Annotated in this window: 107 protein-coding genes and 2 tRNA genes (2 of these 109 only partly in view); 40 read left to right on the top strand and 69 right to left on the bottom strand. The window is 68.4% G+C overall.

Translation table 11 applies throughout. From position 1 onward, the window contains the following. A protein-coding gene (locus tag H512_RS0102800) for a methyl-accepting chemotaxis protein (RefSeq protein WP_169507119.1) crosses the window boundary here: on the bottom strand, positions 1 to 1,569 show its 5' portion. Its footprint begins 69 nt before the window's first position; 1,569 of the gene's 1,638 nt are visible here — the first part of the coding sequence; its start codon is at positions 1,567 to 1,569; its stop codon lies beyond the left edge, outside the window. 459 nt (positions 1,570 to 2,028) lie between these two features. On the opposite strand from H512_RS0102800, the gene H512_RS0102795 reads away from it, so the two are divergent. Next, entirely contained in the window at positions 2,029 to 2,502 is a 474-nt protein-coding gene (locus tag H512_RS0102795) for a hypothetical protein (protein ID WP_026782230.1), read from the top strand. Here H512_RS0102795 and H512_RS0102790 read toward each other — a convergent pair. Together H512_RS0102790 and rocF are read right to left on the bottom strand one after the other, a co-directional pair. Then, the gene (locus H512_RS0102790; RefSeq protein WP_026782229.1) at positions 2,495 to 3,550 is read right to left on the bottom strand and encodes an ornithine cyclodeaminase; all 1,056 of its coding nucleotides are present in this window, start codon (positions 3,548 to 3,550) and stop codon (positions 2,495 to 2,497) included. The genes H512_RS0102795 and H512_RS0102790 overlap by 8 nt on opposite strands. Beyond that, positions 3,547 to 4,473 carry an arginase gene (gene rocF, locus H512_RS0102785; protein ID WP_026782228.1) on the bottom strand — a complete coding sequence of 309 codons (927 nt, stop codon included), beginning with the start codon at positions 4,471 to 4,473 and terminating at the stop codon, positions 3,547 to 3,549. Before rocF ends, H512_RS0102790 begins: the two co-directional genes overlap by 4 nt. A 144-nt stretch (positions 4,474 to 4,617) precedes the next feature. On the opposite strand from rocF, the gene H512_RS0102780 reads away from it, so the two are divergent. Beyond that, positions 4,618 to 5,064, top strand: a complete 447-nt coding sequence (locus H512_RS0102780) for an Lrp/AsnC family transcriptional regulator (protein ID WP_026782227.1) — start codon at positions 4,618 to 4,620, stop codon at positions 5,062 to 5,064. Here H512_RS0102780 and H512_RS0102775 read toward each other — a convergent pair. The 3 genes from H512_RS0102775 to H512_RS0102765 all read right to left on the bottom strand — a co-directional run bounded on the left by H512_RS0102775 (position 4,994) and on the right by H512_RS0102765 (position 7,227). Then, positions 4,994 to 5,476 carry a PilZ domain-containing protein gene (locus tag H512_RS0102775; protein ID WP_084798271.1) on the bottom strand — a complete coding sequence of 161 codons (483 nt, stop codon included), beginning with the start codon at positions 5,474 to 5,476 and terminating at the stop codon, positions 4,994 to 4,996. The genes H512_RS0102780 and H512_RS0102775 overlap by 71 nt on opposite strands. 151 nt (positions 5,477 to 5,627) lie before the next feature. Then, a complete protein-coding gene (locus tag H512_RS22330) occupies positions 5,628 to 6,917 on the bottom strand; it encodes a DNA polymerase IV (RefSeq protein ID WP_036789737.1) in 1,290 nt (429 codons plus the stop codon). A gap of 22 nt (positions 6,918 to 6,939) precedes the next feature. Further along, entirely contained in the window at positions 6,940 to 7,227 is a 288-nt protein-coding gene (locus H512_RS0102765; protein ID WP_026782225.1) for a DUF3572 domain-containing protein, read from the bottom strand. Between the two features lie 176 nt (positions 7,228 to 7,403). Between H512_RS0102765 and H512_RS0102760 the strand changes: the two genes are divergently transcribed. The 13 genes from H512_RS0102760 (at position 7,404) to H512_RS0102700 (ending at position 23,164) form a co-directional block, all read left to right on the top strand. Beyond that, positions 7,404 to 7,775, top strand: a complete 372-nt coding sequence (locus tag H512_RS0102760) for a response regulator (RefSeq protein WP_026782224.1) — start codon at positions 7,404 to 7,406, stop codon at positions 7,773 to 7,775. Between the two features lie 25 nt (positions 7,776 to 7,800). Continuing rightward, positions 7,801 to 9,171, top strand: coding sequence for a PleD family two-component system response regulator (locus tag H512_RS0102755; protein WP_026782223.1), 1,371 nt, complete (start codon positions 7,801 to 7,803; stop codon positions 9,169 to 9,171). 411 nt (positions 9,172 to 9,582) lie between these two features. Beyond that, positions 9,583 to 10,704 (top strand): DmpA family aminopeptidase, encoded by a 1,122-nt coding sequence (locus tag H512_RS0102750; protein WP_026782222.1) that lies wholly within the window; start codon positions 9,583 to 9,585, stop codon positions 10,702 to 10,704. Between the two features lie 184 nt (positions 10,705 to 10,888). Beyond that, on the top strand, positions 10,889 to 11,932 hold the full coding sequence (locus H512_RS0102745) for an ABC transporter substrate-binding protein (protein WP_026782221.1): 1,044 nt from the start codon (positions 10,889 to 10,891) through the stop codon (positions 11,930 to 11,932). Between the two features lie 71 nt (positions 11,933 to 12,003). Further along, entirely contained in the window at positions 12,004 to 12,792 is a 789-nt protein-coding gene (locus H512_RS0102740) for an ABC transporter ATP-binding protein (protein ID WP_026782220.1), read from the top strand. Further along, entirely contained in the window at positions 12,789 to 13,607 is an 819-nt protein-coding gene (locus H512_RS0102735) for an ABC transporter permease (protein WP_026782219.1), read from the top strand. The genes H512_RS0102740 and H512_RS0102735 overlap by 4 nt, the downstream gene beginning before the upstream one ends. 85 nt (positions 13,608 to 13,692) lie before the next feature. Further along, complete coding sequence (locus H512_RS0102730; protein ID WP_026782218.1) at positions 13,693 to 15,249, top strand: D-aminopeptidase; 1,557 nt, start codon at positions 13,693 to 13,695, stop codon at positions 15,247 to 15,249. A 288-nt stretch (positions 15,250 to 15,537) separates the two neighbouring features. Continuing rightward, entirely contained in the window at positions 15,538 to 16,806 is a 1,269-nt protein-coding gene (locus tag H512_RS0102725; protein WP_026782217.1) for an ROK family transcriptional regulator, read from the top strand. Next, positions 16,790 to 18,337, top strand: coding sequence for a sugar ABC transporter ATP-binding protein (locus H512_RS0102720; protein ID WP_026782216.1), 1,548 nt, complete (start codon positions 16,790 to 16,792; stop codon positions 18,335 to 18,337). The genes H512_RS0102725 and H512_RS0102720 overlap by 17 nt, the downstream gene beginning before the upstream one ends. Before the next feature lie 30 nt (positions 18,338 to 18,367). Next, a complete protein-coding gene (locus tag H512_RS0102715) occupies positions 18,368 to 19,375 on the top strand; it encodes an ABC transporter permease subunit (RefSeq protein ID WP_026782215.1) in 1,008 nt (335 codons plus the stop codon). 190 nt (positions 19,376 to 19,565) lie between these two features. After that, positions 19,566 to 20,501, top strand: coding sequence for an ABC transporter substrate-binding protein (locus H512_RS0102710; RefSeq protein WP_036789734.1), 936 nt, complete (start codon positions 19,566 to 19,568; stop codon positions 20,499 to 20,501). A gap of 339 nt (positions 20,502 to 20,840) precedes the next feature. Next, positions 20,841 to 21,845: a phosphotransferase enzyme family protein gene (locus H512_RS0102705; protein ID WP_026782213.1), complete on the top strand. Its 1,005-nt coding sequence runs from the start codon at positions 20,841 to 20,843 to the stop codon at positions 21,843 to 21,845. After that, positions 21,842 to 23,164 (top strand): aspartate aminotransferase family protein, encoded by a 1,323-nt coding sequence (locus H512_RS0102700; RefSeq protein WP_026782212.1) that lies wholly within the window; start codon positions 21,842 to 21,844, stop codon positions 23,162 to 23,164. Before H512_RS0102705 ends, H512_RS0102700 begins: the two co-directional genes overlap by 4 nt. A 21-nt stretch (positions 23,165 to 23,185) precedes the next feature. Here H512_RS0102700 and fabG read toward each other — a convergent pair whose 3' ends face one another. Beyond that, positions 23,186 to 23,956, bottom strand: a complete 771-nt coding sequence (gene fabG, locus H512_RS0102695) for a 3-oxoacyl-ACP reductase FabG (protein ID WP_026782211.1) — start codon at positions 23,954 to 23,956, stop codon at positions 23,186 to 23,188. 301 nt (positions 23,957 to 24,257) lie between these two features. Between fabG and H512_RS0102690 the strand changes: the two genes are divergently transcribed. From H512_RS0102690 to H512_RS0102670, 5 genes are all read left to right on the top strand, one after another. After that, a complete protein-coding gene (locus H512_RS0102690) occupies positions 24,258 to 25,397 on the top strand; it encodes an ABC transporter substrate-binding protein (RefSeq protein ID WP_026782210.1) in 1,140 nt (379 codons plus the stop codon). Positions 25,398 to 25,468: 71 nt separating this feature from the next. Further along, complete coding sequence (locus H512_RS0102685; RefSeq protein WP_026782209.1) at positions 25,469 to 26,572, top strand: ABC transporter ATP-binding protein; 1,104 nt, start codon at positions 25,469 to 25,471, stop codon at positions 26,570 to 26,572. A 1-nt stretch (position 26,573) separates the two neighbouring features. Beyond that, positions 26,574 to 27,452 carry an ABC transporter permease gene (locus H512_RS0102680; protein WP_026782208.1) on the top strand — a complete coding sequence of 293 codons (879 nt, stop codon included), beginning with the start codon at positions 26,574 to 26,576 and terminating at the stop codon, positions 27,450 to 27,452. A gap of 3 nt (positions 27,453 to 27,455) precedes the next feature. Then, positions 27,456 to 28,256, top strand: a complete 801-nt coding sequence (locus H512_RS0102675; protein ID WP_026782207.1) for an ABC transporter permease — start codon at positions 27,456 to 27,458, stop codon at positions 28,254 to 28,256. A 101-nt stretch (positions 28,257 to 28,357) separates the two neighbouring features. Continuing rightward, positions 28,358 to 29,119 carry a DeoR/GlpR family DNA-binding transcription regulator gene (locus tag H512_RS0102670; protein ID WP_026782206.1) on the top strand — a complete coding sequence of 254 codons (762 nt, stop codon included), beginning with the start codon at positions 28,358 to 28,360 and terminating at the stop codon, positions 29,117 to 29,119. On the opposite strand, the gene H512_RS22325 is transcribed toward H512_RS0102670, so the two are convergent. From H512_RS22325 to hpaR, 7 genes are all read right to left on the bottom strand, one after another. Next, complete coding sequence (locus tag H512_RS22325; RefSeq protein WP_036789728.1) at positions 29,120 to 29,494, bottom strand: VanZ family protein; 375 nt, start codon at positions 29,492 to 29,494, stop codon at positions 29,120 to 29,122. It lies immediately after the preceding gene. Between the two features lie 265 nt (positions 29,495 to 29,759). Next, positions 29,760 to 29,836 (bottom strand) — tRNA-Arg (locus H512_RS0102660). 37 nt (positions 29,837 to 29,873) lie between these two features. Next, a complete protein-coding gene (locus H512_RS0102655) occupies positions 29,874 to 30,179 on the bottom strand; it encodes an ETC complex I subunit (protein WP_026782205.1) in 306 nt (101 codons plus the stop codon). Between the two features lie 60 nt (positions 30,180 to 30,239). Beyond that, positions 30,240 to 30,316, bottom strand: a tRNA-Pro gene (locus H512_RS0102650). 62 nt (positions 30,317 to 30,378) lie between these two features. Beyond that, entirely contained in the window at positions 30,379 to 31,152 is a 774-nt protein-coding gene (locus tag H512_RS0102645) for an ABC transporter ATP-binding protein (protein WP_026782204.1), read from the bottom strand. A gap of 18 nt (positions 31,153 to 31,170) precedes the next feature. Further along, positions 31,171 to 31,758 carry a DUF1349 domain-containing protein gene (locus H512_RS0102640; RefSeq protein WP_026782203.1) on the bottom strand — a complete coding sequence of 196 codons (588 nt, stop codon included), beginning with the start codon at positions 31,756 to 31,758 and terminating at the stop codon, positions 31,171 to 31,173. 40 nt (positions 31,759 to 31,798) lie between these two features. Continuing rightward, on the bottom strand, positions 31,799 to 32,323 hold the full coding sequence (gene hpaR, locus H512_RS22320) for a homoprotocatechuate degradation operon regulator HpaR (RefSeq protein ID WP_053239512.1): 525 nt from the start codon (positions 32,321 to 32,323) through the stop codon (positions 31,799 to 31,801). 248 nt (positions 32,324 to 32,571) lie between these two features. On the opposite strand from hpaR, the gene hydG reads away from it, so the two are divergent. From hydG to hydF, 3 genes are read left to right on the top strand one after another with little or no spacing between them, the layout of a single operon-like run. Then, the gene (gene hydG, locus H512_RS0102630; RefSeq protein ID WP_026782202.1) at positions 32,572 to 33,972 is read left to right on the top strand and encodes a [FeFe] hydrogenase H-cluster radical SAM maturase HydG; all 1,401 of its coding nucleotides are present in this window, start codon (positions 32,572 to 32,574) and stop codon (positions 33,970 to 33,972) included. Positions 33,973 to 33,997: 25 nt separating this feature from the next. Further along, positions 33,998 to 35,386 carry an aspartate ammonia-lyase gene (locus H512_RS0102625; RefSeq protein ID WP_026782201.1) on the top strand — a complete coding sequence of 463 codons (1,389 nt, stop codon included), beginning with the start codon at positions 33,998 to 34,000 and terminating at the stop codon, positions 35,384 to 35,386. 11 nt (positions 35,387 to 35,397) lie between these two features. Beyond that, the gene (hydF, locus tag H512_RS0102620; RefSeq protein WP_026782200.1) at positions 35,398 to 36,627 is read left to right on the top strand and encodes a [FeFe] hydrogenase H-cluster maturation GTPase HydF; all 1,230 of its coding nucleotides are present in this window, start codon (positions 35,398 to 35,400) and stop codon (positions 36,625 to 36,627) included. 43 nt (positions 36,628 to 36,670) lie between these two features. Here the strand turns inward: hydF and H512_RS0102615 are convergent, their stop codons facing one another. Next, positions 36,671 to 37,063: a DUF1236 domain-containing protein gene (locus tag H512_RS0102615; protein WP_026782199.1), complete on the bottom strand. Its 393-nt coding sequence runs from the start codon at positions 37,061 to 37,063 to the stop codon at positions 36,671 to 36,673. A 160-nt stretch (positions 37,064 to 37,223) separates the two neighbouring features. Then, positions 37,224 to 38,273, bottom strand: a complete 1,050-nt coding sequence (gene hydE, locus H512_RS22315) for a [FeFe] hydrogenase H-cluster radical SAM maturase HydE (protein WP_053239511.1) — start codon at positions 38,271 to 38,273, stop codon at positions 37,224 to 37,226. 218 nt (positions 38,274 to 38,491) lie between these two features. On the opposite strand from hydE, the gene H512_RS27740 reads away from it, so the two are divergent. Next, a complete protein-coding gene (locus H512_RS27740; protein ID WP_281170314.1) occupies positions 38,492 to 38,626 on the top strand; it encodes a hypothetical protein in 135 nt (44 codons plus the stop codon). Positions 38,627 to 38,694: 68 nt separating this feature from the next. On the opposite strand, the gene hcp is transcribed toward H512_RS27740, so the two are convergent. The 4 genes from hcp to H512_RS0102585 all read right to left on the bottom strand — a co-directional run bounded on the left by hcp (position 38,695) and on the right by H512_RS0102585 (position 43,983). Continuing rightward, complete coding sequence (gene hcp, locus H512_RS0102600) at positions 38,695 to 40,281, bottom strand: hydroxylamine reductase (protein WP_026782198.1); 1,587 nt, start codon at positions 40,279 to 40,281, stop codon at positions 38,695 to 38,697. A 127-nt stretch (positions 40,282 to 40,408) separates the two neighbouring features. After that, the gene (locus H512_RS0102595) at positions 40,409 to 41,725 is read right to left on the bottom strand and encodes an ABC transporter substrate-binding protein (RefSeq protein WP_026782197.1); all 1,317 of its coding nucleotides are present in this window, start codon (positions 41,723 to 41,725) and stop codon (positions 40,409 to 40,411) included. Positions 41,726 to 41,848: 123 nt separating this feature from the next. After that, entirely contained in the window at positions 41,849 to 42,595 is a 747-nt protein-coding gene (gene eutC / locus H512_RS0102590) for an ethanolamine ammonia-lyase subunit EutC (RefSeq protein WP_026782196.1), read from the bottom strand. After that, the gene (locus tag H512_RS0102585; RefSeq protein ID WP_026782195.1) at positions 42,592 to 43,983 is read right to left on the bottom strand and encodes an ethanolamine ammonia-lyase subunit EutB; all 1,392 of its coding nucleotides are present in this window, start codon (positions 43,981 to 43,983) and stop codon (positions 42,592 to 42,594) included. Before H512_RS0102585 ends, eutC begins: the two co-directional genes overlap by 4 nt. 252 nt (positions 43,984 to 44,235) lie before the next feature. Here H512_RS0102585 and H512_RS0102580 point away from each other — a divergent pair, with 252 nt between their 5' ends. From H512_RS0102580 to H512_RS0102565, 4 genes are read left to right on the top strand one after another with little or no spacing between them, the layout of a single operon-like run. After that, entirely contained in the window at positions 44,236 to 44,976 is a 741-nt protein-coding gene (locus tag H512_RS0102580; protein ID WP_026782194.1) for an ABC transporter ATP-binding protein, read from the top strand. 24 nt (positions 44,977 to 45,000) lie between these two features. Further along, positions 45,001 to 45,747, top strand: coding sequence for an ABC transporter permease subunit (locus H512_RS0102575; protein ID WP_026782193.1), 747 nt, complete (start codon positions 45,001 to 45,003; stop codon positions 45,745 to 45,747). A gap of 9 nt (positions 45,748 to 45,756) precedes the next feature. Next, complete coding sequence (locus tag H512_RS0102570; protein ID WP_026782192.1) at positions 45,757 to 47,631, top strand: GldG family protein; 1,875 nt, start codon at positions 45,757 to 45,759, stop codon at positions 47,629 to 47,631. A 22-nt stretch (positions 47,632 to 47,653) separates the two neighbouring features. Then, positions 47,654 to 48,664 carry a DUF4340 domain-containing protein gene (locus tag H512_RS0102565; RefSeq protein ID WP_026782191.1) on the top strand — a complete coding sequence of 337 codons (1,011 nt, stop codon included), beginning with the start codon at positions 47,654 to 47,656 and terminating at the stop codon, positions 48,662 to 48,664. Positions 48,665 to 48,732: 68 nt separating this feature from the next. Here the strand turns inward: H512_RS0102565 and H512_RS0102560 are convergent, their stop codons facing one another. Together H512_RS0102560 and H512_RS0102555 are read right to left on the bottom strand one after the other, a co-directional pair. Beyond that, on the bottom strand, positions 48,733 to 50,046 hold the full coding sequence (locus H512_RS0102560) for an ATP-binding protein (protein WP_053239510.1): 1,314 nt from the start codon (positions 50,044 to 50,046) through the stop codon (positions 48,733 to 48,735). Further along, a complete protein-coding gene (locus tag H512_RS0102555; protein ID WP_026782189.1) occupies positions 50,043 to 50,756 on the bottom strand; it encodes a response regulator in 714 nt (237 codons plus the stop codon). Before H512_RS0102555 ends, H512_RS0102560 begins: the two co-directional genes overlap by 4 nt. 200 nt (positions 50,757 to 50,956) lie before the next feature. Here H512_RS0102555 and H512_RS0102550 point away from each other — a divergent pair, with 200 nt between their 5' ends. Both H512_RS0102550 and H512_RS0102545 read left to right on the top strand, forming a co-directional pair. Beyond that, positions 50,957 to 51,493, top strand: coding sequence for a hypothetical protein (locus tag H512_RS0102550; RefSeq protein ID WP_026782188.1), 537 nt, complete (start codon positions 50,957 to 50,959; stop codon positions 51,491 to 51,493). 218 nt (positions 51,494 to 51,711) lie between these two features. Then, positions 51,712 to 52,410, top strand: a complete 699-nt coding sequence (locus tag H512_RS0102545) for a beta/alpha barrel domain-containing protein (RefSeq protein WP_026782187.1) — start codon at positions 51,712 to 51,714, stop codon at positions 52,408 to 52,410. Positions 52,411 to 52,514: 104 nt separating this feature from the next. Here H512_RS0102545 and H512_RS0102540 read toward each other — a convergent pair whose 3' ends face one another. From H512_RS0102540 to H512_RS0102505, 8 genes are all read right to left on the bottom strand, one after another. Beyond that, the gene (locus H512_RS0102540; RefSeq protein WP_026782186.1) at positions 52,515 to 52,913 is read right to left on the bottom strand and encodes a dihydrofolate reductase family protein; all 399 of its coding nucleotides are present in this window, start codon (positions 52,911 to 52,913) and stop codon (positions 52,515 to 52,517) included. Positions 52,914 to 52,982: 69 nt separating this feature from the next. Further along, on the bottom strand, positions 52,983 to 53,387 hold the full coding sequence (locus H512_RS22310; protein WP_053239509.1) for a YybH family protein: 405 nt from the start codon (positions 53,385 to 53,387) through the stop codon (positions 52,983 to 52,985). A gap of 65 nt (positions 53,388 to 53,452) precedes the next feature. Beyond that, positions 53,453 to 54,406, bottom strand: a complete 954-nt coding sequence (locus H512_RS0102530; RefSeq protein WP_084798269.1) for a sugar-binding transcriptional regulator — start codon at positions 54,404 to 54,406, stop codon at positions 53,453 to 53,455. Between the two features lie 173 nt (positions 54,407 to 54,579). Beyond that, entirely contained in the window at positions 54,580 to 55,539 is a 960-nt protein-coding gene (tal, locus tag H512_RS0102525) for a transaldolase (RefSeq protein WP_026782184.1), read from the bottom strand. A 194-nt stretch (positions 55,540 to 55,733) separates the two neighbouring features. After that, a complete protein-coding gene (locus tag H512_RS27735; RefSeq protein ID WP_053239508.1) occupies positions 55,734 to 58,121 on the bottom strand; it encodes a methyl-accepting chemotaxis protein in 2,388 nt (795 codons plus the stop codon). Positions 58,122 to 58,412: 291 nt separating this feature from the next. Further along, complete coding sequence (locus H512_RS0102515; RefSeq protein WP_026782183.1) at positions 58,413 to 61,118, bottom strand: bifunctional acetate--CoA ligase family protein/GNAT family N-acetyltransferase; 2,706 nt, start codon at positions 61,116 to 61,118, stop codon at positions 58,413 to 58,415. A gap of 55 nt (positions 61,119 to 61,173) precedes the next feature. After that, a complete protein-coding gene (locus H512_RS0102510; RefSeq protein WP_026782182.1) occupies positions 61,174 to 62,004 on the bottom strand; it encodes a universal stress protein in 831 nt (276 codons plus the stop codon). A 122-nt stretch (positions 62,005 to 62,126) separates the two neighbouring features. After that, positions 62,127 to 64,295 carry a malate synthase G gene (locus H512_RS0102505; protein WP_026782181.1) on the bottom strand — a complete coding sequence of 723 codons (2,169 nt, stop codon included), beginning with the start codon at positions 64,293 to 64,295 and terminating at the stop codon, positions 62,127 to 62,129. A gap of 225 nt (positions 64,296 to 64,520) precedes the next feature. Between H512_RS0102505 and H512_RS26830 the strand changes: the two genes are divergently transcribed. Next, the gene (locus H512_RS26830; protein WP_026782180.1) at positions 64,521 to 66,149 is read left to right on the top strand and encodes a histidine kinase N-terminal 7TM domain-containing diguanylate cyclase; all 1,629 of its coding nucleotides are present in this window, start codon (positions 64,521 to 64,523) and stop codon (positions 66,147 to 66,149) included. A 10-nt stretch (positions 66,150 to 66,159) separates the two neighbouring features. Here H512_RS26830 and xseA read toward each other — a convergent pair whose 3' ends face one another. The 6 genes from xseA to H512_RS0102470 all read right to left on the bottom strand — a co-directional run bounded on the left by xseA (position 66,160) and on the right by H512_RS0102470 (position 71,132). After that, positions 66,160 to 67,602 (bottom strand): exodeoxyribonuclease VII large subunit, encoded by a 1,443-nt coding sequence (gene xseA / locus H512_RS0102495; protein ID WP_026782179.1) that lies wholly within the window; start codon positions 67,600 to 67,602, stop codon positions 66,160 to 66,162. 12 nt (positions 67,603 to 67,614) lie between these two features. After that, positions 67,615 to 69,003 carry a glutamate--cysteine ligase gene (locus H512_RS0102490; RefSeq protein ID WP_026782178.1) on the bottom strand — a complete coding sequence of 463 codons (1,389 nt, stop codon included), beginning with the start codon at positions 69,001 to 69,003 and terminating at the stop codon, positions 67,615 to 67,617. Between the two features lie 121 nt (positions 69,004 to 69,124). Next, entirely contained in the window at positions 69,125 to 69,868 is a 744-nt protein-coding gene (locus H512_RS0102485; RefSeq protein ID WP_026782177.1) for a 16S rRNA (uracil(1498)-N(3))-methyltransferase, read from the bottom strand. Positions 69,869 to 70,041: 173 nt separating this feature from the next. Continuing rightward, the gene (locus H512_RS22300; RefSeq protein ID WP_156899320.1) at positions 70,042 to 70,278 is read right to left on the bottom strand and encodes a glutathione S-transferase; all 237 of its coding nucleotides are present in this window, start codon (positions 70,276 to 70,278) and stop codon (positions 70,042 to 70,044) included. Then, on the bottom strand, positions 70,275 to 70,616 hold the full coding sequence (locus H512_RS22295) for a DUF1127 domain-containing protein (RefSeq protein WP_169507116.1): 342 nt from the start codon (positions 70,614 to 70,616) through the stop codon (positions 70,275 to 70,277). Before H512_RS22295 ends, H512_RS22300 begins: the two co-directional genes overlap by 4 nt. Positions 70,617 to 70,790: 174 nt before the next feature. Continuing rightward, a complete protein-coding gene (locus H512_RS0102470; protein ID WP_026782176.1) occupies positions 70,791 to 71,132 on the bottom strand; it encodes a YjiS-like domain-containing protein in 342 nt (113 codons plus the stop codon). 274 nt (positions 71,133 to 71,406) lie between these two features. On the opposite strand from H512_RS0102470, the gene H512_RS0102465 reads away from it, so the two are divergent. Continuing rightward, positions 71,407 to 72,297, top strand: coding sequence for a LysR substrate-binding domain-containing protein (locus tag H512_RS0102465; RefSeq protein ID WP_026782175.1), 891 nt, complete (start codon positions 71,407 to 71,409; stop codon positions 72,295 to 72,297). A gap of 15 nt (positions 72,298 to 72,312) precedes the next feature. Here H512_RS0102465 and H512_RS0102460 read toward each other — a convergent pair whose 3' ends face one another. Genes H512_RS0102460 through H512_RS0102445 form a run of 4 tightly spaced genes read right to left on the bottom strand, consistent with a single transcriptional unit; the run spans position 72,313 to position 75,786 of the window. Next, a complete protein-coding gene (locus tag H512_RS0102460; protein WP_026782174.1) occupies positions 72,313 to 72,927 on the bottom strand; it encodes a LysE family translocator in 615 nt (204 codons plus the stop codon). A 2-nt stretch (positions 72,928 to 72,929) separates the two neighbouring features. Beyond that, the gene (locus tag H512_RS0102455) at positions 72,930 to 73,601 is read right to left on the bottom strand and encodes a LutC/YkgG family protein (RefSeq protein WP_026782173.1); all 672 of its coding nucleotides are present in this window, start codon (positions 73,599 to 73,601) and stop codon (positions 72,930 to 72,932) included. Then, entirely contained in the window at positions 73,601 to 75,025 is a 1,425-nt protein-coding gene (locus H512_RS0102450) for a LutB/LldF family L-lactate oxidation iron-sulfur protein (RefSeq protein WP_026782172.1), read from the bottom strand. The genes H512_RS0102455 and H512_RS0102450 overlap by 1 nt, the downstream gene beginning before the upstream one ends. Beyond that, positions 75,022 to 75,786 carry a (Fe-S)-binding protein gene (locus tag H512_RS0102445; protein ID WP_026782171.1) on the bottom strand — a complete coding sequence of 255 codons (765 nt, stop codon included), beginning with the start codon at positions 75,784 to 75,786 and terminating at the stop codon, positions 75,022 to 75,024. The genes H512_RS0102450 and H512_RS0102445 overlap by 4 nt, the downstream gene beginning before the upstream one ends. Before the next feature lie 287 nt (positions 75,787 to 76,073). Here H512_RS0102445 and H512_RS0102440 point away from each other — a divergent pair, with 287 nt between their 5' ends. Then, positions 76,074 to 76,406 (top strand): lysozyme inhibitor LprI family protein, encoded by a 333-nt coding sequence (locus tag H512_RS0102440; protein WP_026782170.1) that lies wholly within the window; start codon positions 76,074 to 76,076, stop codon positions 76,404 to 76,406. A 99-nt stretch (positions 76,407 to 76,505) separates the two neighbouring features. On the opposite strand, the gene H512_RS25555 is transcribed toward H512_RS0102440, so the two are convergent. Both H512_RS25555 and H512_RS0102430 read right to left on the bottom strand, forming a co-directional pair. Beyond that, a complete protein-coding gene (locus H512_RS25555) occupies positions 76,506 to 77,180 on the bottom strand; it encodes a L,D-transpeptidase (RefSeq protein ID WP_245585338.1) in 675 nt (224 codons plus the stop codon). A gap of 142 nt (positions 77,181 to 77,322) precedes the next feature. Beyond that, complete coding sequence (locus H512_RS0102430) at positions 77,323 to 78,030, bottom strand: L,D-transpeptidase (protein WP_026782169.1); 708 nt, start codon at positions 78,028 to 78,030, stop codon at positions 77,323 to 77,325. A gap of 312 nt (positions 78,031 to 78,342) precedes the next feature. Here H512_RS0102430 and H512_RS0102425 point away from each other — a divergent pair, with 312 nt between their 5' ends. Together H512_RS0102425 and H512_RS0102420 are read left to right on the top strand one after the other, a co-directional pair. Further along, on the top strand, positions 78,343 to 79,047 hold the full coding sequence (locus tag H512_RS0102425; protein WP_026782168.1) for a protein phosphatase CheZ: 705 nt from the start codon (positions 78,343 to 78,345) through the stop codon (positions 79,045 to 79,047). A 126-nt stretch (positions 79,048 to 79,173) separates the two neighbouring features. After that, positions 79,174 to 79,806, top strand: a complete 633-nt coding sequence (locus tag H512_RS0102420) for a DNA-3-methyladenine glycosylase I (protein ID WP_156899316.1) — start codon at positions 79,174 to 79,176, stop codon at positions 79,804 to 79,806. 1 nt (position 79,807) lies between these two features. Here H512_RS0102420 and H512_RS0102415 read toward each other — a convergent pair whose 3' ends face one another. Both H512_RS0102415 and H512_RS0102410 read right to left on the bottom strand, forming a co-directional pair. After that, positions 79,808 to 80,995, bottom strand: coding sequence for a TCR/Tet family MFS transporter (locus H512_RS0102415; RefSeq protein WP_026782166.1), 1,188 nt, complete (start codon positions 80,993 to 80,995; stop codon positions 79,808 to 79,810). Then, entirely contained in the window at positions 80,992 to 81,915 is a 924-nt protein-coding gene (locus H512_RS0102410) for an NADP-dependent oxidoreductase (protein ID WP_026782165.1), read from the bottom strand. The genes H512_RS0102415 and H512_RS0102410 overlap by 4 nt, the downstream gene beginning before the upstream one ends. 153 nt (positions 81,916 to 82,068) lie before the next feature. Here H512_RS0102410 and H512_RS0102405 point away from each other — a divergent pair, with 153 nt between their 5' ends. Further along, complete coding sequence (locus tag H512_RS0102405; RefSeq protein WP_026782164.1) at positions 82,069 to 82,707, top strand: TetR/AcrR family transcriptional regulator; 639 nt, start codon at positions 82,069 to 82,071, stop codon at positions 82,705 to 82,707. 138 nt (positions 82,708 to 82,845) lie between these two features. On the opposite strand, the gene hisG is transcribed toward H512_RS0102405, so the two are convergent. The 14 genes from hisG to H512_RS0102335 all read right to left on the bottom strand — a co-directional run bounded on the left by hisG (position 82,846) and on the right by H512_RS0102335 (position 95,823). Beyond that, positions 82,846 to 83,841, bottom strand: coding sequence for an ATP phosphoribosyltransferase (gene hisG / locus H512_RS0102400; protein WP_026782163.1), 996 nt, complete (start codon positions 83,839 to 83,841; stop codon positions 82,846 to 82,848). After that, positions 83,838 to 84,974 carry an ATP phosphoribosyltransferase regulatory subunit gene (locus H512_RS0102395; protein WP_026782162.1) on the bottom strand — a complete coding sequence of 379 codons (1,137 nt, stop codon included), beginning with the start codon at positions 84,972 to 84,974 and terminating at the stop codon, positions 83,838 to 83,840. The genes hisG and H512_RS0102395 overlap by 4 nt, the downstream gene beginning before the upstream one ends. After that, the gene (hisS, locus tag H512_RS0102390) at positions 84,971 to 86,464 is read right to left on the bottom strand and encodes a histidine--tRNA ligase (protein ID WP_036789722.1); all 1,494 of its coding nucleotides are present in this window, start codon (positions 86,462 to 86,464) and stop codon (positions 84,971 to 84,973) included. Before hisS ends, H512_RS0102395 begins: the two co-directional genes overlap by 4 nt. A gap of 143 nt (positions 86,465 to 86,607) precedes the next feature. Continuing rightward, the gene (locus tag H512_RS0102385) at positions 86,608 to 87,024 is read right to left on the bottom strand and encodes a DoxX family protein (RefSeq protein ID WP_026782160.1); all 417 of its coding nucleotides are present in this window, start codon (positions 87,022 to 87,024) and stop codon (positions 86,608 to 86,610) included. A gap of 162 nt (positions 87,025 to 87,186) precedes the next feature. After that, entirely contained in the window at positions 87,187 to 88,992 is a 1,806-nt protein-coding gene (locus H512_RS0102380) for an ABC transporter ATP-binding protein/permease (RefSeq protein WP_026782159.1), read from the bottom strand. 171 nt (positions 88,993 to 89,163) lie between these two features. Beyond that, positions 89,164 to 89,379: a type II toxin-antitoxin system BrnA family antitoxin gene (gene brnA / locus H512_RS0102375; protein ID WP_026782158.1), complete on the bottom strand. Its 216-nt coding sequence runs from the start codon at positions 89,377 to 89,379 to the stop codon at positions 89,164 to 89,166. Next, positions 89,366 to 89,629, bottom strand: coding sequence for a BrnT family toxin (locus H512_RS0102370; protein ID WP_026782157.1), 264 nt, complete (start codon positions 89,627 to 89,629; stop codon positions 89,366 to 89,368). Before H512_RS0102370 ends, brnA begins: the two co-directional genes overlap by 14 nt. A 106-nt stretch (positions 89,630 to 89,735) precedes the next feature. Continuing rightward, positions 89,736 to 91,367, bottom strand: coding sequence for a chaperonin GroEL (gene groL, locus H512_RS0102365; RefSeq protein ID WP_026782156.1), 1,632 nt, complete (start codon positions 91,365 to 91,367; stop codon positions 89,736 to 89,738). Between the two features lie 55 nt (positions 91,368 to 91,422). Further along, positions 91,423 to 91,710 (bottom strand): co-chaperone GroES, encoded by a 288-nt coding sequence (groES, locus tag H512_RS0102360; RefSeq protein ID WP_026782155.1) that lies wholly within the window; start codon positions 91,708 to 91,710, stop codon positions 91,423 to 91,425. A gap of 156 nt (positions 91,711 to 91,866) precedes the next feature. Beyond that, a complete protein-coding gene (locus H512_RS22285) occupies positions 91,867 to 92,757 on the bottom strand; it encodes a DMT family transporter (RefSeq protein WP_053239506.1) in 891 nt (296 codons plus the stop codon). A gap of 119 nt (positions 92,758 to 92,876) precedes the next feature. Next, complete coding sequence (locus H512_RS0102350) at positions 92,877 to 93,371, bottom strand: GNAT family N-acetyltransferase (RefSeq protein WP_026782154.1); 495 nt, start codon at positions 93,369 to 93,371, stop codon at positions 92,877 to 92,879. A 16-nt stretch (positions 93,372 to 93,387) separates the two neighbouring features. After that, positions 93,388 to 93,975 (bottom strand): hypothetical protein, encoded by a 588-nt coding sequence (locus H512_RS25550; RefSeq protein ID WP_053239505.1) that lies wholly within the window; start codon positions 93,973 to 93,975, stop codon positions 93,388 to 93,390. Between the two features lie 189 nt (positions 93,976 to 94,164). Further along, the gene (locus H512_RS22275; RefSeq protein ID WP_053239504.1) at positions 94,165 to 95,493 is read right to left on the bottom strand and encodes a sigma-54-dependent transcriptional regulator; all 1,329 of its coding nucleotides are present in this window, start codon (positions 95,491 to 95,493) and stop codon (positions 94,165 to 94,167) included. A gap of 135 nt (positions 95,494 to 95,628) precedes the next feature. Beyond that, entirely contained in the window at positions 95,629 to 95,823 is a 195-nt protein-coding gene (locus H512_RS0102335) for a heavy-metal-associated domain-containing protein (RefSeq protein WP_026782153.1), read from the bottom strand. Positions 95,824 to 96,071: 248 nt separating this feature from the next. Here H512_RS0102335 and H512_RS25545 point away from each other — a divergent pair, with 248 nt between their 5' ends. Beyond that, positions 96,072 to 97,517, top strand: a complete 1,446-nt coding sequence (locus H512_RS25545; RefSeq protein WP_053239503.1) for an EAL domain-containing protein — start codon at positions 96,072 to 96,074, stop codon at positions 97,515 to 97,517. A 97-nt stretch (positions 97,518 to 97,614) separates the two neighbouring features. Here H512_RS25545 and H512_RS0102325 read toward each other — a convergent pair whose 3' ends face one another. From H512_RS0102325 to H512_RS0102310, 4 genes are all read right to left on the bottom strand, one after another. Beyond that, positions 97,615 to 98,280: a hypothetical protein gene (locus tag H512_RS0102325; protein WP_156899314.1), complete on the bottom strand. Its 666-nt coding sequence runs from the start codon at positions 98,278 to 98,280 to the stop codon at positions 97,615 to 97,617. Between the two features lie 84 nt (positions 98,281 to 98,364). Beyond that, entirely contained in the window at positions 98,365 to 98,868 is a 504-nt protein-coding gene (gene lspA, locus H512_RS0102320; RefSeq protein WP_026782151.1) for a signal peptidase II, read from the bottom strand. Beyond that, positions 98,865 to 101,816, bottom strand: coding sequence for an isoleucine--tRNA ligase (gene ileS / locus H512_RS0102315; protein WP_026782150.1), 2,952 nt, complete (start codon positions 101,814 to 101,816; stop codon positions 98,865 to 98,867). Before ileS ends, lspA begins: the two co-directional genes overlap by 4 nt. Positions 101,817 to 102,113: 297 nt before the next feature. Further along, complete coding sequence (locus H512_RS0102310) at positions 102,114 to 103,088, bottom strand: bifunctional riboflavin kinase/FAD synthetase (protein WP_026782149.1); 975 nt, start codon at positions 103,086 to 103,088, stop codon at positions 102,114 to 102,116. Between the two features lie 458 nt (positions 103,089 to 103,546). On the opposite strand from H512_RS0102310, the gene H512_RS0102305 reads away from it, so the two are divergent. Then, positions 103,547 to 103,930 (top strand): response regulator, encoded by a 384-nt coding sequence (locus H512_RS0102305; protein ID WP_026782148.1) that lies wholly within the window; start codon positions 103,547 to 103,549, stop codon positions 103,928 to 103,930. 161 nt (positions 103,931 to 104,091) lie between these two features. Next, on the top strand, positions 104,092 to 104,727 hold the full coding sequence (locus H512_RS22265) for a protein phosphatase CheZ (protein WP_210162653.1): 636 nt from the start codon (positions 104,092 to 104,094) through the stop codon (positions 104,725 to 104,727). Positions 104,728 to 104,803: 76 nt separating this feature from the next. On the opposite strand, the gene H512_RS0102295 is transcribed toward H512_RS22265, so the two are convergent. Continuing rightward, a complete protein-coding gene (locus H512_RS0102295) occupies positions 104,804 to 105,670 on the bottom strand; it encodes a TIGR01459 family HAD-type hydrolase (protein WP_084798266.1) in 867 nt (288 codons plus the stop codon). Between the two features lie 31 nt (positions 105,671 to 105,701). Then, positions 105,702 to 106,436, bottom strand: a complete 735-nt coding sequence (locus H512_RS0102290; RefSeq protein ID WP_036789719.1) for an NAD-dependent deacylase — start codon at positions 106,434 to 106,436, stop codon at positions 105,702 to 105,704. A gap of 98 nt (positions 106,437 to 106,534) precedes the next feature. On the opposite strand from H512_RS0102290, the gene mutL reads away from it, so the two are divergent. After that, positions 106,535 to 108,394, top strand: a complete 1,860-nt coding sequence (mutL, locus tag H512_RS0102285; protein ID WP_026782145.1) for a DNA mismatch repair endonuclease MutL — start codon at positions 106,535 to 106,537, stop codon at positions 108,392 to 108,394. A 2-nt stretch (positions 108,395 to 108,396) separates the two neighbouring features. Here the strand turns inward: mutL and H512_RS0102280 are convergent, their stop codons facing one another. The 5 genes from H512_RS0102280 to H512_RS0102260 all read right to left on the bottom strand — a co-directional run. Then, complete coding sequence (locus H512_RS0102280) at positions 108,397 to 108,906, bottom strand: GNAT family N-acetyltransferase (RefSeq protein ID WP_026782144.1); 510 nt, start codon at positions 108,904 to 108,906, stop codon at positions 108,397 to 108,399. A gap of 5 nt (positions 108,907 to 108,911) precedes the next feature. Next, on the bottom strand, positions 108,912 to 109,205 hold the full coding sequence (locus H512_RS0102275) for an HPr family phosphocarrier protein (protein WP_026782143.1): 294 nt from the start codon (positions 109,203 to 109,205) through the stop codon (positions 108,912 to 108,914). Beyond that, the gene (locus H512_RS0102270) at positions 109,202 to 109,603 is read right to left on the bottom strand and encodes a PTS sugar transporter subunit IIA (RefSeq protein WP_026782142.1); all 402 of its coding nucleotides are present in this window, start codon (positions 109,601 to 109,603) and stop codon (positions 109,202 to 109,204) included. The genes H512_RS0102275 and H512_RS0102270 overlap by 4 nt, the downstream gene beginning before the upstream one ends. 262 nt (positions 109,604 to 109,865) lie before the next feature. Further along, positions 109,866 to 110,318, bottom strand: a complete 453-nt coding sequence (locus tag H512_RS0102265) for an HPr kinase/phosphorylase (protein ID WP_026782141.1) — start codon at positions 110,316 to 110,318, stop codon at positions 109,866 to 109,868. Next, positions 110,315 to 110,673: the 3' end of a sensor histidine kinase gene (locus H512_RS0102260; protein ID WP_026782140.1), read on the bottom strand. The gene runs 1,414 nt beyond the window's last position; only the last 359 of its 1,773 coding nucleotides appear in the window; its start codon lies off the right edge, out of view; it ends in the stop codon at positions 110,315 to 110,317. The genes H512_RS0102265 and H512_RS0102260 overlap by 4 nt, the downstream gene beginning before the upstream one ends.

Below are 110,673 nucleotides of genomic sequence, written 5' to 3'. Positions count from 1 at the left end.
CTCGCGCGAGTCGCGGTCGAGCTTCTGCGCCGCCGTCTCGGTATCGCGGGCCGTCGCCAGCACGGCGCCGACGCTGGTCGCCACCTGCTGCGAACCAGCCGAGGCGGCGTTGACCGAGCGGCTGATGTCGCCGGTCGCAGCGCCCTGTTCCTCGACGGCGGCGGCGATGGCGGCGGTGTAGCGGTCGACCTCCTGCATGATGGCGCTGATCGCCTGGATCGCCTCAACGGCGTCGGCGGTGGCGTTCTGGATGCCGTCCACCTGGGTGGCGATCTCCTCGGTGGCCTTGGCGGTCTGGCCGGCCAGGTTTTTCACCTCGCTCGCCACCACGGCGAAGCCGCGTCCCGCCTCACCGGCGCGGGCGGCCTCGATGGTGGCGTTGAGGGCGAGGAGATTGGTCTGCTCGGCGATCGCCTTGATCAGGGTCACCACCTCGCCGATCTTGGCGGCACCGGCGGCGAGACGGTTGATCTTGGCATCGGCGTCGCGCGTGCCGCGCGCCGCATCGGCGACGATGGCGCCGGTACGTTGGATCTGGGCGGAAATCTCGCCGATCGAGGCGGCAAGTTCCTCGGCGGCCGAGGCGACGGCCTGCGCGTTGGTGGTGGCCTCGCCCGAGGCGACCGAAGCGGCGCTGGCATCCTGAACGGTACGCACGGCGCCGACGCCCAGCGAACCGGCGGTGGCCAGCAGATCCTCGACGGTGCGGTTTACCGCGCCGAGCGCCGTCAGCGTGGTGGCGCGGAAGTCGTCGATCAGCGTCTCGACGCGCGCCTGCCGCGCCGCGCGCCTGGTGGTTTCCTCGTTCTTGTCCCGCTCGAGCGTCAGGCGGGTGACGGCGCTCTCCTTGAGCACGACGACGGCGCGGGCGATGGTGCCGATCTCGTTGCCATAGGCGGCGTAGGGCACATCTTCGGAGAGTTCGTCGCGCGAGATGCGCTCCATCAGGCCGGACAGCCGCGCCACCGGCCGGATCAGCCTCGCCACCAGCCCCGAGGCGGCGGCCGAGGCGGCGACGGCGAGCAGCAGGCCGAGCAGGGAAATCTTCAGCACCAGCCCGTTCTTGGTGGCATGGACGGCCGCCTCGGGAATGCCGGCGAACAGGATGCCGATCACCTTGCCGTCGGCCGCCTTGATCGGCGCGTAGACGGTGAGATAGGGCGCGCCGAGGATGACCGCCTCGCCGGTGAAGGTACGGCCGGCCTTGATCGCCGCATAGGCCGGCGACGCCTTGCCGAGGTCGGTGCCGACGGCGCGGCTGCCGTCCGCCTTGCGGATCGACGTGGTGACGCGCGTGAAATCGTCCTTGGCCGCGTCATAGGCGAAGATGGTGGCGGCGGCGCCGGTGGTGCGCGTCAGGCTGTCGATCAGGTCGTGGCTCTCGAACGGCGGCAGGGCGGCAAGCTCGATGTGGTCGACGACGTCGCCCGACCAGGCAACCGAGGTGCCGGGAATCTCCTTCTCCATGAGAAGGGCGCCGGTCCGGACGGCGGTCATCTGCTTTTCCAGCGCCTGGCGTGCCGCGTCGGTCGACAGCGTCGTGTAGACGACGAAAAGCAGAAGCGTCACGGTCAGCGTGATGAATATCGCAACGGCTGCGCCGATCACTTTCCACAACTTAATTCTGTTAAGGAGCATTTCGCTTCTTCTTGCGGTAGAGGCCAAACTTGTTTCCAGAAATACGGGGAAGTGGTGAACGCGATCTTAAGGCGATGGCCATCGCTACCTTTCATGGATGACTATTGTCCCGAAAAATGAAGATCTTGCAGGAATATACTCCTGAGGCGAGTGTCTCCCGGAAGCTCTCGCCCATGGATTGCCGTCGGGCATGGCGACACATCGAGCGATAAAGTTAACCGGACGTTCAGGATGGAATCGTTTTCCGGCCGGAAAAATCAGTCAGGCAAGGGAAATGCACACTTGTGAGCGCATATTTGAAAGGAGTGCCGGAAAGAGGCCGGATTTCCACCCGTTGCGTCGGGTGGCCTGGCGGAGAAAGGGAGCGCCGCGCATTTCGGAGGACGGGTCATGCAGTCACGCGGAGTCGCCTCGCATCAGACGTCGATCGGCAGCGTCACCCGGAAGAAGGGGGCCGCTTCGGCGGCGCGACGTCGGCGTCGTGGCGGCGGCCATCAGGACGCCCGCTCCTTCCTGATTGCCGGCTTCCTGGTGCTGGTGGTCGCCGTCGTGGTGGCGGCGATCTGGTTCAACACCCGGCCGTTCCCGATCGCCGCGGCGACCGGCCCGCGGCCGCCGCCGAGTGCCGCCGACCTCGAAGCCAAGAAGACCCATTCCTACTGGAAGGTCGGCAGCAACACCTATCGGCACTACATCACCAACGCCAGCACCGGCGAGATCGTCGATGCCGGCACCATGACGGTGAGGGAGATGCTCGACCAGGGCATCGAGGTGCCGGGCTATTCGCTGCCCGCCAAGGGCGGCGTGACCGGCAGCGACGAGCTGGCCATCCGCTTCCGGGCGCTCCAGGATCACCTCAAATGACGGCCGCCCCGGCCCGCAGCAGCATGCCGTAGAGGTCGCGCGGCTCGTCCGGATCGGCCAGGAGATCAAGTTCCTCGTAGAAGGACGTGCCGGCGAGCCGGTCGCGGACGTAGCGCAGGGCGGAAAAGTCCTCGATGGCGAAGCCGACCGAATCGAACAGCGTCACCTCCGACGCCGATCGGCGGCCCGGTGCCTCACCCGACAGTACTTGCCAGAATTCGGTGACCGGATAATCGGCCGCCAGTTGCTGGATCTCGCCCTCGATGCGCGTCTGCGGCGCATATTCCACGAAGATCGACGAGCGTTTCAGGATGTCGCGGTGCAGCTCGGTCTTGCCGGGGCAGTCGCCGCCGACGGCGTTGATGTGCACGCCGGCGCCGACCATGTTGTCGCTGAGGATGGTGGCATACTGCTTGTCGGCGGTCACCGTGGTGATGACGTCGGCGCCCTCGACCGCTTCCTGACCGGATCGGCAGGCGGTGATCGAGAAGCCGAGGCCGGAGAGGTTGCGGCGGCACTTCTCGGTCGCCGCCGGGTCGATGTCGTAGAGGCGGAGGTGGCGGATGCCGAGAAGCGCCCGGAAGGCCAGCGCCTGAAACTCCGACTGGGCGCCGTTGCCGATGATCGCCATGGTCGAGGCGCCCTTCGGCGCCAGGCGCCGCGCCGCCATGGCCGAGGTGGCGCCGGTGCGGAGCGCGGTGAGCAGCGTCATCTCGGAAAGCAGCATCGGATAGCCGGAGCCGACGTCGGCCAGCACGCCGAAGGCGGTCACCGTCTGCTTGCCCTCGCGCATGTTCTTGGGGTGGCCGTTGACATACTTGAAGCCGTAGAGCGTGCCGTCGGAGGTCGGCATCAGCTCGATGACGCCGTCCACCGAATGCGACGCGACGCGCGGCGTCTTGTCGAAGTCCGGCCAGCGGCGGAAATCCTCCTCGATGTAGCCGGCAAGCTCGGTGAGGAAGGTTTCGACGCCGATCGACAGCACCAGCCGCATCATGTTGTCGACCGAGACGAAGGGGACGATGGCGAGCGGGGAAAGGGTGGTCATGCTGCAAAGCTCCGGGTCGGCCGGTCCATGACGGTGCGGCCCATCAGGCTGGCGAGAAGGTCGACCATCAGCGTGGCGGTGCGGCCGCGCTCGTCGAGGAAGGGGTTCAGCTCCACGAGGTCGATCGACGAGACGAGGCCGCTGTCGTGCAGCATCTCCATGATCAGGTGCGCCTCGCGGAAGGTGGCGCCGCCCGGCACCGTGGTGCCGACGCCGGGGGCGATCGCCGGTTCGAGGAAATCGACATCGAGACTGACGTGCAAGAGGCCGTTCACTGAGGCCACACGCTCGACGAAGCGGCCGACCAGCGTGCCGACGCCGTACTCGTCGAGGGCGCGCATGTCGTGAACGGTGACGCCGGAGCCGGAAAGCGCCCGCCGCTCGTCGGGATCGACCGAGCGGATGCCGACCATGGCGACGTTGCCCGGCGGCACCGGATGGGCGAGCGGCGGATAGCAGCCGTGGAAACCGGTCCGGCCGGTGAAATAGGCGACCGGCGTGCCGTGGAGATTGCCGCTTCTCGTGCTGTCGAGCGTGTGGAAGTCGGTGTGGGCGTCCAGCCACAGCACGAACAGCGGGCGGCCCTCCTCGGCGGCGCGGCGGGCGATGCCCGGCACCGTGCCGGCCGACAGCGAATGGTCGCCGCCGAGGAACACCGGCAGGGCGCCGTCGCCGGCCCGGTAGGCGGCCTCGGTCACCGTGGCGATCCAGGCGGCGATCTCCGGCAGGCGCCGGAGGTGGGGGAAGGGCGGCGTCACCGCCGGCAGCGGGCCGCGGGCGACGTTGCCGAGGTCTTCCACCTGGTGGTCGAGTTCGGCGATCGCCTCGATGATGCCGGCCGTGCGATAGGCGCTCGGTCCCATCTCGCAGCCCATGCGGCCGGCACCGTCCTCGACCGGAATTCCGAGAAGCCTCACCTTCATGCCTATCCGTCCCCTGCCGCTCAAGTTTATCGTCCACGCTCGGCATCAAGCCATCGCCGGCCGGCGAAGTGAACAGGCGGGATTGGCAATTGAAGCGGATCGGCTTATCAAAATGGCGGTTTCATTGTCCAGAACGGTGGCATCATGGATCACCTCGACCAGCGGCTGGTGACGCTGCTCCGCCACGACGGCCGCCGCTCGGTGTCCGATCTCGCGGTTGAACTCGGCGTGTCGCGCGCCACCGTGCGCGCCCGCATGGAGCGGCTGGAGCGCTCCGGCGACATCCTCGGCTACACGGTGATCCTGCGCAACGACGCCATCGAGGTGCCGGTCCGGGCGGTGATGATGATCGAGATCGAGGGGCACGTGCTCGACAAGGTGATCCGGCAGCTCGGCGGCTTTCCCGAGGTGGCGGCCATCCACACCACCAACGGCCGCTGGGATCTCGTCGTCGAACTGGGCGCGGCGACGCTGACCGACTTCGACACGGTGCTGCGCCGCATCCGCCTGCTGCCCGGCATCACCGGTTCCGATACCAGCCTGCTCTTGACGACGCCGCGCACGACGCGCGCCCGCCTGAGCCCGGACTGACGCCGCGGCAGGCCGCCCGGCCGGCCGGCGCGGCGGCGTCGAGGTCGTCCAGCATCCAATCGGCGTGACGGGCGCCGGACGGCTGGACCGCCGCGACGGCGACGCCCATTTCGTCGCCTTTCCTCCAGACGACGCGGGCGGCCAGCTTCATCCGGCAGCAGGGGACGAACAGGCTGGTCTCATCATCCGGCGCGAGAGCGGTGCGCGCCGTCAGGCGCAGCCGGCAACCGGTGCGGCTGACGTCCTCGATGACGCAGCCGATCGGCGTCGGCAGGGTGGCGCCGGACAGCGAGGCGACATGATGGCAGGCGTGGCGCGGTTCGCGGCGGCCTTCCAAGGCACGCACTCTCGGTTGGCGCATCCGGCGCAGGAACTCGTAGAAGACCGGATCGACAGGCGGTAACCTGAACATGGCGGCAGGACTTCTCGATGCTTTTGACAACCAGTCTCACCTTTTCCGGTTGTGTTCAACCGTCATGACAAGTCGATTCAAATTGGCCTTAAGGGGTGGTAAGCGATAGATGACCGTTGGTGAACGCTGGGCTTCCGGCAGGGTCGGTCGTTCATTTTCCGCGGCGGCGATGATCGTCGAACACCAGGCCGGTCTCCAGCGCGCGGCGGCCGAACTTCTCGCGCACCTTGTCCATGGCCCGCTCGGCGGCCGCCTTGCGGGTGGCCTGCGGGTCGACGAGGTCGGCCGGATCGGCGAGGCGGCTGTCGCAGAGATCGGCGACGGACACGCCGATCAGCCGGTATGTCTGGCCGTGCGCCTCCTCGGCCAGCAGGGCGTCGGCGGCGGCGAAGATGCGGTCGGCGAGCTGGGTGGGGTCATTGAGCCGCCGCGCCCGCGTCCGGAGCTTGAAGTCGGCGGTCTTCAGCTTCAGCGTCACCGTCGAGCCGGCGATGTCCTCGTGCTTGAGGCCGAAGGAGACGCGCTCGGCCTGCTCGCGCAGGATCGGCCGGAGGTCCTTGAGGTCGGCGAGGTCGGTGAAGAAGGTCACCTCCGAGCCGACGCTCTTGCGCCGGGAGTTGGGCACCACCGACCGGCCGTCCTCGCCGTGCGCGAGGCGGGCGATCCTGAAGCCGAGCGCCCCGTAGCGGCCGGCCAGCCGGGCCGGGTCGGCCTGTTGCAGGTCGCCGACCGTGCGGTAGCCGTCGGCGGCGAGGCGTTCGGAAAAGGCGCGGCCGACGCCCCAGATGGTTGTCACCGGCCGCGGCGCCAGGAAGGCCGCCGCCTCCGACCGGCCGATCACCGAGAAGCCCCTGGGCTTGTCGAGGTCGGAGGCGATCTTGGCGAGGAACTTGTTGGCGGCAAGCCCGACGGAGACGGTGATGCCCACCTCGCGCTCCACCGCCCGCGCGAAGCGGGCGAGCGTCAGCGCCGGGCTGGCGCGGTGGAGCTTCTCGGTGCCGGAGAGGTCGAGGAACGCCTCGTCGATGGAGAGAGGCTCGACCAGCGGCGTCAGCTCCAGCATCCTCCGGCGGATCTCGCGGCCGACGGCGGCGTATTTCTCCATGTTCGGCTTGATCACCACCGCGTCCGGACAGAGTTCCAGCGCCTTGAACATCGGCATGGCCGAGCGCACGCCGCTGATGCGGGCGATGTAGCAGGCCGTCGACACCACGCCGCGCTTGCCGCCGCCGACGATCACCGGCCGCGTGGCGAGCGAGGGGTCGTCGCGCTTCTCGATCGAGGCGTAGAAGGCGTCGCAGTCGACATGGGCGATGACGAGGGCATGGAGGTCCGGGTGACGGACAAGGCGCGGGCCGCCGCAGGCCGGGCAGCGGCGGCCGGCCGGCGGCGCCGGGGAGAGGCAGTCGCGGCAGAAGCCGCTTCCCGCGTCGTCGGACATGGCTTCCCCGCCCTCCGTCCGCCTATGCTTCGCCGCCGCCCGACAGCAGGTGATGGGCCGCCGCCACCATGGTCGGCCGGAATTGCGCCTCCTCGACGAAGGCGAGCAGCAGCGATTCGTCGGCGAGGAAGAACTCCAGCACGCCGGCGAGGAAGCCGGGCTCGCGCGCCGCCGCCCGGAGATCGGCCGGGCCGATGCCGGAGAGCGACAGGAAGCGCCCGAGCGCGTCCGGGTTGCCGGCGAGGTGGGAGAGGGCGGAGATGGCGAGCTGTTCCGCCGCCTCGACGCTGAGCCGTTTTGCAACTGCCATGATCGGACCACCGTTTGGGATTGCTAAAGGAATCCGTACTATATTTGTTATACTGGAATCAGTGCGGCAACCGATCCCTACCGGAACGCGTTTCTGCGTATATACCCAATGCGCGGCAACCGAGACCCGCCGAGCACCCGGAAAGCCGCCGGCGCGCGAGGCGGAAAGAGAGTCGAATGGCCAAGACAGTTCTCATCGTCGAGGACAACGAGCTTAACATGAAGCTCTTCCACGATCTCCTGGAAGCGCATGGTTACCGCACGATTCAGACACGCAACGGCATCGAGGCCCTGGAACTGGTGCGCGCTCACCGGCCGGACCTGATCCTGATGGACATCCAGTTGCCGGAAGTGTCTGGGCTCGAGGTCACCAAGTGGCTGAAGGAGGACGACGATCTCCGGTCGATCCCGGTGGTGGCCGTCACCGCCTTTGCCATGAAGGGCGATGAGGAGCGGATCCGTCAGGGCGGCTGCGAGGCCTATATCTCCAAGCCGATCTCGGTTTCCAAGTTCATCGAGACGGTGCGGACCTATATCGGCGACCAGTGAGCGTCGTCCTGAACGGAAGAGTGTGATGACAGCGCGTATTCTTGTTGTCGACGACATCCTGGTCAACGTGCGCCTCATGGAGGCCCGCCTCACTGCCGAGTATTTCGACGTCCACACCGCCACCTCCGGCGCCGAAGCGCTGGCCATGCTCGGCAATGCCACCTACGACATCGTGCTGCTCGACGTGATGATGCCCGGCATGGACGGCTTCGAGGTCTGTCGCCGCATTCGCGCCAATCCCAAGACGACGCAGCTGCCGGTGATCATGGTCACCGCGCTCGACCAGCCGGCCGATCGCGTCCACGGGCTTGAGGCCGGCGCCGACGACTTCCTGACCAAGCCGGTGTCCGACACCCAGCTGATCACCCGCGTCAAGAGCCTCGTTCGCCTGAAGCAGCTCACCGACGAGCTGGACCTGCGCGCCAACCAGGGCTCGGTCGCCTTCGACCGGGCGATGACCTATGCCGACCTCACCGCCCGCGCCCCCGGCCGCGTGCTGCTGGTCGAGGACCGCCGCTCCTCCTATGTGCGGGTCGCCCAGGCGCTGTCCGGCGAGATGGTCGTCGACATCGAGACCAACCCGCAGGAAGCGCTGTTCCGCGCCGCCGAGGGCGACTACGACCTGGCGCTTGTTTCCCTCGGCATCGACGGCTACGACGCGCTGCGCCTCTGCTCGCAGCTCCGTTCGCTGGAGCGCACCCGCCTGTTGCCGATCCTGCTGATCGCCGAGCCCGAAGAGGGCGGCCGCCTCGACCGCGGCCTGGAGCTGGGCATCAACGACTATCTGCTCCGGCCCATCGACGCCCAGGAACTGATGGCCCGCTGCCGCACCCAGATCCGCCGCAAGCGCTATACCGACCGCCTGCGCGCCAGCGTGCTCCAGACCATGGAGCTGGCCATCACCGACGCGCTGACCGGCCTCTACAATCGCCGCTATCTCGATTCCCATCTCGCCGCCCTCGTCGAGCGGGCCAACGAGAAGAAGGGCGACCTGTCGCTGTTGATCGTCGACATCGACTATTTCAAGCGCGTCAACGACACCCACGGCCACGACGCCGGCGACGAGATCCTGAGGGAATTCGCCATCCGCATCCGCCGCAACCTGCGTGCCCTCGATCTGCCTTGCCGCTTTGGCGGCGAGGAATTCGTCATCGTCATGCCGGAAACCGACTACGGCATCGCCTCGATCGTCGCCGAGCGGCTGCGCACCAAGATCGCCCGCGATCCCTTCGCCATTCACGGCGGCGCCGAGTTCGTCGACGTGACCATCTCGGTCGGCGCTGCCTATATCCTGCATGACGGCGACACGCCGGAAGCGCTGCTGAAGCGCGCCGACAACGCCCTCTACCGCGCCAAGGCGGAAGGCCGGAACCGCGTCGTGCTCGCCGCCGCCTGAGCGCATTCCGGCCGGAACGGCTCCCGATTCAAGCCCTTGCGCATGTCCAGCCCGGCAGTCTCGCCGGATTGTCCAGTTATAAGTTAAGGTTAAATTTTTATGATGAACTCACGGAGGCATCGGCTTTCGTGTGGTTGACGTTGTAAACACTTCGTTAAAACGGTAAAACAACCATATTGATAGTCTAGAGATTTTGGAAACAACGACGCTTGCTTTCCAAACTACAACCCGGTGAAACCAGGTCCGCCGCATCTCCTGGTCTTGTCGGGTCGGTCGATCGATGCCGGCGAGAGTGGCCTCCTCGTTGACCCGGCATCGATCGACCACTCTTGCGTTTCCGGTGCCGCCGGCGCCTATCCTTGGTCTCCGCCGCCTGTCGCCCGACCGGCGCCCGTCCCGGAGACGCCAATCATGACCGATCCCCATCACGCGACGCCGTCGGGCCGTCCGCGCGCCCGTGCCTTCGCCATTCCCTTCGACGGCGAGCCGGGCCCCTCTAACGCCATCACCGACGTTGCCGGCGTCAGCGTCGGCTACACGACGCTGATCTCCGGCGATGGCCCGCTCAAGGTCGGCCGAGGCCCGGTGCGGACGGGCGTCACCGCCATCCTGCCGCGACCGCTCGCCGAAATCGACGGCCCCTGCTACGCCGGCTTCTTCTCCGGCAACGGCAACGGCGAGCTGACCGGCATCCACCTCATCGAGGAGGTTGGCGCCTTCAGCCTGCCGATCACCATCACCAATACCCATTCGCTGGGCGTCGCCCGCGACGCGACGCTGAAATGGGTGGCGGCAAGAAAGCCGGAGGCGCTTGCTTCCGCCTGGGGCCTGCCGGTGGTCGGCGAGACCTACGACGGCTTCCTGAACGACATCAACGGCCATCACCTCGCCGACGCCCACGTGTTCGCCGCACTGGACGGCGCCGTGGCCGGGCCGATCGACGAGGGTTCGGTGGGCGGCGGCACCGGCATGAGCACCTTCGACTTCAAGGCCGGCTCCGGCACCGCCTCGCGCCGCGTCGGCTGGGCCGGCGACACCTTCACGCTCGGCGTCTTCGTGCAGGCCAACTTCGGCGATCGGCGCAACCTGATGATCCGCGGCCGCCGCGCCGGCGACGAGCTTATCGAGCCGCGCCTTGTCGACAGGACGCCGCGGGCCGAGAAAAGCTCGATCATCGCCATCGTCGCCACCGACGCGCCGCTCATGCCGCACCAGTTGAAGCGCCTCGCCCGGCGCGTGCCGCTCGGCATCGCCTGGACCGGCGGCCTCGGCTACAACTCGTCCGGCGACATCTTCCTCGCCTTCTCGACCGCCAACGCCACGGCGGCGGCCGGTCCCTCAGGGCGACTCGCCACGCTGGCCGCCATCCCCGACGTCGACATCGATCCCTTCTTCGACGCCACCGTGCAGGCGGTGGAGGAGGCCATCCTCAACGCCCTCGTCGCCAATGCCGACATGACCGGCCGCGACGGCAACTTCGTGCCGGCGCTGCCGCACGACTGGCTGGCTGCCACCTTCGGCCGGAAGGAGTGATCGTCTGATGGGCGGCAACCGCGACCATCCACAACCGGCTGCCGCCCCGGAAAGCAGATATCCCAACGTCACAGTCTAAAAATTAGGCAGAATGAAAATTGCTTAGACATTAGGCATTTTGACTTGCAATCGCCGCCGCTTCCCCGGCAAGATGGAGCCATTCCAAGCCAATAAGGGGAACGTCATGCTGAAATCCGCCCGCCGCCTCGCCGCGAGGGTCGCTTTCGCCGGTCTTGCCGGAATCGCCTCGCTCGCCGGCGGCGCCACCGCCGCCTTGGCCGACACGCCGGTCAAATTCACCCTCGACTGGAAGTTCGAGGGGCCGGCCGCCGGCTTCCTGCTGGCGCTCGACAAGGGCTACTTCAAGGCGGAAGGGCTCGACGTCACCATCGACAGCGGCAACGGCTCGGTGGAAGCCATCTCCCGCGTCGCCACCGGCACCTACGACATGGGCTTCGGCGACATCAACTCGCTAATCAAGCTCCTCGACGAAGACCCGTCGCAGAAGATCACCGGCGTCTTCATGGTCTACGACCGTCCGACCTTCGCCGTGGTCGGCCGCAAGTCGCTCGGCATCACCGACGATCCCAAGTCGCTGGAAGGCAAGAAGCTCGGCGCGCCGCCGCCGGACGGCGCTTTCGCCCAGTGGAAGGCCTTCAAGGCGGTGGCCGGCATCGACGACAGCAAGATCACGCTCGAATCGGTTGGCTTCCCGGTGCGCGAGCCGATGCTGGCCAAGGGCGACGTCGATGCCGTCTTCGGCTTTTCCTTCTCGGTGATCCTGAACCTCAAGGCGCAGGGCGTGCCGGCCGACGACATCGCGCCGATCCTGATGGCCGAGCACGGCCTCAACCTCTACGGCAACACCGTCACCGTCAACACCGACTTCGCCGCCAGGAACCCCGATGCCGTGAAGGGCGTGCTCAAGGCGCTGGCCAAGGGCTTCGCCGATGCCGTCGCCAATCCGGGGGAGGGCGTCGAGGCGGTGCTGAAACGCAACGAGACGCTGAATGCCGACATCGAGCTTGAGCGCCTCACCATGGCCAACGCCCAGAACATCAAGACGCCCTATGTCGCCGAGCACGGCATGGGCGGCGTCGATCCGGCGCGGCTCGCCGCCTCCATCGAGACGCTGAAGACCTCGATGGGCCTCAAGGGCCAGGTGACCGCCGACAAGGTGTTCGACCCGGGCTTCCTGCCGCCGCAAGCCGAACGCCAGCTGCCCTGATCGAGCCTCGGACCGGTCGGTACGGTCGATCCGGCCGGCCGGTCCCGCCATTTCCCGGAAACGCGCCACACATGACCCACCTCGTCTCCATCGAGAACGTTGACATGCGCTATGGCGGGGCGAGCGGCACGCTGGCCGTCGCCGGCCTCACCTTCAAGGTCGACAAGGGCGAGTTCGCCGCCGTGGTCGGCCCGTCGGGCTGCGGCAAGTCGACGCTGATGCGCCTCGTCACCGGCTTGCATATTCCGCAGGCCGGTCACGTCATCGTCGCCGGCCAGCACGTCACCGAGCCGGTGAGCATCGTCGGCATGGCCTTCCAGAACCCCAGCATGCTGCCCTGGCGCACCACGCTCGACAACATCCTGCTGCCGCTGGAGATCGTCGAGCGGCACAGGAAGCGCCTGCGCGCCCACAAGGCCGAATACGTGGAGAAGGCCGAGCATCTGCTCGATGTGGTCGGCCTCAAGGGCTTCGGCTCGAAATACCCCTGGCAGCTGTCCGGCGGCATGCAGCAGCGCGCCAACCTCTGCCGGGCGCTGATCCACGAGCCGCAGCTGCTGATGCTGGATGAACCGTTCGGCGCCCTCGACGCCTTCACCCGCGAGGAGCTGTGGTGCGTCATCCGCGACCTGCACGCGGCGCAAGACGTCACCATCGTCCTGGTCACCCATGATTTGCGCGAGGCGGTGTTCCTCGCCGACAAGGTCCTGGTGATGAGCGCCCGGCCCGGCCGGGTGCTGCGCGAGCATCGCGTGCCGTTCGCCCGGCCGCGCGACCTCGAGATCACCTATGACAAGGCCTTCAACGACGTGGTCCACCAACTGCACGGCGAGATCGCCAGCGCCAGGAGGGCGGCATGAGCGCGGTCATCGAGGATATCCAGAAGTCCGAGCCGGCACGGCCGCTGATCGCCCGTATCGACTGGGTGAGGGCGTCGCCCTGGCTCTATACCATCGCCCTGTTCGCGATCTGGGAGGCGTCGGTCCGCTTCTTCGATCTACCCTACACCGTGCTGCCGGCGCCCTCGCGCATCTTCGCGGCGTTCTACCAGTATTGGTCGCCGATCTGGAAGAACTCGCTGCAGACGCTCTACACGACGACGCTCGGCTTTCTGATGGCGGTGGTCGGCGGCCTCGCCCTCGGCCTGTTCATCGGCTGGTCGAAGGTGATCTATGCCGGCCTCTACCCGCTGATGATCGGCTTCAACGCCGTTCCCAAGGTGGCGGTGGTGCCGATCCTGGTGATCTGGTTCGGCATCGGCGCGATACCGGCCATGCTGACCGCCTTCCTGATCTCGTTCTTCCCGATCGTCGTCAACGTCGCCACCGGCCTCGCCACCATCGAGCCGGAGACTGAGGACGTGCTGCGGGCGCTCGGCGCCAGAAAGCTGGACATCATGCTGAAGGTCGGCATCCCCCGCTCGATGCCCTATTTCTTCGGCTCGCTGAAGGTGGCGATCACCCTGGCCTTCGTCGGCTCGGTGGTGTCGGAAACGGTCGCCTCCAACTACGGCCTCGGCAACCTGATGAGTTCGGCCCAGAGCCAGTTCAACGTGCCGCTGGTGTTCGCCGGCCTCCTGGCGCTGGCCGTCGAGGGGATCGTCATGTACTCGATCATGGCCTGGGTCGAACGGCGGATGACCGGCTGGGCGCACCGCTCCACCATGTCGCACTGAGCGAACGAACCCTGCTGGAAAAGACCTTGCGCGGCGAGGGCTTGGCGCTTTAGCTGCGCGCGGCCCATCCGAAGGAAACCTCAATATGTCGTTTGACCCCATCGCCCTCGCCGCCGCCATCGAGTCGCTGCCGGAGCGCTTCAGAGGGCCGGGCGGCGCCGTCGGCGTCGTCAGGGACGGCGAGGTGGTGGTGCGCGAGGCCTGGGGCTATGCCGACCTCGACACCGGCCTGCCGATGACCCCCTCGCGCCTGCTGCCGATCTGCTCGGTCTCCAAGCAGATGACCTGCGCCGTCTTGCTGGCGGCCGTCGGCGATCCCTCGGCGCTCGACGACCGCCTCGCCGATATCCTGCCGAATCTCGAAGGGCGGCGGCCGACCGTCCGCGAGCTGTGCGACAACCGCTCGGGCCTGCGCGACTCATGGGCGCTCACCGTGCTCCACGGCGCCCATCACCAGGGCGTCTTCCGCCGTGAGGATGCGCGGCCGCTGCTGTCGCGCATGAGATCCACTCATTTCGAGCCGGGCAGCCAGTATTCCTACTCCAACGGCAATTTCCGCATTCTCGCCGAACTCATCGAGGAGCGGACCGGCCGTCCGCTCGCCGATCTCTACGCGGCCCACGTCTTCGGCCCGGCCGGCATGACCGACGCCCGCCTCGCCGCCGATACCTCGACGCCGCTCAACGGCACCGTCGGCCATGAGGGAAATTCCGCGGTCGGCTGGTTTCCGGCGACAAACCGCATCGTCTGGCAGGGCGACGCCGGCATCGCCGCGACGCTCGACGACATGCTGGCCTGGGAGCGGTTCATCGACCGCACTCGAAACGATGCCGGCGGCATCTACAATCGCCTGTCGGCGTCGGCGACCTTCTCCGATGGCCGGCCGTCCAGCTACGGCATGGGCCTCGCGCACGACCGAATCGACGACCTCGCGGTCACCGGTCACGGCGGCGCATTGCGCGGCTTCCGCCTCCGCCGCCTGCACGCGGCGCGCGAGCGGTTGTCAGTGGTGGTGATGTTCAATCACGAGGCCGACGCCCACGCCGCCGCCCTGTTCCTGATGCGCGCCGCCCTCGGCCGGCCGGCGGCGCCGGCCAGGGGCATGCCCGCCGATCCGGCGTGGAACGGCGCCTATCTCGAGCCGTCGTCCGGCCTGTTGCTCGACGTCTCCACCCACGGCAATGCCGTCCTCGCCCGCTTCGCCGGCGGCACGGAAGTGCTGTCGGTCGGCGAGGATGGCGTCGCCCGCTCGCGCGGCATGACGCTGGTCCGCGACGGACAGGACCTGGCGATCGACCGGCCGGGCGACAACCTGCGGGGGATGGCATCGCGTCTTGCCGGCACCGCGCGTCCGGACATCGCCGGCCGCTACTGGTCGGAGGAGACCGGGTCGATGCTGGAAATCGAGGCGTCCGGCCGCGCCTTGGCCGGTCGCTTCGACGGTTTTCTCGGCCTCGGACCTATGCACGCCATGAGCCCGGTGGCCGCCGACGTCTGGAAGCTCGCCACGCCGCGCGGCCTGGACGCGCCGCCGCCCGGCGACTGGACCGTCCGCATCAGCCGCGATGCGGCCGGCGCCGCCAGTGGCCTGACCATCGGCTGCTGGCTGGCCCGAAACGTTGTCTTTCGCCGCGTCGGCTGACCGGCTTACCTATTGAAACAATTCAAGGATTGCCTCGCGCCCGCTTTGTGCGCGTTGCGTCCTGCCCGAGCAAAAGTCAACGGCTCCCCGTTCATTCTTTTGGCTCGATTGACGGTGAGAAACGTCGGACCTAGGTTCTTCATCGTGAATTAATTAATCGAGGGAAGCACGGGAGATCTTGCCTCGGCGGGACGACGCGGTTGGGAGGCCGTCGTCGTCCCCTTTGTCAGCCGTCCACCAGTCAGCCAGTCAGCCAATCAGTATTGTCTCGATCCGGGGGGAGAGAGCATGTCGGCCCGCAAGTCGCGGACCGGGCAGGGGTCCAACTCCGCCCAGGTCCGTCTCTACAACGAGCGGATCGTGTTGCAGGCGCTGCGCCGTTTCGGCGAGGCGTCCAAGACCGACCTTGCCCGCGCTGCCGGCCTCACCAACAATGCCGTCGGCGTCATCACCGCCTATCTCGAGGCCGCCGGCCTGGTGGTCGAACGCGGCAAGAAGCGCGAGGGCCAGCGCGGCCAGCCGGCCACCATGCTGTCGCTGGCGCCCGACGGCGCCTACTCGATCGGCGTCCGCATCGACCGCGTCGGCTGCGAGACGGTCTGCGTCGACTTCGGCGGCCGCATCCTGGCCAGCCGCTCGCACGACACGCTGCTGCCGCCGCCCGGCGACATGCTGGCCGCCGTCGCCCGCGACATCGGGTCGATCGAGGCGGAGATCGGGCCGGAGCGCTGGGAGCGGCTCGCCGGCATTGGCCTCGCCCAGCCCTACCACCTCGGAAGCTGGCTCAGGGAACTGGAGCTGCCGGCCAGTTCCTTCCGCCTCTGGGACGACTTCAACTTCGGCGGCGCCCTCGAAGCGAAAACCGGCATCCCGGTGTTCGTGGAGAACGACGGCAACGCCGCCGCCATCGCCGAGCTGTTCTACGGCCACGGCCGGGCGCTGTCCGATTTCGTCTACCTGTTCATCGGCGGCGCCGTCGGCGGCGGCGTCGTGCTCGACGGCGACTGTCTGCGCGGCAGCCGCGGCAACGCCGGCGACTTCGCCATGATGCCGGTGCCGGCCTCCAGCCTGCCGTCGGCGCCCCGGCCGGAACGCTCCTTCGACGTGCTGCTCACCCGCACCTCGCTGGCCGGCCTCCGCCGGCATCTGCGCTGGCACGGCCTTGCCGCCAATACGCTGGCCGACATCGGCGACCTGTTCCGCCGCGCGCCGCGTCCGGCCGCCTTCGACGAGTGGATCGACGACGCCGTCGCCGCCTTCGTGCCGGCCATCCTCGCCACCACCGCGACGCTCGACGTCGACCACGTCGTGCTCGAAGGCGACCTCGACTGCGGCCTCATCGAAACCATCGTCGAGCGTCTCGCCGCGGCGCTCGCCGCCGCCACGCCCGAAAGCGTGCCCGTTCCGAACGTCCTCGACGGTTCCTTCCGGGCGCGCGCCGGCGCGCTCGGCGCCGCCACGCTGCCGCTGTTCTTCAACTTCTCGCCGCGGTCGTCGATCCTGACCGGCACGGCGACCATGTTCAGGGAGTTCCGAGATTATGCCGTCCGCGCCTGAGCAGACACCCATCCTCGAAATGCGGGGCATCACCAAGACCTTTCCCGGCGTGAAGGCGCTGGCCGGGGTCGAGCTGACCGTCTATCCCGGCGAGGTCCACGCCCTGATGGGAGAGAACGGCGCCGGCAAGTCGACGCTGATGAAGATCCTGTCCGGCGCCTACCGCGCCGACCCCGGCGGCGAGATCCGCATCAACGGCGAAGTCATCCACATCGATGGCCCGCTCAGCGCCAAGACCAAGGGCATCGCCGTCATCTACCAGGAACTCAGCCTGTCGCCCAACCTGACGGTGGCCGAGAACATCTATCTCGGCCGCGAGCTGTCGGTCGGCGGCCAGGTCGACCGGGTCCGCATGCGCGCCGAGTGCAAGGGTGTGCTCGACCGGCTCGGCGCCAGCTTCGGACCGGCAACCATCGTGTCGACGCTGTCGATCGCCGAGCGGCAGATGGTGGAGATCGCCCGCGCCATCCACGCCAACGCCCGCATCCTGGTCATGGACGAGCCGACCACGGCGCTGTCGTCGCGCGAGACCGACAAGCTGTTCGACCTGATCCGCACCCTGCGCGCCGACGGCCTGGCCATCATCTACATCTCTCACCGCATGGCCGAGGTCTACGAGCTGGCCGACCGCTGCTCGGTGCTGCGCGACGGCGCCTACGTGGGCACGCTTCTGCGCGACGAGTTGAAGGCCGAGACGCTGGTCAAGATGATGGTCGGCCGCGACCTCTCCAAGTTCTACAAGAAGGATCACGACGCCCAGGGCAGCCGCGGCGAGGTGATCCTCTCCGTCCGCGACATGAGCGACGGTCATCGCGTGCGCGGCTGCTCCTTCGACCTGCACCGCGGCGAGGTGCTCTGCCTTGCCGGCCTGGTCGGCTCCGGCCGCACCGAACTCGCCCGCCTGATCTATGGCGCCGACGGCCGCAAGAGCGGCACGGTGTTGCTGGACGGCAAGCCGATCGACGTTCACCGGCCGATCCAGGCGGTGGATTCCGGCATCGTCTACCTGACCGAGGACCGCAAGGGGCAGGGCCTGTTCCTCGACATGACGGTGCAGGAAAACATCAACCTGCAGGTGATCGGCCGCGACGCGCGTCGCGGTGGCGTCCTCGATCTCAGGAAGGCACGGAGCCGCGCCCTCGACGCCATCAAGGCGCTGTCGATCCGCGTCGCCGGGCCGGTGGTCGAAGTGGGCTCGCTGTCGGGCGGCAACCAGCAGAAGGTGCTGCTGTCGCGCCTCCTGGAGACGCGGCCGCGCGTCCTCATCCTCGACGAGCCGACGCGCGGCGTCGACATCGGCGCCAAGTCGGAGATCTACCGCATCATCGACGATCTGGTGAAGGCCGGCGTCGGCGTGCTGGTCATCTCCTCGGAAATGCCCGAAGTGGTCGGCATCGCCGACCGCGTGCTGGTGATGCGCGAGGGTTACATCGTCGGCGAGGTCGGCGGCACCACCGGCATCGCCATCACCCAGGAAAACATCATCGCCCTGGCCGCCGGCCTCGCTCACCCGAGCGCCCCGGCCGCCTGACGCCACCATTGAGACAACAAGGGAACCGCCATGTCCCAGGAAACGTCATCGGCCGCCGCACTCTCCAGCGAAAAGGCCGCTGCCAACCGCCAGATCCTCATCCAGCAGATCATCCGCACCGTCGGCATGCTGCCGATCCTGATCCTGCTCGGCATCGCCTTCCAGCTGATGTCGGGCCGCTTCTTCTCACCGCAGAACCTCTCCATCGTCACCCAGCAGGCGTCGATCAACACCGTGCTGGCCTGCGGCATGACGGCGGTGATCCTGACCGGCGGCATCGACCTCTCCGTCGGCTCCATTCTCGCCGCCTCGGCCATGGTGGCGGTGATCGGCTCGCTGATCCCCGACATGGGCATGATCGGCATCCCGCTCGCCCTGTTCGCCGGTCTGGTATTCGGCCTGATCAACGGCTCGCTTGTCGCCTTCATCGGCCTGCCGCCGTTCATCTCGACGCTCGGCTCGCTGACCGCCGTGCGCGGCGTCGCCCGCCTCCTGGGCGGCGACACCACCGTCTTCAACTCGCACCTGCCCTTCGCCTTCATCGGCAACGGCTACATCTTCGGCATTCCCTGGCTGGTGGTGATCGCCTTCCTGTCGGTGATCGTCACCTGGATCATCCTGCGCCGGACGGTGCTCGGCGTGCACATCTACGCCACCGGCGGCAACGAGAGCGCCGCGCGCCTCTCGGGCATCAAGGTGTGGGCGGTATTCCTGTTCGTCTACGGCTTCTCGGGGCTGATGGCCGGCCTCGGCGGCGTGATGAGCGCGGCGCGCCTGTTCGCCGCCAACGGCACCCAGCTCGGCCAGTCCTACGAACTCGACGCCATCGCCGCGGTCATTCTGGGCGGCACGTCGTTCACCGGCGGCGTCGGCTCGATCTGGGGCACGCTGATCGGCGCACTGATCATCGCCGTCCTGTCCAACGGCCTGGTGCTCGTCGGCGTCAGCGACATCTGGCAGTACATTATCAAGGGCCTCGTCATCATCATCGCCGTGGCGCTCGACCGCGTCCGCTCGCAGGGCGGCGCCCGCACCTGACATTACGCAATTCGGCGGCGGGCCGCGCCCGCCACCGCATCTGGGGTGCCGCATTCGCCGGTGGCAATCGGCGGCGGCGACACCCCGGCAATCCACCGGCGGGACCGCGTCGCGGCCGGCCGAACACAGCCGGCGCGCCGGGCGGGAGGAGACCCGTTGGTTCAGCCGGCCCCCAAGGAGGAGTTACGCTATGAAGTCTCGCAGCATTCTGCTCGCCGCCGCCGCCGCCGTTGCTCTCACCGGCGCCGCCGGGGCCAAGGATCTCAACAAGATCGGCATCTCGCTCGGCTCGATGGGCAACCCGTTCTTCGTGGCGCTTGCCACCGGCGCCACCGACAAGGCCAAGGAAGTCAATCCCAACGTCGAAGTCACCGCCCTCGGCTACGACTACGATCTGAACAAGCAGTTCACCCAGATCGACAACTTCATCGCCGCCGGCGTCGACCTGATCCTCCTGAATCCGGCCGACCCGAAGGCCGTAGCGCCCGCCATCGCCCGCGCCCAGGCCGCCGGCATCCCGGTGGTCGCCGTTGACACCGCCGCCGAAGGCGCCGACGCCACCGTGACCACCGACAACGTGCAGGCCGGCGAGATCGCCTGCCAGTACATCGTCGACAAGCTGGGCGGCAAGGGCGACGTCGTCATCGTCAACGGCCCGCAGGTGTCGGCGGTCATCGACCGCGTCGTCGGCTGCAAGAAGGTGTTCGCCGCCAACGCCGACATCAAGGTCCTCTCCGACGACCAGGACGCCAAGGGCTCGCGCGACGGCGGCCTCAACGTCATGCAGTCGATGCTGACCCGCTTCGAGAAGATCGACGCCGTGTTCGCCATCAACGATCCGACGGCGATCGGCGCCAGCCTTGCCGCCAAGCAGGCCAACCGCACGAACCTGTTCATCACCTCGGTCGACGGCGCGCCGGACATCGAGGCCGAGCTGAAGGACACCTCGTCGCTGGTGGTCGCCTCGTCGAGCCAGGATCCCTATGCCATGGCCCAGCTGGCCACCGAGATCGGCATCGGCCTGATCAACGACAAGAAGCCCGAGCAGCAGGTGACGCTGCTGCCGTCCAAGCTGGTGACGCGCGACAACATCGCCGACTACAAGGGCTGGACGGCCGCCCGCTGATCCGCGCCTGATCATTCCGTCGTCTGAACAGCATCCCCGGAGAGCGCCGCTTTCCGGGGATGCGCCTTTTGGGCGTCGCGCTGCGGGCCGGCCTCGCGTCCGGCGCACCATCCGGGTTAGGAAGGTGCCGGAGCCGTTCCGGCAAGAGCGGGAACCGGGTTTGCGTTCGGCGAGGAGATGGCGCGTGTCCCGTGAACCTGGTCTCGCCGGGCATGCCCGTCGCCTCTTCGCCCGGCGCGCTGCCGGCGGCGCAGGCAGGGCTGCCCGCTTTTTGATGTTGCAATTCCAACATTATTATTGTTGCATCTCCAAACATAGTCCCAGATGGATCCGGCCAGCATGCTCTATGACGATGCCTTCCTCGCCCGCCTCGAAACCGGCCTGCGCGCCGCGCTTCCAACCTGGAATATCGGAGAAACGGCGGAATTGTCGCTGTTGACTATCTCCGAGAACGCCACCTTCCTGGTCGATGACGCGGCCGGCGGCCGTCGCCTGGTGCTGCGCGCCCATCGCCCGGCCTACCACAGCGACGAGGAGATCACCTCCGAACTGACCTGGATCGAGGCGCTGCGCGCCGCCGGCATCGTCGCCACGCCGGCGCCGGTGCATGCCCGCGACGGCCGGTTGCTCGTTCCCTTCTTCGACGGCGAGACGCGGCGCAACGCCGTCGCCTTCGAGTTCATGAGCGGCAGGGCGCCCGACGAGGCCGGCGACCTCGCCCGCTGGTACGGCCACCTCGGCGAGATATCGGCGCGCCTGCACGCCCACAGCCGCGCCTGGTCGCCGCCACCGGGCTTTGCCCGCAAGACCTGGACCTTCGACACCATTGCCGGCCCCGACGCCTACTGGGGCGACTGGCGGCGCGCCCTTGGCCTCGACGCGGCCGGCCGGACGCTGCTCGAGCGGCTGGCGGCGCGCCTGCACCACGAGACGGCGGCCTTCGGCACGACGCCCGACCGCTTCGGCCTGATCCATGCCGACATGCGCGCCGCCAACCTCCTGGTCAACGGCGACCGGCTCGGCGTCATCGACTTCGACGACTGCGGCTTCTCCTGGTTCGCCTACGATTTTGCCGCCTCCATTTCCTTCATGGAGGCCGAGCCCTTCGTGCCCGGACTGATGGCCGCCTGGCTTGACGGTCATGCCCGCGTCGCGCCGCTCGATGCCGAGCAGGCGGCGGCCCTGCCCATGCTGGTGATGCTGCGGCGGCTGCAACTCACCGCCTGGATCGCCTCGCACGCCGAGACTCCGACCGCCCGCGCCATGGGCCCGGCCTACACCGCCGGCACCGTCGACCTCGCCGACCGCTATCTTTCCGCCGGCTTCCTCAAGGGTGTGGCATGAGCGCGACCAAAGAGATCCTCGCCCTCAACCGCTTCGAGGCCACCGACGCCGCCGCATTGCCGGCCGATCTCGCGGCGCGCGTCGCCCGGCGGCAGGCCACCTTCGGCGCCTCCTCGGTGCTGTTCTACAAGGAGCCGATCGAGATGGCGCGCGGCGAGGGCGTCTTCCTCTACGACGTCCACGGCCGGCGCTATCTCGACGTCTACAACAACGTGCCGTCGATCGGCCATTCGCATCCGGCGGTCGCCGAGGCAGTGGCGCGGCAGATCGCCGTCCTCAACATCCACACCCGCTATCTCACGGCGCCTGTCGAGGCCTATGCCGAGGCGCTGCTGTCGAAGTTCCCGGCGCCGCTCTCCAATCTGGTGATGACCTGCACCGGCTCGGAGAGCAACGACCTCGCGATGCGTGTCGCCGAAGCGGCGACCGGCAAGGCCGGCTTCATCGTCACCCGCGCCGCCTATCACGGCAACACCCGGCACGTCACCGCCATCTCGCCGTCATCGTCCCGGACCAAGCCGGTGCCGGACTTCGTTCGCGTCATCCCCGAGCCCGATCCGGCCCTGGCGCCCGACGTCGCCGCCGCCTTCGCCGCCAATCTCCAGGCGGCGATCGACGACCTCGAGGCGGCGGGCGTCGGCTTCGCGGCGGTGATCGTCGACACCATCTTCTCCTCCGACGGCATCTACGCCGATCCGCCCGGCTTCCTGAAGGCGGCGGTCGAGGTGGCGCACAAGGCCGGCGGCCTGTTCATCGCCGACGAGGTGCAGCCCGGTTTCGGCCGCACCGGCGGCGGCCTCTGGGGCTTCTCGCGCCATGCAATCGTCCCCGACATCGTCACCATGGGCAAGCCGATGGGCAACGGCTTCCCGATGGCTGGCGTCGTCACCCGGCCGGAGCTGCTGTCGCGCTTTTGCGAGGAGACCGGCTATTTCAATACCTTCGGCGGCAATCCGGTGGCCGCCAGCGCCGGTCTGGCGGTGCTTGGCGTCATCGAACGGGAAGGGCTGATCGACAACGCCCGCGAGGTCGGCGCCTATTTCAAGGCCGGTCTCGCGACGGTGATGGGCAACCGCCGCGACATCGGCGCCGTGCGCGGCGCCGGCCTGTTCATCGGCCTCGACTTCATCGACGATGGCGGCCGGCCCGACGCCGGCCTCGCCACCTTCGTCATCAACGCCCTGAAGGAACGCGGCATCCTGATCGGTGCCGCCGGCCTCTCCGGCAGCACGCTGAAGATCCGGCCGCCGCTCTGCTTCTCCAGGGATAACGCCGACTTCTTCATCGAGGCGCTGAAGGCGGTCCTGTCGGCGCGGTGACGGCGCGAAAGCGCCGCCCCCTCACATCGCCTCCAGCGCGCCGAGGCTTTCCGGCAGGATCTGGCCGCCGTCGACGGTGATCGTCTGGCCGGTGATGTAGCCGGCCTCCTCGGAGGCGAGGAACAGCGCGGCGTTGGCGATGTCGGCCACCGTGCCGAGCCGCCGCATCGGGATCGACGCCTCCATCTTCGCCATATAGTCCGCGCCAACGCCTTCCAGCCCCTCGGTGAGGATGTTGCCCGGCAGCACGGCGTTGACGGTGATGCCCTTCGGCGCCAGCTCGATCGCCGCCGTGCGCATGAAGCCGAGCTGGCCGGCCTTGCTGGCGCCGTAGTGCGCCCAGCCGGGATAGCCGGTGATGGCGCCGGTGATCGATGAGGTGAGGATGATGCGGCCGCCACCGGCCGCCGTCATCGCCGGCAGCACCGCCGATACGCTGAGGAAGGTCGAGCGGAGGTTGGTGGCGATCACGTGGTCGAAGTCGGCCGCCGTCATCTCCGACAGCCTGGCGGCCGGGAAGATGCCGGCGTTGGCGCAGAGCACGTCGATCGAGCCGTAGCGCTCGACGGCCGCCGCGGCCATGGCGGCGCAACCCTCCGGCGTCGACACGTCGGCGGCAAGGCCGCTGGCGTTGGGGCCGATCGCCCCGGCCACCGCCGCCGCATCCGCCTCGCTGCGCGACACCACCAGCACGTTGAGGCCGGCTTCGCCGAAGCGGAGGGCGATTCCCTTGCCGATGCCGCGGCTGCCGCCGGTGACGATTGCCGTCTTTCCATGTAGTGACTTCAACATTTTGTTCCCACTCTCTTTGTTGCTTGACCAAAATTCCGGCAGGGCGTCCAGCTTTGCGGCAGCCTTCGACCAACAAACGGGCTTTTTCCGAAATCCGCCATAATCTGCGGAAAATCGGGCGTTGCAGACGGTGCCTTCTGCGTCGCATGCCGAGCGAGCCCTTCGCTTGCCGCACATCTGCCCCTCTATGACGGCTAGCATGCCCAACGAAATTGATGTTGTAAACAACACATTTTTGCGACAGACTTCCAACATAAGAAAACGGGAACAGTGCAACCATCAGCAGGAAAGGGTTTTCACCATGGGTCCGCTATCCAGACGCAACATGCTGCAGATGATGGGCGCGGCGGCCTTCGCCGGTCCGCTCATCGGCGCCAGCCGCGCCTTCGCCGCCCGCGAGGGCGAACTCAACATTCTCTGCTGGGAGGGCTACAACTCGGCGCAGGTGCTCGACCCGTTCCGGGCCGAGAAAAGCGCCACGGTGAAGGCCGAAAGCCTCACCAACGACCCGACGATGATCAACCGCCTCCGGGCCGGCGAGACCGCCGTCTGGGACCTGATCAACGTCAACAATCCCTGGGCGCGCAAGGTGATGGCGCCGGCCGGCCTGATCAAGCCGCTGCCGCGCGATACCTTCGAGCCCTATTTCGACAGGATGCTGCCGGCCTTCAAGGCGCCCTACCGCTGGGCGATGAGCGACGACGGCAAGGATCTGCTCGGCATGGCCCAGCGCTTCGGGCCCTATTCCTTCGTCGTCAACACCGACAAGATCAGCCGCGCCACCGCCGAGGAGCAGGGCTGGAACCTGTTCAACGATCCCGCGCTGGCCGGCAAATACGGCATCCTCGAATCCGACGACTGGAATGTCTTCGACATCTTCCTCACCGCCGGCATCAACCCCTTCGTCGAGCACAGCGAGGCCGACTTCAAGGCCTTCGAGGAGACGGCGGTGCGCGTCTTCAAGGGCGCCAAGATGATCGGCGACATCGCCACCATGAATCAGGCGCTGATCTCCGGCGAGATCGACCTCTACTTCACCGGCGGCACCTATTCGGTATCGCCGGCCCGCGCCGACGGCTACCCCAACCTCCGCGCCATCACGCCGCTGAAAGGGCCGATCGACGGCAAGGGCGGCGTCTCCTGGATCGAGATCACCTCGACGGTCAACAACCCCGAGCTGTCGCCGCTGGCCACAGAGTTCCTCGAATATGTGCAGGGGCCGGAGGTGGCCCATACCGTGGCCTTCGCCGAGGGCACCTTCAACCCAGTGACGCAGATGGGCAATCCCGACTGCTTCAAGCTGTTCACCAAGGAGGAACTCGACGCCATCCAGTGGGACAGCCTCGAGGAGGAGATGGCCCGCTCGGCCGAATACGACATCGTGCCGGACTACGACAAGGCGCTGGAAATCGTGCTGGCCGCCAAGCGCCAGCGCGGCTGACCCGCGCCCGGACATCGCCGTCCGCCGCACGGCGGGCGGCTCCCTTGCCCTGCCTTCAGGATGCCTCGCCCATGTCGTCTGTTGCCTCTCCCACGCCCTTCTCGCCCGCCGCCCCGAAGACGCCGCGGCCGGTGCTGCAACTCGTCGATGTCTGCAAGCTGTTCGACGGCTTCGCGGCGGTCGACGGCATCAGCCTCGACATTGATGAGGGTGAGTTTGTCACCATCGTCGGCCCGTCCGGCTCCGGCAAGACGACGCTGCTCAGGATGCTGGCCGGCCTCGAAAGCCCCAGCGACGGCTACATCACGCTGCGCGGCGAACTGATCAACGACGTGCCGTCCAACCGCCGGCCGACCTGCCTCGTCTTCCAGTCGCTCGCCCTCTTTCCGCACATGACGGTGGGCGACAACATCGAGTTCCCGCTGCGCGTCCGCAAGGTGGCCCCCGACGAGCGGCGCAGGCGGGCGCTGGAACTGATGGCCAAGGTGCGCCTGCCCGAGGACTATTACGCCAAGAACGTCATGCTCTGCTCGGGTGGCGAGAAGCAGCGCGTGGCGCTGGCCCGCGCCTTCGCCTACGACCCCGACGTGCTGTTCTTCGACGAGCCGCTCAGCGCCCTCGACTACAAGCTGAAGAAGCTCCTGGAGAAGGAGCTGAAGGACCTCCACCGCGAGAGCGGCAAGACCTTCGTCTACATCACCCATTCGCTCGAAGAGGCGATGGTGATGTCCGACCGCATCGGCGTCATGCGCGCCGGCAAGCTGGTGCAGATCGGCACGCCCGAACAGATCTACACGGCGCCGGCCGACCGCTTCGTCGCCGAGTTCTTCGGCGAGGTGAACGTCATCCCCGTTCGTCGCTCGGCCGACGGCTGGCTGCGCCGCGACGGCCGGCCGGTGGCGGTGGCGCCCGGTCTCGCTATCGCCGGCGACGAGGCCAGCGTCGTCGTCCGCCCCGAATACATGCGCTTCGTGACGGCGGAAGCCGGCGCCGACAACACGATTTCCGGCACCATCTTCAACGAGTATTCGCTCGGCTCGCGTCTGCAATACCAGGTGAGAAGCCGCACCGGCCGCACCTTCCTCGTCGAGGTGCCGCGCGCCGCCGCCTGGAAGGGCGACGGCGAGGTGACCATCGGCTGGGATGCCGCAAGCGCCATCGTGGTGGGAGGCTGAGATGGCGGAAACCTTGCTCTCCGCTCCCGCGCCGAAGCTGACGCCCGGCCTGCGCGCCGCCCTGCCGGTGCTGGCGCTGCTCGCCGCCGGCTTCCTCGCCCCGCTTCTCACCGTCGCCGCCTACGCCTTCGCGACGCCCAAGAGCTTCGACGTCTTCCGCTCCTTCACGCTGGAGAACTTCGCGGCGATCTTCGACACCAACAACACCGTCTGGATGTCCTTCGCCTGGGCGCTGGCGCTCGCCTTTGCCTGCGTGGTGATCCTGCTGATCGTCTGCTACCCGATCGCCTATGGCCTCAACCGGGTGTTCGGCCGCTGGTCGGGCCTCGTGTCGGTGCTGTTCGTCTTCCCGCTGTTCGTCTCCGAGAACGTCCGCCTCTACGGCTGGGTGCTGTTCTTCATCAAGAACGGCGTGCTCGACGGCGCCCTGAAATGGTTCGGCTTTCCCGGTGGACCGGAGCTGCTCTACACCCCCGGCATCACCCTGTTCGGCATGGTCTACGTCTATCTGCCGTTCATGCTGTTCCCGATGACGCTCGGCATCGCCATGATCCCGCGCGACCTCGTCGACGCCGCCCGCGACCTCGGCGCCAACAGGCTGATGATCTGGCGGGCGGTGGAGCTGCCGCTCGCCATGCCCGGCATCCTGATCGGCGCGCTGCTCACCTTCGTGCTGTCGGCCGGCGCCGTGGCCGAATCCAAGATCCTCGGCGGACAGTCGGTGATCACCATCACGCAGGATATCGAGGCGGCCTTCACCTACGCCCAGAACTGGCCGCTCGGCTCGGCTCTCGCCCTCATCCTCGTGCTGATCGTTTCCGGACTGGCGCTCGCCGCCATGGCCCGGCTCGACCTCGACAAGATCCTCGGAAAGCGCTGAACCATGCACACCCTCGGCGAAACCCGCAGCCGTTTCCTCATCCGCGCCTGGACCGCCTTCGTGGTGCTGGCCATCTACCTGCCGATCGCCTGCGGCGCGCTGGCCGGCCTGTCGAAAGGGCGCTACTTCGCCTTTCCGGTCAGGGTGCTGTCCGGCGAGTGGTGGGGCAAGACCTGGGACAGCTTCGAGATCCACGTCCTCGTCCAGAACTCGCTGCTGATCGCCCTGCTCGTCACCGTGCTGAGTGTCCTCTTCGCCTTCTTCGGCGCGCTGGCCTTCGCCCGCTATCCCTGGAAGGGCCGCCGCGCCTTCCAGCGCCTGTTGCTGCTGCCGATCTTCTTTCCGCAACCGGTGCTCGGCCTGGCGCTGCTGCTGTGGTTCAACGCGCTCGGCATCAGCCCCACCTGGAAGACGGCGGTGGTCGCCCATCTCGTCTGGATCGTGCCGGTGGTGACGCTGGTGATCGCCATCCAGGTATTCAGCTTCGATCCCGTCCTGGAGGAGGCGGCGAGCGATCTCGGCGCATCGCGCCTCTTCACGCTGCGCACGGTGACGCTGCCGATCCTCTGGCCGGGCATCTGGTCGGGCGCGCTGTTTGCCTTCCTGCTCTCCTGGGGCAATTTCCCGCTATCGCTCTATACGGCCGGCGCCGATTCGACGGTGCCAAAATGGCTCTATTCCAAGATGGTGGCCGGCTACACGCCGATGGTGCCGGCGCTCGGCACCATGAGCACGCTGGCCGCCGCGGCGCTGCTCCTGGCCGGCGGGCTGATCCGGATATTGGTCCGGCGGCGCATGAGGTAGCGGACAAGCCGGAAGGCGCCTTGACCGCCGTCGGCCCGACCTGAAAACCTGTCAAACGAAGGGACGGGCCGAGTCGCCCGAACGGGAGCGGAACGCGCAGCATGAAGCGGACAAAGACGTCGCGGCAGACGCAGATCCTCGCCGAGCTCGATTCCAGCCCGTCCTTGCGCGTCGCCGAACTGGCGCGACGGCTCGACGTCTCCACCGAGACCATCCGCCGCGACCTCGACGAGCTGACGACGCAGGGTCTGCTCAACCGCACCTATGGCGGCGCCGTACGGCCGCTCAGCACCGAGCCGTCGGTCACCGAGCGCCACCGCCTCTACGTTGAGGAGCGCCAGCGCATCGCCCGCGCCGCGCTGAAGGTGATCGGCGACGCCCGCGTGCTGATGATCGGTTCCGGCGCCACCACCGTCCACGTTGCCCGCCGCATCGCCATCGAGATGAAGAATATCACCGTCATCACCCATTCCTTCGGCGTGGCAACGGTGCTGGCCTTCAATCCGACCATCAAGGTGCTGATGCTGCCCGGCGACTATCATGCCAGCGAGGGCGCCACCGTCGGCTCGCACGCCGTGTCCTTCCTCGGCAACTTCTACGCCGACTGCGCCATCACCGGCGCCTCGGGCCTCACCGTCGACGGCCCGTCGGAGGCGCTGCTGGAATGCGGCGCCGTCTACACGGCGATGGTGGCGCGGGCGGCGAAATGCGTGGTGGTGGCCGACCATTCCAAGTTCGACGCCGTCTTTCCCTCCCGCTACGCCTCCTGGCGCGACATCGCCGCACTGATCACCGACGCCTCGCCGCCGGACACGCTGGCGGCGGCACTGAAGCAGTCGGGCGTCGAGCTGACGGTGAGCTGATCAGCGCGAGGCGATGGCGAGCGCCGAGCGGGCGACGGTGACGAAGGCGCGGGCGAGAAGCAGCCCGGCGAGGGCACCGATCGTCGAGGCGGCCCAGTTGTCGAGGCCGGGGCCGCGACCGGGGATAAACATCTGTATTCCCTCGAAGAGAAGCGAGGCGGCCGATAGCAGGACGACGATCCGCCAGCCGCGCAACGCCGGCAGCGTCGAGGCGAAGAAGGCGGTGCCGGCATAGGCGAGGAAATGCTCGACGTTTCCCGAGCCGAAGATGTGCGGGCGCTCGGCGCCCGGCAGGACCGACAGCACCACGACGGCGACGAGACAGGCCACGCCCGCCGCCTGGAAAAGCCGCCGTCCGATGCGTTCCACGTCCATCGCGCCGCTCCTGCCGGGATTTCGCCCCGGATTTCGCCGACCTCCATCCTGCCGGAAAAAGGGGCGGCAGCAAGGCGGCAGACGCGCCGCACCGAAGCCGGTTGCGGCGCCCATGAAATCATGTCGATCACCGGCCAAAAGGTTCTTTCCAAGTCGGCCATCATCCGCCTTGAAGAGCATGCCCCAGACGAAATCTCCCAACCCTGATCAAAGGTTGCGAATTCTGCACCGTATCGCGTTGATTAGGCGCTTCTATTTTTGAAGTTGGCGACTCCAGCAGGGCTCGAACCTGCGACCTGCCGCTTAGAAGGCGGCTGCTCTATCCAGCTGAGCTATGGAGCCGTCGGGCCGGCGGACTACCGCCGCAAAACAGACCGGCTCAGTGCGTCCAGGTCTCGGCTTTGGAAAACTTGAAGTTGTCGGAGTAGGAGAGCTTCTTCGGCGTCCGCTCCTTGGGTTCCATCACCTGATAGGCGAGGCCCTCGCGCACCGCGTAGGCGATCGCCTCGTCCCGCGTGTCGAAGGAAAGGCGCACCTGCTGGCGCATGTCGCCCGACGAGGTGTAGCCCATCAAAGGTTCGATGCTCTTGGGCTTCTCGGGCTCGAATTCCAGGAGCCAGCGCTCCGTACGGCCCTGTCCGGACTGCATGGCGGTCTTGGCAGGCTTGTAGATTCGCGCCGGCATCGGGGTCCTCTCCTCTGTCGCGAACGATCTTCGAACGAAGACCGTGGGAAACCAGAGGTTTGGTCGGGGCAGCAAGATTTGAACTTGCGACCCCCTGCTCCCAAAGCAGGTGCGCTACCAGACTGCGCTATGCCCCGTGACAAACCTGACGGTTACCTAGCGTTTCGGGGCCGGCTGCGCAATAGGCTGCACCGCTTGCTCAACCGGCCTCCGGCAGCAGCGCCTCGGTCAGCCGGTCCTCGAGCGCGTGGAAGGCGGCCTCGCGCAGCAGCGCCGGCGCGCGCGGCCGGCCGAAGGGCACCGTCACCTCCTCGGCGATGCGGCCGGGGCGCGGGCTCATCACCGCCACGCGGTCGGCCAGGAACAGCGCCTCGTCGACGGCGTGGGTGACGAGCAGCGTCGTTGTCCGCGCCGCGCTCCAGATGCGCTGCAATTCGAGGTTCATCTGCCGCCGCGTCACCGCGTCGAGCGCTCCGAACGGCTCGTCGAGCAGCAGCAGCTCCGGCTCCAGCGCCAGCGCCCGGGCGATGGCGACGCGCTGGCGCATGCCGCCGGAGAGTTCGTCCGGCCGCGCCCGCTCGAAGCCGGCAAGGCCGACGAGGTCGATCAGCGCGGCGACGCGCTGGGCGTCCGTCGCAAGGCCGGCCAGGCGGAAGGACATGGCGATGTTGCCGCTGACGTCGAGCCAGGGCAGCAGCGCCGCGTCCTGGAAGGCGAAGCCCAGCTTGTGGGCCCGGCAGAGCGCCTCTGGATCGCCGCCGTGCACGCTGACCGTGCCTTCGCTCGGGCGGTCGAGCCCGGCGACCAGCCTGAGGATGGTGCTCTTGCCGCAGCCGGACGGGCCGATCAGCGCCACGAATTCGCCTGTGGCCACCGTGAGGTCGACGCCGGAGAGCGCCGTCACGCTGCCGCCGGCCTCGGTGGCGAACACCTTGCCGACGCCGGCAAGCGCGATGGCGGGAGCGGACAGCATGGCGTGACCTCCGGCGTTTCAGGCTTCGGCGTGCAGGGGGTCGGTCGAGGCCGGCCCGATCGAAAAATCGGAGAACACGGCGACGAAGCCGGCCCGGGTCGGCGAGCAGGCCATCGGCCCGACCAGATAGCGCGGCGCCTCGGGGACGGCGGCGAGGCGGAGCATTGGCCAGCGCTCGCCGTCCCTAGACGCCTGGATGCGCGCGGCGCCGGCCTGGACGGTCAGCCGCAGCCGGACGTCGTCGAGGCCCCCGAAGGGCTGGGCGATCGACCAGTCGGACCGGCCGTCGGTCGCCACCACCGACAGGAACGGCGCGCCGTCGGTCAGCTCGACGCCGCACTTCAGCCAGCGCCTTTCGTCGAGGCGCAACAGCAGGCCGGCCTGATCGTAGAGGGCGGCGTAGTCGGCGCGGATGCGCGCCTCGACGGTGAACCCGTCGTCGGCCGGCAGCAGGTAGGCATGGCCGTTGTCGTGGACGAAGCCGTAATGGGTCTCGCGCCAGAAATCGGTCTCGGCCTCGGTGGCGACGGTCAGCGTGCCGCCGTCGATCTCCCAGTGGGAAGGCTCGTTCAGCCAGGCGCCACCGTCAAATCCCGTCTTCAGCATGTCTCCTCCGCCGTTTCGCCAATCATTCCGCTCGCCGGCCTCAGGCGTCGGAGCCGGCGTCGCCGGTATCGGCGAGCGGCATCGTCAGATCCTGCTCGACGTCCCTGAGCAGCCGCATCAGCGTGTCGAAGCGTTCCTTGCCGATCCGTGTCGCCATGGCGGCATAGATGTTCTCGATCCATACGGCGGCCGCGTCGATGGTCTTGCGCCCCTCGGGCGTCAGCGAGATCAGCCAGGCCCTGAGGTCGGCCGGATCGGGGCGGCGGGCGATCAGGTGGCGCTTCTCGAGGTCGCGCAGGATGCGCGACAGCGACGGCGGCAGCAGGAAGGTGGACATGGCGAGGCCGGTGGCGTCGATCTCCGGCACCGAATCGAGCGCCCGCAGCACGCGCCACTGCTGCTCGGTGAGATCGACCGATCTCAGCGCCGGCCGGAACTGCCGCATCACCGCTTCCCGCGTCCTCAGAAGGGCGACCGGCAACGAACGGGAGACGCCCCTGAGGCGCACCCGCCCGCGCGCCTCCCGGCAGGCGGCGGACAAGGCTTCGTCGTTCCTGGCGTTCATTCGAACCTTCCTTGTTATGAGGTCTCGAACCTACCCGGTTTTTGTGCGGGAGGAAACGCCGCGATGGACCGGCGCCTCCCCGGCCGGGCAAGATGATCGCCTGTGGCGACGGCTCGTTTCTTGTTTTATTACCGGGTTGTTCCAGTTAACCGAGTTAGGATTGATCTTGCGCAAATCGTCCTGGCGCAAGATCGGGCAGTGTCGCCTCGAAAAAGCTCCGGCGGACGGGCCGGTGAAAGGCTGACACGATGACCAAGACCGAACGGATCACCTGGCTCGACGAATCCCGTATCGAGGCGGAAATCGCCGCCACCGCCGCCGGCGCCGACCGGCAGCGCGTGCGCGACATCCTCGACAAGGCGGCCCTGCTCGGCGGCCTCTCCGAGGACGACGTCGCCGTGCTCTGCGCCGTCACCGATCCCGACCTGATGGACGAGCTGTTCCACACCGCCGAGAAGGTGAAGACGGAGATCTACGGCCCACGCATCGTGCTGTTCGCGCCGCTCTATTTCTCCAACATCTGCCTCAACGAGTGCGTCTACTGCGCCTTCCGCCGCTCCAACAAGGAACTGGACCGCAAGATCCTGACCATGGAGGAGATCGAGGCGGAGACGGCCGCCCTGATCGACCAGGGCCACAAGCGCCTGCTGCTGATCGGCGGCGAGGCGTTTCCGAAGACCGGCTTCCAGTATCTGATCGACGCCATCGAGAAGATCTATTCGGTGAAGCGCGGCCGCGGCGAGATCCGCCGCATCAACGTCAACGTCGCGCCGCTCGAAACCGACGAGTTCGTCCGCCTGAAGGCGACCGGCATCGGCACCTATCAGCTGTTCCAGGAGACCTACAACCGCAAGGTCTACGAGGCGATGCATCCGTCGGGCGCCAAGGCCGACTTCGACTGGCGCGTGTCGGTGATGGACCGCGCCATGGCGGCCGGCATCGACGACGTCGGCATCGGTCCGCTGTTCGGCCTGCACGACTGGCGCTTCGAGGTGCTGGCCACCATGCAGCACATCGCCCATCTGGAAGACGCCTTCGGCGTCGGCCCGCACACCATCTCGGTGCCGCGCATGGAGCCGGCCTTCGGCTCGGACGTGTCGATGGCGCCGCCGCATGCCGTCTCCGACGACGACTTCCGCAAGATCATCGCCATCCTGCGCCTCGCCGTGCCCTACACCGGCATCATCCTGTCGACGCGCGAAAGCCCGGAAATGCGCCGCGAGGCCTTCCGGCTCGGCGTGTCGCAGATCTCCGGCGGCAGCCGCACCAACCCCGGCGGCTACGCGACGCCGGTCGAGGAGCATGCCGCCCAGTTCACCCGCGGCGACCACCGGCCGCTCGACGAGGTGGTGCGCGACATCGCCGCCAGCGGCTGCGTGCCGTCCTTCTGCACCGCCTGCTACCGCATGGGCCGCACCGGCGCCGATTTCATGGACCTTGCCAAGCCCGGCCTGATCCGCGAAATGTGCGGGCCGAACGCCCTGTCGTCCTTCATGGAATACATGCTCGACTACGGTTCCGACGACACCTGCGCGGCGGGTGAAAAGGCGGTGGCCGCCGAGGTCGCCACCATGGAGCCGAAGATCGCCCGCTATTCTGAGACGATGATGCGCAAGGTGCGCGAGGGCAAGCGCGACGTCTACCGCTGAGGCGGGCGTCGTCCGGAGGCAGGCGATGGCGCGGCGCGAGGCCGATCTCATCGGCGAGCGTGAGGTTCCCGAGGATGTCCTCTGGGGCATCCATACGGCGCGCGCCCGCGACAACTTTCCGCTCAGCGGCCGGCCGGCCCATCCCGAGCTGATCAGGGCCTATGCGGCGGTGAAGATCGCCGCGGCGAAGACCAACCACCGCCTCGGCTTCCTCGCCGACGACGTCGGGGAGGCGATCGTCCGCGCCGCCCGCGAGATCGAGGACGGCACGCTGTTGTCCGAGATCGTCGTCGACGCGCTGCAGGGCGGCGCCGGCACCTCGCTCAACATGAACGTCAACGAGGTGATCGCCAACCGCGCCGAGGAACTCTTGGGCGGCCGGCGGGGCGTCCACGCCCGCGTCCACCCCAACGACCACGTCAACCTCAACCAGTCGACCAACGACACCTTCCCGACGGCGCTGAAGATCGCCGCCATCCGCCTGCTGCACCGGCTGGAGAAGGCCGTCGCCGACCTTCAGGTCGCCTTCCAGGACAAGGAACGGGCGTGGTCGGGGGTGGTCAAGATCGCCCGCACTGAGTTGCAGGACGCCTGTCCGATCGCCTACGGCGCCGTGTTCTCGGCCTGGGCCGAGGCGCTGTCGCGCGACCGCTGGCGCGTCTTCAAGTGCGAGGAGCGGCTGCGCGTCGTCAACCTCGGCGGCACCGCCATCGGCACTGCCATCGCCGCGCCGCGCGACTACGTGTTCATGGTCACCGAGGTGCTGCGCGAGGTGACCGGCCTCGGCCTCGCCAGGGCGGAAAACCTCGTCGACGCCACGCAGAACGCCGACGCCTTCGTCGAGGTGTCCGGCATCCTGAAGGCCAATGCCGTCAACCTCTTCAAGATTTCCTCCGACCTCCGCCTGTTGTCGTCGGGGCCGCAGGCCGGATTGGGCGAGATCGTCCTGCCGGCCGTGCAGGCGGGCTCGTCGATCATGCCGGGCAAGGTCAACCCGGTGATCCCCGAGGCTGTCGGCCAGGCGGCGATGAAGGTGATGGGCAACGACCAGGTGGTGACTCTGGCCGCCCAGAACGGCCAGTTGGAACTCAACGCCTTCCTGCCGCTCTTGGCCGACGCGCTGCTCGACAGCCTCGACCTCCTGGAAGCCGCCGCCACCATCTTCCGCACCCGCTGCGTCGAGGGGCTGTCGGTCGACGAGGCGGCCTGCCGGCGGATTGTGGCCGGAAGCCGCGCCGTCGTCACGGCGCTGTTGCCGCGCCTCGGCTACGAGACGGCCACCGAGGTGGCGACCGCCGCCCGCGACAGTGGCCGCTCGGTGATCGAGATCGTCCTCGAACGCCGGCTGATCGAGCCGGCCGACCTCGAACGCCTGTTGTCCGCCAACGCCATGACGGCGCTGGGCACCAGATAAGGACCAAGACAATGCTCGCCACGCCCAAGGGTCTCCGCCTGCACATCGGCGTCTACGGCCGGCGCAACGTCGGCAAGTCGTCCTTGGTCAACCTTCTGATCGGCCAGCAGGTGTCGATCGTCTCCGACGTCGCCGGCACCACCACCGACCCGGTCGAGAAGGCGATGGAACTGCTGCCGATCGGTCCGGTGCTGTTCGTCGACACCGCCGGCATCGACGACGTCGGCGATCTCGGCGGCATGCGCGTCGAGAAGACGCTGAAGGCGCTCGACCACACCGACCTCGGCATCATCGTCACCGACGGCCCGATCGGCGACGACGAGGTCAGGCTGATGGACGCGCTCGCCACCCGCGAGACGCCCTATTGCGTCGTCTTCACCAAGGCCGACCTCGGCGCGCCGCCCGAGGCGGCGCTCGCGGCGGTCAAGGCGCGCGACGTGCCCTTCGCCGCCATTTCCACGGCCTCGAAAGCCGACGCCGCCCGCGTGCGCGAACTGATCCTGGAGGCGGCGCCGGAAAGCTCGTTCGAGGTGCCGCATCTCCTCGCCGACCTGGTGCCGGCCGGCGGCCACGTCGTGCTGGTGGTGCCGATCGACCTTTCGGCCCCCAAGGGCCGGCTGATCCTGCCGCAGGTGATGGCCATCCGCGACATCCTCGACGCCGACGCCAGCTGCACCGTTGTCAAGGAGCGCGAACTGGCGGCGACGCTGAAATCCTTCGCGAAGAAGCCCGATCTGGTGGTCTGCGACAGCCAGATCGTGCTGAAGGCGGCGGCCGATACGCCGGACGACGTGCCGCTGACCACCTTCTCGATCCTGATGGCCCGCTTCAAGGGCGACCTCGTCCGGCTCGCCGAGGGCGCCGCCCGGATCGACCGGCTGAAGCCCGGCGACAAGGTGCTGATCGCCGAGGCCTGCACCCACCATTCCATGGCCGACGACATCGGCCGGGTGAAGATCCCGCGCTGGTTCCGCCAGTATGCCGGCGGCGACATCGAGTTTGAGACCATGGCCGGCCGCGCCTTCCCCGACGACCTCAGCCCCTACGCGCTGGTCGTCCAGTGCGGCGCCTGCACCGTCAACCGCAAGCAGGCGCTGCTCCGCATTCGGCAGGCCGAGCGGCAGGGCGTGCCGATCACCAACTACGGCGTCGCCATCAGCCGGGTGCAGGGCGTGCTCAACCGTTCGCTGGGGCCATTCCCGGCGGCGCGCATCGCCTTCGAGCGGGCCAACGCCCAATGAAAAAGCGGGGCCGGAGCCCCGCTTTTCAAGCGACGATCGGCCGTTAGTTGACGACCTGCAACACCGTGCGGCTCTGCGGGTCGACGATGACGCGCTCGTTGTTGACGACCGTATAGTAGTAGTTGTCGTAGCCGGGCACCGGATAGAGCACCACGGTGGTCGGCAGCGGCTGTCCGACGACGATCGGCTGGTCGTAGACCACCGACGGCGTCGTCTGCTGGACCACCACGGTGCGGACCTCCGGCGGTGGCGGGGCGAGAATGGTACCGATGGCCGCGCCGGCGACGCCGCCGACCACCGCGCCCACCGGACCGCCAACGACGGCGCCGGTCGCGGCGCCGCCGACCGCGCCGGAGACGGTGCCCTCCTGGGCGAAGGCGTTGGACGCGAAGGCGGCGGCGCCGGCCAGAATCGAGGCTGCAAGAATCCTGTTCATCTCGAACTCTCCTTTCCGTTGATGCCCGGACAACGGCCGGCGGCCGGCGATTGTTCCAAAGTCGGAGAGGAGGGCAACGGACGACGGCCCGCGACCAACCGGGCCGCGGGGCGGGTTCAAGCCGAGCAGTCGAAACTGAGAATGCCAGAATTGGCGGAGATCACCGCGCCTTGATCGAGTGCCCCGGCCCCTGGCCGATCAGCCGGCCGATCGACCAGATGCGGGCGGCGGCACAGCCCGAGCACTGGTGGTCGTCTTCGTCGACGCAGGGCTTGTCCGGATAGAGCATGTAGTTCTTGCGGAAGCGGCCGGGCGTGGCGTTGGGCATGAACACGTTGGCGCCGCGTTGCAGCACCAGGTCGCGGCCGGCGTGCGGGAAGATGGCGTCGAAGGCCGTCGTCGCCGGGATGTGGGCGCGCGGGTTGACGATGCGGAGCGCCGCCACGGCGGCGAAGAACATGTCGGTGTCGCCGGCATAGGCGTTGGCAAGGCCGGCGAGCGGCGTGTCGGGATGGGCGATGAACGGCCCGATGCCGATCATGTCGAGGTCGAGATCGCGGCAGAGCAGGATGTTATCGGCGAGGATGTCGAGCGTCTCGCCGGGCACGCCGATCATGAAGCCGGAACCGACCTGCACGCCGAGGCTGCGCAGGTCCTTCAGGCAGCGGATGCGCTCGTCGAGGTCGCAGTCGGGATGGAGGTAGGCGAAGAGGGCGGGGTTGGAGGTCTCGAAGCGCAGGAGATAGCGGTCCATGCCGGCCGCCCGCCAGCGGGCGTAGGTGTCGTGCGGCCGGTTGCCGGCGCTCATCGTCACGGCGAGCCGCGTCTCGGTCTTGATCCGCCGGATGATCCGCTCGATGCGCGCGTCTTCCTTCTCCGCCGCCACCTCGCCCGATTGCAGCACGATGGTGGTCTGCTGCCAGCCCTCCATGCGGCGGGCCACTTCGAGGATTTCCTCCTCCTCGATGCGGTAGCGGCGCACGCCGTGGTTGGACTTGCGGATGCCGCAGTAGAGGCAGTCGTTGGCGCAGACGTTGGAGAACTCGACGATGCCGCGCAGGAACACCTCGTCGCCCATGTGGTCCTTGCGCACCGCGTTGGCGCGGGCGAACAACGCCTCGCGCGGCAGTTCGAACAGCGCCTTGACGGCGGCATGGTCGAAAACGTCTCCGGCCGGGGTGGTGTCCAGGAGGGCGGCGGCATTCGTCATGGGCTGTCCAAAAACTTATATGTGTTGGGAAAGATATAGCCTGAACAGCGCCCCGGCGACAGGCGGCGCCCATCCCGCCGAATACGTAGACGAAACGTTTTGAATGGCCCTTCGCCGGATTCGATTCTAGCTTCCTGCGACGTGCGGCCCGGAGGGGGGAGGAACTCGCCGGGCTCGACGTTCACTAGGTGACCTGCGAACGCAACAGGGAGGCGGCCGTGATTGTCACCATGGTCAAGGAAGTAGGGCGGGCCTGCATTGGTCCATCCGCCGGATTCTGCCTGCGGATCGCCGTCGCCGCGGCGTTCCTGACGGTGCTGTTCTGTCTTCAGAGGATCGCCATCGGAGCGTGACGCGCCAAGCGGCTCTTCGGAGAACCCGCCGGCCGGGCATCGCTGCCCGGCCGGTCTTTTTCGTTGGCTCAGGCGGCGTTGGCCATCGCCTTGAGGTCGCTTTCCACCTCGCCCACCGGCTTCAGGCCGAAGGTGTCGACCAGCACCTTCAGCACGGCCGGCGTCAGGAAGGCGGGCAGACGCGGCCCGATGCGGATGTTCTTGACGTTGAGGTGCAGCAGCGCCAGCAGCACGCACACCGCCTTCTGCTCGAACCAGCTGAGCACGATCGACAGCGGCAGGTCGTTGACCGTGCAGCCGAAGGCGTCGGCGAGCGCCAGCGCCACCTTGACGGCCGAGAAGCTGTCGTTGCACTGGCCCATGTCGAGGAGGCGCGGCAGGCCGGCGACGGTGCCGTAGTCGTGGCCGAGCAGCCGGTACTTGCCGCAGCCGAGCGTCAGGATCACCCAGTCGTTCGGAATGGTCGTGCCGAGGTCGGTGTAGTAGGAGCGCTCGCCCTCCGAACCGTCGCAGCCGCCGATGACGGCGAAGTGCTTGATCTCGCCGGCCTTGACCGCGCCGACGATCTTGTCGGCGGCGCCGAGGACGGCGTCGTGGCCGAAGCCGACCAGATGCTCGCCGGTCTTGACGCTGTCGGTGAAGCCGGGGGCGGCGAGAGCCGCCTCGATGACCGGCGTGAAGTCGCGGTCGTCGATGTGGGCGATGCCCGGCCAGGCCACGAGATTGCGGGTGAACAGGCGGCCCTCATAGTCGTCGGCGGGCTGCATCAGGCAGTTGGTGGTCATCAGGATGGCGCCGGGGAAGTTCGGGAACTCCCGCTGCTGCAGCATCCATGCGCCGCCGAAGTGGCCGGCCAGGTGCTTGAACTTCTTGAGTTCCGGATAGCCGTGGGCCGGCAGCATCTCGCCGTGGGTGTAGATGTTGATGCCCTTGCCCTCGGTCTGCTCCAAGAGCGCCTTGAGGTCGACCATGTCGTGGCCGGAAATGAGGATCGCCTTGCCGGGCACGTGGCCCATCAGCACCGGCGTCGGCGTCGGCTTGCCGAAGGTGTCGCCGTGGGCGGCATCGAGCAGCGCCAGCACGTTGACGGTGACTTCGCCGCACTTGAGGTTGAGGGCGAGCAGTTCGTCGACCGACGATACGCCGGCGTCGAGCTTGGCCAGCGCCTCGACCGTGAAGGCGTCGACCACCGGATCGGCGCGGTTCATCTGGCGGGCGTGGTGGGCATAGGCGGCCATGCCCTTGAGGCCGTAGAGCAGCAGTTCCTGCAGGCCGGTGACGTCGTCGCCGAGGGTGGCCTTGCGGGCGTCAATCATCGATGAGCGCGACCAGGCGAGCAGCGTGTCCTCGGGCGCCTCGACCGCCACGCCGGCGGCATTGGCGCCGGCCGCGGCGACCACTTCGCGGATCTGCTCCAGGATGGAGGCGGTGTCGAAGTTGACGTTGGTGACCGTGACGAACAGCGCGTCTTCGAGCATGGGCGCCAGGCTGGCCGGCCGCTCGGCGGCGGGGACGGCGGCATAGCGGCTGGCGAGGCGCTTGGCCGCATGGAGCAGCACGTCCTGCAGGTCGGAGGTCTCCGGCGACTTGCCGCAGACGCCGCGCGTCACGCAGCCGGTACCGCGGGCCGTCTGTTCACACTGGTAGCAAAACATCTGTCCGTCTCCATCCTCGGGGGCTTGAGAGCCCTTCTTGCCGGGGTGACCGGCGGGATGGGGGGAGACTAGGAAAAAGCCCCGTCGCGGACGTTGTGCGGCGACAAATTGCTGACCGGTCAGTACTCTACCGTATGTAGCCGGCCCGCTTCATCTCCCGGAGCGTCAGGTCGTTGGCGGCGGACAGCGCTTCCGTCGTGCCCATCTGCCCGACCACGGCGGCGGCGAAGATCTGGCCGACGGCATTGCCGATGCGCTGGAACTCCGGGATCGCCACGAACTGGCTGCCCGTGTAGGGCACCGGCTTGACGGTCGGCTGGTCGGGGTTGGCGGTGTTGATGGCGTTGAGCGTGTAGCCGGAGAACGGCGCCGCCGAGCGGTAGGAGGGATTGTTGTAGAGCGAGGTGCGCGTGCCGGGCGGCGCATAGGCCCAGCCCTCGTGGGCGGCCACCAGTTCGGCATAGTCACGGTCGGTCGCCCAGGCGATGAAGCGCTGCGCCGCGTCGGCCTTGGTGGTGCCGGCGGGGATGGCCAGATTCCAGGTCCACAGCCAGTTGCCGTGGTTGCCGAGGCCGCCGTGGGTGGGGAAGGGCGCGTAGCCGACACGGCCGACCACGCTGGAGGTCTTGGGATCGTTCAGCGTTGAGGCGGCGACAGTGGAATCGATCCATATGGCGCAGCCGCCCGTCCGGAACAGATCGAGATTGTCGGCATAGCCGCGGAAGGCGGCGCCCGGCGGCGAGGCCTCCTGCATCAGCTCGACGTAGAAGTCGAGCGTCTGCCGCCACTCGGGGGAGCGGAATTCCGGCCGCCAGTCGGGGTCGAACCAGCGGGCGCCGAAGGAATTGCCGGCGGCGGTGAGGAACGCCATGTTCTCGCCCCAGCCGGCCTTGCCGCGCAGGCAGATGCCGTAGCGGCCGGCGGCCTTGTCGGTGAGCTTCAGCGCCGCCTCGCGCACGAAGCTCCAGGTCGGCGATGGCGGCATTTCGAGGCCGGCGGCGCGGAACAGGTCGGTGCGGTACATCAGCATGGCACTCTCGCCGTAGAAGGGCGAGGCGTAGAGCTTGCCGTCGTAGGACACCGCCTTGCGGATGGCCGGCAGCAGGTCGTCCACGTCATACTTGGCGCCGAGGGCGGTGAGCGGCGTCAGCCAGCCCTGTCTCGCCCAGATCGGCACCTCGTAATTGCCGATGGTCATGATGTCGAACTGGCCGCCGCGCGTCTCGATGTCGGTCGCCACCTTCTGGCGCAGCACGCTCTCCTCCAGCATCACCCAATTGATGTGAATGCCGGGATTGACCGCCATGAAGTCGTCGGTCAGTTCGCGCATGCGGATCATGTCGGCATTGTCGACGGCGGCGATGGTCAGCATCTCCCCGGCCGTCGCCGCGCCGGCGCCGCCGATCCATAGCCCGATCGCCACCAGAACTCCGCTCAGGCGCATCCTCGTCACCTCCACCGATTCGGCTGCGCTGCCTCACGCGAGACGGCGATGCTAGGACAACGATGGTTAGGAGAGTATTGGCGAAGGGTCGTGCCGGCGGCGGATTGTTCAAATAAATCCGGTTCAAACGATGGGGAGTGCCGTTGCCCCGCCCGCGTCCTCCTTGAGATCGACACCGGTGAGGCCGAGGCGCAGCGCCGCGCGGATCAGCCAGACGATCCGGTCGGCGGCTGCTTCGTGAGGAAGGCCGTCGGCGTGGATGTTGGAGACGCAGTTGCGCTCGCTGTCGCGCCGGCCGACGCTGGGATCGAAGGTGACGTAGGCGCCGAGGCTGTCGGGCACGGACAGACCCGGCCGCTCGCCGATCAGCACCACCACGAGGCGGGCGCCGAGCGCTTCGCCGGCTTCGTCGCCAAAGGCGACGCGCGCCTGTTCGCCCAGCACGACGGGCGCCACGGCGAGATCGCCGAGCCGGCGCAGGCAGGCGGCGAGCACGCTCTCGCCATGCGCCTCGACGGCGGCGGCCGAGAGGCCGTCGGCGACGACGAAGGCGACGTCGTAGGCGCCCTTCGAGACGTCGGCCAGCATCATGGGATCGACGCGGCGGCCGAGGTCGGGCCGGGCGAGATAGGTCGGGCGGTCGGCGGCGCGCGATTTCAGGCGGATCACTGGCCGGTCGGCGCCGATGCGCTCCGCCATGGCGGCGAAATCGACATGGCCGTGCACGGCGTCGCGGGCGCGGGCGTGCGCCAGCTGGAAATCGAGCACGGCGCGGATCGGCAGCGAATCGCCTGTTCGCCCGAGGCCGATGCGGGCGCGGGTGACGGCGCGGAAGCGGGCGAACGGATCGAGGTCGACGGGGGTGCTCATGCCGAGGCCCGGTAGTCGATCAGCCGGCGGGCGACGGAGCTGCCCTGCGGGGCGAGGCGGCCGTCGCCGTCGAGAAGGTCCATGCGGCGCAGCCAGGCCTCGAACTCCGGCGCCGGCGGCCGGCCGAACGAATGCCGGAGGCTGACGATGTCGTGGTAGCTGAGCGACTGGTAGTTCAGCATGACGTCGTCGGCGCCGGGCACGGCGATCAGGAAGTTGACGCCGGCCGAGGCGAGCAGGAACATCAGGTTGTCCATGTCGTCCTGGTCGGCCTCGGCGTGGTTGGTGTAGCAGACGTCGACGCCCATCGGCACGCCCAGGAGCTTGCCGCAGAAATGGTCTTCGAGGCCGGCGCGGATGATCTGCTTGGCGTCGTAGAGATATTCCGGGCCGATGAAGCCGACCACGGTGTTGACGATCAGCGGCTTCAGGTGGCGGGCGACGGCATAGGCGCGCGCCTCGACGGTCTGCTCGTCGACGCCGTGGTGGGCGTCGGCCGACAGCGCTGAGCCCTGGCCGGTTTCGAGATACATGACGTTGTCGCCGACCGTGCCGCGATTGAGGCTCAGTCCCGCCGCGCGGCCTTCGTCCAGCAGGGCGAGGTCGACGCCGAAGCCGCGGTTGGCGGCTTCCGTGCCGGCCACCGACTGGAACACCAGGTCGAGCGGCGCGCCGGCCTCCACCGCCTTGATCGAGGTGGTGACGTGGGTCAGCACGCAGGACTGCATGGGGATGTCGAAGCGCTGCCGCAGCCGGTCGAACAGCTCCATCAGCCGCATGCAGGCGTCGAGGTTGTCGCCGGCCGGGTTGATGCCGATCACCGCGTCGCCGATGCCGTAGGTGAGGCCGTCGAGCGTCGAGCCGGCGACGCCCTCGGGGTCGTCGGTCGGGTGGTTGGGCTGGAGGCGGCTCGACAGGCGCCCCGGCAGGCCGATGGTCGTCCGGAAGGCGGTGACGACGGCCGTCTTGGCCGCCGCGACGATCAGGTCGTGGTTGCGCATGATCTTGGAGACGGCGGCGGCCATCTCCGGCGTCAGGCCGGGGGCGAGGGCGGAAAGCGCCTCGGTGGTGCAGTCGTAGGACAGCAGCCAGTCACGGAACTGGCCGACCGTCATGTGGGCGACCGGTGCGAAGGCGGCGGCGTCGTGGCCGTCGAGGATCAGGCGGGTGACCTCGTCTGTCTCGTAGGGGATCAGCGGCTCGTCGAGGAAGGCGCGGAGCGGGATGTCGGCCAGCACGTAGCGGGCGGCGACGCGCCGCTCGTTGGTGTCGGCGGCGATGCCGGCCAGCCGGTCGCCGGATTTCTCCGGCGAAGCGGCGGCCATCACGGCCTTGAGGTCGTCGAAAACGTGGCGCTGGCGGCCGAGCAGGATGGACCGGACGGACATGCCGCCACTCTACCATCGCCTAGGGAATGGCCAAGGCGTTTTGTTGGGCAGGCGGTGCCCGCCCGCCAGTCATATACGGGGCTTTGCGGATCGGTCGGGCGTCTATTCATGAACAATCTGTAAGGTCTGTTCTTGAACACGATTTTGCCAAGAATCCGATATCCCTGCTTGCCCGCCCGTGGTAGCTGCGACCGGCTGGTCCGGCGCTGCCGGAGGCCACGGGTGGACGATCCGATCGCTGGAGGAAAAGGCATGCAACTCGTAGAGGCCACCGGTTTGGTCAAGACGTTTTCGAGACTGCGCGCCGTCGACGGCGTCAGCCTCTCGGTGAGCCGTGGCGAGGTGGTGGGCTTTCTCGGGCCCAACGGCGCCGGCAAGTCGACGACGATGAAGATGCTGACCGGCTTCCTGGAGCCAGACGCCGGCACCGCCTCGATCGCCGGCCATGACGTGTTCGCCGACCCGATCGCCGCCCGCCGCCGCCTCGGCTACCTGCCCGAGGGCGCGCCGGCCTATGGCGACATGACGGTGGCCGACTTCCTCGCCTTCATCGGCCGCATGCGCGGCCTGTCCGGCACCCTGCTCAACGACCGCCTCGCCGAGATGGTCGAGCGCGTCAACCTGACCGGCGTCTGGAACCGGCAGATCGACGCTCTCTCCAAGGGCTTCAAGCGCCGCGTCGGCATCGCCCAGGCGCTGATCCACGACCCGGAGGTGCTGATCCTCGACGAGCCGACCGACGGCCTCGACCCCAACCAGAAGCACGACATGCGCGAATTGATCGCCTCGATCGCGCCGGGCAAGGCGATCGTCATCTCGACGCACATCCTCGAAGAGGTGGAGGCGATCTGCAGCCGCGTCGTCATCATCGCCGAGGGCAGGGTGGTGGCCGACGCGACGCCGGCGGCGCTGCTCGACGCCGCCATCGTCGATGGCATCCGGCCGAGCCTCGAAACCGTCTTCCGCTCCATCACCGGCAGCAAGGCCGCCTGAGCCGCCTCCTTCGGAGACAACGAGATGAAAACCTCCCTCCGCACCATCGCTCTGGTGTTCGGCCGCGAGTTCCGCGCCTATTTCGCGACGCCGCTCGCCGCCGTGTTCCTTCTGGTGTTCCTCGCCCTTTCGGCCGGCCTCGCCTTCTTCGCCGGCGGCTTCTTCGAGCGCGGACAGGCCGACCTCGGCCCGTTCTTCGCCTGGCACCCCTGGCTGTTCCTGATCCTGATGCCGGCCATCGGCATGCGCCTCTGGGCCGAGGAGCGCCGCTCCGGCGTCATCGAGCTGTTGATGACGCTGCCGGTGCGCGTCCACGAGGTGGTGATCGGCAAGTTCCTGGCTGCCTGGGCCTTCACGGCGGTGGCGCTGGTGCTCACCATGGGCTTCTGGCTGGTGACGCTCTACCTCGGCTCGCCCGACAACGGCATCGTCGCGGCGAGCTACCTCGGCTCCTTCCTGATGGCCGGCGCCTTCCTGGCCATTGCCGCCTGCATCTCGGCGATGACCAAGAACCAGGTGATCGCCTTCATCCTGTCGGCCATCGTTTCCTTCCTCTTGGTGATGTCGGGCACCGATCTGGTGCTGGCGGCCTTGCGCGGCTGGGCGCCGGCGGCGGTGGTCGACCTGGTGCAGTCGCTGTCCTTCATCACCAACTTCGACCGGCTGACGCGCGGCGTCCTCGAGGCGCCGGCCGTCATCCTGTTCCTGTCGACCATCGTGCTGGCGCTCTGGATCAACGTCCAGGTCGTCGATGCCAAGAAAGCCGCCTGAGGTTTCGTGATGTCGAAGTTCAACCGGATCCCGAAGTCCCGTCTCGTCGCCGTCGGCGCCGTCCTGGCGGTCATCCTTTACCTTGCCGTCAATTCGCTGTCGGGGACGCTGTTCCGATCGAGCCGGCTCGATCTCACCGAAGGCGGCCTCTATTCGCTGTCGAGCGGCACCGAGGCGCTGCTCGGCAAGCTCGACGAGCCGATCCACATGCGCCTCTTCATGTCGGGCAGCCTGCATCAGGCGGCACCGGCGCTCGCCGCCTATGCCGCCCGCGTCCGCGCCATGCTCGACACCTACGAGAGTCTCGCACACGGCGAGATCACCCTCGAAGTGATCGATCCCAAGCCCTATTCGGAGGAGGAGGACCGCGCCGTCGGCCTCGGCATCAACCGCATCAGCCTCGACGGCACCTCCGACCCGATCTACTTCGGCCTCGCCGCCACCAACTCGACCAACGGCTCGGCCAACATTCCGGTGTTCACGCCCGACCGCGAGGCCTTCCTGGAATACGACCTGACGCGCCTCGTCGCCGAACTCGGCCAGCCGAAGAAGCCGGTGGTGGCGCTGCTCGACGGCCTCGGCATGGCCGGCAACCCGATGACCGGCCAGCCGCCGGCCCAGATCCTCAACATGCTGAAGGAGACCTACAGCGTCGAGACCGTCGCCGGCGACGTCGACAAGCTGCCCGACGGCACCCGCGTCGTCGTGGTGGTGCAGCCGCAGAAGCTGTCCGACCGCACGCTCTACACGCTCGACCAGTGGGTGCTGGGCGGCGGCGCCACGCTGGTGTTCGCCGATCCCTTCGCCGAGACCGAAGCCGGGCCGCAGCCCGGCGTGCCGGCCGAGAACAACGCCACCGACTTCCAGAAGATGTTCGACGCCTGGGGCGTCGGCTTCGACGTCAAGAAGGCGGTGGGCGATCCCGACTGGGCGATCCGCACCGTCCGCAACATCGGTGGCCGGCAGGCGGAGGTGGCCAACTATCCCTGGTTCGCCATCCATGACGACGGCTTCGACCGGGGTGATGCCGTCACCTCCAAGCTCAACGCCGTGGTGATGACCACCGCCGGCGCCTTCACCGCCACCGGCAAGGACACCACGCTGAAGCCGCTGATGTACGCCTCCGCCGACGCCGGCCTGCTGCCGGCCGGCGAGGCCGCCAACCCCTACGGCGATCCGCGCGCCCTGCTCGCCAAGATCGAGAAGGCCGGCGGCCGGCCGGTGGTGGCCGCCCGGCTCGAAGGCAAGCTCAGGACCGCCTTCCCGAACGGCAAGCCGGACGGCGCGACGGCGGACGGCACGCCGCTCAAGGAGAGCGCCGGCGCCCCCAACGTCATCCTGGTCGGCGACGCCGACATGCTGTCCGACCGCAACTGGTTGCAGAAGCAGACCGTGCTTGGCCGCGAAGTGGCGCAGGCCTTCGCCAACAACGGCGACTTCCTGCTCAACGCCGTCGAGCAGATGTCGGGCGGCGTGGCGCTGGCCGATCTGCGCAGCCGCACCGTCTCCTGGCGGCCGTTCACCCGCATCGACGCGCTGGAGCGCGCCGCCGAGGAGCGTTTCCTCGCCAAGCAGCAGGAGCTGACGCAGCGCATCGCCGACACCGAGAAGAAGCTGAAGGACGCCTCCGCCACCGGCGAGGCCAAGGACGGCGAGCTGGTGTCGGCCGATGCGGCCAAGACGATCGAGAGCTTCAAGTCCGATCTTCTGTCCGCCCGCGCCGAACTGCGCGAGGTGCAGTACAACCTCCGCGCCGACGTCGCCACGCTGAAGAACCGCATCATGATCCTGATCATCGGCATCGTGCCGGCGGCGGTGGCGCTGATTGCCCTCGCCTTCGCCCTGCGCCGGCCCAAGCGGCCGCTGCCGGTCCGCAAAGCCTGAGTCCAGCGAGGAGGAAGAATCCATGACGCCGAAATCGCTCATCGGCCTTGCCGTCGTCACCGCCGCCGCCGTGGCGGCCGCCGTGCTGGTCGCCGGCGGCAGCGCCGCCGACAGCGCCGTCGCCGATCGCGGCCGGGTGCTGCTGCCCGACCTGGTCCAGAAGGCCGACTCGGTCGACAGCCTCGCCGTCACCGTCGGCAAGGACACCACCACGCTCACCCGCGACGGCGATCGCTTCGTCGACGCCTCGGGCTATCCGGCGCGCATCGACAGCGTGCGCAAGCTGGTGGCCTCGCTGACCACCCTGACCATCGACGAGGACAAGACCAACAAGCCCGACCGCTACGCCGACCTCGGCCTCGCCGATCCCGGCGCGGCGGCGGGGGCGGCCACCAGGGTGGCGCTCGTCGACAAGGCGGGCAAGCCGGTGGTCGCCGCCCTCTACGCCGGCACCAAGGACTACACGGTCGGCGGCAGTCGCGGCGGCCAGTATGTCCGCCTCGACGGCAACCCCCAGTCCTATCTGGTGCGCGGCTCGCTCGACCTGCCGACCGTCCGCGCCGACTGGTTCGACGCCCGCATCACCGACATCAAGCCGGCGACGCTCGCCAAGGTGACGCTGACCGACGCCAGCGGCGCCACGGTCGACTTCGTCCGCACCGGCGACAAGCTGCTGCCGGCGGCGCTGCCGGACGGCAAGGCGCCCGACGAGGGCAAGGCCAACCGCGTCACCGCCTTCCTGCAAGGCTTCGACTTCACCGACGTGCGCAAGGAGACGCCGGCCTCGATCGGCAACACGACGCGCCTGCGCTATGAGACCACCGACGGCCTGACGGTGACCGCCACGGCGGTGCCGGCGACGGACGACGCCGGCAAGGGCTGGATCCGCATCGTCGCCGAGGCGACCGACCCCAAGGCGGCCGACGCGGCCAAGGCGATCAACGACAAGGCGGCCGGCTACGAGTTCAAGGTCAACACCATCCACACCGAGATGTTCGGCTGGACGGTGGCGAGCCTCGGCAAGGACGGCTGAGCGAGATCGCTTCGGACGAAATGTGCGGCCGGCGGGGAAACTCGCCGGCCGTGTCCGTTTCAGGGAAATCAGCCCTCGATCTCCAGCGTCGCCTTGAGGCCGTGCGGCGCGTTGTCGGCGAGCGCGATGCGGCCGCCGTGCGCCTCGGCGACGTCGCGGGCGATGGTGAGGCCGAGCCCGAAGCCGGAGTTGGGCAGCGTGCCGCGGGCGCTGTCGCCGCGCACGAACGGTTCCAGGAGGTGCTCGCGCTCGACGGCCGCAATGCCGGGACCGTTGTCAGAGACGGTGATCGCCAGCTTGCGGTTCGGCAGCTCCGTCAGCGACACCACCACCTCGTCGCCGTAGCGCACGGCGTTCTCGACGAGATTGGTCACCGCCCGGAGGATGTCGCGATGGCGGACGCGGGCGGCCAGCCGGCTCGGCCCCGCGTAGGTCACGGAGTGGCCGAGGTCGGCGAACTGGTCGGCGATGGTCTGGAGGAGGCTCGGCAGGTCGGTCTGGTCGAATGGCTCGGGGCTGTCGGTGCCGGAGAGATGAACCAGCGCCACCTGGGCCAGCGCCGCCATGTGGTCGAGGTCGGCCAGCATCGGCTCGCGGATCGTCTCGTCCTCGATGAACTCGGCACGCAACCGCAGCCGGGTGATCGGCGTCCTGAGGTCGTGGCTGACAGCGGCCAGCATGGCGGTCTTCTCGGCCATCAGCTTGCCGATGCGGGCGCGCATGCGATTGAAGGCGGAGATGGCCGAGCGCAGCTCGCGCGGGCCGATCTCCGGCACCGATACCTCCGAGCGCATGTCCCGCAGGCGCTCGACGGCCGCCTCGAAGCGGCGGAGCGGACCGATGATCACCACCATCGCCCAGCTGACCAGCACCACGGTGGTGATCAGCAGGAAGCCGAGCATGGTGGTGCCGGGACCGAAGAAATGCGGCGCCCCCGCTTCCGGCAGATCGAGCCGGTAGCAGGCGTCGTCGGTGAGCACCAGGTAGAGCGGCCCGACCACCTCGTCGCCGGGGCTCGGCGGGCTGTCGAACTCCTTGTAGGCGGTGGCGGCGCCGCCGAGGCGGGCGGCAAGCGGCCCGTAGCGCACCTTGTCGGCGGCGGACGGCAGCGGCCCGGTGCAGGCGGCGAGTGACGGCAGCGTGCCTTGCAGCAGCGCCGCGAGCCGCGGCCGCTCCGTCGGGTCGGCGGCGGCGAGCAGATGGGCGGCGGCGGCGATCTCGCCGACGGTCTCGGCCGGCGAGGCGGAGAAGGCGGAGCGCGGGTTGGACAGGAGGAAATAGGCCGTCAGCACGCCGTGCATGGCGACGATCGACAGCACCAGCAGGACGATGACCTGGCCGGCGACGGAATCGAACACCAGGCGCAGGATCCTGCCGATCATGAGGCCGTCACCTCGGGCGTGAACAGGTAGCCTTCCGAACGGATGGTGCGGATGAACTCGGACTTCTCGTCGTCGGTGGAGAGCTTGCGCCGGAGGCGGCTGACCAGGATATCCACCGACCGCTCGAAGGGTGCGGCCAGCCGCCCCTGTGTCAGTTCGAGGAGCTGGTCGCGGCTGAGCGTGATGCCGGCCCGCTCGGCGAAGGCGACCAAGAGGTCGAACTCGGCGCCGGTCAGCGTCGCCCTGGCGCCGGAGGGCGTCGTCAGGCTGCGCTCGCGGGTGTCGATCATCCAGCCGGCGAAGGAGAGGCGGCGCGCCTCCGAGCGCGGTGCCTTGGCGGCCGGCAGGCTGCTGCGCCGGAGAATGGCGCGGATGCGGGCGAGCAGCTCGCGGGCGCTGAAGGGCTTGGCGACATAGTCGTCGGCGCCGATCTCCAGGCCGACCACCCGGTCGATCTCCTCGCCGCGCGCCGACAGGATGATGATCGGCATGGCGGAGGTGTTGCGCAGGCGCCGGCAGATGCTGAGCCCGTCCTCGCCGGGCAGCATGATGTCGAGCAGCACGATGTCGACGCGCGAGGTCGACAGGATGCGATCCATCTCGCGGCCGTCGCGGGCCACCGACACGCGGCAGTCGTTGGCCTTCAGGTAGCGCGACACCAGCGTATTGATGTCGTTATCGTCTTCGACGAGCAGGATGTGGTTCTGCATGAACAAAGGCCATTCGCATTCAACGGCCGAGCATTAGCATTCGGGCCGCTGTTCACGACAGTTATTTTGTATCCCGATGTTTCCTTCTCCGTGCCTCGAAACGCCCGGTTACCGCGACGGCCGGATGGTTACCACTCGTTAACGAACGGGGCGCTTGGCTCACGGAAGTAAACGCGTAAGACTCTAGCCCGAGGGGTAAAATGACCTCGATTTCTTCCACCACCGCCCACCAGTCGCCGCTCGCCCGGCTGCAGTCGACGCTTCAATCGGATATCAGCGCCGGCAGCATCCAGTCGTCCGACGAATCCGCGCTGACCACCGCGCTCAAGAGCATCGACCAGACGCTGTCGAGCGAGCGGTCGAGCGGCGCCTCCGCCGCCGGCGCGCCGCCGTCGCCCGAAGAGATGAAGGAGAAGATCAGCGATCTGATCCAGCAGCAGGTCGATGCCGGCACGCTGACGTCCGATCAGGCCGACGAACTCTCCCAGGTCTTCAAGGATACCTTCTCGAAGGGCGCGCGCGGACCGGGAGGCGCCGGCGGGCCGCCGCCGGGACCGCCGCCCGAGGGCGATGATCCGACGGATGCCGCCGACAGCTCGTCGTCCGGCAGCTCGGTCGCCGACATCCTGAAGCAGTTGCAGGACGCGGTCGCCGAAAGCAACCAGACCGCCTACGGCGCCAGCGGCTCGTCGGCCTCGTCGGCGAGCACCAGCTATCTGTTCGACATGGTCGCCTGACCGGAACACGTCGACGAAATGCATTCGGCGGGGCCATGCCCCGCCGTTTTGCGTTGCGGCGGCAACCGGCATAACGGACGCGCGAAAAAAGCACTCTTCTCTACGAAAGCACTAGTGCTATCCAGATTGCCGTGCGCAATCCTGATCATGGCGCGCCAGAAGCCGGCCAGGGCCGCCGGCCACTGACACGTCTGTTCTTGCTCCCGGAGAATTGCCTGATGAACCGCCCCGCCGCCGGATGGATCGACCGCCTCCCCAAGGATCACCTGATCACCGAGTTCTCGATGTGGTCGTCGGATCTCCTGCGCATCGCCGACGAGGTAGCCCGCATCGAGCCTCACGCCAATCTGATCCATATCGACGCCTCCGACGGCGTGTTCGCCGACACGCTCCTGATGTTTCCGGAGATCGTCGCCCGCATCCGCTCGATCACCGACAAGCCGATCCACGTCCACCTGATGGTGGGCGAGCCGGCGCTGATCAACCAGATCAACCAGTTCGCCGCCGCCGGCGCCGACGCCATCTCGATCCACGCCGAGAACACGCTCCTGACCGACAGCGGCATCGCCCGCATCAACGAGCTGGGTCTGGTCGCCGGTGTCGTGCTGAAGGTCGACACGCCCGTCACCAAGCTGATCCGCCATCTGCCGCGCGTCGGCTTCGTCACGCTGTTCGGCGCCGAGATCGGCGAGCGCGACGGCCTTGCCCGCAACGCCACGCAGCGCCTCGCCGAGGCGCAGAAATACATCGCCGGCATTCCCTGCGACCATCGCATCGTCATGGTGGCCGACGGCGCCATCCGCGAGGAGACCGTGCCGGTGCTGCGCAAGGCCGGCGCCGAGGCGATCGTCGCCGGCAAGCTGGTGTTCGACGCCCCCGATCTCGGCAAGCGCATGGAGTGGCTGAAGTCGCTCTGACGGAAACAAAAGTCGGCGGCGGCGGCGTTTCGGAAACGCTTTTCCGCCTCCGGAAACATCGGACGGGCGCCGGGGGCTTCTCCGGCGCCTTTTTGCTGCCGCCGTCAGCGGCCGGCCACCAGCCACTCCGGCTTGAACCAGCGGTCGGCCGGGCCGTCGTAGGGCAGGCGGTTGATGTCCCAGTGGCGGATGAAGCGGGCATAGGCCGCCCACACCGCCGGCCCGCCGGCGACATAGACGACGCGGTCGGGGAAGCGGGCCAGCACCGCCGCGGGATCGTCGCTGGAGCGGACAGCGCAGAGCGTGCGGTCGAACTGCATGAAGGCGGGCAGGGTGGAGATGGTGTGCGGCCCGGCCAGCATCACGTGGCCGCGCGTCACCTCGTAGAAGCGCTCGACGTCGGCGACGAACTCGCGCTCCGGGTTGCCCTCCCAGGGCAGTTCGCCGCCGAGCCCGATCTGGCCGCTCAGCCCGATCGCGCAGATAGCCCTGACATCCGCCATGATTCCATCCGTCCGCCGTTGCAATCGCGCCGAGCATAGCAGGCCCTACGCAGAAGGCCCAATAGGCCGTCAGGCGTCCGCCTGTCCGGCGGCGAGGCCGGCGCCGGTGAACGACCAGTGGGTATGGATGACCCGCCAGCCCTCCGGATCGCGCCGGTAGACCTCGGTGGCGTTCCAGGCGACGCGGGCGCCCTCGCTGCCGTTCCAGGACACGAAGCGGAAGCTGAGCACGGCGGCGTCGCCCACCACCTGCACCTTCGGCTCGATCATCTCGTGGCGCGGCGCCGAGATCTGGCCGCGCAGGCCGTCGTAGAGCGCGGCCAGCGCCGGCTTGCCGTCGAGGCGGCTTTCCCGGAACGGATCGAAATAGCTGACGTCCTCGGCCGACAGCGCCAGTGCGGCGTCGGGGTCGCCGGCGCACCAGCGGTCGAGCGCCGCCTTTTCGAGGGCGATGATGTCGTCGGCAATGGTCATGACAGCCTCCCGCAAGATACGGACGGAAGGCTAGGCCGGCGCCGCGACGGCGCCTGTCAGCAGCATCAGCCGGCGGGGAGGGCCATCAGCGCCTCGGCGGTCTCGACGTCGGTCGCCACGGCGTTGACGAGGCCGCCGGCCACGGCGGCGCGGATCGCCTCGGCCTTCTGCGGCGACAGCGCGGCGGCGACGGACAGCGGCACGCGGGTGAGGCGCTCGAGCGAGATCGACATGGTGCGGTCGTCGAACTCGGTGCCGACCGGCTTGCCGTCCTTGCCGAAGAAGCGGCCGCAGATGGTGCCGACGGCGCCGTGGGCGCGGATCTCCTCAAGCTTGCCGGGGGCGATGAAGCCCTCGCGGAACACCATGGCGGTGGCCGAGATGGCACCGACGCCGACCACGGCGATCGCCAGGCGATCCATCATCGAGAAGACGCCGCGCACCGTGCCGGTGGCGCGCAAGAGGCGCGCCGCATCGGCGTCGTCGACGATGGCCGGCACCGGCAGTTGCCAGGCCTGGGCGCCGAGCCCGGCGGCGAGACGGCGGCAGACTTCGGAGGAATGGGTATAGTGCTCGGGCGCGCCGACGCCGCCGACCAGCGCCACCACGTCGAGATCGCGGGCCGGCGGCCGGCGGGCGGCGGCGGCGATGGCGGCGGCGGTGGCGCCGTCGGAGACGCCGAGCACGTCGCCACTCTTCAGCATGTCCTCGATGACGCGGGCGGCCGCCTTGCCCAGCGTCTCGGCCGGCGCGTGGGCGCCGGCCCGGTTCTCGACCACCACGGCGAGGCGCAGGCCGAGATGCGCCTTGAGGCGCTGCTCGGCAGCTGCGTCGCGGAAGGCCTTGGGCGTCACCTGGAATTCGATGTAGCCGAGGTCGAGCGCCGATTTCAGCGCCCGGCTGACCGTGGCCTCGGAGATTTCCAGAAGGCGCGCGATCTCGGTCTGCGGCAGGCGCTGCTCGTAGCGCAGGCGGGCGATCTCGACGATCATGTCTTCGCTGCGGCGGGGCCGGGGCATGATGCGCGCCTTGGGAAGGGAGAAAGACCTCCGGCGTCCGGCACGTCGTCCGTCGTCGACGTGCCGGTCCGGGGAGAAGGCCGTCGGGCGCCGGCTTGAAAAGCGCCCTCCGGCCCCAGGGCATCCGCCGATTGAACGGTGGATGCCGAGGCAAGACCCTCGAATGTCGTCCGTCAGGCGGCGAAACGCCTGGCGACGATCTTGCGCAGCTCGCCGAGATCCTTGGCGAACAGCCGGATACCTTCGGCCAGCTTCTCGGTGGCCATCGGGTTCTGGTTCATGGCCCAGCGGAAGGCCTTCTCGTCGAGCTTGACCACCGGCGGCTTCGGGCCGCCCTTGTTCGGATCGAGGGCGCGCGGCAGCGTGCCCTGGTCGGCGGCCAGCGCGTCCAGGAGGGCGGGCGAGATGGTCAGGCGGTCGCAGCCGGACAGCGCCTCGACCTCGGCGGCCGAGCGGAAGGAGGCGCCCATCACCACGGTCGGGATGCCGTGCGCCTTGTAGTAGTCGTAGATGCCGCGCACCGAGATGACGCCCGGATCCTCGTCCGGCGTAAAGGTGCGGCCCTCGGCCTTGACGTACCAGTCGAGGATGCGGCCGACGAAGGGCGAGATCAGGAAGGCCTTCGCATCGGCGCAGGCGATGGCCTGGGCGATGTCGAAGATCAGCGTCATGTTGGTGTCGATGCCTTCCTTCTGGAGGATTTCCGAGGCACGGATGCCCTCCCAGGTGCCGGCCACCTTGATCAGGATGCGCTCGCGCTCGACGCCGTTGGCCTTGTAGGCGGCGATGATGGCGCGCGCCTTCTCGACGGTGGCGGCGGTGTCGAAGGAGAGGTCGGCGTCGACCTCGGTCGACACGCGGCCCTCGACCAGCTTGGTCAGCTCGGTGCCGACGGCGACGGCGAGGCGGTCGCCGATCGCCTTGATCACCGCTTCCTCGCTGCCGCCCTGCTTCTTGCCCCAGGCAACGGCGTCGGCGAGCACCGGCTCGTAGGCCGGCAGGCCGATGGCCTTCAGCACCAGCGTCGGGTTGGTCGTGCAATCGACCGGCTTGAACTTCTTGATGGCGTCGATGTCGCCGGTATCGGCGACCACCACGGTCATCTCGCGCAATTGGTCCAGCTTGGAAGCCATGTCCTCAACTCCATGTCCGGCCGGCACGTTCCTGAGTGCCGCGGCGGCCGCTTTCCGTCCGTCGAAACTATGGCTCGTCCCGGTTCAAAATGCAAGAAATCAATAAAAAGAAATTAATTGCATTTATGGCTGACATACGGAACGGGCGGGCCCTTGACGGACCCGCCCGCTTCTCCTCTCCCCCGAATATCAGGTCAGGCCGCCATCACCTGACTGATGAAGCGCTCGACCACCTCGCGCAACCGGCTGGCCTGGTCGTTCATGTCGTTGGAGACCGCCAGCACCTGGCTTGCCGACTGCGACGTTTCGCCGACCACGCGGGTCAGCGCCTGCGTCTCGTCGGCCACCTGTTTGGTGCCGCCGGCCGCCTTCTGGGCGTTGAGCGAGATCTCGGCGGTGGCGTGCCCCTGCTCGCCGACGGCGGTGGCGATGACGTTGGTCGTGCGGTCGACCTCGCCCATGATGTCGGAGATGGCGCGGATGGCCGCCACCGCGTCGCCGGTCGACGACTGGATCTGGGCGATCTGCGAGGCGATCTCCTCGGTGGCCTTGGCGGTCTGGCCGGCGAGGTTCTTCACCTCGCTGGCGACGACCGCGAAGCCCTTGCCCGCCTCGCCGGCGCGGGCCGCCTCGATGGTGGCGTTGAGCGCCAGGAGGTTGGTCTGCTCGGCGATCGCCTTGATCAGCGTGATGACGTTGCCGATTCGCGTTGCCGCGTCGGCAAGGCCGGAGATGGTGGCATCGGTCTTCTTGGCCTCGCCGGTGGCGCGCTGGGCGACGACGGTCGCCGTCTCGGTCTGGCGCGAGATTTCGCCGATCGACGCCGACAGTTCCTCGGCGGCGGCGGCAACCGTCTGCACGCCGTCGGAGGCCAGCTCGGAGGCCGAGGCGGCGGTGCCGGCGCGGTCGCGCGCTTCCTCGGCGATGGCGGCCAGCGCCCGGGCGGTCGCCTCCATCTGATCGGCATTGCCGGCGACGACGCCGACCAGCTGCTCGATCTCCAGACGGAAGTCGTTGATCAGCCCCTCGATGGTCTCCTGCCGGTGCATCCGGGCCTGCTGCTCGGCCTCGGTCTGGTCGGCGAGGCGGCGGCGCTCGATGGCGTTGTCGCGGAAAATCCGCACGGCGCCGAACATGCCGCCGATCTCGTCCTTGCGGCCGGCGAGGTCCAGCGCCATGTCGGTGTCGCCGGTGGCCAGCCGCCGCATGGCGGCGGTGAGGCTGGTGATCGGCCGGGTGATCAGGCGCGACAGCAGGAGGCCGATCATCAGCGCCAGCACCAGCACCACGCCGAGCGTGCCGGTCATGGTGAAGGTGCTCGACGAGCGATTGCGGCTGGCCGCGGCGGCGCGATCGTCGACCACCGTCTTGATCGCCGAGATGGCGGCGGCCGACTGGGCACGCGACTCCTGCCGCGCGCCGGTGAACGCCTTGGAGGCATCGGTCAGCTTGGTGAAGGCGTCCTTGAAGCGGTCGATGTCCTTGGACGGGTCGACGCCGCCGGCGGCGACGATCTTCTGGCCGATCTCCTTGGCGGCGTCGGCGGACTTCAGCAGCATCTTGGTGCTGACGGCATCGGGATCGTAGCGGTAGGTGGTCGTCTGGAGGGCGAGGGTGTCGATGGCGGCGCCGAAGGCGGTGGCGAATTCGGACAGCTGCCGCGCCTTGTCGGCGTCGGCCAGCGCCGCCTGCATGTTCTCCACGGCTTCGTCGCGCTGCAGGCCGGCGAGGCGGATGATCTCCTCGGTGCCCTTGGTCAGCGTGGCGAGACGGTCGAGGACGAAGATGCGCTTCTGCTCGACCGAGAAGGGATTGGCGTTGTCCTTCATGCCCTGCAGCAGTGCGCCGAGCCCCTGGGCGGTCGACTCGATGGCGTCGGCCTGCGCCTGGATGTCGTCGGACTTGCCGAGCGACCGGATCTGGTCGACCAGCATGCGCGCCGACGTCACCGACTGCGAGGCCGTGGCGACGTTCTCGCCCTTGTTGTCGGCGGCGAACTTGGCCAGCGCCTCGTTGGCTTTCAGCACGAAGGTTTCGATCTTGTAGGCGACGACGGCGAGGTCGGATGCCGTGTTGGCCGCCTTGGAGGCGTCGGCCGCCTTGGTCTGGAAATCCCTGGCTTTGGTGGCGGCGTCGGCCTCGATCTGGCTGGCGCGGCTCTGCATGTTGGACAGCAGCTCCATGGTCGCGGCGGCGCTGGCGCTCACCGCGTCCGCCGACGACGACAGGACGCCGATCGAGGCGCGGAACTCGCCCACCGCCGCATAGGCCGGCGCGAGGCCGGCGTCGGAGGTGCCGCCGAGTTCGTCGAGGCGGGCCGTCACCTCGTCCAGAAGCTGGCTCGCCTGCGAGGCGGCGCCGTTGTCGCGATCCTGGATGAAGGTGGTGACGGCGTTGCCGGCGTCGTTGACGGTGGCCAGCACCGAGGCCGATTTCGACGTCATGTCGACGGCGAGGCCGAGCTGGTTGAGTCCCAGGAAGCCGGCGCCGCCGACTACGGCGGCCAGCACGGCGAGGGAAATCAGACCACCGCCGATTTTCACCGAAATCGACCGGTTCGACAGGAAGCCCGTGAGCGACATCTTCTTTCCCCCTTAGCGCCCGCCGGCCGGCGACGCGCATATTGGACGTGCACCTTTGCGGGAACCTTGCGATGCACCGGTAAAGAAACAGTGGATGACACGCATCGGAAGTATCAAAATTTGTCGACTTTGCAATCGTTTGCGGGATTGGGCGGGTCTGGGGTAAACCGCCAAGTTGTGTGGTTTTCCCCATCTCGCGCGGAAAAGACTCGCAAAAATGGAACGCCCGGCATCGACGCCGATATTGCATTGCGGCAAATGCACGCCGAGCGTGTGGGGTGTATCCTTTGGTCAGCGGGCGGCCGTTGTCAGGTCGAGGCTGACCTTGATGATTTCCGGGCTGTCGGGATCGGGCGACAGCACGAAGCCGAGACGCTCGCAGAGCCTCAGCATCTGCCGGTTCTCGGCCAGCACCTCGCCGTGGATGCGCGCGTAGGTCTCGCGCCGGGCATAGCGGATGATCTGCATCATCAGCGCCCGGCCGAGGCCGATGCCCTTGAGGTCGGAGCGCACGGAGACGGCATACTCGCCCTCGCCGCCGCCGGGATCGCCGTGCAGCCGCACGCCGCCCAGCATGTCGCCGGTCTCGGGATCGAGGGCGACGAAGGCCATGGCGCGGGCGTAGTCGATCTGCGTCAGTCGGGCGACGAAGGCATGGCCGAGATCGTGGACGCGCTGGAAGAAGCGCAGGCGCATGTCCTCGGCCGTCATCTTCGAGAAGAAGTCGAGATAGCGGCCCTCGTCCTCGGGCCGCACCGGCCGCACGAACACCCGCCGGCCGCCGGGCAGCACGATCAGCTCCTCCCAGTCGGTGGGGTAGGGGCGGATGGCGAGGCGCGGATGGAGCGCCGCAGCGCCCGGACCGGACTGGTCGGCGGTAAGTGTCACCCGCGCGTCGACCACCACGAGACGATCCGCCTCGGCGATCAGCGGGTTGAGGTCGATGTCGCTGACCGCCGGATGCTCGGCGACCAGTTGGGCGAGCCGTTGCAGCAGGACGGCGAGGCGTCCCTCGTCGACCGGCCGCCGGTCGCGATAGCCCTGGAGCTGGCGGGAGACGCGGGTGCGGGCGATCAGGTCGCGGGCGAGGTTGGCGTCGAGCGGCGGCAGCGCCAGCGCCCGGTCGTTGATCACCTCGACGGCGGTGCCGCCGCGGCCGAACACCATCACCGGTCCGAACACCGCGTCGTCGGTGACGCCGGCGATCAGCTCCACCGCCTTGGGCGCCACGATCATCGGCGACAGCGTCACGCCGTCGATACGGGCGTCGGGGCGGGCGGCGCGGGCGCGGGCGATCACGGCGAGGGCCGCCTCGCCCACCGCTTCCGGGCTGGACAGTTCCAGCTCGACGCCGCCGACGTCGGACTTGTGGACGATGTCGGGCGAGGCGATCTTCACCACCAGCGAGCGATGCTCGGCGAAGAGACCGGCGGCGATCAGCCGCGCCTCGGCGGCGTCGAGGGCGGGCAGCGCCGGCACGATGGGAATCTCGTAGGCGGAGAGCAGTTCCACCACTTCGCTCGCCTTCAGCCACAGCCGGCCGTCGCGCAGCGCTTCGCCGATCACCTGCGCCGCCCGCTCGCGGTCGGGCGAGAAGCCGGCCAGCACGTCGGCCGGCGTCGCCGTCAGCGCCGCCTGCGCCTCGGCGTGGCGGACGAGCTGCATCAGCCCCTCGACGGCGCCGTGCGGCGACTCCAGCGCCGGAATGCGCGCCTTGGCGAAGGTGGCGTTCCAGCCGTCGTCCTCGCCGAGCCAGGCGGCGATCAGCGGCTTGCCGTCGTAGCGGCCGCGCCGGTAGCCGGCGACGGCTTCCACCACCGCCTCGGCGGCGAGCCGCGACGGGGCGAGCGGCGTCGGGCAGTTGATCACCACCACCGCGTCGACGCCGGGGTCGGAGAGCACCGCCCGCGTCGCCGCGCCGTAGCGGTCGGCGGCGGCATTGCCGATCAGGTCCACCGGGTTGCCGCGCGACCAGCCCGGCGGCAGCAGCGCGTCGAGCGTGGCGAGGGTGTCGTCGGAGAGCGTGGCGATGTCGCCGCCGAGGTCGACGACGCGGTCGGCGGCCAGCACGCCGGCACCGCCGCCGTTGGTGACGACGGCGATGCGCTTGCCCTGGATGCGCGGCACCAGACTGAGCGTCTCGGCGGCGGCGAACATCTCGTCGAGGTCGGCCACCCGCAGCACGCCGGCCCGGCGGAAGGCGCAGTCGTAGACGGCATCGACGCCGGCCAGCGCCCCGGTGTGCGAGCGGGCGGCGCGGGCGCCGGCGGCGTGGCGGCCGGCCTTGATCACCACCACCGGCTTGGAACGGGCGGCGGCGCGCGCCGCCGACAGGAAGGCGCGGGCGTCGCGGATGCTTTCGAGATAGATCAGGATCGCCCGCGTGCGGTGGTCGAGGGCGAAATGGTCCAGCATCTCGTCGAAATCGACGTCGACGGCGTCGCCCAGCACGGCGATGCCGGAGAAGCCGGCGCCGTGCCGGGCCGCCCAGTCGAGGGCGGCGTGGGTGAGGGTGCCCGACTGCGAGATGAAGGCGAGATCACCCGGCACCGCCGCCCGTTGCGCGAAGCTGGCGTTGAGGCCGATCGGCGGGATTTGCAGACCGGCGCTGTTGGGACCGAGCACGCGGATGCCATGGCGTCGCGCTGCCGCCGTCATTGCTTCGAGCCGGCTGCCCGGCCCGCGGCCGAGGCCGGTGGTGATCACCACCGCATGACGGATGCCGGCCCTGCCGATGTCCTCCATCACCTCGGCGATCGCCTCCGGCGGCACGGCGACCACCGCGAGGTCGGCCGGCGCCGGCAGGCTGGCGAGCGAGGGATGGACGGGCACGCCGTCGATCTCGGTGAAGAAGGGATTGACGAAGGCCACCCGATCGCGGCCGAAGGCAAGGAGGTTGCGGACGAGCACCGACCCGACCGAGTTCGGCCGCGCCGTCGCGCCGATCAACGCGACGCGCTTCGGCCGGAAGAAGGGGTCGAGGCTGGAAAGGCTCATGTCGGGAAGGCCGCCGCGAGGGGACGGGCACGGCCGCCGCCGCGCCCGGCTTCGATCAATGGGTCATCAGCGTCGGGATGGTCATCTTCTCCAGCATGTCGCGGGTGACGCCGCCCAGCACGAACTGACGGAAGCGGTTGTGGCCGTAGCCGCCCATCACCAGCATGGTGGCGCCGCTCTCGGCGGCATGGTTGGTGAGCACCGTCGACACCTCCGGCGCCGAGCGCGGCAGCGTCGTCACGCTGACGGTGTGGTCGTGGCGGGCGAGATAGGCGGCAACATCGGCGCCCGGCTCGCCGGACCAGCTCTTGGAGCCGGCCACCATGACGATCTCGATGGTGGTGGCGACGCGCAGCGCCGGCAGGGCGGCGTGCACGGCGCGGGCCGCCGTCGACGAGCCGTCCCAGGCGATCATCACCTTTTCCGAGGTCAGCGGCTTGTCCCAGCCCGACGGCACGATCAGCACCGGTACGCCCGATTCGAACAGCAGCGTCTCGATGATGGCGGCGCGCATCGGCTCGCCGTGCTCGGGATCGTCCTGGCCGACGACGATCAGGTCGGAAAGCTGCGCCTGCCGCACAATGGCCGGCGTGCCACCGGAATAGACGGTGGCGGTGCGCGCCTCGGCGTCGACGCCGAGCCTTTTCGCCTCCGCCTCGAAGGCGGCGGCCGCCTCCTTGGCCGAGGTCTCGGCATTGGCGATCGCCTCGACCAGGTATTCGGCCGGAACCGGCGAGGCGAGGAAGCCCGGCGCGATCGGTTCGAGCGCCAGCGCCAGACCGGTGACGTGCGCCTTGCGCCGCGAAGCCAGTTCGAGCGCCGCCGTGGAGGCGTTCATCTTTTCATTGTAGATATCGATGATCGTGAAGATGTCCCTGACGGTCATGGCGGCGCTCCTCAGCGGCTTCGCTTGGGTCCATGCGACCCGGTGCCGGCGGCAAGACCTTGTCCGAGGACGGAAAACCGGCGCCGGCTCTGATCCTTAGATAGGTGTCGCCGCCGATCAATTCACCTCTCGGCGATCTCGACCTTTCTCCTACGGCGAAACGCGGTGAGCACCGGCTCGGTGTATCCATTCGGCTGGCGATCGCCGGTCATGATCAGCTCGACGGCGGCCTGGAAGGCCAGCGAATTGTCGAAGTCGTTGCCGATCGGCCGGTAGGCGGGATCGCCGGCGTTCTGGCGGTCGACGACGGCGGCCATGCGCTTCAGCGTCTCCATCACCTGCTCGCGCGTGACGACGCCGTGCTTCAGCCAGTTGGCGATGTGCTGGCTGGAGATGCGAAGCGTCGCCCGGTCCTCCATCAGCCCGACGTCGTGGATGTCCGGCACCTTGGAGCAGCCGACGCCCTGGTCGATCCAGCGCACGACATAGCCGAGGAGCCCTTGGGCGTTGTTGTCCAGCTCTTCGACGATCTCGGCGGCGCTCCACGGGCGGTCCGGGGAGATCGGCGGGGTCAAGAGCGCGTCGAGCGAGGCGCGTTCGCGGGACTTGAGTTCGGCCTGCCGGGCGGCGACGTCCACGTCGAGATAATGGAGAGCGTGCAGCGTCGCCGCCGTCGGCGACGGCACCCAGGCGGTGGAGGCGCCGGCCAGCGGATGGCCGATCTTCTCGGCCAGCATCGCCGCCATGCGGTCGGGCGCCGCCCACATGCCCTTGCCGATCTGGGCCCGGCCGGAGAAACCGAGCGCCAGGCCGGCGTCGACGTTGCCGGCCTCGTAGGCGGCGAGGAAGGCCGACGACTTGATGTCGCCCTTCCTGACCATCGGGCCGGCCAGCATCGAGGTGTGGATCTCGTCGCCGGTGCGGTCGAGGAAGCCGGTGTTGATGAAGAACACGCGGGCCTTGGCCGCCTCGATCGACGCCCGGAGGTTGACCGAGGTGCGTCGCTCCTCGTCCATGATGCCCATCTTCAGCGTCAGCTGCGGCAGGCCGAGCACCTCTTCCACGGCGGCGAACAGCCGGTCGGCGAAGGCGACCTCCTCGGGGCCGTGCATCTTCGGCTTGACGATGTAGACGGCGCCGCTGCGGCTGTTGACGTGGCGGCCGTCCGGCCCGACGTCGTGCAGGGCGATCGCCGCGGTGACCAGCGCGTCGACAAGGCATTCCGCCACCTCGTTGCCGTCCGTGTCGAGCACGGCGTCGGTGTGGAGCAGCGAGCCGACGTTGCGCACCAGCATCAGGCTGAGGCCCTTCAGCGATCCGTCCGAACCGTCGGGGCGGATGAAGCTGCGGTCGGCGGCAAGCCGGCGCTTCGTCTCGGCGCCGCCCTTGACGAAGCTCGCTTCGAGATCGCCGCGCATCAGCCCCAGCCAGTTGCGGTAGACGGCCACCTTGTCCCCGGCGTCGACGGCGGCCACCGAGTCCTCGCAGTCCATGATGGTGGTCAGCGCGCTTTCGAGGAGGATGTCGGCGACGCCGGCCGGATCGGCGGCGCCGGTCGGATTCTCGCGGTCGATGGAAATGTCGATATGCAGGCCGTGGCGCTTCAGGATGATGCCGACCGGCTCCTCCCAGTCGCCGCGATAGCCGGCGAAGCCGGCGGGGTTGGCGAGGCCGGTCTCGGCGCCATCGGCAAAGCGCACGCCGAGACGCTCGTCGGCGATGAAATAGGCGACGACGTCGGCATGGCTACCCTCGGCGAGCGGCGCCGCCTGGTCGAGCAGCGCCTTGGCGCGCGCCACCACCGCTCTCGCCCGCTCGGTGTCGAAACCGCCGGCCGGCGGCGGCGTCCCGAGCGCGTCGGTGCCGTAGAAGGCGTCGTAGAGGCTGCCCCAGCGGGCGTTGGCGGCGTTGAGCGCGTAGCGGGCGTTCATCACCGGCACCACCAGCTGCGGCCCGGCGATCTCCGAAATCTCCGGGTCGACGCCGGCGGTTTCGATGGTGAACGGCGCCGGCTCGGGCAGCAGGTAGCCGATCTCCTCGAGGAAGGCCCGATAGGCGGCGGCATCGATGGCGCCGGGGCGGGCGAGGTGCCAGGCGTCGATCTGCCGCTGCAAGTCGTCGCGTTTATCGAGGAGGCGGCGGTTCTCCGGGCCGAAACGGCCGACGATGTCGGCGAGCGCCGTCCAGAAGCGGCTGGCGTCGATCCCGGTGCCGGGCAGGGCCTCCGTCTCGATGAAATCGGCGAACTTGGCGGCGACCCTGAGGCCATTCAGCGTGCGATAGGCGGTCATCTTGATGTCGTTCCGGTTGCGGCGGCGGGCCGGCGGCGGGGAAATGCCGGCGACGGCCCGCGCCAACGAAAGCCGTTGCCGCCGCCGCTGTCCAGTCCCCACGGGTGTCGACTCCCGGCATTTTTCGGCAAAACATGCAGGAACTTGAAACCAACTGGAAAGAAGTTGCAGGATAGCATTACGCAATCGCCCGTCACGACCGATTCTTCCGGAGCCCGAATTCTCGTGCAGCCCGCCGCCGTCATTCTGGCTCTCGTGATCATCGGGACGGCCGTGACCTCCTGGCGTACGCTGCGCATCGGCAGCTTTCCGGGGCGCACCGACTATATGATGCTGATGGCGTCGAGCGGTTGGTGGGCGGTTGCCGCCATCCTCGAGGTCAGCGCCGAGGCGGCGCCGCTCAAGGTGTTCTACTCGGAACTCGCCTGGTACGGCATCATCGCCACGCCGATCTCGTGGATGCTGTTCATGACGGCCTACACCCGCGGGTCCGACCTGCCGAACGCCGCGCTGTACACCGGTCTCACGATCGCCGCCGGTCTCGTCATGCTGACGATCGCCGTGACCAACGATCTGCACCACCTGATCTACACGACGGTGGTTGCCGATCCGGCGGCCGACGATCTCTGGCGGCTGCGCTACGAGCGCGGGCCGCTGTACTTCGCGGTGATGGTCGCCATCTACTTCTTCATGGCGCTGACGACGCTGCGGACGCTGTGGGCGGCCATCCAGGCGCCGCCGCGCCATCGCGGCCAGTTCGCCGGCCTGCTGATCGTCGCCGCGGCGCCCTGGGCGGCCAACGCCGCCTACAACCTCAGCAGCCTGCATGCCTTCGGCTTCGACCCGACGCCGCTCGCCCTCGGCATCATGCCGCTGGTCTACAACATGCTGATCAGCCGCAACCGCTTCCTGTCGCTGGCGCCCGTCGCCCTCAGGGCGGTGATCGCCGCCCATCCCGACGGCATCCTGGTGGTGTCGGAGAACGGGCTGATCGTCGAGGCCAACGCCGCGACGCAGACGATCCTCGACGACGGCCCGCTGATCGGCCGGCGGCTCTCGGACCTCGATGCCGGCTTTGGCCCCGTCGACCAGACCAGCCTGCTCGAGGGCCGCGAACTGGTGCGGCGCTGGAGCCGGGGGAATCGCACCTACGAGGTGCGCACCGTGGTCATCGAGACCGGCCGCCGCGCCCAGAGCTTCGCCTATGTGCTGCGCGACATCACCGACTATCTCTGCGTCCACGAGAGCCTGCGCCTGTCGGCGCGACTGATGGAGGAGCGCCTCGAGGCCAATCTGCGCCTGCAGGAGCAACTGCACGAGATGGCCCACCGCGACAGCCTGACCGGCCTCAACAACCGGCGCATTCTCGATGAGATCGCCTGCCGGCTGGTCAAGCACGCCGACGTCACCGGCCGGCCGCTGGTCGCCGTGTCGCTCGATCTCGACCATTTCAAGCGGCTCAACGACACCTATGGCCACAAGGCCGGCGACGATGCGCTGGTGGCGATGGCCGCCATCCTCGCCCGGTCGCTGCGTCCCGGCGAGGTGGCGGTGCGCACCGGCGGCGAGGAATTCCTGGTGCTGATGCCCGACTGCGACATCGACGAGGCGCGCGCCCGCGCCGAGGCTTGGCGGGCGCTGATCCGTGCCCATCCGGTCGGAACCGGCCAGGGGGCGGCGGAGATCACCTTCTCGGCCGGCATCTCGGCCTATCCGGACACCGCCTCGTCCTTCGCGCAGATGCTGCAGCAGGCCGACAAGGCGGTCTACGCCGCCAAGCGCGCCGGCCGCAACCGCGTCGTCGTCGCCCGTCAGCCGGTGGAATACGGCGACGGCCGGATGCGCTCGGCCTGAGGCAACAGTTTCAGAAGAGATTGCCCTGATCGTCCGGTTCGGGTTTGCCCCTGCCGCGGCGAGGCGTCGGCTTCGGCTCGGCCGGAGGCGGCGCGCCGTCGCCGACGCGGGCGCCGATCCGGCCATCGGCGAACTCGATGTCGATCGCCGCGCCGGCCGCAAGGCCATCGGCCCGGAATACCGGATGGCCGTCGCTGTCGCGCACCAGAGCATAGCCGCGCCGCAGTGTCGCCCGGTGGTTGACCGCGTCGAACACCGACGCCACCTGATCGAGCCGTGCCCGCCGGCGGGCGATCAACTCGGCCACCGCCCGGTTGCCGCGCGCCGCGAGAACCGACAGGCGCTCACCGAGCTGGCCTTGCGTCCTGAGGAGGCTCTGCGGCGTGAGACGGGCCGCCACTCGCTCGAAGCGGCGGGCGTGCAGGGTGGTGTTGGCGGAAAGCGCCTTGGGCAGGGCGTTGGCAGCGCTGTCGAAGCGCTGGCGCGGCAGGGCGAGGATGTCGGCGGCGCGCGGCAGGGCGCGGGCGGCGGCGACAAGCCGTGTCCGCCGGAGGTCGATCGCCCGGAGGCCGGCGCCGGTCAGCCGGCGGCCGAGGTCGTCGACGCGGTCGAGCAGTTCGCGGCGCACCGGCACCACCATCTCGGCGGCGCCGGTCGGCGTCGGCGCCCTGACGTCGGCGGCAAGATCGATCAGCGTCCAGTCGGTCTCGTGGCCGACCGCCGAGACCAGCGGAATGTCGCTCGCGGCGGCGGCGCGCACCACCGCCTCGTCGTTGAAACCCCAGAGGTCCTCGAGGCTGCCGCCGCCGCGTGCCACGATGATCACGTCCGGCCGGGGAATCGGCCCGTCCCCGGAAAGCGCGTTGAAGCCGGCGATGCCGGCCGCCACCTCGTCGCCGCAGCCCTCGCCCTGCACCTTAACCGGCCAGACCAGCACGTGTACGGGAAAGCGATCGGCGAGGCGGTGCAGGATGTCGCGGATGACGGCGCCGGTCGGCGAGGTGACGACGCCGACGACGCGCGGCAGGTAGGGGAGAAGCTGCTTGCGGCCGGCGTCGAACAGACCCTCGGCGGCGAGCTTGCGCTTGCGTTCCTCGAGGAGAGCCATCAGCGCGCCGGCGCCGGCCGGCTCCAGCGCGTCGATGACGATCTGGTACTTGGACGAATTGGGATAGGTGGTGAGCTTGCCGGTGGCGATCACCTCCATGCCTTCTTCCGGCTTGAAGCGCAGCCGGCCGAACACGCCGCGCCAGACGACCGCCTCGATGCGGGCGTTCTCGTCCTTCAGCGCGAAATAGGCGTGGCCCGAGGAATGGGGCCCGCGATAGCCGGAAATCTCGCCGCGCACCCGCACGAAGCCGAACTGGTCCTCGACCGTCCGCTTGAGGGCGAAGGAGATTTCCGAAACCGTGTATTCGGCGGCGTTGGAACGAGCTTCGGTCACGGCTGGCATCCCGATTGAGGGTCAGAGGCAGCCGAGGTCGCCCATCGGCTGCATGTCGAGGGCGCAGAAGATGCCGTCGAGGTTGTCGCCGAACTTTTCGAGCAGCACCTCGGCCTCGGTCTTGCCGCGCTCGAGGATGATGTCGAGCGGACGGAGATAGCCGGTCTCGTCCTGGCCGCAGCGGTTGAGACGGGCGCGGCGGGCAAGGCCGGCCCGCGACAGCGCCACCACCTGGCGGCCGATGTCGCGCACCGTGCGGCCGCCGATTTCCGCCTTCAGCGCCAGCGCCGGCACGTCGTCGCGCAGGCGCTGCCGCTCCTCGGTGGTCCAGTCCTTGACCAGGTCCCAGGCGGCGTCGAGCGCCGCCTCGTCGTAGAGCAGGCCGACCCAGAAGGCCGGCAGCGCCAGGATATGGGCGGTGGAGCCGGAATCGGCGCCGCGCATTTCCAGATAGCGCTTGAGCCGCACCTCCGGGAACAGCGTGCCGAGGTGATTGTCCCAGTCGCCGACGGTCGGCTCGACGCCGGGCAGACGGTCGCGCAAGGCGCCGGCCATGAACTGCCGGAAGGTGACGTCGGTGGCGCGGTGATAGATGTCACCGCGCTTGACGAAATACATGGGAACGTCGAGCGCCCACTCGACGTAGCGCTCGAAGCCGAAGCCGTCGTCGAACACGAAGGGAATCATGCCGGCGCGGGCGTTGTCGGTGTCGCGCCAGATCTCCGAGCGCTCGGAGAGACGGCCCGTAGCCTTGCCGTCGAGATAGGGCGAGTTGGCGAACAGCGCCGTGGCGATCGGCTGCAGGGCGATCGACACCCGCATCTTCCTGATCATGTCGGCTTCGGAGGCGAAGTCGAGGTTGACCTGCACCGTGGCAGTACGGAACATCATGTCGAGCCCGCGCGTGCCCACCGTCGGCATGTAGTCGGCCATGATGGCGTAGCGCGACTTCGGCATCACCGGCGTGTCGCTGAGCGGCCAGACCGGGCTGGCGCCGAGGGCGAGGAAGCCGATCCTGAGCGGCGTGGCGATCTCCAGCACTTGCATCATGTGCGCCTGCAACTCGGTGGCGGTCTGGTGCAGGTTGTCGAGCGGCGCGCCGGAAAGTTCGAACTGGCCGCCGGGCTCCAGGCTGATGGCGCCGCCGTGCGTCGGGTCGACAAGGCCGATCGGCCGGTCCTGATCGACGATCGGCTGCCAGCCGAGCAGTCCTTCCATGCCTTCGAGCAGTTGGCGGATGCCGCCGGCCCCTGCATAGGGCACGGGCGCGTGGCTGAACTTGCGGAAGCCGACCTTCTCGTGCTCGGTGCCGATCCGCCAGCGCGCCTTCGGTTTGCAGCCGCCGGCGATCCGCTCGGCAAGATCGGCGACGGAAGTGACGGGCGTGGTGTCGGACGTGTCTCGCGCCATGGATGGGCTCCCCGAGGATTGGGCGGCAAACTAGCCGTCCGGCAAGGATTGATCAATCGCCGGAGGGCGGCCGGCGGGAAACGTTTTTGCTGCTCGCCGGAACGTGATCGCGTCAGCAGGGCTACCAGTCGCCGAGCGTCGCCTGGATGACGGAGAGCGCCGCCACAGCCGCCGTGTCGGCGCGCAGGATGCGCGGCCCCAGGGGAATCGCCGTGACGAAGGGTTGGCAGCGCAGGGTGCGCCGCTCGTCGTCGGAGAAGCCGCCTTCCGGTCCGATCAGCACGGCGAGCGGTCCGCGCGGCAGCGCCGACAGGGCGGGAAGCGGATTGGTGCTGTCCTCGCCCTCGTCGCAGAAGATCAGCCGCCGGCCCGGCTCGTCCGCCGCAAAACGGGCGAGCGCCCGGTCGAGCTTCTCCTCGTCCTCGACGGCGGGCACGTGCAGCACGCCGCATTGCTCGGCCGCCTCGACGACGTTGGCGCGCATCCGGTCGAGGTTGACGCGGCTCGCCTGGGTGTGTTGCGTCAGCACCGGCCGCATCCGGCCGACGCCCATCTCGACGGCCTTCTGCACCATGTAGTCGAGCCGGGCGTGCTTCAGCGGCGCGAACAGGTAGAGAAGGTCGGGCGCCGGCGGCTGCGGCCGGCTGAGGCGGATGTCTGTGAGCCCCGCTGCCCGCTTGCCGGCGGCGGCGAGGCGGCCGCGCCATTCGCCGTTGCGGCCGTCGAACACCAGCACCTCGTCGCCGTCGCGGAGGCGCAGCACGTTGAGGAGATAGTTGCTCTGGTCGCGATCGAAGGCGACGGGCGCGCCGTCGAGCGGCGTCGCCACGAAGACGCGCGGCGTGCGGAAATCGGAATGGGCCATGCCGACGTCGATAGCACGGCCTTCAATGATAAAAAAAGAGGCGGCGCCTTGCGACGCCGCCAGGTGATCCGGCAGGGGGCCGGGATGGCTGGGGTCCGGACAGGGGAGACGGGCTCCGGACCCATGGAGCGGCGCGCCCGGAGGACGGCGCGTCCGCTGGAGGAAAGGCGGCCTCAGGCCGCTTCGAGTTCCTTCTCCCGCTTCCTGAGCGGCTTGGAATAGCGCACCTCCGGCGGCGGCTGGATGGCTGTCTCGAAGGCCAGCATGGCGGCGAGGAAGGTGTCACGCGCCTGCCGGTCGGCAAAGCCGACCACCTTGCCCTTGTAGAAGGTCAGGGCGTCGGGGCTGACGGGGCGGCGGGTGAGCGGGCAGAGATCGTTGACGCAGTCTTCCAGTCTTGGCGCGATCATTCTTCCCTCCCCCTGACCAATGGCGTGAACTCCGCGCTCTCTACGCGGCGATGCACGACGACGCTGCGCATGTTCACCGAATTGCCGCGGGCGATGGCGGCCAGGCGCAGCGACGGATCGGCATAGACCGGGCCGTCGAGAGCCTGTTTGAGGTCGGATCGGCTGAGGCCGATATCCGCCAGCTCGTAATCGGTGAAGTCGCAAAGTTGCCTGGCCATCCAGCGATTGACCAGAGCCTTCGCAACGAACGCAATTCGCTCGGCAGCGGCGCGCACCAGCGAGGCGGACGTCGTGACGGAGGCGGCGGCGTGGGTGTTGGACGCGAGGGTCGTGGACATGATCGGCTCCATTGAAGGGGCTGGAGGATGGTTTGGCGCTTGGTGCGTCTGGGTCAGGGGTTGAGGGGCTAGGGGTGAAGGCAACAACGGGGCTCCGCCTGGAAGCCCCGTTAGTATTTCATTTACCTGTCCATAAGTCCGACGAATGCTTTCGGCCGGACCGATGCCGGTCTCTTATGAAATACGTACGTGTTCGTCCCGAAGGGCGGCGGCGGCCTCCAGGGCTTTGGCATGCTCGGCGCGGCGGGCTTCGGCACGGCGGGCGGCCAGGGCATGGCTCGGCTTGCGGTTGATCGGAACCAGCAGCGCACCTTCCACGTCGGAGTGGGAAATGCCCATGTCCTTCAGCGCGTGCGCGTCGAACTCCAGGAGGTGCATGGTCTGCCGACGGTCGATTTCCGCGGCAATCAGCGCGCCAAGGCGCTTGAAAGCAGCGCCGGCGAGGCGCAGCGCCTCGTGGACGAGACCATGGGAGGAGGCGCGGCTTGAGGACGCATGATCGAGGATCAGTGTCATTCTCTTGGCTCCTGCGAACTTCCAGATGCCCTATGGGCAGAACATAGCAGCCTTGCGTTACTGAAATAGGAACGGTGCTGCACCATTTCGATAGTGGATTTATCTCATGGGGCTATCAATCAGTCCAACGCATGTTTTTGATGCTTTCCATGAAGAAACTTGATATCAATATCCTGACACCATATGATCAGGGCCGGCGATGGATCGCCACCCGAAAACCGGCGGCAATGCTCTTTCTGCGTCGTTGGCCGGCCATCCATCAGGATCGTTGAAGATGAACGTACTCGACCTCGATCAGCTCCGGACTTTCGTCGCCATCGCCGAGGTGGGGTCGTTCACGGCCGCCGCCGACGTCGTTCACAAGACGCAGTCGGCCGTCTCCATGCAGATGCGGCGCCTGGAGGATAGGGTGGGCAAGCCGATCTTCTCGCGCGACGGCCGCCAGAGCCGCCTCACCGAGGACGGTCGGCGGCTGCTCGAATACGCGCGGCGCCTCATCCGCCTCAATGACGAGACGCTGGCCGCCTTCGAGGACCCCGGCCTGACCGGCTCGGTGCGGCTCGGCATCCCCGACGACTACGCCGACCGGCTGCTGCCGCCGGTGCTGGCCGGCTTCTCGCGCATCAATCCGATGATCGAGATCACCGTCGAGTGCCAGCGCTCGGTCACCGTCTCCGACATGATCCGCGACGGCCGGCTCGACCTCGGCATCATCAACCACGGCTATTACGGCTCGCTGCGCGGCGAGGTGATCCGCCGCGAGCCGCTGTACTGGGTCGGCTCGCGCGATCACAGCGTCCACGAACTCGATCCGGTGCCGCTGGCTCTCGGTCCCGACGACTGCTGCTGGCGCGCCAACGTCGTCCGCGCCCTCGACCGCGAGGGCCGGCGCTTCCGCGTCGCCTATATCTCCAGCGCCGCGCTGGCGCTGTCGGGCGCCGTGCTGGCCGGGCTGGCGGTTTCGGTGCTGCCGGAAAGCGCGCTCAAGGCCAACATGCGCATCCTCGGCCTGCGCGAGGGCTTCCCGGATCTGGAGCCGGCCGAGATCGGCCTCCTCAGGGCCGAGCACGCCAAGAGCCCGATCCACGAGGCGCTCGCCAAGCACATCGTCACCTCGCTCGGCAACCTCGCCGCCGATCAGGCGCTGAGTCTCGCCGCCGAGTGATTTGGGGAAGTCTCCCTACCGCGCCACCACCGCCGCGGCGGCACCGGCCATCATGGTGCCGGCGGCGCGGTTGAGGCGGCGCATCGCCCTGGGGCTGCGGAAGAACTCGCGGGCGCCGGCCGCCGCCGCCGCATAGGCGACGCCGACCACGGAGAGCGTCACCACGGATATGCCGATCAGCTCGACATAGCCGAGAAGCGTGATCTTCTCGATCGGCATCAGCGACGGCAGCAGCGCCATGTAGAAGACGATGGTCTTGGGGTTGCCGAGCGTCAGCGTGAAGCCGCCGAGCACCGTCCTCAGCGCGCTTTCGCCCCGCGTCTTCGCCGCCACCTCGGCCGGATCGGCGCGCGACGTCCAGAGCTTCCACGCGAGATAGAGCAGGTAGGCGGCGCCGACGTAGCGCACCACCAGGAAGGCGAGGTTGAACTCCTGCGCCAGCGAGGCGAGGCCGAAGATGGCCAGCGTCAGGTAGAAGAGATCCCCGAACACGATGCCGACGATGAAGGTCATGCCGGCCCTGAAGCCGCCGCCGAGGGCGCGGGCCACCACCGCCGTCATGCCCGGACCGGGCGAGGCGGCGGCGAGCGCCAGCGCGCCGGTGTAGAAGACGAGCGTCAGGATCGGCATGTTTACCCCACCACCAGGATGTGCAGGCTGCGCGGGCCGTGGGCGCCGAGCAGCAGCGTCTCCTCGATGTCGGCCGATCGCGACGGGCCGGTGACGAGGTTGACGGTGCGCGGCATCGCCCCGGCGCCGAACCGCCGGCGCAGGTCGGCCCACACCGTCTCATAGTCGCCTGATACCGTCGAGGCGTCGACGACGACGATATGGTGGTCGGGCAGGAAATTGAGCGTGGTCGGATTGTCCGGGCCGGAGGTCAGCACCAGCGTGCCCGTCTCGGCGACGCCGGCGTCGGCGTGGCTGACGCCGACGAGGTCGGCGCCGGCGCTGGCGCCGGTCGAAACAGCGAGCTGCGCCTCCCGCTCCCAGGGCAGGGCGGCAAGGCGTGGATCGTCGCCGCGCCGGATCGCCTGCGGCAGGTTTCGGCTGCGGAGATAGTCGGCGACGGCCGACGGGATGCCGTCGGGCCGGTCGAGGCGGACGACCGAGGCGAACACCTCCTCCGCCTTGCGGCAGAACAGCGCCACCCGTTCGGCCGGCGGCAGTTGCCCGCGCGCCGGCACGACGTTCCGCGGCGTCGTATGGAGATGGTGGCGGACGGCGTCGTGGCGGGGGGCATCGCTGCCTGACGCGCCGAGCGACCGGCGGATGCGGCCGAGGATGGCTTCGCGGCTCGACATCAGTGCCTCCCCCGCTTGGCCCATTCGGTGCGGAAGGTGCCGCCCTCCGGCGCCGGCAGGTCGCGCCACTTGGTCCAGCCGCCGGCCAGCGGCAGCGAGGTGAGCGCGCCGCTCTTGCCGGCGAGGCGGGCAAGGCCCCAGGCGGCGAGCCGCGTCGTCAGGCCGTAGAGGCGCGGACGGTTCGCGAGAAGGCGCCAGGCGGCGAGGCCGAGGCGGGCCTTCCGCGGCGTCAGATGCCGCTCGAACTCCTTCTCGCGCCAGTGGCGCAGCATCTTCGGCAGCGGAATGCGCATCGGGCAGACGCTCTCGCAGCGGCCGCACAGCGTCGAGGCGTTGGCGAGATGTGCCGATGTCTCCAACCCGTAAAGCGACGGCGTCAGCACCGAGCCCATCGGCCCCGGATAGACCGAGCCATAGGCATGGCCGCCGATCGACCGGTAGACCGGGCAATGGTTGATGCAGGCGCCGCAGCGGATGCAGCGCAGCATGTCCTCGAACTCCGTGCCGAGCATGGCCGAGCGGCCGTTGTCGAGCAGCACCACGTGGAAGGCCTCGGGGCCGTCCGGATCGCCCGGCCGGCGCGGACCGGTGGAGAAGGTGGTGTAGACGCTCATCTCCTGGCCGGTGGCCGAGCGGGCGAGCAGCCGCATGATGGTGGCGACGTCCTCCAGCGTCGGCACCACCTTCTCGATCGAGGCGAGCACGATGTGGGTTTTCGGCAGGATCTGCGAAAGATCGCCGTTACCCTCGTTGGTGACGATCACCGTCGATCCGGTCTCGGCCACCAGGAAGTTGGCGCCGGTGATGCCGACGTCGGCGGCAAGGAAGCGCTCGCGCAGCACGCCGCGCGCCTCGGCCAGGAGCGACACCGGCTCGTCGAGGTTGCGGCGCGGATCGAGGTCGGTGTGGGCGCGGCGGAAGTCGGCCGCCACCTGCTCCTTGTTGACGTGTACGGCCGGCGCGATGATGTGGCTCGGCGTTTCGCCGCGCAGCTGGATGATGTACTCGCCGAGATCGGTCTCCACCGGCCTGACGCCGTTCCCCTCCAGGAAGGCGTTGAGGCCGACCTCCTCGGTGATCATCGACTTGCCCTTGGTCACCGTGCGGGCGCCGGCCGCCTTGCAGATGTCGAGGATGATCGAATTGGCCTCGGCCGCGTCGGCCGCCCAATGCACGTGGCCGCCGGCGTCCATCACCTTCCGCTCGAAGGCTTCGAGATAGAGGTCGAGGTGGGCGAGCGTATGCGCCTTCAGGTCGCGGCCGGCGTCGCGCAGCGCCTCGAACTCGGGCAGGGCGTCGATGGCGCGGCGGCGGCCGGACACCAGCGTCTCCTCGATATGGGCGATGGCCTTGAGGAGTGGCGGATTGGCGAGCGCCGCGCGGGCGTTCTTCGGAAAGGTGGCGGAAGCCGGCGCGCCGCTCATCGTTTCGCCCCCCCGATGGCCGGGCCGGCGGTCATGCCGGCCAGCACCTCGGCAACGTGGCGCACCTCGACCGTCGAGCCCTCGCGCTTCAGCTTGCCGGCGATGTTGAGCAGGCAGCCGAGGTCGCCGCCGAGCAGCAGGTCGGCGCCGGTCGATCTGACGTCGGCGGCCTTGCGGTCGACAATCGCATTGGAGATCTCGTCGTATTTGACGCAGAAGGTGCCGCCGAAGCCGCAGCAGCTTTCGGGATCGCGCATTTCCTTGACGGTGAGGCCGTCGACGGCGGCGAGCAGCTTGCGCGGCTGATCCTTGACGCCGAGTTCCCGGAGGCCGGAGCAGGAATCGTGATAAGTCGCCGTGCCCTCCCAGGCGGTCGGCAGCGGACCGACGCCCAGCACGTCGGTCAGGAAGGCGGTCAGTTCGTGAGTCTTGGCGGCGAGCCGCTCGGCCCTGAGCGTCCAGCCGGGCTCGCCGGCGAACAGCGAGGGGTAGTGGACCTTGATCATGCCGGCGCAGGAGCCGGAGGGGATCACCACGTGGTCGAAGCCCTCGAACAGGGCGATCACCTGTTCGGCCAGCGCCCGCGCGCCGGCCCGGTCGCCGGAGTTGTAGGCAGGCTGGCCGCAGCAGGTCTGACCGGCCGGCACGAACACCTCGCAGCCGGCGTCCTCGATCAGCTTGACGGCGGCGAAACCGACGGTCGGGCGGAAGAAGTCGACGAGGCAGGTCACGAACAGCCCGACCCGCGGTTTCGGCGTCATGATGGCGATTTCCGGTCCTGTTGTTGCGCGGCCAAGGTGATACGCGCAATGATCGATCTTCGCAATCGGGGAAGACCGCCGGTCCGGCCTCGGCGCCACGCCGGCGCGCGAAATTCACCAAACCGGCAAAAGCCGGCATTTGCTCCCAAAAACGTCATCTTCCTGGTGTTGATGGCGGCTGATGTCGACCGTACATGAACGACCATGGACGTATGCCGGGATCATACGTTAAACTTGATTATCCAGCTCGGCGAAAGAACGGTCGTTTGAGCGGACGGGAGCAGGCGATGAGCGGATTGGTGGCAGGTTCGGGCATCATTGCCATCGTCTTTCTGACGATGATGGCGCTGCCTGCCAACGCCGCCCAGCCGAGCTTCGACTGCGATGGCGCCAAGTCGGAAGTCGAGCGGCTGATCTGCGGCGACGACGCCCTGGCCGATCTCGACCTCAGGCTCGCCAAGGACTTTGCCCGCGCGCTGGCCCGCGCCAGCGCCGATCAGGTGGGCTCGCTCAAGACGTCGCAACGCGCCTGGCGGGCGCAGATGCTGAAATGCGCCCGCACCGATGATCCGCGCGGCTGCGTGCTGGACGCCTACACCAAGCGCATCGCCCAGTTCTAGCACCCCGCGCCCCGAATTCCGCCGGGCCGGCCGTCAGGCCGCAATCCCGGCTGATTTCGGCAGGCTTCGACGCAGGTCCCGGCAGGGGCGCCGGTCGCCTCAGCGCACCACCACCCGCGTGCCCACCTTGACGCGCTCGTAGAGATCCATCACGTCGGCATTGGCCATGCGGATGCAGCCCGAGGAGGCGTTGGTGCCGATGCTCTTCGGCTCGAAGGTGCCGTGGATGCGGAACAGCGTGTCCTTGGGGCCGTCATAGAGGTAGAGGGCGCGGGCGCCGAGCGGGTTGCCGATCTGCCCTTCCATCATGTCCGGAATGTTGTGGCCGCGCGCCGCCTCGCGGGCGATCATCTCCTTGGGCGGGAACCAGCGCGGCCACTTCTGCCGGCTGCCGATCTCCACCGTGCCCTTCCAGGAAAAGCCCTGGCGGCCGACGCCGACGCCGTAGCGCATCGCCTTGCCGTCGTCCTCGACGAGGTAGAGATGCTTGTCGCCGGTATCGATGATCACCGTGCCCGGCGGCTCGTCGGTCGGGAAATCGATCTCGGCCCGCCGGAACGGCTCGGGCGGCAGCTGGTCGCCGGAGAGGTTGAGGTCGCGCGGGTCGTCGGCGGTGTCGTCCGGCAGGTAGGACAGCGGCTTGACGGGCTTCTCGATGGCCGGCGGCGGCTTGGGCGGCTCCACCGGCTTCGACGAGACGCAGGCGGACAGGGCAAGCCCGGCTGTGAGCGCCAGCATCAGCGGACGCGCCGGACCAATGGACATTTTCATCATGGAGAAACCCGGAGACTTGCGGAAACGAATCATGGTCGATGTCGGGAAACTAGGAGGCGGCGGTCCCGCCTGTCGAGACCGCCGCCGCTCAAAGGGGTAGATGCCGCCCGGCCGGACGCGAAAAAGCGCCGGGGTGAGGCGGCTATATCACGATCACCCGCGTGCCGACCTTCACCCGCTCGTAGAGATCGGTGACATCCTCGTTGCGCATGCGGATGCAGCCCGACGACACGGCGTGGCCGATCGTCCACGGCTCGGCCGTGCCGTGGATGCGGTAGAGCGTCGAGCCGAGATACATGGCGCGGGCGCCGAGCGGGTTCTTGGGGCCGCCGGGCATCATCACCGGCAAGCCGGGCTGGCGCTGCCGCATCTCGGCCGGCGGATGCCAGGAGGGCCACTCGGCCTTGCGGGTGATGCGGTGCTCGCCGGCCCAGGTGAAGCCCGGCCGGCCGACGCCGACGCCATAGCGGCGCGCCGTGCCGTCGGCCTCGACGAGGTAGAGGAAGCGGTTCCTGGTATCGATGACGATGGAGCCGGGCACGCCGGGACCGTCGTAGGCCACCTCCTGCGGCAAGAGTTCCGGCGCCAGCGGCTGGCTGCGCGGATCGACCTTGCGCGCCACCTTGGCCTCGGCGGCCGGCGGCGCCGACCAGGTGCGCGGGCTCCGCGCCTCCGGCGCCGCGTAGATCGGCCGGTTGCCGGGCTGGAGCTGCATCACCCAGGGATCGGTGAGGTTGGGCGACAGCACGATCGGCGGCGGCGCCAGATAGCGACCCGCCTGGGCGGCGGCCGGACCCGATGCGGCCACGACGGCGGCAATGCCCGCAAGGAACAGGGCGGCAGCTTTCATCGGTTGAACCCTCGATGGTGGAGACTTCGAACAGCGCCGCGGACTGGCCGTCGACGCCCGGAAAAGGCTAGGCGGGGGCGCTCTAGGAATGGTGAACGGCAGGCGACCGGCTTCGCTACAATTGGAGCGATCTTTCGCCATGGTTAAGGAAGCGTATCGCGTATCGTTTCAACTATCTGAAACTGTGCAGGAAATTTTAGCGGATCTGTTTCCGGCATACGCGTTGTTAACCGCCTCGCTCTAAATTTGCTCCGTCGGCAGCGTCGCCGGAATTTGACGATACTTCCCGATTTCGGACGCGAGGAGTGTAATATGGCGTTGGCTCGCAAGGCTTATCGTATCGAAGCTATGCTTGGCGTCGGTGCCGCGTCCGGGCCGGCAGGCGGTTTCGGCGCCGATGCGATTCTTCAGGAGCTGAGCGAGATCAAGAAGCTGGTCAAGCCGCATCAGGAGATCAGCAAGGATATCATCGCCGACTACCAGAAGCAGTTCACCGAAGCCTACAAGCTGAAGACCGAGATGGACACCATTCAGGAAGCGATCTCCCGCACCAAGCAGGAAATCGCCAGCCTGCATGTCTCCGGCTTCAAGGGCGAGGACATGAGCCGCGTCACCGACGAGCTGGACGCCGTCGTCCAGGGTACCGAGAACGCCACCGAGAGCATCCTGTCGGCGGTGGAACGGATCGACGACGACGCCAACAACCTCGTCGCCCACCTCAAGGGCGAGCAGCAGGCGATGGCCGCCGACATCCAGGAGCGGGTGCTGGCCATCTACGAGGCCTGCAACTTCCAGGATCTCACCGGCCAGCGCATCACCAAGGTGGTCAACGTGCTCCGCTTCATCGAGGATCGCGTCAACCGCATGATGGAGATCTGGGGCGGCATGGAGGCCTTCAACACCATCGAGGCCGACGAGTCGCTGCGCCGCGTCGGCGACGCCGCTCTGCTCAACGGTCCGGCGCTGCCGACCGCCGATTGCGCCACCCAGGACGACATCGACGCCCTGTTCGCCTGACCGGCCGGTCCGGGACGCAATGCCGAGGCGGCCGGTTTCCCCGGCCGCCTTCTTACTGCTGCCATTTTGCGGCGGCGGCGGCCGCTAGCCTCGCTCCGCAACGATCACCGGACGAGAGGGATGGGCATGGACGGCATCATCGACGGCATTGTCGCGGACGAAGACGGGGTCAGGCGCTGCGCCTGGGCAAGCGGCGATCCGCTCTACCGCCGCTACCACGACGAGGAATGGGGCCGGCCGGTCAAGGACGATACGCGCCTGTTCGAAAAGCTTTGCCTCGAAGGCTTCCAGTCGGGCCTGTCCTGGCTGACCATCCTCAGGAAGCGCGACAATTTCCGCGCCGCCTTCCAGGGCTTCGACATTCCGACCGTCGCCGCCTTCACCGACGCCGACATCGAGCGACTGGTGCAGGACGCCGGCATCGTCCGCCATCGCGGCAAGATCGTCTCCACCGTCAACAACGCCCGCCGCGCGCTGGACCTGCAACAGGAAGCCGGCTCGCTGGCCGCTTTCGTCTGGCGCTACGAGCCCGATCCGGCCAGCCGGCCGGCGTCTTTCACGCGGGCCGACGTGGTGCCGAAGACGGCGGAATCGACGGCGCTGTCCAAGGCGCTCCTGAAGCGCGGCTGGAGCTTCGTCGGCCCCACCACCGTCTACGCCTTCATGCAGGCCATGGGCCTCGTCAACGACCACTTCACCGGCTGCGACATCCGCGACACCGTCGAGAGGGAACGGGCCGCCTTCGTCCGTCCGAAATGACTCACGCTCCCGCCGGCCGCGCCGTCCGGGTGCCGACGAGCACCAGCGGCACGGCGATGGCGTAGATGGCCACCACCGACAGCCAGATGGCGCCGGGCCATGCTTTCTGGACCGCGAAGTAGAGCGTCGAGAAGCCGAGCGGGGCGACGATCGAGGAAAGGCTGACGGTCGATGTCAGCACGCCCTGGAACTGGCCCTGGCGGCTGTCGTCGACCTGCCGGGTGGCCAGCGCCTGAAGCGCCGGCATGCCGATGCCGACGAGAGTGAAGATCGGCATGACGGCGAACACGATCCAGCCTTGCCTCGCGAAGGCCATGGCGACGAGAGCGATGCTGGCGCCGGCGATGCCGGCGATGGCGGCCCAGCGCTCGCCGAGCAGCCGGCTCGCCGGGCCAGGCAGGAGGGCCTGCATCAGCGTCTGGCAGACGCCGAACGCGCCGAGCGACAGGCCGATCCACAGACCGTTCCAGTGGAAGGTGTCGAAGCCCCACAGCGCCCAGCAGGTGCCGTAGGCCTCTCCGGCGCCGCTCAGGAAGAACACCACCAGGACGATCGGCAGCAGCCCCTTCATCGACAGCACCCATTGCAGCGGCCGGAGCGGGTTGAGCGCGGCGAGGTCGATTCTCCGGCCGGAGGGCGGGCGCGATTCCGGCAGGATGAACCAGGCCAGCAGGAGATTGCCGGCGTTGAGCAGCGCGGCGGCGATGAACGGCAGCCGCAGCCAGGTGTCGCCGAGCACGCCGCCGAGCACCGGACCGACGATGAAGCCGGCGCCGAACATGGCGTTGAACAGGCCGAAGCGTCGGGCGCGCTGGTCCTCGGGCGTGATGTCGGTGATGTAGGCCATGGCCACGGTGACGTTGGCGCTGGTCAGGCCGGCGATGGCGCGGCCGAGCAGCAGCATCCATAGCTGCGGCGCGAAGGCCATGATGACGTAGTTGACCGCCGCGCCGGCCAGCGACAGCAGCAGCACCGGCCGCCGGCCGAGGACGTCGCTCAGGGCGCCGAGCACCGGCGCGAAGACGAACTGCATGGCAGCGTAGAGCGCGATCATGATGCCGATGGTGGGCGCGATATTGCGGCTCTGCGTCACCTCCTCCAGAAGGCGCGGCAGGATGGGGAAGACGAGGCCGATGCCCACGGCATCGAGACAGACGGCGGCGAAGATGACGGCGAGGGGTCTGTTCATGAGGAAGCCGGACCCTGGGCAACGCAAACAACGAGCTTGCCGGTGACGTGTCCTCCGGCGCTGGCCTCCTGCGCCTCCGCCACGCCGTCGAGCGGAAAGGTTCGTTCCACCGGCAGCCGGAACAGGCCATTGGCGCATAGCTCGGCCGCGACAGCCAGGATCCGCGCCGGATCCTTCGGCGGCCCGTGCGAGAACTTCGCGCCATGTTGCTCGGCCGAGAAATCGGCGACCGAGAGAACGCGGCGAGGATCGCCGACGATGTCGATCAGCTCCGGGATGATGCCGGAGCCGGCGATGTCGAGCGCGGCGTCGACGCCATCCGGCGCCAGCGCCTCGACGCGAGCCTTGAGGCCCGGCCCGTAGGTCGTCGCAATGGCGCCGAGATTGCGGAGATAATCCTGCTTCGGCGGGCTGGCGGTGCCGATCACCGTGATCCCCCGCAGGCGGGCCAACTGGACGACGGCCGTGCCGATGCCGCCGGCCGCGCCGCTGACCAGCAGCGTCTCGCCGGTGAGAACGCCGACTTCGTCGAGCGCGCGCGTCGCCGTGTCGAAGATCACCGGCAGGCCGCCGGCCACCTCGAACGGCAGGTCGGCGGGCTTCGGCGACCAGTGCGTCAGCACCGCCTGTTCGGCCATGGTGCCGTCGCCGAAGCCGAACACGGCATCGCCGATCGACACGCCGGCAACGCCGGGGCCGACCTCGTCGACGATGCCGGATGCCTCGACGCCGACGCTGGCCGGGAATTCGACGCGCTCAAAGGCGCGGTACTGCCCGGCCCGGCGTTTCCAGTCCGACGGATTGACCCCGGCGGCCCGCACGGCGATCCGCACCTCGCCGGGGCCGGCGTGCGGCGCCTCGATCTCGACCAGCCGCAGAACCTCGGGGCCGCCGTAATCGCTGAACCGTACCGCCTTCATGAGCATCTCCTTCCGGCCTGCCGGCTGCGCCACGGCGTCCAGTGCCGTACCGAGCCTAATTATGTACCGGGTATACGTTTGGTTACGCCGTCGCCGGTCTCACGTCAACGCAAAATGTGTACCCGGTATAGAAATCGTGCTATCGATGGCGCCATGCCGATGCCGACCGACCGCCGAACCCGCAAGCGCCTTGCCACGCGCCGCACCATTTCGTTTGCCGCCGATCGCCTGTTCCGCGAGCGGGGTTTCGACAACGTGACGGTGGACGAGATCGCCGCCGCCGCCGATGTCGGCCGGATGACGGTGTTCAATCATTTCGCCCGCAAGGAGGATATGTTCTTCGATCGCGACGAGGAGGGCCGCGACATCCTGCGCAACGCCTTGCGCCAGCGCGACCCCGCCGTTTCACCGGTCGAGACGCTGCGCCGGCTCGCCCATCGGCTGGTCGCCGAGCGGGTGCCTTTCCTCCGCTTCACCGATGCCAGTCAGGATTTCATCCAGACGGCGGAAGACAGTGAAACGCTGAAGGCGCGGGCGAGGGCGATCCGCGACGAACTGGCGGCGGTGGTGACGGCGGCGCTGGCCGAGGATGCCGGCCGGGAGGCCGACGACCCCGATGCCCGTCTGGCCGCCGGGCTGCTGCTGGCCACCTGGACCGTTGCCTTTCTGGAAGCGCACCGGATCTTCCGGCAGGCGCGCGACGGGGAGAAGGCGAAGGCCGCCTTGCTTGCCCTCGTTGACAAGGGCAGCCACGGCGTGGCGGCGGCGATGGCCGGCACGCCCTACGCCTGACGGCGCCGATACGTCATACCAACTCGCGAAGACGCCGACGCCTCCGCTCATTGAGGCCATTGCCGATTTCTCGTTTGCATCAGTGGCGCAAGAAATCGGCAAGCGGAATAGCCGGGAGTCCTTTTCAATGCCCCCCGGCTATTGTCCGAGTCGCGCTTCCAGCTTCTCGTAGAGCGCGTTCTCGGCCTCGAAGACGTATTCCACCGAGGAGATGGTGACGGTGGTGGCGCCGCGGCCGATCAGCGCCTCGGCTTCGGCCTGGGCGCCGGCCCTGGGCACCAGCAGGCTGAGGCTCTCGTCGTGCAGCGACATGATCGTCAGCTCGGGGCGCGACCGCAACTCGTCGGGCAGCATCGACGACGGCCGGATCACCGCGTCGATCCGCCGCACCGAGCGCGCCCGGTCGTCGGCGGCGATGCGGGTCAGCATGCTGCGGCAGGCATCGCGGGTCGCCTCCGTCCAGCGGGCGGCCAGCGAGGCGGTCAGCGCCGCTTCCGAACGCATGATGACGCCGTCGTCGACGATCTTCAGACCGTTCTCGACCAGCGTCTGGCCGGTGGAGGTGATGTCGACGATCAGCTCGGCGGTGCCGGCGGCCGGCGCGCCCTCGGTGGCGCCGGGGCTCTCGACGATCAGGTAGTCGTGGACGCCGTGGGCGTTGAGGAAGCGCCGCGTCAGCGCGACATACTTGGTGGCGACGCGCATCGGCCGGTAGTGCTTCAGGCGGAAGCGGGCGGCGACGTCGGCAAGGTCGGCCATGGTCTGCACGTCGAGCCAGGCCTGCGGCACGGCCACTACCACGTCGGCGCGTCCGAAGCCGAGCCGCGTCACGATGTGAGCCGGGGGCGGCGCCTCCTCGGCGTCGAGGCGGTCGCCGTCGTCGCCGCCCAGCGTCTCGTGCAAGAGGTCGATGCCGGTGACGGCGAGATGCACGTTGCCGGCGCCGATCTCGCGGGCGATCTCCGAGGCCGAGCGGAACTGCACCTCGACGCCCTTCAGGCCGTCGACGGTGCCGAAATAGTCGCGGGCGCCGCGCGCCTGGCGGATCGGCAGGCCGGCCCGCTCGAAGAAGGCCAGCGTCTGCTCCTGAAGCCGCCCCTTGGACGGCACGGCGACGATCAGCGGTTCGGTCATGACGGCCTCCGGAAACGCTCGGGCCAGACGGCGAAGCCGACGGCCTTGACCGCCTCGGCGGCCTTGAAGTGGCGGACGAGACCGTCGTAGCGGCCGCCGCCGCTCACCTGACCGACGTCGAGGCGGTCGGCGTCGTAGACGTCGAACACGAAGCCGTCGTAATAGCCGAGGCGGCGGCCGAAGCCGGCGGCGTAGTGCAGCGTCGCGAGGTCGACGCCGAGCGCGGCGATGGCGGCGACGCGCGCCTTGAAGCGGTCGACGGCGGCGCGGAACGGCGGCCGGTCGCCGATGCGCTGGGAGAGCACGTCGAGGCGGGCGATGCCTTCGTCGATGGCGAGGTCGCCGCCGCCGTCGTCCTGCATGGCCATGAAGTCGGAGATGGCGGTGATGGTGTCGGCCGGCACGCCGTCGGAGGCGGCGAGCATCGCCTGTTCGAGCACCCGCTCGGCGATCTCGCCGGTGGTGCGGCCGCCGACCGTCCGGACGCCGGCGATGGAGAGGATGTCGGCGAACAGCTGGCCGACCTTCTCGGCCGGGAAGGCGCTGAGCGCCTCGATGATCTCGGCATGCGCCGCAAAGCCGGGGAAGCCGAAGCGGCGCTGCTCAAGGCGGGCCAGCGTGTCGGCGATCTTGTCCGGCTCGCCGAACAGGTCGGTCAGCCGCGCCCGCCAGGCCGGCGGAATGTCGAGCGCCGACAGCAGCGCCGAGAACAGGGCGACGTCGCCGACCACGATGCGCTGGCGCGTCACGCCGCAGGCGGCGGTGATCGCCACGGCGTGGGCCAGCGCCGCCGCGTCGGTGGCGACGGGCTCGTGGTCGCCGAGAATCTCGCCGCCCACCTGCCACACCTCGTCGGCCTCGCCGGGCCGGCCATTCCGGAAGATGCGGCCGGAATAGCAGTAGCGGCCGCCGGCTGGCTCGGCGGCCAGCATGGTGCGCACCACGGGAATGGTGAACTCGGGGCGCAGGCACCAGTCATGGCCGTTGTTGGACGACGTCACAAAGATGCGGCGTCGGAACTCCTCGCCGGAGATGCGGACGAAGTCCTCCATCGGCAGCAGCACCGGCACGTCGACGGCGGTGAAACCGGCTGCCCGGAAGCTGTCGAGGGCGATCTGGATGGCGTCGGTCATGCCGCGCCTCCGGCGGCTTCGACGATGGCCCTGACCTCGGCGACGAGGTCGGCGCGGGCGACCTCCTTCTGGGCCGGCCGGGCGGCGCGCCACTCGGCGTTGTCGGTGATGCCGGCCGACAGCTCCTTGCCGAGGGCGAGGTCCTTGATCTGGACGATGCCGGCCTCCCGCTCGTTGGAACCCTCGATGACCACGCAGGGGGCGTTGCGGCGGTCGGCGTATTTCATCTGCGCCTTCATGCCGGAGGCGCCGAGATACATCTCGGCGGCGATGCCGGCGGCGCGCAGCTCGGCCACCATCTTCTGGTAGCCGGAGAGCGCTTCCGGCGCCTTGTCCATCACCAGCACGCAGACCGGGCCGCTCACCTTGTCGGCGCCGACCTTGCCGAGTGTCCTGAGCGCCGCCATCAGGCGGGAAACGCCGATCGAGAAGCCGGTGGCCGGCACCGGCTCCTTGAGGAAGCGGCCGACCAGCCCGTCGTAGCGGCCGCCGCCGCCCACCGCGCCGAAGCGCACCGGCCGGCCGTCGTCGCCGGTCACCTCGAAGGTCAGCTCCACCTCGAAGACGGGGCCGGTGTAATATTCGAGCCCGCGCACCACCGACGGGTCGATCTTCACCCGGTCGGCATAGCCGGCGGCCGCCACGAGGTCGGCGATCAGCCTCAGCTCATCGACGCCCTCCGTGCCGCGGACGCTCTTGGCGACCAGCTTGCCGAGATTGCCGGCGGTGGCGGCAGCCGTGTCGGCGCCACTCGCCACGAAGGAGAGCACCACCTCGGCGGCGTCGGCCGAAAGCCCGGCGCCCTTGGTGAAGTCGCCGGACTTCTCCTCCGGGTTCTCCCAGCGGCCGGCGCCGAGAAGATCGCGCACGCCGTCCGGTCCGATCTTGTCGAGCTTGTCGATGGCCCGGAGCACGGTGAGGCGACTCGCCGCCTTGTCGTCGCCGGCAAGGCCGATCACCTCCATCACCCCGTCCAGCACCTTGCGGTTGTTGACGCGGACGACGAACTGGCCCTTGAGGCCGAGCGCCTCCATGGTGTCGGCCATCATCATGCAGATCTCCGCGTCGGCGGCCACCGACGGCGCGCCGACCGTGTCGGCGTCGAACTGCATGAACTGGCGGAAGCGGCCGGGGCCGGGCTTCTCGTTGCGGAACACCCAGCCGCTCCGATAGCTGCGGTAGGGCTTGGGCAGTTTCTCGTGGTTCTCGGCGTAGAAGCGGGCGAGCGGCGCGGTCAGGTCATAGCGAAGGCTGAGCCACTGTTCGTCGTCGTCGAGGAAGGAGAACACGCCCTCGTTCGGCCGGTCCTGATCGGGCAGGAATTTTCCGAGCGCATCGGTGTATTCGAAGAGCGGCGTTTCCACCGGCTCGAAGCCGTAGAGTTCATAGGTATGCCGGATAGTCTCGATCATCTTCTGCGTCGCCTTGAGTTCGGCGGGAGTGCGATCGACGAGACCGCGCGGCAAGCGCGCCTTGAGATAATCCGACATCGGTTCTGAGCCCTGGATAGCGGCCGTAACCGGCCAAAACAGCGAAACCCGCGAGCGGGTGCACGCGGGTTTCCAAGTAATCGATCGGCGGGCAAAGGGCAAGGCGGAGAGCCGCCCCTCCGCCTCACGGTTGTGTTGTCCCGTCAGCTCTTGCCGAGCTTGGCATCCACCGACCACGGCCCGGCGCCGGCGCCGACCAGCGCCAGGAAGCCGCCGGTGATGGTGACGTTCTTCATGAAGGACAGCCAGTTCATCATGTCCATCATCTCCTGGCCCGGCTGGCCGGTGATGCCCTTGTAGTGGAACAGGTAGCCGGAGAGCAGGGCGAAGCCGGCCAGGAGGAAGGCGGCGATGCGGGTCTGCCAGCCGACCAGCACGGCGAGGCCGCCGCCCAGCTCGGTCAGGATGACCAGCGGCAGGAGGATCGACGGCACGCCCATCGATTCCATGTAGCCGGCGGTGCCGGCATAGCCGGTGATCTTGCCCCAGCCGGAGGTGATGAAGATGATCGAGAGAAGAATACGTCCGGCGAGCAGAGCCGGGGCCTTGATGCTGTCCATGGCAGGTCCTCCAGGAACGAGAGATGCGGGCGGCATCGCCTGACGCCGATCCTGTCCGTATAGCTACGGAGAGGCGGCCGGCATAGCCATGAAAAGAGCGACGCATTGTTCCCGTCAAGGAGACAATGCGTCGAGGCTGTTCTTGAAGGGCCGGATGCGCGATCAGGCGGCCGGCAGCGGCGTCGCCCGGCCGAGCACGAAGGGTCCGCCGTCCGCCTTCCGGAGCACGACCAGCCCGTCGTGCAGCGGCTTCAGCGACGAGCGGTGGCCGATGGAGACGATCGCCGCCATTGGCAGCCGCTCGCGGAGCAGCCGGTAGAGCGTCGCTTCCGACGCCTCGTCGAGCGAGGCGGTGGCCTCGTCGAGCAGCAGGAAGTCGGGTTTGGCCAGGATGGCGCGGGCGATGGCGATGCGCTGCTGCTCGCCGCCGGACAGCCGCGAGGCGAGGTTGGGGCCTTCGGAGAGGTCGTCGAGCTTGTCGGCGAAGGCGCCGAGGCCGACGGCCATCAGCACGTCGCGCACCGTCGCGTCGTCGTAGGTTCCGGCCGGATGCGGATAGGTGAGCGCCTCCCTGAGCGTGCCGAGCGGCAGGTAGGCGGTTTGCGGCAGCACCATCACGCTGGCATCGGCCGGCAGGGTGATCTCGCCCGAGCCGAACGGCCAGATGCCGGCGATCGCCCGGAACAGCGAGGTCTTGCCGGCGCCTGACGGGCCGGAGATCAGCACCGTCTCGCCGCGCGAGAAGGCGGTGTCGTCGAGGCGGACCAGCGTCCGGCCGTCCGGCAGGGCGATGGTGGCGCCGTCGGCGGCGATCGTCTCGCCGGCCGTCGGCTTCAGCGTCACGCCCGGCCGGGCGGCGGCGGCTTCGGCGACGTCCATCGCCCGTTCGAAGGTGGTGAGACGATCGAGCATCGCTTTCCAGTCGGCGATGCTGGTGTAGAGGGAGACGAAGACCGAGAAATTGTCCTGGACGCGGCCGAAGGCCTGCCCGGTCTGCATCAAGACGCCGAGCTGCATGGTCGAGCCGCCGAGGAAATAGGCCGGCGCCAGCATGATGAAGGGGAAAACCTCGGAGAACTGGCCGAAGAACAGCGTGAAGGTCCTGAGGTTGCGGTTGGCGTCCATCAGGGCGTACCAGTTGGTCACCACGCGTCCGAAGGCGCCGCCGAACACCCGCTTTTCCGGTTCCTCGCCCTTCAGCAGGGCGATTTCCTCGGCGTTCTCGCGAACCCGCATCATCGAGTAGCGGAAGTCGGCCTCGAAATGCTGCTGCTGGAAGTTCAGCTTGATCAGCGGCCGGCCGATCAGGTGGGTGATATAGGTTCCAAAGACCGAGTAGAGCACCGCCGCCCAGACGAGATAGCCGGGAATGCTCACCAGGTTGAAGCTGCCGATGGAATAGGGGAACTCGGCCGAGATCGCCCACAGCACCATGGTGAAGGCGTAGAGCGTCAGCACCGTGTTGAACAGTTGGACGACGATGGTCAGCGTCGTCAGGATGAAGTCGCGGATGTCCTCGGCGATACGCTGGTCGGGGTTGTCGGCGAGCATGCCGTGCGCGCCGAGACGGTAGTAGTTGGCGTTGTTCATCCAGCGATTGACGAAATGCTCGGTCATCCAGGCGCGCCAGCGGATGCGCAGCCAGCTCGTCAGATAGATCTCGATGACGCCGGAGGCGACCATCGTGAAGGCTATGAGGCTGAAATAGCCCAGCTCCGCCCAGAAGGTCGGGCCGTTGCGGTCCTGCAGGGCGGTGTAGAACCGGTTGTTCCAGGCGTTGTACTGGACGTTGAGATAGACCTGCGCCACGTTGATAGCGAGGATGATGCCGAGCAGGCCGAGGCCGATCCAGCGCTCCTGCAAACGGAGAGTGAACCATCGAAAGGCGAGTTCGCCTTGTCGCCTCTCCTTGAAATAGGGGATGGCGAGGCGCCAGGCCAAGGCGAGCGTCGCAAGGATTGCTTTCATCTGATGTCCCCGAGAGGCGGTTCAGTACGGCGAACTGATGCAGAAATCCCGACGCGGAGACAACGGAAAACCGCAGCCGCGCTTGGACAGTCGCCCGATTTCAAGGTCGCGACAGCACGGCCCGATCGCGGCGACATTGCGGCGGCGCGGATGAAGCTTTGGTAAGGCGGATTATTCGAGCCGTTCGGCGATCCAGAGCTTGATCAGCGCCTGCCGGGTGACTCCGAGACGGCGGGCGTGACGGTCGAGTTCGTCCACCACCCAGGAAGGGAAGTCGACGTTGACGCGGCGCGCGGCAAGGCCGGGCCGCTTGGCCTTCTGCCAGTCGAAGTTTTCCGTAACATCGTCGCCGGCATCGAACTTTTCGTCGAGATCAGCAGCCTTCATAGAATTCGACCTCCTGTTCTCGCGACCGGCGCACGGAAATGATCCGAATGCGGTCCCCGCGCAAGGTGCATATGGCTGACCAGTGACGCTCGCCGATCCGGCCGATGACCATGAACCGAGGTTCGTCGGTTGGCTTGGCCGGCACCTCGATGCGCAATGGATCAAGCCAGAGCGCCTGGGCTTCCTCGAAATCGATGCCGTGCTTGTCCTTGTTGGAGGCACTTTTCGCCGGATCGAACTCGAACATCATGCCATCCCGAACTGATATAGAAAATATACCATTTCCTGAGAGGTACAAGTCAACAAAAAGGGCGCCGCTCGCGCGACGCCCCGTTTTGTCAGCCGAGCTGGACTTCTTAGAAGTCCATGCCGCCCATGCCGCCGCCCGGCATGGCGGGAGCGGCTTCCTTGCGCGGCAGCTCGGCCACCATGGCTTCGGTGGTGATGAGCAGGCCGGCGACCGAGGCGGCATCCTGCAGCGCGGTGCGGACGACCTTGGTCGGGTCGATGATGCCGGTCTGGATCATGTCGACGTACTTCTCGTTCTGGGCGTCGAAACCGAAGGTCTCGCCCAGCTCGGCCACCTTGCTGACCACGACCGAACCCTCGACGCCGGCGTTGACGGCGATCTGGCGGATCGGCGACTCGAGGGCGGCGAGCACGATCTTGATGCCGCGCTCGATGTCGAGGTTGTCGGACGTCAGCTTGGCGACGGCCTTCTTGGCGCGCAGCAGGGCGGCGCCGCCGCCCGGCACGATGCCCGCCTCGACGGCGGCGCGGGTAGCGTTGAGCGCGTCGTCGACGCGGTCCTTCTTCTCCTTGACCTCGACCTCGGTCGAGCCGCCGACGCGGATGACGGCGACGCCGCCGGCCAGCTTGGCAAGGCGCTCCTGCAGCTTCTCGCGGTCGTAGTCCGAGGTGGTCTCCTCGATCTGCGCCTTGATCTGGGCAACGCGGGCCTCGATGTCGGCCTTGGCGCCGGCGCCGTCGACGATCGTGGTGTTCTCCTTGGAGATCGACACGCGCTTGGCATGGCCGAGCATGGCCAGCGTGACGTTCTCGAGCTTGATGCCGAGGTCTTCGGAGATCACCTGGCCGCCGGTCAGGATGGCGATGTCCTCAAGCATGGCCTTGCGGCGATCGCCGAAGCCCGGCGCCTTGACGGCGGCGATCTTCAGGCCGCCACGCAGCTTGTTGACGACGAGCGTGGCAAGGGCTTCGCCCTCGACGTCCTCGGCGACGATCAAGAGCGGACGCGACGACTGGACGACGGCCTCGAGCACCGGCAGCAGGGCCTGCAGGTTGGAGAGCTTCTTCTCGTGGATGAGGATGTAGGGATCGTCGAGTTCGGCGACCATCTTCTCGGCGTTGGTCACGAAATACGGGCTGAGGTAGCCGCGGTCGAACTGCATGCCCTCGACCACTTCGAGCTCGGTCTCGGCGGTCTTGGCTTCCTCGACGGTGATGACGCCCTCGTTGCCGACCTTCTGCATGGCGTCGGCGATCATCTGGCCGATCTCGGTCTCGCCGTTGGCGGAGATGGTGCCGACCTGGGCGACCTCGGCCGAAGTGGAGATCTTCTTGGAGCGGGCGTTGAGGTCCTTGACGGCCTCGGCGACGGCGAGGTCGATGCCGCGCTTCAGATCCATCGGGTTCATGCCGGCGGCAACCGCCTTGGCGCCCTCGCGGACGATGGCCTGGGCCAGCACGGTGGCGGTGGTGGTGCCGTCACCCGCCTTGTCGTTGGTCTTCGAAGCGACTTCGCGGACCATCTGGGCGCCCATGTTCTCGAACTTGTCGGCAAGCTCGATTTCCTTGGCGACCGACACGCCGTCCTTGGTGATGCGCGGAGCACCGAAGGACTTCTCGATCACCACGTTGCGACCCTTCGGGCCGAGCGTGACCTTGACGGCATCGGCGAGGATGTCCACGCCGCGCAGCATCTTGTCGCGAGCGTCGGGACCGAATTTGACTTCCTTGGCAGCCATGGGATTCTTCCTTGAAATGAGAGAGGTTGACGGAGGACGGACTGGTCCGGATGGATCAGCCGATGATGCCCATCACGTCGGATTCCTTCATGATCAGGAGGTCCTGACCGTCGATCTTCACCTCGGTGCCCGACCACTTGCCGAACAGCACCTTGTCGCCGGCCTTGACGTCGAGGGCGACGAGTTCACCCTTCTCGTTGCGGGCGCCGGGGCCAACGGCCACCACCTCGCCCTGCTGGGGCTTTTCCTTGGCGGTGTCGGGGATGATGATGCCACCGGCGGTACGCTCCTCGGACTCAAGCCGGCGGACGACGACGCGGTCGTGCAGGGGACGGAACTTCATGTTCGGCTCCTCGTTTCTGAGCTGCCCGTGGCGCGCGCGCTCTTGCCTCGCGGGCCACGGCGAAAAATGGATGCTGTTAGCACTCGAAAGAGGTGAGTGCCAAGCGGGTCGGAAATAGGCGCATACCCATCGGCTGTCAAGGCCCGATCCGGTGTTCTACGGATGGGCTTTCTCGGTGCGCCTCTCGGGTGCGCGCCCCGGCTGAACCACGGCGAGGCAGGCGCCGATGATGATCATCGAGCCGAGAAGGGTGAAGAGGCTCGGGATCTCCGAGAAGAAGACCATGCCGAAGGTGACGGCCCAGATCAGCGCCGTGAACTCGAACGGGCCGAGCAGCGTCGCCGGCGCGTGCTTGTAGGCCCAGGTGATGGCGTAATGGCCGGCCGTGCCGAGCGCACCGATGGCCAGGAACATCGAGAGCGTGCCGGCCGGCACCGGCTGGAACCACAACAGCGCGAAGGGCGCGGCGATTGCCGTGTTGATCAGGTTCTGCACCAGGATCATCTGCGACACGCTGTCGTGGGCGGTGTCGCGGCGCGACATGATCATCGACAAGGCGTAGGCGACGGCCGAGGCCAGCGCCATGGCGAAGCCGAGCGGGCTGCCGGCCCCGGACGACAGCTTCTCGGCCAGCATGACCACGACGCCGGCAAAGCCGATGGCAGTGGCGACCAGCGAGCGGCGGGTGACCGGATCGCCGATCATCACCGAGGAGATCAGCACCATGAAGAACGGCGAGGTAAAGGTGAGGGCCACCGTCTGGGCGAGCGGCAACTCCTTCAGCGCGCCGAAGAACAGGGCGGCGCAGGTGACGCCGGCCACCGACCGGCCAAGGGCGCGGCGGACGGTTGCCCAGCTTGGACGGAGCTGCCCCTGCGTGGCGCCGGCCGCCACCGCGAACAGCGAACCGGCGGCATAGCGCAGGAACACCACCATCACCACCGGCGTGCCGTAGGTGGTCGCCTTGACCAGTGCGTCGAGGCCCGAGAACAGGAAGACGGCGACGAAGGCGGCGCCGGCCGCTTGAAGGCGCATCGACGGCTGCATGGGAACTCCGGAAAGGCCGGGGCGCGGGGTGCGCTCGCGGCTTCTACGCCGCGGCTGGGTCGGCGGCAAGCTCAGCCTAGGGAACGCCGCCGACCGAAAATGGCAGCAACAGCCGGCGGCTACGCCGGCTGCGGCAGATCCAGCCGGTAGGCGAACTCCCAGCCGTCCGTGGCGTCGGCGAGGTAGCGGACGACCGGCTGACGGGCGAAGCCGAGCTTCTCGTAGAAACGGTGGCCGGACAGGAAGCGGGTATCGGTCCACAGCTTCAGCGTCCGGCAGCCGCGCGCCCGCGCCTCGGCGATCGCCGTCTCGTAGAGCCGCAACGCCAGGCCCGAACCGCGCCGCCGCCGGTCGAGATAGACCTTGTTGATCTCGAATACGCCGTCGTCGTCGGGCGAGGATATGGCAAACGAGCCGACGATCGCGCCGCCATCCTCGGCGACGAACAGCCGGCCGCCGCGCCGCTCGTAGTGGCTGGCCGGCGCGGCCAGCTCCGGAAACTCGGCGATGACGAAGGGGCAGCCGTCGTATTCGCCGAACACGGCGGCGATCAGATGGGCGATGCCGGCGCCATCGGCATCGATGGCCGGCCGGATGAGGGGCTGTTCGGTCATGGTCGATCTGAGACGGTCAGTTGGCCGGCGGCGTGGCGGCGATGGTGAACGGCAGCTCGAACTCGCCCCTCTTGGCGGAGTTGCGGTCGTTGAGCTTGGTCACCAGCACGTAGTCGCCGGGCTTCAGGCCCTTGAAATTGTAGACGATGTAAACCTGGAATTCCTTGTTCCGCCGGCGCGAGGCCATGTCGAGGGAAGCAAAGCCCTCCTGGGCATGCAGGATCTGGCCGCGCGTCGTCCGAAGCTCGAAGTCGGCGGAGAAGTCGATCTTGAACAGGTCGCCTTCCTTGCCGAAGCCGTAGCCGAACGGCTCGGCGTAGACCAGCATCTGCTCGTCGGGCTGGAAGACCGCATTGGGGCGGGTGTCGTAGATGCCGAAGCCGGCCGGCTTGCCGGTGACGAAGGTCGCCTCGGAGAAGCCGAGCGGTGCCGCGTCCCAGGCGGCGTTGAAGGCGGCCTCCAGCGAGGCCAGCGCCTCGACGGCCTTGCCCTCGGCGAGCAGCGCCTCGGCGGCCTTGGCGTCATCGAGAATCGGCCCGGCGATGGCCGTCGACGCCGCCATCAGGCAGGCGGAAAAAGCAGCAAGAAAACGCAACCCCTGCATAGCCCCTCATCCTTCCCCCGGCGCCCTCCGGTTGAGCGCGCCGGGCATGTTCAGCCGCCTGCCGGCATCCCGCCGGAAGGTCGATGCTTCCGCGCCGCCCCGTGAGCGCGACCCGTCCACTATCTCTCTTCTATCTTACTGATCCGCTACCATTTTCCAAGATCGGGCGCTCCAACGCCGAACAAAAGGTCAGGCGGTGCGGAGGGCGAGCGCTTCCTCGATGTCCCGGCGCTTGCGATAGATGGTCGAGGGGCTGATCTCAAGGGCGGCGGCAGCCTTGGCGATGTTGCCGTCGAAGGCGGCGATCGCCTCCTCGATCACCCGCGCCTCCTCCATCCAGAGCGGCTTGACGTCGGCCGGCAGCTTGCGGCGCGGCGCCGGCGCGGCAGCGGCCGGCATGGCGATGATCGGCACCACCATGTCGGCGGTGACGAGGTCGCCGGGGTAGAGGGCCATCAGCTTCTCGAGCGCCGACCGGAGTTCGGCGACGTTGCCCGGCCAGCCGCGGCCGCCGAGGCACTGCACGGCGGCGGCGGTGAAGCGGGTATAGCGCGAGCCGCTGTCGCGGTTGATCTGCCGCACCATGACGTCGACGAGGGCCGGAATGTCCTCGCTGCGCTCGCGGAGCGGCGGCACGGCCAGCGTCAGCACGTTGAGGCGGAAATAGAGGTCCTGCCGAAGGCCGGACGGGCCGCTCAGTTCGTCGAGCGGCCGTCGTGACGAGGCGATCACCCGCACCGACAGGCGGCGGCCGCCGTCGAAGCCGGCGATCTCGCCAGTGTCGAGGAAGCGCATCAGCGCCAGCTGGGCGGCGTCGGCGAGATGGCCGACCTCGTCGAGGAACAGCGTGCCGCCGTCGGCGCCGGTCAGCGCGCCATCGGGCTCGGACAGGTCGGCCACCAGTTTCTCGGTCGGCGTCGTCGCGCAGTCGAGGGTGACGAAGGGGCCGGTGCGCCGGCGCGAACGGGCGTGAACGGCGCGCGCCACCAGCGACTTGCCGCTGCCCGCCTCGCCGGAGATGAACACCGGCCCGAGCGACGGCGCGACGCGCAGGATCTGGTCGGAGAGCGCCCGCATCGCCGCCGAGGCGCCGATCAGGCCGTCGGCCTCGTCGACGCTGCCGGCGATGCTCTCGACGAACTGGCGCTCGACGCGGCGGGCGAAGGCATTGCCATCCACTGGCTTCTCGATGAAGTCGGCGGCGCCGGCCCTGACGCAGGCGACGGCGGCCTGCACGTTGGTGGGATCGCCCAGGGCGTAGAGCGTGGTGGGGCCGAGTTGTTCGGTGAAGGCGCGGAAAGCCGCCGGGCCGCCGATGGTGTCGAGGTCGATGGCGACGACGTCGAAGGTCTGCTTGCCGGCCATCACGCGAGCGGCATCGCGCTCGGCGGTTTCGAGAATCAGCATCGGCCGGGCGATGCGCGCCTCAAGGGCCTTGCGCATGACCCGCCGCGACGAAACGTCGGCATCGACGATCAAAAGACGCACCGTCGACATGCTGCGCGGGCCAACCGACATCGGAAAGCGATCCCTGCCAGACAGTTGCAGATTGCATTCTGTACCGGCGAACTCTGCCCCGATCATGGTAAAAAAAGGGTTGATGAACCTTAACGGAGCGTCACCAACGCTCCGTCAGGGCAGGCGGCGACCGCTTCAGGCCGCCACTTCGTAGCCGGCCGCCTCGATTGCCTCGCCGAGCGTCCTGGCATCGGCGCGGGTCTCGACGCGCACCTTGCCGCTGGCGAGATCGACGGTGACGGCGGCATCGGCGTCGACGCGCTTGATCGCCTTTTCGACGGTACCGGCGCAACCGCCGCACATCATGCCCTTGACGTTGAGTTCGATCATGGTTCGTCTCCGCGTTTCTGCCGCGGTCGGCTGTCCGACCGCCACGTTTTCATCGGGCTCGAGCATGGGACAGCGGCCGGCGGCGGTCAAGGCGGCGCCGATCACGCTTGCGGGACGCGGGCGGCTGTCGGCGAAGGGGCAATCGGCCTGAAAAACCTTGGAAAACCCATGTCTGCCTTCGCTTCCGTCCATGAAAGTGGCAACAATGCCTAGGTGATTCGGCAAGCGGTGTTGGAGTAGGCAGGCGAATGAACCGGTCGTCATCGACGATGATCCTGATCGCCATGGGCGTGATCGCTGCCTCGGCCGCGGTGGTGTTGTATTACCAGCTCGGCCTGCCGGCCGGCTCGGCGCTGATGATCGGCATCGGCCTGATGCTGGCCATGGTCGTGCTGCAGCAGCCGATGGAGCGGCGGCGCGAGCGGGCGTGGCTCGAGGGGCGTCTCGCCGAGATCGCCGCCGTTGCCGGTGATGGTGAAGCCGAGATCGAGAAGATTTCCGCCCGCCTCAACCGGCTGGAGCAGGCGCTGCCCGGCCGCATCCGCGAGCAGACCGGCGAGCTTGCCGCCGAGGTCGAGGTGGTGGGCGAACTGCTGCGCCAGGTGACCGAAACGCTGGCCGAACTCGAATCGACCGTCGAAGATCGCCTCGAAGGCGTCGACGCCCGCTTCGGCGCCATGGAGCGGCGCATCCGCGACGCCGGCCGGCGCGACGCCGAGGAGACCGGCACGCCGAGGCGGCGGGCACGCGTCGACGAGGCCGGCGAGGACCGGCGCGAGCGGACGGGCGAGGGCGATACCGTCGCCGCCGGCCTGAGGAGTGGTCTCTTCGTCACCGACGGCGATCCGGCCTTCGAGCGCGACGTGGAGCGGCTGATCCGCGAGGAGCAGATCGAGCTGCACCTGCAGCCGGTGGTGACGCTGCCGCAGCGCCTCGTCCGCCACTACGAGGTGCTGACCCGCCTCAAGGGCGCCTCCGGTCTCATTCCCGCCGCCGAGTTCATCCCCGTCGCCGAGAAGAGCCGGCTGATCGCCAAGCTCGACACCTATCAGGTGATCCGCGCCTTCCAGATCCTGAAGCGCCTCACCCAGCGCAACGGCGAGGTCGGCCTGTTTGTCAACCTTTCCGCCGAAAGCCTTGCTTCCTCGGCCTTCTTCCGCGAGTTCCAGGCCTTCCTCGGCCAGAATCGCGCCGCCGCCGACCTGGTGCAGTTCGAGTTCCGGCAGGACGCGCTGGCCGGGATGGGTCCGCTGGAGATCGAGAGCCTGCGGGCGGTGGCCGACCTCGGCTTCCATTTCTCGATCGACAACGTCACCGACCTGCGCGGCGATTTCCGCCGCTGGTCCGATCTCGGCTTCCGGTTCATCAAGGTGGCGGCCGACCGGCTGCTCGGCCGCATGCCGCTCGTCACCGGCGATATCCATGTCGAGGACATGGCCGGCCACCTGCAACGGCAGGGTCTGACGCTGATCGTCGACCACGTCGAGCAGGAGGCGCAGGTAATCGACCTGCTCGATTACGGCCTTGCCTTCGGCCAGGGCAACCTGTTCTCCAGCCCGCGCCAGGTGCGGCCGGAGGTGCTCGGCCCGGCCCAGGCGGCGGCGACCGGCACCGCGGCGCGCCCGACCGGTGGCGAAGCCAGTTCCAGGAGGAGCGTCAGCCCGTTTCCGTCAGGCGTTGCGCGAAAGCAATAAGGCGGGCGGCCGCGCCGAGGGAGATGAGCCAACAAAAAAGCCGCGGCAACCCGCGGCTTTTTTCATCTGTCGGGAAGGCGCCGGGGGCGCCGCTCCATCACCAGAACTTCCACCACTCCTTTTTCGGCGACGTTCCCGGCGTACCGTCGTCGGTGGTCACCGGCGCGCCGGGAGCCGGCTCCAGATAGGCGACCGGCGGCTCGACCAGCGCCTTGCGCACCGGCTTGCCGCTGGCGTCGTAGAGCGTGCTGTCCTTGGCCCGCGGCATGGTGCCGAGATCGCTCGGCATCATCGGCTTGGACGCTTCCTCGATGCTGTTGGGCGAGGTATTCGGGCGTGTTGTATTCTGCGGCAACCGGGTAGACATCAGCTCGGAAGGCGACAATTCGTGATTGTCGGGGCCGCGCGCCGCGTCACGGGCGGCGGCTTCCTTGAGAAGCCGCTGCGTCTTGGCGTCGTTGTCGTCGGGCCAGGCGCCGGACGCCTCCAGCCGGTTGGGATCTTCCGGCGCGACCAGGGCCATCTTGTTGGGCGGCACCACCAGCGGCGCGCGCGGCGTGTAGTTGATCGCCGTCTTGCGCGTCGGCACGGCACCGAGGCCCTCCATGACAGCGCGGCCCATCGACACGTTGGGAACTTCCGTCTCCGGATCGTCGTCGGCGACGGACGTGCCGAGCGCCGAGCAGGCGGAAAGACCGATGGCGGCGACGGCGAGAAGAGCGAAACGCTTGCCGGTCAGCAGATGGGTCATCGATATCGTCACTCTCGCTCTCGTGCCGGGTGCTCGGCGGTCATCGGCCGCGGCCCGACCCTCGTTCCGGTCGGCAACTAGCCGACTTTTGAGGCATCACTGTGGCCTGGGGCGGAGAGAGTCATACAGGAGTGCGCCTACCCCTGCAACGATGGCGCAGTCGGCGAGGTTGAAAACGTACCAGGAAAACGAGCCGTAATGCAGGTGCAGGAAGTCGACGACGCCGCCGAACAGGATGCGGTCGACAAGGTTGCCGAGCGCGCCGCCGATGATCAGCGCCAGCGCCAGACCGGCCAGCAGCCGGTCGCCGGAGCGCCACAGCCAGACCGCCAGCATCCCCGTCGCCAGCGCCGTGAAGCCGATCAGCAGGAAGCGGCCGAGCGCTTCCTGCTGCTGGAACAGGCCATAGGAAATGCCCATGTTCCAGGTCAGCACCAGGTCGAGCACCGGCGCCACGGAAATCCGGTCGCCGCCGGACAGCGTGCCGTCGCTCAGCACCCAGTACTTGCTCGCCTGGTCGGCGGCGAACGTCAGGACGATGACGGCGAGCGCGGCAAGCCGCGTCCGCCGTGTCCGGTCGCGGAGCGCCTCCGCCGTCATGAACCGGCCGCCAGCTCGCGCAGCGCCTCGGCGTCGCGCAGCGTCACGTCCGGATAGTCGGGGTCGGAGCCGACCTCCGGCAGGATCTTCCACGAGCGGGCGCATTTCCGGCCCTCGGCGAGCCTGGGCTCCACGGCGACCGGCGTACCGTCGTCGAGGCGGAAGGCTCCCTCGGGCGCCGGCGCCTCGGTGACGGTGATCTGCGAGGTGATGCAGATCTCGGCGAAATCGAGCCCGTCGAGCGCCGCCAGGAGGTCGGCGTCCTCGACATGCACCACGGGCGCCGCTTCCAGCGACGAGCCGATGCGCTTCTCGCGCCGCTCGATCTCCAGCGCGCCGGTCACCGCCCGCCGCACCTTCTTCACCTTCTCCCACTTGTCGTCGAGAGCCGCGTCCAGCCATTCCTCCGGCACGTCCGGGAACAGTTCGAGATGGATGGACGACGCCTCGCCCGGATGGCGTTCGAGCCATGCCTCCTCGGCGGTGAACGGCGTCAGCGGCGCCAGCCACTTGACGAGATGGTCGTAGAGCGTGGCCACCACGTGGAGCGCGGCGCGGCGCTTCAGGCTCGACTTCGGGTCGCAGTAGAGCGCGTCCTTGCGGACGTCGAAGTAGAAGGCGGAAAGCTCGATGTTCATGAAGTTGAGGATCGACGAGAACACGGCCTTGAAGTCGTATTCCTTGTAGCCTTCCACCACCTCGGCGCCCACCACCGCCAGCTTGTGCAGCATCAGCCGCTCCAGCTCCGGCAGGTCAGCATAGGCAACCGCGGCGCCGTCGTAATGGGCGAGCGTGCCCAGCATCCAGCGGACGGTGTTGCGGATCTTGCGGTAGGCGTCGGAATTGGCGTCGAGGATCTTCTTGCCGATGCGCTGGTCTTCCCAGTAGTCGGTCGAGGCGACCCAGAGGCGCAGGATGTCGGCACCCGACTGCCTGATGACGTCCTGCGGCTGCACCTGGTTGCCGAGGGATTTCGACATCTTGCGGCCGTCCTCGGCCATGGTGAAGCCGTGCGTCACCACCGCCTTGTAGGGCGCGACGCCGTTGACGCCGCAGCTTTCGAGCAGCGAGGAGTGGAACCAGCCACGATGCTGGTCCGAGCCTTCGAGATAGACGTCGGCCGGCCACTTGAGGTCGGGGCGGCCCTTCAGCACGAACTCGTGCGTCGATCCCGAATCGAACCAGACGTCGAGGATGTCGCGCACTTGGCTCCACGGGCCGAGGTCGTCGACGAAGCCGCTCAGGAACCGTTCCTTGGCGCCGTCGGCGAACCAGGCGTCGGCGCCCTCGGCGAGGAAGGCCTCGCGGAGGCGGCCGGCATAGGCGTCGTTGTGGGCGAAATCCGGGCCGGGCAGCAACTGGCCGGTCTCAGTGTTGCGGAACACGGCGATCGGCACGCCCCAGGCGCGCTGGCGCGACAGCACCCAGTCGGGCCGGTTCTCGATCATCGAGCGGAGGCGCGTCTGGCCGGCCGGCGGATAGAAGGCGGTGTCGTCGATCGCCTTCAGGGCGCGAGCGCGCAGCGTGTCGCCGACCGGACCGTTGCCGATCGGCTTGTCCATGTAGACGAACCATTGCGGCGTATTGCGGAAGATCACCGGCTTCTTGGAACGCCAGCTATGCGGATAGGTGTGCTTCAGGCGGCCGCGCGCCACCATGGCGCCGGCGGCGGCCAGCGCCTCGATCACCGCCTGGTTGGCGTCGCCCTTGTCGCCCTTGTCGGTCAGCACGCGCCGGCCCGTAAAGCCCGGCGCGTCGGCGGTGAGATAGCCGCCGTCGTCGACGGTGAACGGGATGGTGGCGTCGATGCCGCGCGCGGCGAGATCGCGGCCGTGCTCCATCCACAGCTCGAAGTCCTCGCGGCCATGGCCCGGGGCGGTGTGGACGAAACCGGTGCCGGCGTCGTCGGTGACGTGGTCGCCGGGGAGAAGCGGCACGTCGAAGGTGTAGCCGCCGCCGAGGCCGCTGAGCGGATGAGCGCAGGTGACCGACGACAGCGCGTCGGCCGCGACGGCGGCGAGCTTGATGTGGCCGGTCACCTTGGCCTGCTTGAACACCGCGTCCGCCAGCGCATCGGCCAGCACGTAGCGCTCGCCAACCTTGGCCCAGTTGCCCTCCGGCGCCTCGGTCACTTCATAGAGGCCGTAGGCGATCTTCGGCGAATAGCTGACGGCGCGGTTGCCGGGGATGGTCCACGGCGTCGTCGTCCAGATGACGACGGAAGCGCCGGCAAGCTCCGGCGCGCCCGACGTCACCGGGAACTTCACCCAGATCGTATCGCTCTGGTAATCCTGATACTCGACCTCGGCCTCGGCCAGCGCCGTCCGCTCGACGACCGACCACATCACCGGCTTGGAGCCGCGATAGAGCTGGCCGGATACGGCGAACTTCAAGAGTTCGGTGGCGATCACCGCCTCCGAGGAAAACGCCATGGTGGTGTAGGGATTGGCAAAATCGCCCTCGACGCCGAGACGGCGGAACTCCTCGGCCTGCACCTTGATCCAGCCTTCGGCATACTGGCGGCACTCGGCGCGGAAGTCGTTGATCGGCACCTCGTCCTTGTTCTTGCCCTTGGCGCGATACTCCTCCTCGACCTTCCATTCGATCGGCAGGCCGTGGCAGTCCCAGCCGGGGACGTAGTTGCTGTCGTAGCCCATCATCTGCCGCGAGCGGGTGATGATGTCTTTCAGGATCTTGTTGAGCGCGTGGCCGATATGCAGGTGGCCGTTGGCATAGGGCGGGCCATCGTGCAGCACGAACTTCTCGCGCCCCCTGGCGGTGTCGCGCAGCCGCTCGTAGAGCCTCATCTCGTCCCAGCGGGCGATCAGCTTCGGCTCCTTCTCCGGCAGGCCGGCGCGCATCGGGAAGTCGGTGGCCGGGAGATTGAGCGTCGCGGAATAGTCGCGGGTCGGCGTCGCGTCGGACGTCGGTGCGGGCGTGTCGGTCATGGAATGTCTCGTCGGTGCAACAGGAAAACGGTATCGGCAGAGAGGGCGCTGCCGGCGGTCGGCCAGGGCGGCTCGGCTCCCGGTCCTCGATCCCGCCGCGTCAGCGGCGGCTCATCAGGACCGGGCCGATAATTCGCGCGATGTGCGGTGCGGCCGGCGGACGGCGGAGAAACGTAGGCATGGCCGTGTTCTACCGGCAAAGCGGCCGAAAGGAAAGACGCCCCCGCACTCGCCGATCCGATTGAATCACCGGACTGACAAGCGAACGTTCCGGCGGATTTCGCCGGATATCCGCCGTCAGTCCTGCCACAGCGCCCGGTCGAGGGGCGTGAAGCCGTCGAAGCCGGCGAGCAAGGCCCGTCCCTCCTCGGCGTCGCGGTTCATCTGGACGATCAGCGGCGCCACGCCGTCGAACTTCAGCTCCGGCCTGAGGTAGGCGATCGGCATGACGGCAAGCGTCTTGCCGTAGAGGTCGCCGGAGAAGTCGTAGAAGAAGGTCTCGAACACCGGCGCGCCATTGTCGAAGGTCGGCCGGCGGCCCCAGCTCGCCACGCCGGCATGGCGGACGCCGTCGATATGGGCGTAGACCGCGTAGACGCCTTCCGACAGCCGCACCTGCGGCGGCAGGCGGATGTTGGCGGTCGGAAAGCCGATGGTGCGGCCGCGCTTGTCGCCGTCGACGACGATGCCCTCGAAGAACCAGTGCCAGCCGAGGAGACCGGTCGCCTCGGCCAGCACGCCCTCGGCGAGGCGGTCGCGCACCGCGCTCGATGACACGGTGTAGCCGTCCTCGGTCTCGAACGGGGCGAGGATGTCGACGCTGAAGCCGTGACGTTCGCCGAGTTCGCGCAGCTTCTGCGGCGTACCGTGCCGGCCCGCGCCGAAATGGAAGTTCCAGCCGACGACGACGTGGCGGATGGCCAGTTCGTCCACCAGCACCCGCTCGACGAACTCTTCCGGGCTCTGGGCGGCGAAGGCCGGCGAGAAGGGGATGGAGACGAGGCCGTCGAGCCCGATCGCCTCGACCAGCCGCGCCTTGACCGGCGCCGGCGTCAGGCGGAACACCGGGTGCTCGGGCCGGAACACGTCGCGCGGATGCGGCTCGAAGGTGACGCCGACGGCCGGAATGCCGCGCTGTCGCGCCGCCGCGAGGGCGGCTTCCAGCACGGCCTGGTGGCCGCGGTGCACGCCATCGAAGTTGCCGATGGCAACGGCGCCGCCCCTGAGGGCCGGGGTGACGGACTGACGGTCGACGGACTGGAAGGAGGGCATGGTCTCTTGAATCTGCTGTCGCCGGGAAGCCGCCATCGCCCGGCGCCGGCGGTTTCGGCGGCGCCGGCGACCGTGCCTTCTGCTCCGGGCAAGGTCAAGCGGCGAATTGCCACGGCAGCCCTGCCGCCGCGGCGCCCCTCGGCGCGCCTGACAACCCGGTAATCGCCGGCATGGTTGGCAAAGCGTAAACCGGGCAGCCGGCGATTTAAGACAAAATCGAGCAAAAAACCGCCGAACTGCGCCACAAAAACGATTCAAAGAAAAAACGGATGGTAAATCAAGCGTCTCGCTGAACGATAACGGGCCGGGGATCGGCGACGACGGGAATTAACCGACTTTTCAGGTCCCGGTCGTATGGTTTTTCCAGAGGCACGGGCCCCGGCAGGGACGTTCACCCGCCCGTGCACTTGAGCTGGTCATCGAGGCGCGGGTGGCGCCGCGGCAGTTTGGAGTAAACGATGGCACTTGATACATCGATTCCGGTTCTGGTGGTCGACGATTACAAGACCATGATCCGAATCATCCGGAACCTCCTGAAGCAGCTCGGTTTCGAGGACGTCGACGAGGCGGCCGACGGCACCGAGGCCCTCGGCAAGATGAAGGAGCGCCGCTACGGCCTTGTCATCTCCGACTGGAACATGGAGCCGATGACCGGCTACGAGCTTCTGAAGCAGGTGCGGTCCGATTCCTCGCTGTCGAAGACGCCGTTCATCATGGTGACGGCCGAATCCAAGACCGAGAACGTGATCGCCGCCAAGAAGGCCGGCGTCAACAACTACATCGTCAAGCCCTTCAACGCCCCGACGCTGAAGAGCAAGATCGAAGCCGTGTTCGGCGACTGAGGCCGAACCGCGCCGGAGAGCACGAGGGGGCGGCGGCATGCCGCCCGCCACCGCCCCGGAAACGCGCGACGAGAGCCGACGCATCCAGTTCAAGATCAAGACGTCCGCATAGCCGCCCCGCCGGGACGGACGACGCCGCGCATTCAGAAAAGGGCTTCTCGATGTCTGACATGTCCTCGGAGCATGTGGCCAAGATCATCGACTTCCTCCGCAACGGTCGCAAGGCCGAGGATGTGTCGCTCGAAGATGTCATGCGCCTCGCCGAGCTGATGGCCGAAAGCTTCCAGTCCTTCTTCAAGAGCATGGATCTCGCCATCTACTCCGAACTCGGCGAGATGGCGCGTGAGATCGCCAACATGAAGGAGGAGCTGGCGATGCTGCGCCTCTCCGACATGCGCGACGAGCACATCCCGACCGCCGGCCGCGAACTCGACGCCATCGTCGAGGCGACCGAGGAAGCCACCAACACCATCATGTCGGCGGCCGAGGAGATCATGGCGGCCGATGTCGAGGACGTCGACGCCTATCAGGCCCTGGTCGGCGAGAAGGTGATCGACATCTTCCAGGCCTGCTCCTTCCAGGACATCACCGGCCAGCGCATCTCCAAGGTCGTCACCACCCTGAACGCCCTCGACAAGCGCATCACCACGCTGGTGGAAAAGCTGAAGATCATGCGCATCACCGACGTCGCCGCCAACGAGACGCCGGCCGAGAAACGCGCCCGCGAGCTGATGCTGCACGGGCCGCAGTTCAAGGGCGAGGGCGTCAGCCAGGACGACATCGACGCCTTCTTCTGAGCGCCGCCATCGCGCCGGATCCTGAGGAAAGAGGCCCCGCGGGGCCTCTTTTCATGTCTCCGCACCGGACGAGCCCTCACCAGGCAAGACGGGGCAGGGCGGCGCGGATGCCGAGGCCCTCGGCCTCCAGCCGGGCGGCGAGCCGCGCCGGATCGGGGGCGAGGAGATCGCCGAAGTCGGCGCCGTGGATGCCGGCCGTCACCATCAGCACATCGATGCCCTGGCCGTAGGCGCCCTTGATGTCGGTCGGCAGGCCGTCGCCGATCGCCAGCACGCGGGCTTTCTCCATCGGCCGGCCGAACGCCCGGTCGAGGGCGGCAAGCGCCGCGTCGTAGACCGGCTTGAAGGGCTTGCCGATGATGACGGCGTCGCCGCCGAGCGCCAGATAGAGCTGGGCCAGTGCCCCGGCGCAGTAGACGAGGCGGTCGCCGCGCTCGACCACGACGTCCGGGTTGGCGCAGTAGACCTTGAGGCCGCGTGCGACGAAGCGGGAGAGCATCGGCCGGTAGGTCTCGGCGGTCTCGGTCTCGTCGTCGAACAGGCCGGTCAGCGCCACGTATTCGGCTTCCTCCTCGCCCACCAGCTCGACATCGAGCCCCTCGAACAGGCCGAGGTTGTGCTTGGGGCCGAGATGAAACAGCCGCTTGTGCGGTTCGCTCGCGAACACCTGACGGGCGACCGAGCCGGAAGTGACGATCTCGTCATAGCTGTCGCGGCCGATGGCATAGTGGCTCTGCAGCAGGTCCTCGACGTTTTTCGCCGGCCGCGGTGCGTTGGTGAGCAGCACCACCGCCTTGCCGGCAGCCCGGAAGCGGGTCAGCGCCTCGGCGGCGGCGGGGTAGGGCGAGACGCCGTTGTGGAGAACGCCCCAGACGTCGCAGATGACGCCGTCGTAGGCCCCGGCGAGGGCCGACAGGCCCGCGATCATGTCTATCTTTTGCATGCCCTCCCGATAAGGGGGCGGCATGACGAGGTCAAGACGGCAGCCGGCCTTCGAGGAGGTCGCGCACGAAGGCCGGCACGATGTCGCCCGCCTTGCCCTCGATTTCATGCGCGAACAGGCCGTGGCCGCGCCGCGACGCTTCGAGGTTCAATTCGACGGTGACCGCGCCGGCCTGCCGGGCCGCCCGCACGAAGTCGGCGGCCGGATAGACGGTGCCCGACGTGCCGATGGAGAGGAACAGGTCGGCCTCGCCGAGCGCCCGGTAGATCTCCGGCATGAAGTAGGGCATCTCGCCGAACCAGACGATATCGGGCCTGAGCGTGCCGGCCCGGCCGCACAGCGGGCAGGCGGAGGCGGTCGTCATGTCGCCCTGCCAGGGGCCGCGCTTGCCGCAGGCTTCGCAGAGGAACCTGTCGAGTTCGCCGTGCATGTGCAGCAGCGCCTTCGAGCCGGCCTTCTCGTGCAGGCCGTCGATGTTCTGGGTGACCAGCAGGAAGCGGCCCGGCCACGCCGCCTCCAGGTTGGTCAGCGCCAGATGGGCGGCGTTGGGAACGGCGACGGCCGCCTCGCGGCGCTGCTCGTTGTAGAAGTCGTGCACCAGCGGCGGATTGCGGGCAAAGCCCTCCGGCGTCGCCACGTCGTCGATGTCGTAGCGCGCCCAGATGCCGCCGGCGTCGCGAAAGGTGTCGAGCCCCGATTCCTGCGATATGCCGGCGCCGGTCAGCACGACGATCGACGTGGCGGCCGAAATCCCGAAGTCTGTCATGGAGCGTCTCCCGTTCCGCCGCCGATCTCGCTCCGCCGGCCGGCTTCGTCTATGCTAACGCCTCCGATCCCTCCGTCCGCAAGCGATTCCCGAAGCCGATGTCGGTCATCATCCAGCTCTCGCCCGTCACCATCAACCGCATCGCCGCCGGCGAGGTGGTGGAACGGCCGGCGAGCGTCGTCAAGGAGCTGGTCGAGAACGCCATCGATGCCGGCGCCGACCGCATCGAGGTGGTGACCTCGGGCGGCGGCAAGACGCTGGTGCGCGTCGTCGACAACGGCTCCGGCATGACCGCCGGCGATCTGTCGCTGGCCGTCGAGCGGCATTGCACCTCCAAGCTGATCGAGGACGACCTCCTCGACATCCGCACCCTCGGCTTCCGCGGCGAGGCGCTGCCCTCCATCGGCTCGGTCGCCGATCTCCGCATCGAGACGCGCCATGCGTCCGAGGACAACGGCTGGGCGATCAGCGTGTCGGGCGGCAGCCGCTCGGAGATCGCGCCGGTGGCGCTGAGCGCCGGCACCCGCATCGAGGTCCGCAACCTGTTCTTCTCGACGCCAGCCCGCCTCAAGTTCCTGAAATCCGAGCGCGCCGAGGCCGGCGCCATCACCGACGTGGTCAAGCGCCTGGCGCTCGCCCACCCGGAGATCCGCTTCTCGCTGTCGGGCTCCGACCGCTCGCCGCTTGATTACCCGGCCCTTCAGGAGGGTGATTTCCGGGGGCGGGCGTTGCAGGTGATGGGCGCCGACTTCGCGGAGAACTCGATCGAGATCGACGCGCTGCGCGAGGGCGTCCGCCTCACCGGTCTTGCCGGCCTCGGCACCTTGCAGAAGGCCAACGCCCAGAGCCAGCACCTGTTCGTCAACGGCCGGCCGGTGCGCGACAAGCTGCTGCTCGGCGCCATCCGCGCCGGATATTCCGACGTCATGGCCCGCGACCGCTTTCCGGCGGCCGTGCTGTTCGTCGATCTCGACCCGCACGAGGTCGACGTCAACGTCCACCCGACCAAGGCCGATGTGCGCTTCCGCGATCCCGGTCTGGTGCGCGGCCTCATGGTCGGCGCGCTGAAGCGGGCGCACGCCGACGCCGGCCACCGCGCCGCCTCGACGCACGGCGCGGCGACGCTGGACGTGCTCGAAGCCGCCGTTGCCCGGCCGATGCCGGCGCGGTCGTCCTGGTCCTACGCCAGCCGGCCGGCCGCCTTCGACTGGCGCACGGCGCCCGAGCGGCCGCTCGCCGGCGCGGCAGCGGACGGTTTTTCGGAAGAGGACGACGTCTCCGTTGCCGAGGAGCCGCCGCAGGGCCGCTTCGCCGTCGTCGACGACGCCGTCGCCGCCGACGCCCGCGCCGGCCTCGTCGAGCCGGCGCCCGAGAGCCTCGCCCGGCCGCTCGGCGCGCCGCGCGCCCAGATCCACGAGACCTATATCGTCGCCCAGACCGAGACTGGCCTCGTCATCGTCGACCAGCACGCCGCCCACGAGCGCCTCGTCTACGAGCGGCTGAAGCGGGAGATCGCCAGCGGCGTCGAGCGGCAACTGCTGCTGATCCCCGACGTCGTCGACCTGCCGGAGGAGGACGTCAACCGGCTGATCGAGCGCGCCGACGAGCTGGCCGAGCTTGGCCTCGTCGTCGAGGGGTTCGGCCCCGGCGCCGTTGCCATCCGCGAGATCCCGGCGCTCCTCGGCCGCACCGACACGGCGGCGCTGGTCCGCGACATCGCCGACGACCTCGCCGAGTGGGATCAGGCGACGCGCCTCAGGGAAAAGCTCGACGCCATCGCCGCCACCATGGCCTGCCACGGCTCGGTAAGGGCCGGCCGCCGGCTGCGCGTCGAGGAGATGGACGCGCTCTTGCGCGAGATGGAGGCGACGCCCAACTCCGGCCAGTGCAACCATGGCCGTCCGACCTTCGTCGAGCTGAAGCTCAGCGACATCGAGCGGCTGTTCGGGCGACGATAAAATCAGTCTTGGCGGATGATGGCGTAGATCGCCACGTCCCAGCGCGCCTCGCCCACCCTGGTCGACGAGCGGCGGACGCCTTCACGCGTGAAGCCGAGGGATTCGTAGAGGCGGATCGCCCGTGTGTTCTGGACGTAGACGTTGAGTTCCAGCCGGGGAAAGTCGCCGGCCTCATCGAGCCGGGCGAATACCTCGGCGAGGAACGGCCGCGCCAGCCCCTTGCCGCGATGGCTGGGCGCCAGGGCGAAGCGAGCGAGGCGGGCGACGCCGTTCGGCCAGTCGAGGACGATCTGGGCGTGGGCGACCGTCGTGTCGTCCAGAAGGCCGGCGAAGGCGAGGCGGAGCGGCGGATCGGTCGTCGTCTCGGCCAGCATGGCGGCGATCTGGTCCCCGCCGAGGGGAAAGCGCAGGCCGCCGCCGCCCCACATGGCCAGTGCTTCCGGCGTATCGAACCAGCCGGGCAGTGAGACGAGATGCCCGGCCGCGGCCGGCACGACGCGGAGCGCCGCCATCGGGGCTATTCGCCTTCGCCGAAGCGATCGTTGACCAGCGCGGCGATCGCCTCGACGGCGTCGAGCGCTTCCCGGCCGGTGGCGCGCACCTCGATGAACGAGCCGATGCCGGCGGCCAGCATCATCAGTCCCATGATCGACGTGCCCGACACGCTCTGGCCGTCTTTCAGGACGCATACCTCGGCCTCGAAGCGGTCGACGCACTGGACGAACTTGGCCGAGGCGCGGGCATGCAGCCCCTTCTTGTTGAGGATCTTCAGTTCGCGGACGATGGCGCCATTGGCTCTGTCGTCTGTCATAATCCGGCAAGTACCTGGCTGGCGACGGAAATGTATTTGCGCCCGGCGTCCCGGGCCTCGGTGACGGTTTCGGCGAGCGAACGCTCCTTGCGCACGGTCGCCAGCTTGACCAGCATGGGCAGATTGACGCCGGCGATCACCTCGACGTCGCCGATGTCCATCACCGAAATGGCGAGGTTGGACGGCGTACCGCCGAACATGTCGGTGAGCAGGATGACACCCTTGCCGGAATTCACCCGCTCCACCGCAGCGATGATGTCACTCCGCCGCTGCTCCATGTCGTCCTCGGGGCCGATGCAGATGGTCTCGAAATCGGCCTGCGGACCGACCACATGCTCGAGCGCCGACCGGAATTCATCGGCAAGACGACCATGCGTCACCAGAACCAACCCGATCATTCTGGGGTCCGATCCCTGTAGATTGCGAAGCTCATGCGGCGCGCCATGTCGATTTCGCTCCAAGCTGGAACGGGCCACATCTTCACCAGAGCGGGATTTCTTGCAAGCGGAAAACGCCGGTTGAGGCCGGCTGGCCCGGTTTCCGGCCCGCCGGCGATGGATGCCGGCTCGACAAAAGTACCCGCCGGCGGCCTGAAAAGCCCGGCCGTCGGGGCGTTTTACGGGAAAAGTCTATCCTAGGCCGGAAATGCCGTCCCGATCGTTAAATCTTGTTCATTTCCTCAAGGGCAGCGAGCACCAGCGGCACCGAAATGGCTGTCCGGCGAGCCGGAATCGCCTGCCGACGCAGCCGGACGCCGGCGATCTCCACCCATTCCTCCGTCGCCTCGGGCAGGCGCGGCAGGGCGTCCGGCGCCACGAGGTCGGCGACGAGCCGCACCACCGCCGCCGGCACGTGTGCAACCTTCTCGATGCCGTGGCCATGGCGCTCGGCGAGGCCGGCGATGGTCTCCGGGCAGCGGGCAATGAGGCGGTCGTGCGCCGCCGTCAGCGCCGTGCGGTCGTCGGCGACGAAGGCGGCATGGAGGCCGTCGCGGCGGGCGGCGTCGATCAGCGCGAAGGCCAGCGACGTCTTGCCGGCGCCCGAGACGCCACGGATCAGCACGCCGGCCTCACCGACGACCACGGCGGTGGCGTGGATGGTGGGGGGGCTCATGCGACGAGGTCGGCCGGCAGCGACACGACGAAACGGGCGCCGGTGACGCGGTCGGGGTCGGCGGCATCGTCGGTGCGGTTGATCGCCGTGATGGTGCCGCGGTGCGCCTCGACGATCTGCCGGGAAATCGACAGGCCGAGGCCGGAATTGTTGCCGAAGCCCTCGCCCTCGGGGCGGTCGGTGTAGAAGCGCTCGAACACCCGCTCGATCTTCTCGGCGCGGATGCCGGGACCGTGGTCGTCGACGATCACCTCGATCATCCGGCCGTTGCGGCGGACGGCCACCTCGACGCCGCCGCCTTCCGGCGAGAAGGAGCGGGCGTTGTCGATCAGGTTGTTGAACACCTGACCGAGCC

Source organism: Pleomorphomonas koreensis DSM 23070, from assembly GCF_000425185.1.
Taxonomy (GTDB): Bacteria; Pseudomonadota; Alphaproteobacteria; order Rhizobiales; family Pleomorphomonadaceae; genus Pleomorphomonas; species Pleomorphomonas koreensis.
This window is presented reverse-complemented; position numbering and strand designations above follow the sequence as displayed.

What these genes read in the sequence shown, in the direction of transcription:
- H512_RS0102575 (WP_026782193.1), top strand. Translation starts at nt 45,001, where the DNA reads ATGAAAACCTCCCTCCGCACCATCGCTCTGGTGTTCGGCCGCGAGTTC.
- lspA (WP_026782151.1), bottom strand. Translation starts at nt 98,868, where the DNA reads ATGACGGCGGAGGCGCTCCGCGACCGGACACGGCGGACGCGGCTTGCC.
- H512_RS0102560 (WP_053239510.1), bottom strand. Translation starts at nt 50,046, where the DNA reads ATGATCGGCAGGATCCTGCGCCTGGTGTTCGATTCCGTCGCCGGCCAG.
- rocF (WP_026782228.1), bottom strand. Translation starts at nt 4,473, where the DNA reads ATGAAGGTGAGGCTTCTCGGAATTCCGGTCGAGGACGGTGCCGGCCGC.
- H512_RS22310 (WP_053239509.1), bottom strand. Translation starts at nt 53,387, where the DNA reads ATGACCATTGCCGACGACATCATCGCCCTCGAAAAGGCGGCGCTCGAC.
- H512_RS0102430 (WP_026782169.1), bottom strand. Translation starts at nt 78,030, where the DNA reads ATGAAAGCTGCCGCCCTGTTCCTTGCGGGCATTGCCGCCGTCGTGGCC.
- H512_RS0102565 (WP_026782191.1), top strand. Translation starts at nt 47,654, where the DNA reads ATGACGCCGAAATCGCTCATCGGCCTTGCCGTCGTCACCGCCGCCGCC.
- H512_RS27735 (WP_053239508.1), bottom strand. Translation starts at nt 58,121, where the DNA reads ATGTCGCTCACGGGCTTCCTGTCGAACCGGTCGATTTCGGTGAAAATC.
- H512_RS0102275 (WP_026782143.1), bottom strand. Translation starts at nt 109,205, where the DNA reads ATGACAGACGACAGAGCCAATGGCGCCATCGTCCGCGAACTGAAGATC.
- H512_RS22285 (WP_053239506.1), bottom strand. Translation starts at nt 92,757, where the DNA reads ATGCAGCCGTCGATGCGCCTTCAAGCGGCCGGCGCCGCCTTCGTCGCC.
- H512_RS0102455 (WP_026782173.1), bottom strand. Translation starts at nt 73,601, where the DNA reads ATGTCGAGCCGCGAAGCCATCCTCGGCCGCATCCGCCGGTCGCTCGGC.
- H512_RS0102395 (WP_026782162.1), bottom strand. Translation starts at nt 84,974, where the DNA reads ATGACCGACGCCATCCAGATCGCCCTCGACAGCTTCCGGGCAGCCGGT.
- tal (WP_026782184.1), bottom strand. Translation starts at nt 55,539, where the DNA reads ATGGCTTCCAAGCTGGACCAATTGCGCGAGATGACCGTGGTGGTCGCC.
- H512_RS0102645 (WP_026782204.1), bottom strand. Translation starts at nt 31,152, where the DNA reads ATGCTGTCCGCTCCCGCCATCGCGCTTGCCGGCGTCGGCAAGGTGTTC.
- H512_RS0102510 (WP_026782182.1), bottom strand. Translation starts at nt 62,004, where the DNA reads ATGACCGTCAGGGACATCTTCACGATCATCGATATCTACAATGAAAAG.
- H512_RS0102750 (WP_026782222.1), top strand. Translation starts at nt 9,583, where the DNA reads ATGACCGATCCCCATCACGCGACGCCGTCGGGCCGTCCGCGCGCCCGT.
- H512_RS0102595 (WP_026782197.1), bottom strand. Translation starts at nt 41,725, where the DNA reads ATGCGCCTGAGCGGAGTTCTGGTGGCGATCGGGCTATGGATCGGCGGC.
- H512_RS0102640 (WP_026782203.1), bottom strand. Translation starts at nt 31,758, where the DNA reads ATGCTGAAGACGGGATTTGACGGTGGCGCCTGGCTGAACGAGCCTTCC.
- H512_RS0102420 (WP_156899316.1), top strand. Translation starts at nt 79,174, where the DNA reads ATGGACGGCATCATCGACGGCATTGTCGCGGACGAAGACGGGGTCAGG.
- xseA (WP_026782179.1), bottom strand. Translation starts at nt 67,602, where the DNA reads ATGCCAGCCGTGACCGAAGCTCGTTCCAACGCCGCCGAATACACGGTT.
- H512_RS25545 (WP_053239503.1), top strand. Translation starts at nt 96,072, where the DNA reads ATGAACCGGTCGTCATCGACGATGATCCTGATCGCCATGGGCGTGATC.
- groL (WP_026782156.1), bottom strand. Translation starts at nt 91,367, where the DNA reads ATGGCTGCCAAGGAAGTCAAATTCGGTCCCGACGCTCGCGACAAGATG.
- H512_RS0102710 (WP_036789734.1), top strand. Translation starts at nt 19,566, where the DNA reads ATGAAGTCTCGCAGCATTCTGCTCGCCGCCGCCGCCGCCGTTGCTCTC.
- hcp (WP_026782198.1), bottom strand. Translation starts at nt 40,281, where the DNA reads ATGTTTTGCTACCAGTGTGAACAGACGGCCCGCGGTACCGGCTGCGTG.
- H512_RS25555 (WP_245585338.1), bottom strand. Translation starts at nt 77,180, where the DNA reads ATGATGAAAATGTCCATTGGTCCGGCGCGTCCGCTGATGCTGGCGCTC.
- eutC (WP_026782196.1), bottom strand. Translation starts at nt 42,595, where the DNA reads ATGAGCACCCCCGTCGACCTCGATCCGTTCGCCCGCTTCCGCGCCGTC.
- H512_RS0102410 (WP_026782165.1), bottom strand. Translation starts at nt 81,915, where the DNA reads ATGAAGGCGGTACGGTTCAGCGATTACGGCGGCCCCGAGGTTCTGCGG.
- H512_RS22330 (WP_036789737.1), bottom strand. Translation starts at nt 6,917, where the DNA reads ATGTCCGACGACGCGGGAAGCGGCTTCTGCCGCGACTGCCTCTCCCCG.
- H512_RS0102715 (WP_026782215.1), top strand. Translation starts at nt 18,368, where the DNA reads ATGTCCCAGGAAACGTCATCGGCCGCCGCACTCTCCAGCGAAAAGGCC.
- H512_RS0102550 (WP_026782188.1), top strand. Translation starts at nt 50,957, where the DNA reads ATGACCTCGATTTCTTCCACCACCGCCCACCAGTCGCCGCTCGCCCGG.
- H512_RS0102625 (WP_026782201.1), top strand. Translation starts at nt 33,998, where the DNA reads ATGGCGCGGCGCGAGGCCGATCTCATCGGCGAGCGTGAGGTTCCCGAG.
- H512_RS0102470 (WP_026782176.1), bottom strand. Translation starts at nt 71,132, where the DNA reads ATGACACTGATCCTCGATCATGCGTCCTCAAGCCGCGCCTCCTCCCAT.
- H512_RS0102295 (WP_084798266.1), bottom strand. Translation starts at nt 105,670, where the DNA reads ATGCAAAAGATAGACATGATCGCGGGCCTGTCGGCCCTCGCCGGGGCC.
- H512_RS0102670 (WP_026782206.1), top strand. Translation starts at nt 28,358, where the DNA reads ATGAAGCGGACAAAGACGTCGCGGCAGACGCAGATCCTCGCCGAGCTC.
- H512_RS25550 (WP_053239505.1), bottom strand. Translation starts at nt 93,975, where the DNA reads ATGCAGGGGTTGCGTTTTCTTGCTGCTTTTTCCGCCTGCCTGATGGCG.
- H512_RS0102685 (WP_026782209.1), top strand. Translation starts at nt 25,469, where the DNA reads ATGTCGTCTGTTGCCTCTCCCACGCCCTTCTCGCCCGCCGCCCCGAAG.
- H512_RS0102765 (WP_026782225.1), bottom strand. Translation starts at nt 7,227, where the DNA reads ATGGCAGTTGCAAAACGGCTCAGCGTCGAGGCGGCGGAACAGCTCGCC.
- H512_RS0102280 (WP_026782144.1), bottom strand. Translation starts at nt 108,906, where the DNA reads ATGGCGGCGCTCCGCGTCGTGCCGGCCGCGGCCGGGCATCTCGTCTCA.
- H512_RS0102690 (WP_026782210.1), top strand. Translation starts at nt 24,258, where the DNA reads ATGGGTCCGCTATCCAGACGCAACATGCTGCAGATGATGGGCGCGGCG.
- H512_RS0102795 (WP_026782230.1), top strand. Translation starts at nt 2,029, where the DNA reads ATGCAGTCACGCGGAGTCGCCTCGCATCAGACGTCGATCGGCAGCGTC.
- H512_RS0102465 (WP_026782175.1), top strand. Translation starts at nt 71,407, where the DNA reads ATGAACGTACTCGACCTCGATCAGCTCCGGACTTTCGTCGCCATCGCC.
- H512_RS0102440 (WP_026782170.1), top strand. Translation starts at nt 76,074, where the DNA reads ATGAGCGGATTGGTGGCAGGTTCGGGCATCATTGCCATCGTCTTTCTG.
- H512_RS0102580 (WP_026782194.1), top strand. Translation starts at nt 44,236, where the DNA reads ATGCAACTCGTAGAGGCCACCGGTTTGGTCAAGACGTTTTCGAGACTG.
- H512_RS0102385 (WP_026782160.1), bottom strand. Translation starts at nt 87,024, where the DNA reads ATGGACAGCATCAAGGCCCCGGCTCTGCTCGCCGGACGTATTCTTCTC.
- H512_RS22300 (WP_156899320.1), bottom strand. Translation starts at nt 70,278, where the DNA reads ATGATCGCGCCAAGACTGGAAGACTGCGTCAACGATCTCTGCCCGCTC.
- hydE (WP_053239511.1), bottom strand. Translation starts at nt 38,273, where the DNA reads ATGACGAATGCCGCCGCCCTCCTGGACACCACCCCGGCCGGAGACGTT.
- H512_RS0102445 (WP_026782171.1), bottom strand. Translation starts at nt 75,786, where the DNA reads ATGACGCCGAAACCGCGGGTCGGGCTGTTCGTGACCTGCCTCGTCGAC.
- H512_RS0102545 (WP_026782187.1), top strand. Translation starts at nt 51,712, where the DNA reads ATGAACCGCCCCGCCGCCGGATGGATCGACCGCCTCCCCAAGGATCAC.
- H512_RS0102490 (WP_026782178.1), bottom strand. Translation starts at nt 69,003, where the DNA reads ATGGCGCGAGACACGTCCGACACCACGCCCGTCACTTCCGTCGCCGAT.
- H512_RS22295 (WP_169507116.1), bottom strand. Translation starts at nt 70,616, where the DNA reads ATGTCCACGACCCTCGCGTCCAACACCCACGCCGCCGCCTCCGTCACG.
- H512_RS0102425 (WP_026782168.1), top strand. Translation starts at nt 78,343, where the DNA reads ATGGCGTTGGCTCGCAAGGCTTATCGTATCGAAGCTATGCTTGGCGTC.
- H512_RS0102505 (WP_026782181.1), bottom strand. Translation starts at nt 64,295, where the DNA reads ATGACCGCCTATCGCACGCTGAATGGCCTCAGGGTCGCCGCCAAGTTC.
- H512_RS0102290 (WP_036789719.1), bottom strand. Translation starts at nt 106,436, where the DNA reads ATGACAGACTTCGGGATTTCGGCCGCCACGTCGATCGTCGTGCTGACC.
- H512_RS0102745 (WP_026782221.1), top strand. Translation starts at nt 10,889, where the DNA reads ATGCTGAAATCCGCCCGCCGCCTCGCCGCGAGGGTCGCTTTCGCCGGT.
- H512_RS0102270 (WP_026782142.1), bottom strand. Translation starts at nt 109,603, where the DNA reads ATGATCGGGTTGGTTCTGGTGACGCATGGTCGTCTTGCCGATGAATTC.
- H512_RS0102460 (WP_026782174.1), bottom strand. Translation starts at nt 72,927, where the DNA reads ATGCCGATCCTGACGCTCGTCTTCTACACCGGCGCGCTGGCGCTCGCC.
- H512_RS0102705 (WP_026782213.1), top strand. Translation starts at nt 20,841, where the DNA reads ATGCTCTATGACGATGCCTTCCTCGCCCGCCTCGAAACCGGCCTGCGC.
- H512_RS0102540 (WP_026782186.1), bottom strand. Translation starts at nt 52,913, where the DNA reads ATGGCGGATGTCAGGGCTATCTGCGCGATCGGGCTGAGCGGCCAGATC.
- hydF (WP_026782200.1), top strand. Translation starts at nt 35,398, where the DNA reads ATGCTCGCCACGCCCAAGGGTCTCCGCCTGCACATCGGCGTCTACGGC.
- H512_RS0102780 (WP_026782227.1), top strand. Translation starts at nt 4,618, where the DNA reads ATGGATCACCTCGACCAGCGGCTGGTGACGCTGCTCCGCCACGACGGC.
- H512_RS0102790 (WP_026782229.1), bottom strand. Translation starts at nt 3,550, where the DNA reads ATGACCACCCTTTCCCCGCTCGCCATCGTCCCCTTCGTCTCGGTCGAC.
- hisS (WP_036789722.1), bottom strand. Translation starts at nt 86,464, where the DNA reads ATGTCGGATTATCTCAAGGCGCGCTTGCCGCGCGGTCTCGTCGATCGC.
- H512_RS0102485 (WP_026782177.1), bottom strand. Translation starts at nt 69,868, where the DNA reads ATGGCCCATTCCGATTTCCGCACGCCGCGCGTCTTCGTGGCGACGCCG.
- groES (WP_026782155.1), bottom strand. Translation starts at nt 91,710, where the DNA reads ATGAAGTTCCGTCCCCTGCACGACCGCGTCGTCGTCCGCCGGCTTGAG.
- brnA (WP_026782158.1), bottom strand. Translation starts at nt 89,379, where the DNA reads ATGAAGGCTGCTGATCTCGACGAAAAGTTCGATGCCGGCGACGATGTT.
- H512_RS0102775 (WP_084798271.1), bottom strand. Translation starts at nt 5,476, where the DNA reads ATGTTCAGGTTACCGCCTGTCGATCCGGTCTTCTACGAGTTCCTGCGC.
- H512_RS0102655 (WP_026782205.1), bottom strand. Translation starts at nt 30,179, where the DNA reads ATGCCGGCGCGAATCTACAAGCCTGCCAAGACCGCCATGCAGTCCGGA.
- hydG (WP_026782202.1), top strand. Translation starts at nt 32,572, where the DNA reads ATGACCAAGACCGAACGGATCACCTGGCTCGACGAATCCCGTATCGAG.
- H512_RS0102735 (WP_026782219.1), top strand. Translation starts at nt 12,789, where the DNA reads ATGAGCGCGGTCATCGAGGATATCCAGAAGTCCGAGCCGGCACGGCCG.
- H512_RS0102720 (WP_026782216.1), top strand. Translation starts at nt 16,790, where the DNA reads ATGCCGTCCGCGCCTGAGCAGACACCCATCCTCGAAATGCGGGGCATC.
- mutL (WP_026782145.1), top strand. Translation starts at nt 106,535, where the DNA reads ATGTCGGTCATCATCCAGCTCTCGCCCGTCACCATCAACCGCATCGCC.
- H512_RS0102450 (WP_026782172.1), bottom strand. Translation starts at nt 75,025, where the DNA reads ATGAGCGGCGCGCCGGCTTCCGCCACCTTTCCGAAGAACGCCCGCGCG.
- H512_RS0102700 (WP_026782212.1), top strand. Translation starts at nt 21,842, where the DNA reads ATGAGCGCGACCAAAGAGATCCTCGCCCTCAACCGCTTCGAGGCCACC.
- H512_RS22265 (WP_210162653.1), top strand. Translation starts at nt 104,092, where the DNA reads ATGTCTGACATGTCCTCGGAGCATGTGGCCAAGATCATCGACTTCCTC.
- H512_RS0102730 (WP_026782218.1), top strand. Translation starts at nt 13,693, where the DNA reads ATGTCGTTTGACCCCATCGCCCTCGCCGCCGCCATCGAGTCGCTGCCG.
- H512_RS0102680 (WP_026782208.1), top strand. Translation starts at nt 26,574, where the DNA reads ATGGCGGAAACCTTGCTCTCCGCTCCCGCGCCGAAGCTGACGCCCGGC.
- H512_RS0102305 (WP_026782148.1), top strand. Translation starts at nt 103,547, where the DNA reads ATGGCACTTGATACATCGATTCCGGTTCTGGTGGTCGACGATTACAAG.
- H512_RS0102265 (WP_026782141.1), bottom strand. Translation starts at nt 110,318, where the DNA reads ATGAGCCCCCCCACCATCCACGCCACCGCCGTGGTCGTCGGTGAGGCC.
- H512_RS0102760 (WP_026782224.1), top strand. Translation starts at nt 7,404, where the DNA reads ATGGCCAAGACAGTTCTCATCGTCGAGGACAACGAGCTTAACATGAAG.
- H512_RS0102755 (WP_026782223.1), top strand. Translation starts at nt 7,801, where the DNA reads ATGACAGCGCGTATTCTTGTTGTCGACGACATCCTGGTCAACGTGCGC.
- hpaR (WP_053239512.1), bottom strand. Translation starts at nt 32,323, where the DNA reads ATGAACGCCAGGAACGACGAAGCCTTGTCCGCCGCCTGCCGGGAGGCG.
- ileS (WP_026782150.1), bottom strand. Translation starts at nt 101,816, where the DNA reads ATGACCGACACGCCCGCACCGACGTCCGACGCGACGCCGACCCGCGAC.
- H512_RS0102725 (WP_026782217.1), top strand. Translation starts at nt 15,538, where the DNA reads ATGTCGGCCCGCAAGTCGCGGACCGGGCAGGGGTCCAACTCCGCCCAG.
- H512_RS0102370 (WP_026782157.1), bottom strand. Translation starts at nt 89,629, where the DNA reads ATGATGTTCGAGTTCGATCCGGCGAAAAGTGCCTCCAACAAGGACAAG.
- hisG (WP_026782163.1), bottom strand. Translation starts at nt 83,841, where the DNA reads ATGACCGAACCGCTGATCGTCGCCGTGCCGTCCAAGGGGCGGCTTCAG.
- H512_RS22275 (WP_053239504.1), bottom strand. Translation starts at nt 95,493, where the DNA reads ATGTCGGTTGGCCCGCGCAGCATGTCGACGGTGCGTCTTTTGATCGTC.
- H512_RS0102570 (WP_026782192.1), top strand. Translation starts at nt 45,757, where the DNA reads ATGTCGAAGTTCAACCGGATCCCGAAGTCCCGTCTCGTCGCCGTCGGC.
- H512_RS0102615 (WP_026782199.1), bottom strand. Translation starts at nt 37,063, where the DNA reads ATGAACAGGATTCTTGCAGCCTCGATTCTGGCCGGCGCCGCCGCCTTC.
- H512_RS0102380 (WP_026782159.1), bottom strand. Translation starts at nt 88,992, where the DNA reads ATGAAAGCAATCCTTGCGACGCTCGCCTTGGCCTGGCGCCTCGCCATC.
- H512_RS0102740 (WP_026782220.1), top strand. Translation starts at nt 12,004, where the DNA reads ATGACCCACCTCGTCTCCATCGAGAACGTTGACATGCGCTATGGCGGG.
- H512_RS22325 (WP_036789728.1), bottom strand. Translation starts at nt 29,494, where the DNA reads ATGGACGTGGAACGCATCGGACGGCGGCTTTTCCAGGCGGCGGGCGTG.
- H512_RS0102585 (WP_026782195.1), bottom strand. Translation starts at nt 43,983, where the DNA reads ATGTCCGTCCGGTCCATCCTGCTCGGCCGCCAGCGCCACGTTTTCGAC.
- fabG (WP_026782211.1), bottom strand. Translation starts at nt 23,956, where the DNA reads ATGTTGAAGTCACTACATGGAAAGACGGCAATCGTCACCGGCGGCAGC.
- H512_RS0102515 (WP_026782183.1), bottom strand. Translation starts at nt 61,118, where the DNA reads ATGAGCCTTTCCAGCCTCGACCCCTTCTTCCGGCCGAAGCGCGTCGCG.
- H512_RS0102310 (WP_026782149.1), bottom strand. Translation starts at nt 103,088, where the DNA reads ATGCCCTCCTTCCAGTCCGTCGACCGTCAGTCCGTCACCCCGGCCCTC.
- H512_RS0102530 (WP_084798269.1), bottom strand. Translation starts at nt 54,406, where the DNA reads ATGCCCCGGCCCCGCCGCAGCGAAGACATGATCGTCGAGATCGCCCGC.
- H512_RS0102350 (WP_026782154.1), bottom strand. Translation starts at nt 93,371, where the DNA reads ATGACCGAACAGCCCCTCATCCGGCCGGCCATCGATGCCGATGGCGCC.
- H512_RS0102555 (WP_026782189.1), bottom strand. Translation starts at nt 50,756, where the DNA reads ATGCAGAACCACATCCTGCTCGTCGAAGACGATAACGACATCAATACG.
- H512_RS0102415 (WP_026782166.1), bottom strand. Translation starts at nt 80,995, where the DNA reads ATGAACAGACCCCTCGCCGTCATCTTCGCCGCCGTCTGTCTCGATGCC.
- H512_RS0102405 (WP_026782164.1), top strand. Translation starts at nt 82,069, where the DNA reads ATGCCGATGCCGACCGACCGCCGAACCCGCAAGCGCCTTGCCACGCGC.
- H512_RS0102335 (WP_026782153.1), bottom strand. Translation starts at nt 95,823, where the DNA reads ATGATCGAACTCAACGTCAAGGGCATGATGTGCGGCGGTTGCGCCGGT.
- H512_RS0102675 (WP_026782207.1), top strand. Translation starts at nt 27,456, where the DNA reads ATGCACACCCTCGGCGAAACCCGCAGCCGTTTCCTCATCCGCGCCTGG.